The sequence below is a fragment of the Mycolicibacterium komossense genome, from assembly GCF_025822605.1.
GTDB classification, from domain to species: domain Bacteria; phylum Actinomycetota; class Actinomycetes; order Mycobacteriales; family Mycobacteriaceae; genus Mycobacterium; species Mycobacterium komossense.
In genome coordinates, this window is record NZ_JACKTY010000004.1 from 72,108 (window position 1) to 156,685 (window position 84,578).

The 84,578-nt window shown below is 65.0% G+C and carries 86 protein-coding genes and 2 pseudogenes; 41 read left to right on the plus strand and 47 right to left on the minus strand.

The genetic code is table 11. The features are described from left to right. Window positions 1–160 (plus strand): MspA family porin (locus tag H7J73_RS00515; protein ID WP_264065340.1); only part of this gene is annotated, 160 nt, incomplete at its 5' end. A gap of 223 nt (window positions 161–383) precedes the next feature. Next, window positions 384–650 carry a hypothetical protein gene (locus H7J73_RS00520; RefSeq protein WP_264065250.1) on the plus strand — a complete coding sequence of 89 codons (267 nt, stop codon included), beginning with the start codon at window positions 384–386 and terminating at the stop codon, window positions 648–650. Window positions 651–656: 6 nt separating this feature from the next. Here the strand turns inward: H7J73_RS00520 and H7J73_RS00525 are convergent, their stop codons facing one another. After that, on the minus strand, window positions 657–1,649 hold the full coding sequence (locus H7J73_RS00525; RefSeq protein ID WP_264065251.1) for a hypothetical protein: 993 nt from the start codon (window positions 1,647–1,649) through the stop codon (window positions 657–659). Window positions 1,650–1,781: 132 nt separating this feature from the next. Between H7J73_RS00525 and H7J73_RS00530 the strand changes: the two genes are divergently transcribed. Next, entirely contained in the window at window positions 1,782–2,102 is a 321-nt protein-coding gene (locus H7J73_RS00530; protein ID WP_276030760.1) for an HNH endonuclease, read from the plus strand. 108 nt (window positions 2,103–2,210) lie between these two features. After that, window positions 2,211–2,777, plus strand: coding sequence for a cadmium resistance transporter (locus tag H7J73_RS00535; protein ID WP_264065342.1), 567 nt, complete (start codon window positions 2,211–2,213; stop codon window positions 2,775–2,777). 19 nt (window positions 2,778–2,796) lie between these two features. Here the strand turns inward: H7J73_RS00535 and H7J73_RS00540 are convergent, their stop codons facing one another. The 4 genes from H7J73_RS00540 to H7J73_RS00555 all read right to left on the minus strand — a co-directional run bounded on the left by H7J73_RS00540 (window position 2,797) and on the right by H7J73_RS00555 (window position 4,219). Beyond that, a complete protein-coding gene (locus tag H7J73_RS00540) occupies window positions 2,797–3,093 on the minus strand; it encodes a hypothetical protein (protein WP_264065253.1) in 297 nt (98 codons plus the stop codon). Window positions 3,094–3,098: 5 nt separating this feature from the next. Further along, a complete protein-coding gene (locus tag H7J73_RS00545) occupies window positions 3,099–3,473 on the minus strand; it encodes a heme-binding protein (RefSeq protein ID WP_264065254.1) in 375 nt (124 codons plus the stop codon). A 201-nt stretch (window positions 3,474–3,674) separates the two neighbouring features. After that, window positions 3,675–3,938: a type II toxin-antitoxin system RelE family toxin gene (locus H7J73_RS00550; protein WP_308207380.1), complete on the minus strand. Its 264-nt coding sequence runs from the start codon at window positions 3,936–3,938 to the stop codon at window positions 3,675–3,677. Next, on the minus strand, window positions 3,935–4,219 hold the full coding sequence (locus H7J73_RS00555) for a type II toxin-antitoxin system Phd/YefM family antitoxin (RefSeq protein WP_264065255.1): 285 nt from the start codon (window positions 4,217–4,219) through the stop codon (window positions 3,935–3,937). Before H7J73_RS00555 ends, H7J73_RS00550 begins: the two co-directional genes overlap by 4 nt. Before the next feature lie 632 nt (window positions 4,220–4,851). Between H7J73_RS00555 and H7J73_RS00560 the strand changes: the two genes are divergently transcribed. The 3 genes from H7J73_RS00560 (at window position 4,852) to H7J73_RS00570 (ending at window position 7,574) form a co-directional block, all read left to right on the plus strand. After that, the gene (locus H7J73_RS00560) at window positions 4,852–5,181 is read left to right on the plus strand and encodes a WXG100 family type VII secretion target (protein WP_264065256.1); all 330 of its coding nucleotides are present in this window, start codon (window positions 4,852–4,854) and stop codon (window positions 5,179–5,181) included. Window positions 5,182–5,187: 6 nt separating this feature from the next. Further along, entirely contained in the window at window positions 5,188–7,005 is a 1,818-nt protein-coding gene (locus H7J73_RS00565; protein WP_264065257.1) for an alpha/beta hydrolase, read from the plus strand. A 98-nt stretch (window positions 7,006–7,103) separates the two neighbouring features. Continuing rightward, a complete protein-coding gene (locus tag H7J73_RS00570; RefSeq protein WP_264065258.1) occupies window positions 7,104–7,574 on the plus strand; it encodes an LppA family lipoprotein in 471 nt (156 codons plus the stop codon). A 216-nt stretch (window positions 7,575–7,790) separates the two neighbouring features. On the opposite strand, the gene H7J73_RS00575 is transcribed toward H7J73_RS00570, so the two are convergent. Together H7J73_RS00575 and H7J73_RS00580 are read right to left on the minus strand one after the other, a co-directional pair. Next, window positions 7,791–9,644 carry a GmrSD restriction endonuclease domain-containing protein gene (locus H7J73_RS00575; RefSeq protein ID WP_308207381.1) on the minus strand — a complete coding sequence of 618 codons (1,854 nt, stop codon included), beginning with the start codon at window positions 9,642–9,644 and terminating at the stop codon, window positions 7,791–7,793. Between the two features lie 41 nt (window positions 9,645–9,685). Beyond that, complete coding sequence (locus tag H7J73_RS00580; RefSeq protein ID WP_264065259.1) at window positions 9,686–10,285, minus strand: recombinase family protein; 600 nt, start codon at window positions 10,283–10,285, stop codon at window positions 9,686–9,688. Between the two features lie 276 nt (window positions 10,286–10,561). Between H7J73_RS00580 and H7J73_RS00585 the strand changes: the two genes are divergently transcribed. Then, window positions 10,562–13,075, plus strand: a complete 2,514-nt coding sequence (locus H7J73_RS00585) for a CHAT domain-containing protein (protein WP_264065260.1) — start codon at window positions 10,562–10,564, stop codon at window positions 13,073–13,075. Between the two features lie 659 nt (window positions 13,076–13,734). Here the strand turns inward: H7J73_RS00585 and H7J73_RS00590 are convergent. Beyond that, the gene (locus tag H7J73_RS00590) at window positions 13,735–15,120 is read right to left on the minus strand and encodes a DUF3631 domain-containing protein (RefSeq protein WP_264065261.1); all 1,386 of its coding nucleotides are present in this window, start codon (window positions 15,118–15,120) and stop codon (window positions 13,735–13,737) included. Further along, the gene (locus H7J73_RS00595) at window positions 15,120–15,332 is read right to left on the minus strand and encodes a helix-turn-helix transcriptional regulator (RefSeq protein ID WP_264065262.1); all 213 of its coding nucleotides are present in this window, start codon (window positions 15,330–15,332) and stop codon (window positions 15,120–15,122) included. Before H7J73_RS00595 ends, H7J73_RS00590 begins: the two co-directional genes overlap by 1 nt. A 75-nt stretch (window positions 15,333–15,407) precedes the next feature. On the opposite strand from H7J73_RS00595, the gene H7J73_RS00600 reads away from it, so the two are divergent. Both H7J73_RS00600 and H7J73_RS00605 read left to right on the plus strand, forming a co-directional pair. Next, window positions 15,408–15,896, plus strand: coding sequence for a helix-turn-helix domain-containing protein (locus tag H7J73_RS00600; protein WP_264065263.1), 489 nt, complete (start codon window positions 15,408–15,410; stop codon window positions 15,894–15,896). Further along, window positions 15,880–17,046 (plus strand): tyrosine-type recombinase/integrase, encoded by a 1,167-nt coding sequence (locus tag H7J73_RS00605; RefSeq protein WP_264065264.1) that lies wholly within the window; start codon window positions 15,880–15,882, stop codon window positions 17,044–17,046. Before H7J73_RS00600 ends, H7J73_RS00605 begins: the two co-directional genes overlap by 17 nt. 20 nt (window positions 17,047–17,066) lie before the next feature. Here the strand turns inward: H7J73_RS00605 and ychF are convergent, their stop codons facing one another. Continuing rightward, window positions 17,067–18,146, minus strand: coding sequence for a redox-regulated ATPase YchF (gene ychF / locus H7J73_RS00610; protein ID WP_264065265.1), 1,080 nt, complete (start codon window positions 18,144–18,146; stop codon window positions 17,067–17,069). An 83-nt stretch (window positions 18,147–18,229) separates the two neighbouring features. On the opposite strand from ychF, the gene H7J73_RS00615 reads away from it, so the two are divergent. Then, entirely contained in the window at window positions 18,230–19,435 is a 1,206-nt protein-coding gene (locus H7J73_RS00615; RefSeq protein ID WP_264065266.1) for a DUF6542 domain-containing protein, read from the plus strand. A 50-nt stretch (window positions 19,436–19,485) separates the two neighbouring features. On the opposite strand, the gene H7J73_RS00620 is transcribed toward H7J73_RS00615, so the two are convergent. Further along, entirely contained in the window at window positions 19,486–20,502 is a 1,017-nt protein-coding gene (locus tag H7J73_RS00620; RefSeq protein ID WP_264065267.1) for a 4-hydroxy-3-methylbut-2-enyl diphosphate reductase, read from the minus strand. A 54-nt stretch (window positions 20,503–20,556) separates the two neighbouring features. Here H7J73_RS00620 and H7J73_RS00625 point away from each other — a divergent pair, with 54 nt between their 5' ends. From H7J73_RS00625 to H7J73_RS00650, 6 genes are all read left to right on the plus strand, one after another. After that, window positions 20,557–21,126 (plus strand): lipid droplet-associated protein, encoded by a 570-nt coding sequence (locus tag H7J73_RS00625; protein WP_264065268.1) that lies wholly within the window; start codon window positions 20,557–20,559, stop codon window positions 21,124–21,126. Continuing rightward, a complete protein-coding gene (gene xseA / locus H7J73_RS00630; protein ID WP_264065269.1) occupies window positions 21,123–22,394 on the plus strand; it encodes an exodeoxyribonuclease VII large subunit in 1,272 nt (423 codons plus the stop codon). Before H7J73_RS00625 ends, xseA begins: the two co-directional genes overlap by 4 nt. A gap of 19 nt (window positions 22,395–22,413) precedes the next feature. Then, on the plus strand, window positions 22,414–22,629 hold the full coding sequence (locus H7J73_RS00635; protein WP_264065345.1) for an exodeoxyribonuclease VII small subunit: 216 nt from the start codon (window positions 22,414–22,416) through the stop codon (window positions 22,627–22,629). 68 nt (window positions 22,630–22,697) lie between these two features. Beyond that, window positions 22,698–23,786: a 3-beta-hydroxysteroid dehydrogenase gene (locus tag H7J73_RS00640; RefSeq protein ID WP_276030762.1), complete on the plus strand. Its 1,089-nt coding sequence runs from the start codon at window positions 22,698–22,700 to the stop codon at window positions 23,784–23,786. A 109-nt stretch (window positions 23,787–23,895) separates the two neighbouring features. Then, the gene (locus H7J73_RS00645) at window positions 23,896–25,449 is read left to right on the plus strand and encodes an arylsulfatase (protein WP_264065271.1); all 1,554 of its coding nucleotides are present in this window, start codon (window positions 23,896–23,898) and stop codon (window positions 25,447–25,449) included. Beyond that, entirely contained in the window at window positions 25,450–26,343 is an 894-nt protein-coding gene (locus tag H7J73_RS00650; protein ID WP_264065273.1) for an HAD family hydrolase, read from the plus strand. Here H7J73_RS00650 and H7J73_RS00655 read toward each other — a convergent pair. Further along, window positions 26,340–27,479, minus strand: coding sequence for an FUSC family protein (locus tag H7J73_RS00655; RefSeq protein WP_264065274.1), 1,140 nt, complete (start codon window positions 27,477–27,479; stop codon window positions 26,340–26,342). The two genes, H7J73_RS00650 and H7J73_RS00655, sit on opposite strands and share 4 nt — an antisense overlap. A 34-nt stretch (window positions 27,480–27,513) precedes the next feature. Between H7J73_RS00655 and H7J73_RS00660 the strand changes: the two genes are divergently transcribed. The 4 genes from H7J73_RS00660 (at window position 27,514) to H7J73_RS00675 (ending at window position 31,344) form a co-directional block, all read left to right on the plus strand. Next, entirely contained in the window at window positions 27,514–28,044 is a 531-nt protein-coding gene (locus H7J73_RS00660; RefSeq protein ID WP_435405399.1) for a MarR family winged helix-turn-helix transcriptional regulator, read from the plus strand. A 13-nt stretch (window positions 28,045–28,057) separates the two neighbouring features. Next, window positions 28,058–28,939 (plus strand): formylglycine-generating enzyme family protein, encoded by an 882-nt coding sequence (locus H7J73_RS00665; RefSeq protein WP_264065276.1) that lies wholly within the window; start codon window positions 28,058–28,060, stop codon window positions 28,937–28,939. A gap of 88 nt (window positions 28,940–29,027) precedes the next feature. Further along, window positions 29,028–30,089 carry an NAD-dependent epimerase/dehydratase family protein gene (locus tag H7J73_RS00670; protein ID WP_264065278.1) on the plus strand — a complete coding sequence of 354 codons (1,062 nt, stop codon included), beginning with the start codon at window positions 29,028–29,030 and terminating at the stop codon, window positions 30,087–30,089. Between the two features lie 31 nt (window positions 30,090–30,120). Continuing rightward, complete coding sequence (locus H7J73_RS00675) at window positions 30,121–31,344, plus strand: AI-2E family transporter (RefSeq protein ID WP_264065279.1); 1,224 nt, start codon at window positions 30,121–30,123, stop codon at window positions 31,342–31,344. Here the strand turns inward: H7J73_RS00675 and H7J73_RS00680 are convergent. Both H7J73_RS00680 and H7J73_RS00685 read right to left on the minus strand, forming a co-directional pair. Beyond that, window positions 31,322–32,122, minus strand: a complete 801-nt coding sequence (locus H7J73_RS00680) for a dienelactone hydrolase family protein (protein WP_264065280.1) — start codon at window positions 32,120–32,122, stop codon at window positions 31,322–31,324. The two genes, H7J73_RS00675 and H7J73_RS00680, sit on opposite strands and share 23 nt — an antisense overlap. A gap of 61 nt (window positions 32,123–32,183) precedes the next feature. After that, window positions 32,184–32,834, minus strand: coding sequence for a DUF4245 domain-containing protein (locus H7J73_RS00685; protein ID WP_264065281.1), 651 nt, complete (start codon window positions 32,832–32,834; stop codon window positions 32,184–32,186). Between the two features lie 54 nt (window positions 32,835–32,888). Between H7J73_RS00685 and glpX the strand changes: the two genes are divergently transcribed. Further along, a complete protein-coding gene (gene glpX, locus H7J73_RS00690) occupies window positions 32,889–33,953 on the plus strand; it encodes a class II fructose-bisphosphatase (protein WP_264065282.1) in 1,065 nt (354 codons plus the stop codon). Window positions 33,954–33,971: 18 nt separating this feature from the next. After that, window positions 33,972–35,396 carry a class II fumarate hydratase gene (locus tag H7J73_RS00695; protein ID WP_264065283.1) on the plus strand — a complete coding sequence of 475 codons (1,425 nt, stop codon included), beginning with the start codon at window positions 33,972–33,974 and terminating at the stop codon, window positions 35,394–35,396. A gap of 54 nt (window positions 35,397–35,450) precedes the next feature. On the opposite strand, the gene H7J73_RS00700 is transcribed toward H7J73_RS00695, so the two are convergent. The 7 genes from H7J73_RS00700 to H7J73_RS00730 all read right to left on the minus strand — a co-directional run bounded on the left by H7J73_RS00700 (window position 35,451) and on the right by H7J73_RS00730 (window position 43,200). After that, a complete protein-coding gene (locus H7J73_RS00700) occupies window positions 35,451–35,807 on the minus strand; it encodes a DUF732 domain-containing protein (protein ID WP_264065284.1) in 357 nt (118 codons plus the stop codon). A gap of 29 nt (window positions 35,808–35,836) precedes the next feature. Further along, window positions 35,837–37,060: a cation:proton antiporter domain-containing protein gene (locus H7J73_RS00705; RefSeq protein WP_264065285.1), complete on the minus strand. Its 1,224-nt coding sequence runs from the start codon at window positions 37,058–37,060 to the stop codon at window positions 35,837–35,839. Between the two features lie 48 nt (window positions 37,061–37,108). Beyond that, window positions 37,109–37,990, minus strand: coding sequence for a polysaccharide deacetylase family protein (locus H7J73_RS00710; RefSeq protein ID WP_264065286.1), 882 nt, complete (start codon window positions 37,988–37,990; stop codon window positions 37,109–37,111). A gap of 63 nt (window positions 37,991–38,053) precedes the next feature. Continuing rightward, window positions 38,054–39,340 (minus strand): RNA 5'-3' helicase PhoH2, encoded by a 1,287-nt coding sequence (gene phoH2, locus H7J73_RS00715; RefSeq protein ID WP_264065346.1) that lies wholly within the window; start codon window positions 39,338–39,340, stop codon window positions 38,054–38,056. Window positions 39,341–39,566: 226 nt separating this feature from the next. After that, window positions 39,567–40,394, minus strand: coding sequence for an acyl-ACP desaturase (locus H7J73_RS00720; protein WP_264065287.1), 828 nt, complete (start codon window positions 40,392–40,394; stop codon window positions 39,567–39,569). Between the two features lie 102 nt (window positions 40,395–40,496). After that, a complete protein-coding gene (locus H7J73_RS00725; RefSeq protein ID WP_264065288.1) occupies window positions 40,497–41,978 on the minus strand; it encodes a glycine hydroxymethyltransferase in 1,482 nt (493 codons plus the stop codon). A 10-nt stretch (window positions 41,979–41,988) separates the two neighbouring features. Next, complete coding sequence (locus tag H7J73_RS00730) at window positions 41,989–43,200, minus strand: DUF885 domain-containing protein (protein ID WP_264065289.1); 1,212 nt, start codon at window positions 43,198–43,200, stop codon at window positions 41,989–41,991. A gap of 77 nt (window positions 43,201–43,277) precedes the next feature. Here H7J73_RS00730 and coaA point away from each other — a divergent pair, with 77 nt between their 5' ends. Beyond that, complete coding sequence (gene coaA / locus H7J73_RS00735; RefSeq protein ID WP_264065290.1) at window positions 43,278–44,216, plus strand: type I pantothenate kinase; 939 nt, start codon at window positions 43,278–43,280, stop codon at window positions 44,214–44,216. A gap of 54 nt (window positions 44,217–44,270) precedes the next feature. Here the strand turns inward: coaA and H7J73_RS00740 are convergent, their stop codons facing one another. The 3 genes from H7J73_RS00740 to H7J73_RS00750 all read right to left on the minus strand — a co-directional run bounded on the left by H7J73_RS00740 (window position 44,271) and on the right by H7J73_RS00750 (window position 46,998). Then, window positions 44,271–44,678: a hypothetical protein gene (locus tag H7J73_RS00740; RefSeq protein WP_276030763.1), complete on the minus strand. Its 408-nt coding sequence runs from the start codon at window positions 44,676–44,678 to the stop codon at window positions 44,271–44,273. A 112-nt stretch (window positions 44,679–44,790) separates the two neighbouring features. Further along, window positions 44,791–46,176 (minus strand): hypothetical protein, encoded by a 1,386-nt coding sequence (locus H7J73_RS00745; RefSeq protein ID WP_264065291.1) that lies wholly within the window; start codon window positions 46,174–46,176, stop codon window positions 44,791–44,793. Between the two features lie 33 nt (window positions 46,177–46,209). Then, window positions 46,210–46,998, minus strand: a complete 789-nt coding sequence (locus H7J73_RS00750; RefSeq protein WP_264065292.1) for a (2Z,6E)-farnesyl diphosphate synthase — start codon at window positions 46,996–46,998, stop codon at window positions 46,210–46,212. A 73-nt stretch (window positions 46,999–47,071) separates the two neighbouring features. Between H7J73_RS00750 and trhA the strand changes: the two genes are divergently transcribed. Continuing rightward, the gene (gene trhA, locus H7J73_RS00755; RefSeq protein ID WP_264065293.1) at window positions 47,072–47,815 is read left to right on the plus strand and encodes a PAQR family membrane homeostasis protein TrhA; all 744 of its coding nucleotides are present in this window, start codon (window positions 47,072–47,074) and stop codon (window positions 47,813–47,815) included. Window positions 47,816–47,819: 4 nt separating this feature from the next. Here the strand turns inward: trhA and H7J73_RS00760 are convergent, their stop codons facing one another. The 4 genes and pseudogenes from H7J73_RS00760 to mca form a co-directional block, all read right to left on the minus strand. After that, complete coding sequence (locus H7J73_RS00760) at window positions 47,820–48,188, minus strand: nuclear transport factor 2 family protein (RefSeq protein WP_264065294.1); 369 nt, start codon at window positions 48,186–48,188, stop codon at window positions 47,820–47,822. Between the two features lie 10 nt (window positions 48,189–48,198). Further along, window positions 48,199–50,209, minus strand: a pseudogene (locus H7J73_RS00765) (thioredoxin domain-containing protein); the annotation flags it as partial. Then, window positions 50,192–50,464 (minus strand): annotated as a pseudogene (locus tag H7J73_RS00770) (hypothetical protein); the annotation flags it as partial. The pseudogenes H7J73_RS00770 and H7J73_RS00765, both read right to left, overlap by 18 nt. A 41-nt stretch (window positions 50,465–50,505) precedes the next feature. Next, a complete protein-coding gene (mca, locus tag H7J73_RS00775; protein ID WP_264065296.1) occupies window positions 50,506–51,372 on the minus strand; it encodes a mycothiol conjugate amidase Mca in 867 nt (288 codons plus the stop codon). Between the two features lie 122 nt (window positions 51,373–51,494). On the opposite strand from mca, the gene H7J73_RS00780 reads away from it, so the two are divergent. Then, a complete protein-coding gene (locus tag H7J73_RS00780; protein WP_264065297.1) occupies window positions 51,495–51,920 on the plus strand; it encodes a DUF4307 domain-containing protein in 426 nt (141 codons plus the stop codon). Between the two features lie 252 nt (window positions 51,921–52,172). Beyond that, window positions 52,173–52,667, plus strand: a complete 495-nt coding sequence (gene greA, locus H7J73_RS00785; RefSeq protein ID WP_264065298.1) for a transcription elongation factor GreA — start codon at window positions 52,173–52,175, stop codon at window positions 52,665–52,667. Here greA and H7J73_RS00790 read toward each other — a convergent pair whose 3' ends face one another. The 5 genes from H7J73_RS00790 to H7J73_RS00810 form a co-directional block, all read right to left on the minus strand. Further along, the gene (locus tag H7J73_RS00790) at window positions 52,668–53,900 is read right to left on the minus strand and encodes a cystathionine gamma-synthase (RefSeq protein WP_264065299.1); all 1,233 of its coding nucleotides are present in this window, start codon (window positions 53,898–53,900) and stop codon (window positions 52,668–52,670) included. A gap of 34 nt (window positions 53,901–53,934) precedes the next feature. Then, on the minus strand, window positions 53,935–54,594 hold the full coding sequence (locus tag H7J73_RS00795) for an Rv1078 family RDD domain-containing protein (RefSeq protein ID WP_264065300.1): 660 nt from the start codon (window positions 54,592–54,594) through the stop codon (window positions 53,935–53,937). A gap of 95 nt (window positions 54,595–54,689) precedes the next feature. Further along, a complete protein-coding gene (locus tag H7J73_RS00800) occupies window positions 54,690–55,280 on the minus strand; it encodes an Rv1078 family RDD domain-containing protein (RefSeq protein WP_264065301.1) in 591 nt (196 codons plus the stop codon). A 211-nt stretch (window positions 55,281–55,491) separates the two neighbouring features. Then, the gene (locus H7J73_RS00805) at window positions 55,492–56,886 is read right to left on the minus strand and encodes a cystathionine beta-synthase (protein WP_264065302.1); all 1,395 of its coding nucleotides are present in this window, start codon (window positions 56,884–56,886) and stop codon (window positions 55,492–55,494) included. A 34-nt stretch (window positions 56,887–56,920) separates the two neighbouring features. Next, window positions 56,921–57,973 (minus strand): alpha/beta hydrolase fold domain-containing protein, encoded by a 1,053-nt coding sequence (locus H7J73_RS00810; protein WP_264065303.1) that lies wholly within the window; start codon window positions 57,971–57,973, stop codon window positions 56,921–56,923. Window positions 57,974–58,251: 278 nt separating this feature from the next. On the opposite strand from H7J73_RS00810, the gene H7J73_RS00815 reads away from it, so the two are divergent. The 3 genes from H7J73_RS00815 to purT are packed head-to-tail and all read left to right on the plus strand — an operon-like array spanning window position 58,252 to window position 61,683. Further along, window positions 58,252–59,211 carry an SGNH/GDSL hydrolase family protein gene (locus H7J73_RS00815; RefSeq protein WP_264065304.1) on the plus strand — a complete coding sequence of 320 codons (960 nt, stop codon included), beginning with the start codon at window positions 58,252–58,254 and terminating at the stop codon, window positions 59,209–59,211. Between the two features lie 44 nt (window positions 59,212–59,255). After that, window positions 59,256–60,473 (plus strand): acetyl-CoA C-acetyltransferase, encoded by a 1,218-nt coding sequence (locus tag H7J73_RS00820; RefSeq protein ID WP_264065305.1) that lies wholly within the window; start codon window positions 59,256–59,258, stop codon window positions 60,471–60,473. 7 nt (window positions 60,474–60,480) lie between these two features. Next, entirely contained in the window at window positions 60,481–61,683 is a 1,203-nt protein-coding gene (gene purT, locus H7J73_RS00825; protein ID WP_264065306.1) for a formate-dependent phosphoribosylglycinamide formyltransferase, read from the plus strand. Window positions 61,684–61,743: 60 nt separating this feature from the next. Here the strand turns inward: purT and H7J73_RS00830 are convergent, their stop codons facing one another. Then, window positions 61,744–62,595 (minus strand): Bax inhibitor-1/YccA family protein, encoded by an 852-nt coding sequence (locus H7J73_RS00830; protein WP_264065307.1) that lies wholly within the window; start codon window positions 62,593–62,595, stop codon window positions 61,744–61,746. A gap of 223 nt (window positions 62,596–62,818) precedes the next feature. Here H7J73_RS00830 and H7J73_RS00835 point away from each other — a divergent pair, with 223 nt between their 5' ends. From H7J73_RS00835 to H7J73_RS00845, 3 genes are read left to right on the plus strand one after another with little or no spacing between them, the layout of a single operon-like run. Then, window positions 62,819–63,892 (plus strand): enoyl-CoA hydratase/isomerase family protein, encoded by a 1,074-nt coding sequence (locus tag H7J73_RS00835; protein WP_264065308.1) that lies wholly within the window; start codon window positions 62,819–62,821, stop codon window positions 63,890–63,892. Beyond that, the gene (locus tag H7J73_RS00840; protein WP_264065309.1) at window positions 63,889–64,662 is read left to right on the plus strand and encodes an enoyl-CoA hydratase; all 774 of its coding nucleotides are present in this window, start codon (window positions 63,889–63,891) and stop codon (window positions 64,660–64,662) included. The genes H7J73_RS00835 and H7J73_RS00840 overlap by 4 nt, the downstream gene beginning before the upstream one ends. Before the next feature lie 9 nt (window positions 64,663–64,671). After that, entirely contained in the window at window positions 64,672–66,396 is a 1,725-nt protein-coding gene (locus tag H7J73_RS00845) for an alpha/beta hydrolase (RefSeq protein WP_264065310.1), read from the plus strand. Here the strand turns inward: H7J73_RS00845 and H7J73_RS00850 are convergent. Beyond that, window positions 66,380–66,787 carry a rhodanese-like domain-containing protein gene (locus tag H7J73_RS00850; RefSeq protein WP_264065311.1) on the minus strand — a complete coding sequence of 136 codons (408 nt, stop codon included), beginning with the start codon at window positions 66,785–66,787 and terminating at the stop codon, window positions 66,380–66,382. The genes H7J73_RS00845 and H7J73_RS00850 overlap by 17 nt on opposite strands. Next, on the minus strand, window positions 66,784–67,362 hold the full coding sequence (locus tag H7J73_RS00855) for a cysteine dioxygenase (protein WP_264065312.1): 579 nt from the start codon (window positions 67,360–67,362) through the stop codon (window positions 66,784–66,786). The genes H7J73_RS00850 and H7J73_RS00855 overlap by 4 nt, the downstream gene beginning before the upstream one ends. Before the next feature lie 111 nt (window positions 67,363–67,473). Between H7J73_RS00855 and H7J73_RS00860 the strand changes: the two genes are divergently transcribed. Both H7J73_RS00860 and H7J73_RS00865 read left to right on the plus strand, forming a co-directional pair. Continuing rightward, the gene (locus H7J73_RS00860; protein WP_264065313.1) at window positions 67,474–67,974 is read left to right on the plus strand and encodes a lipoprotein LpqV; all 501 of its coding nucleotides are present in this window, start codon (window positions 67,474–67,476) and stop codon (window positions 67,972–67,974) included. 75 nt (window positions 67,975–68,049) lie between these two features. Next, a complete protein-coding gene (locus H7J73_RS00865) occupies window positions 68,050–68,538 on the plus strand; it encodes a MarR family winged helix-turn-helix transcriptional regulator (RefSeq protein WP_264065314.1) in 489 nt (162 codons plus the stop codon). On the opposite strand, the gene H7J73_RS00870 is transcribed toward H7J73_RS00865, so the two are convergent. The 3 genes from H7J73_RS00870 to H7J73_RS00880 all read right to left on the minus strand — a co-directional run bounded on the left by H7J73_RS00870 (window position 68,535) and on the right by H7J73_RS00880 (window position 70,650). Then, window positions 68,535–69,281 carry an SDR family oxidoreductase gene (locus tag H7J73_RS00870; protein ID WP_264065315.1) on the minus strand — a complete coding sequence of 249 codons (747 nt, stop codon included), beginning with the start codon at window positions 69,279–69,281 and terminating at the stop codon, window positions 68,535–68,537. The genes H7J73_RS00865 and H7J73_RS00870 overlap by 4 nt on opposite strands. A 94-nt stretch (window positions 69,282–69,375) precedes the next feature. Continuing rightward, window positions 69,376–69,972 carry a GNAT family N-acetyltransferase gene (locus H7J73_RS00875; RefSeq protein ID WP_264065316.1) on the minus strand — a complete coding sequence of 199 codons (597 nt, stop codon included), beginning with the start codon at window positions 69,970–69,972 and terminating at the stop codon, window positions 69,376–69,378. Window positions 69,973–70,044: 72 nt separating this feature from the next. Further along, window positions 70,045–70,650 carry a TetR/AcrR family transcriptional regulator gene (locus tag H7J73_RS00880; protein WP_264065317.1) on the minus strand — a complete coding sequence of 202 codons (606 nt, stop codon included), beginning with the start codon at window positions 70,648–70,650 and terminating at the stop codon, window positions 70,045–70,047. Window positions 70,651–70,765: 115 nt separating this feature from the next. Between H7J73_RS00880 and H7J73_RS00885 the strand changes: the two genes are divergently transcribed. After that, window positions 70,766–71,737, plus strand: coding sequence for a patatin-like phospholipase family protein (locus H7J73_RS00885; RefSeq protein WP_264065318.1), 972 nt, complete (start codon window positions 70,766–70,768; stop codon window positions 71,735–71,737). On the opposite strand, the gene H7J73_RS00890 is transcribed toward H7J73_RS00885, so the two are convergent. The 3 genes from H7J73_RS00890 to H7J73_RS00900 all read right to left on the minus strand — a co-directional run bounded on the left by H7J73_RS00890 (window position 71,734) and on the right by H7J73_RS00900 (window position 75,399). Then, entirely contained in the window at window positions 71,734–72,597 is an 864-nt protein-coding gene (locus H7J73_RS00890) for a patatin-like phospholipase family protein (RefSeq protein ID WP_264065319.1), read from the minus strand. The genes H7J73_RS00885 and H7J73_RS00890 overlap by 4 nt on opposite strands. 19 nt (window positions 72,598–72,616) lie before the next feature. After that, entirely contained in the window at window positions 72,617–73,675 is a 1,059-nt protein-coding gene (locus H7J73_RS00895) for an NAD(P)H-dependent amine dehydrogenase family protein (protein WP_264065320.1), read from the minus strand. A 92-nt stretch (window positions 73,676–73,767) separates the two neighbouring features. Next, window positions 73,768–75,399, minus strand: coding sequence for a long-chain fatty acid--CoA ligase (locus H7J73_RS00900; protein ID WP_264065321.1), 1,632 nt, complete (start codon window positions 75,397–75,399; stop codon window positions 73,768–73,770). Between the two features lie 69 nt (window positions 75,400–75,468). On the opposite strand from H7J73_RS00900, the gene H7J73_RS00905 reads away from it, so the two are divergent. Both H7J73_RS00905 and H7J73_RS00910 read left to right on the plus strand, forming a co-directional pair. Then, entirely contained in the window at window positions 75,469–75,804 is a 336-nt protein-coding gene (locus tag H7J73_RS00905) for a YnfA family protein (RefSeq protein ID WP_264065322.1), read from the plus strand. Window positions 75,805–75,901: 97 nt separating this feature from the next. After that, window positions 75,902–76,219: a hypothetical protein gene (locus H7J73_RS00910; RefSeq protein ID WP_264065323.1), complete on the plus strand. Its 318-nt coding sequence runs from the start codon at window positions 75,902–75,904 to the stop codon at window positions 76,217–76,219. A 70-nt stretch (window positions 76,220–76,289) separates the two neighbouring features. On the opposite strand, the gene H7J73_RS00915 is transcribed toward H7J73_RS00910, so the two are convergent. From H7J73_RS00915 to H7J73_RS00925, 3 genes are all read right to left on the minus strand, one after another. Further along, complete coding sequence (locus H7J73_RS00915; protein ID WP_264065324.1) at window positions 76,290–77,462, minus strand: MmpL3/TtfA transport complex stabilizer; 1,173 nt, start codon at window positions 77,460–77,462, stop codon at window positions 76,290–76,292. A gap of 566 nt (window positions 77,463–78,028) precedes the next feature. Further along, on the minus strand, window positions 78,029–79,573 hold the full coding sequence (locus tag H7J73_RS00920) for an FAD-dependent monooxygenase (protein ID WP_264065325.1): 1,545 nt from the start codon (window positions 79,571–79,573) through the stop codon (window positions 78,029–78,031). After that, entirely contained in the window at window positions 79,566–80,198 is a 633-nt protein-coding gene (locus H7J73_RS00925; protein WP_264065326.1) for a TetR/AcrR family transcriptional regulator, read from the minus strand. The genes H7J73_RS00920 and H7J73_RS00925 overlap by 8 nt, the downstream gene beginning before the upstream one ends. Before the next feature lie 108 nt (window positions 80,199–80,306). Here H7J73_RS00925 and H7J73_RS00930 point away from each other — a divergent pair, with 108 nt between their 5' ends. The 3 genes from H7J73_RS00930 (at window position 80,307) to H7J73_RS00940 (ending at window position 82,786) form a co-directional block, all read left to right on the plus strand. Further along, on the plus strand, window positions 80,307–80,912 hold the full coding sequence (locus tag H7J73_RS00930) for a DUF3060 domain-containing protein (protein WP_264065327.1): 606 nt from the start codon (window positions 80,307–80,309) through the stop codon (window positions 80,910–80,912). Window positions 80,913–80,918: 6 nt separating this feature from the next. Next, window positions 80,919–81,518, plus strand: a complete 600-nt coding sequence (locus tag H7J73_RS00935) for a hypothetical protein (RefSeq protein WP_264065328.1) — start codon at window positions 80,919–80,921, stop codon at window positions 81,516–81,518. A gap of 239 nt (window positions 81,519–81,757) precedes the next feature. Beyond that, window positions 81,758–82,786, plus strand: a complete 1,029-nt coding sequence (locus H7J73_RS00940; RefSeq protein WP_264065330.1) for a CobW family GTP-binding protein — start codon at window positions 81,758–81,760, stop codon at window positions 82,784–82,786. A 37-nt stretch (window positions 82,787–82,823) separates the two neighbouring features. On the opposite strand, the gene H7J73_RS00945 is transcribed toward H7J73_RS00940, so the two are convergent. Continuing rightward, window positions 82,824–83,969 carry a zinc-binding dehydrogenase gene (locus tag H7J73_RS00945; RefSeq protein ID WP_264065331.1) on the minus strand — a complete coding sequence of 382 codons (1,146 nt, stop codon included), beginning with the start codon at window positions 83,967–83,969 and terminating at the stop codon, window positions 82,824–82,826. Between the two features lie 116 nt (window positions 83,970–84,085). Next, a complete protein-coding gene (locus tag H7J73_RS00950; protein ID WP_264065332.1) occupies window positions 84,086–84,331 on the minus strand; it encodes a hypothetical protein in 246 nt (81 codons plus the stop codon). Between the last annotated feature and the right edge of the window lie 247 nt (window positions 84,332–84,578).

Sequence of the window (84,578 nt, forward strand, 5' to 3'; positions counted from 1 at the left end):
CGTCGACGTCTCCGGCCCCAACGGCGCAGTCGCCGTTTCTAACGCCCACGGCACCGTGACCGGCGCTGCCGGCGGCGTCCTGCTGCGGCCCTTCGCACGCCTGATCAGCGGCGCCGGTGACAGCGTCACCACCTACGGCGAGCCCTGGAACATGAACTAGCACAGGGATTTACGCTCGACCAGACTTCTCCCTAGCAGAAGAAGTGCAACAGCCCCGCCGGAAACGGCGGGGCTGTTTGTAATTGTCGGCGAGCCGATCCCCGACGGGGCCTACCTACTAGCAGGGAGTCCCGGATTGGCGTCAGCCGTGACGACACGGTCTCCCCCGACAGAGGACGATGGTAATCAGTCGATTACGACGAACCATCGAGCAGGAGAACATCATGACAACGACCAACCGCGTCGCACCCTGGATCGCCGCCGCCGCGATTGCGGCCTCGTTCGGGTTCGCGCCGATCGCCGGAGCCGCCACCGAGCAGATGCCCGTCATCGCCGCCACCACCACCCAGCCCGCACCCGGCGGGACCAACGGCACCGATCCGCTGGTCCCGTTCGGCGCCGATCCCCAGATTCCCTACCAGCTGGGTTTCATCGACCACAACCATGACAACGGCAACACCACCAACGGCCAGCTCGATCTACCGTCCTAACCTGGCTCAGCTGCCGGTCCGCTTCAACACCGAGTCGTAGGCGAACGCGCCTGCGCATGGCGTGCTGGGGCTGTCGAAATCCAAGGATTCGGTACCCGTCAATTGCGGCACCGGGTTCAACGGCGGTTGGGGCATCGGATAGTCGGAGTGCATGACCATTTCAGTGGTGCTCCGGTCGGGGCAGCCTTCGTCGCGCGACGCGCGACGGCTGACCGACCACACCCCGTTGGCGAACGCCAACGGCCATTGCACCGTCGTCCCGTGGTAGGTCGCGGTCGCCAATGCCCAGCACTGCTCGGTATTGCGCAGACACATCGTCATCATGTCGACGGTCTCGGCCTGAACCTCGACCTCGCCGGTCTGCGGTGCACCGCCGGCCCCACGGTAGGTGTTGACCTGGCTGTACTTGCCCTTGAGCCCGTCCGGCGCCGACGCCGAAAGTGCCGGCACCGCATGGGGATCCGCGACAGCCACTGCAGGGTCGACGTCACCGACCCGGGTCAACGTCATGGGAGCCTGCATGGCAGAAACGCAATCCACGCCGACGGCGTGAGCGGCGTAGTACGTGCCCACCAGCGTCCGGCCCGGACCCGGCTTGACGAACCAGGCGACCACCCCAGGGGACGTCGAATCGTCGGGGCAGCTGAACGTGTTGGGGGCCGCCATCTGCCAGCCGCCGTTGACGTAATCGAGGACCACGGTGTAGTCGGTGGCACGTTTGGAGTCGTCGCCCTGTAGCAAGGTCCCGGTGGCCACACAGCCGGAGTGCGAGCAGGCCGACCGGATGGCGAACAGGCTCGGTGCCGGCGGAGCGTGCATCGCCTTGCCGTTGACCAGCACATGCTTGCCATCGAGATCGAGGCGGTACGTCCCGTCGAGAGCAGGTTCGTAGATGACCACCGCCGACTGTGGTGGCGGCACCGCTGACACGGCCGACGAACACCCCGTCGCAACGATCAGGACCAGTGCGCTGGCGATCATTGGCCGGACAAACTTCATCGACGCAGGATAAAGCGCGACACGCGGAAGTGCGCATCACACCTGGCGGGGGTGTGACCGCGTTAGCCTCGGCGCGTGCCGTCTCGCAGCCCGACCCGTGCGGTCAGATATGCGCGTCGACGAAAGCGGCGCATGGCCCAGAAGATCCACGATCTCACCGCCGCGCAGTGGAGTGCGCTCAAGGACGCGTGGGGCGGGTGCGCCTACTGCGGTGAGGCCACCACCTCATATCAGAAGGATTGCGTGCTGCCGATCTCACGCGGCGGAAGCTACGTGCTGGCCAACGTCGTGCCCAGCTGCCGATCGTGCAACGCAAGCAAATGCAATTCCGAAGTCACCAGCTGGATGCGCCGCAAGAAGCTCGACGAGCAACGCTTTCTGGTCCGTCAGAGGGAGATCAGCCAGATGCTGGCCGATGTCCACGACGACGGATCGCCCTCGGCGATTGAGTAAGAGCAGGCTCCGCAAAGATCTTCCAGAATCCATCTCTCACCGCACTTTTCGCGTGTGTCACAGTCAGGGGTACTGATGGATTGGGCGTTGATCGGCAAAGCGGTGGCCATGTTCGCCGTCACCAATATCGACGACATGGTGGTGTTGATCGTCTTCTTCGGCTCGGCAGCGTCCTCGCGTTCGGCCATCGTCCGCGTATGCCTTGGCCAGTATCTCGGTTTCGCTGCGATCCTGGCCATCTCGATTCTCGGTGCTGCCGGCGCGGGCCTGCTACCCGAATCGGCGATCCCCTACCTCGGCCTGCTGCCCCTGCTACTCGGCCTGCGCGCCGCATATACGTTGTGGCGCAGCCGCGGCCGTGAAGATGACACCGTCGTGAAGCAGTCCGCCGCAAGTGTGGGCGTGCCGCAGGTCGCCGCAGTGACCCTGTCCAACGGCGGCGACAACATCGGTGTCTACGTTCCCGTGTTCGCGTTGACGAGTGCCGCCGGCCTGACCGTGTACACGGCGGTGTTCCTGGCGGGGGTCGCGCTGTGGTGCCTCGCGGGATGGTTCTTCGCCAGCAGGCGGGCGGTCGCGCCGATATTGGCGCGCTGGGGGCACATCATCCTGCCGGTCGTGCTCATCGGCATCGGCCTGAGCATTCTGATCGAAGGCGGAGCCTTCGGCCTGTAGCGCCGGGCCTGACTGGGGCCTAGTTGCAGCCGGCGGCGTTGACCCATCTGCCGTTGTAGCTGACGCAGCCGTTGACGTTCGGCGGTGGCGGCGGGTCATACGGCATCGGGGCGTAGTAGGCAGGCGGAGGCACGTACGGCGCAACGACATCGGAGAGGTTCGCGCATCCGCTGACCTGGACTCGTCGCCCTGCGCTGGCGCACACGTCGGCACCGGCGGCACCGGCCTGGATGGTGAGGATGGCTCCGGGGATCGTGGCCAGGGCGAGCACGCTCGCCGCGGTGACGGTAATCGACCGTTTACGAGTCATGTCCATGCCCCCTAGGAACCCAGTGGCGATGCGGCGATGTCACATCGGCTTCGCAGATCGGTGAGAGGCTGACGAATGCCGTTGATATCCGTCTCGGTCTGAGGGTGTGCATCCATATAGGACTGCACGCGGTCGTGGACCTGGTCGCTCGGCAAGCCGCGCAGGCTGGTGAAGAAGTCGTTCACGTCCGGGTGGCTGAACAGGTAATCGCCCATCGCAGTCCCGACGGTGCCCGACGCCACCGCAAGGTCGCCCGCGGTGCAGTTGGGCGGCGGCACGGCAGGTACGGGATCCGCGGCCGCCAGTGCGGCCCCGCCAAGCATTACTGCACCGGCACTGATGACGGCGAAAACCGCACCGCGCAGAGCACATCCTGGCACCGACATCGGAAGCTTCCTCACTCGGTGGTCACACGACCAACGCTGAGCGAAGCTAACCACACCGCAGCCGAACTTATGGCCAGTAGCAATACAGCTCAGGAACCTGCCAGGCGAGGCTGCGGCCACGGTCGTTGTTTCCGTCGAATCGCAGCCCTGCGCGCAATCTCGACGGCCTCACACGTTGAAGCGGAATTGCACGCAATTACGTCATCGATAAACGTCACGACGGTGTGCAATGTGGACAACGCGGACCACAACACGTTCGTCGAAGACCTGATAAATCACCCGAAACTCACCCCGCCGGGCCGAAAACCGCCCCTCCAACTGGCCGCGAAGTGGTTTGCCCACCCGTTGAGGATTCTCAGCGAGCGGACCTCGGATGAACTCCCAGCATGCGACGGCCACTGCCTCGGGCAGCAGATCGGTGAGTGCCTTCTTCGCAGCGGTCGTCAACTCAATCCGGTACGTCACCGCGGAAGCCGGCCGGCGGCGCGCATCTCCTCTGTCACCTGGTCGAGCGTGTGGAGCTCGCCGTTTTCCGCCTGCGCATCGGCTTCTCGAACCTCGCGCATCAGTTCCTGGTCGCTGAGGATCGCCAGAGTCTCCATGATCGAGTCGAAGTCGTCCGCACTGAGTATCACCGCGGCACGGCGGCCCTGCCGTGTGACCTCGATGCGCTCGTGCGTCCGGACAGCCTCGTCAACCAATTTGGAGAGGTTGGCGCGAACCTCGGCGAGAGGAAGCGTTGACATGTACAGAATTCTAGCGTGAGGGGGTGCAGACGTGCGTTTCCGAAGGATTCCCGACCGACGAGCTTGCGTCCACGATCAAGCGTCGAATCGCAACCCTCAGCAAAATCTCGACGATGGGCTCTAGACGTTGAAGCGGAACTACGCGCTGGACGTTTGTCGCCGTTGACCGCGTTGGGTGCGTTAAGTCTTAGCAGGTCAGCAGGTTGGGGACGTTGGCTGCTATTTATCGCGAGCGAAGCTACTGCGGACGGACTGCGGACGGGAGCTCGCGGCCCAATCTGACGGAGAGAGAGCAGGCGCTGGCCGTGCGAGGCGCGCGTCCTGTTGTGGTACAGGTACCCCCCACCCCCACTAATAGTTGCAGTTGAACCGGAATCAGCCTGACGTTCAGGCAGTCAGCAGAATGGCATGGACCGCCCCGAATAGTCCCGCGTAGAAGTCCCGGGTTCTCGCCGTACATGGCGAGCTGATCGAGCACATCGCCGCGGACACCATCATTGGGAGCGTGAGCGAGTTCCGCAATCCCTTACCGGGTGACTCAGATGCAACAAGGGTTAGCTCCAGTGACTGGCGCGCTCACTGTGCTTCCTGCTAGGCATGTCCTAGTACTACAACTTATTTCAGGGGGCATCGTGACGTTGCGAGTTGATCCAGAAAGTTTGGTTACGTCTGGGTTGGTGGTTACCGACCGGGGGGAGAGCATGGCGGCAAAGCATGCTGCTGCCGATAACCGGGTGGAGGCAGCTCAAGGCGGCTGGCAGGGATTGTCAGCAGCGGCGATGGTGGCGCGGTCCCAGTCGTGGGCCGCAACAACGACTGCGCTGTTGACTAGACTCAGTGACCACGCGCAAGCGTTCCACACCAGCGGGCAAAGCTTCAAAGAGATGGAGACGCAGAACAGCCAGGCGTTGAACGTGCCCGGGCAGGTTGCGGATGTGATTGTCGGCGAGACCGCGCACTGAGTCGTCGTGGCGTTGTCAGTTGCCGATATCGAGCGGTGGGACGCCGGGGATGTCCGGGAGGTGTTCCACGCCGCGACCAGCCGCGCTCAGGCCGCTAGGGATGCCGCAGATGGGTTGGCAACGCTACCTGCGTTCAGCAGCTGGGGTGGTGCGGCCGCCGAAGCGGCCAAAGAAGCGGTCGGCAAGACCCGCAAAGATCTCGACGCACACGGTGATGAAGCCGAGGCGGTGGCGGACGCGGCCCGCACCGCAGCAGACAATATCGAACGGATCAAATCTGAGCTGGCGTCGGTCAAAGCCGACGCTGAATCTCTGGGGATGGAGATTGACCCTGTCTCCGGGCAGGTGATCGCAGGTCCAGGTTTCAAGGGCAACGCGATGGAACTGCTGCTCAAGCAGGAGCAGTTGCAACCGCGCCTGGACAAGATAGTTGCCGAAGCCAACCTGGTCGATATGGCTCTGGCGAACGCCATCCACATGGCCGACGGGACGACCCCGATCCCGGATACCCCGCTGGACAAGGCCGCACTCGACAAACCGCTGCCCGAGGATCCCAACCAGTTCGCCGACATGTGGGAGAAACTGTCCAAGGAGCAGAAGGATTACCTGTACAGCCGCGACCACAACATCGGCAACCACAACGGCATGCCGACCGGCGACGACCAATATCCCGGCAAGGATTACTACAATCGGCTCAACCTCGCCGACCAGCTCGCGCGGGCACAATCAGCGGCCAAGCAAGCTGATGCACTCAAAGCGGCCCATCCTGATTGGGCGCAAGGCAACAACATCCCCGAACCGAACAAACCGGGGGCAATATTCGATGATCGTCTCGCCTACGAGGCGTGGCAACGCCAGTATGACGGCACACTCAATCGATCAAAGTACCTTCCTGACCTTCAGGCAGTAGACAAGACGCTCGCCAACCACCCAGAACGCAAACTGATGCTGCTTGATACCCAAAACGGCCGCCAAGCACGAGCCGCCATAGCCGTCGGAGACCCCGATACTGCAACACATGTCTCGGTCACTGCCCCCGGCCTGAACACAACGGTGCACGGCGCTATAGACGGGATGGCTGACGAGGCGTCGCGTGCGCGTCTGGAAGGACTCAACCAGCTCGCGGCCGCGGGACGCGGCAACGAAACAGTCGCCGCAATCGCGTGGATTGGCTATGACCCACCGCAAATCCCTGGCACCGACGATATCGGCAAATCGTTGTCCGGCGGTTGGGAAGTCAGCCATGACGATGTCGCCAAGATCGGCGCGCACGACCTCGCCGGGTTTTATGACGGCATTCACGCTACGCATCAGGGCCCAATGGATCTCACCGCGATCGGACACTCCTACGGGTCGCTGACCACGGGCCTAGCCTTGCAGGAACCCGGAAATCATGGTGTCGACAATGCCCTGTTTTATGGGTCCCCGGGAATCGAAGCCAGTACCCCACAACAGTTGGGTCTACAGCCAGGGCATGTGTTCGCGATGGAGACTCCAGATGATCCGATTCAATGGACCTATGACGGTAAACCGCTGATCCACGCCGGCGCTCTCCTACCGACTCCGCTCGGGCCGCTCGCGCGAACGGTGGTCGGCGGGTTGGATCTCACTGGCGCAGGCGATTTCGGACCTAACCCGGCGACCAACCCGAACTTCACCCACCTCGCCACCGGCACGGTTACCGTTCCCGACGGGCGCACGTTCAGTGCCGCCAGCGGCCACAGCGACTACCCCCGATGGGATAGCGCCCACAACCAGCTCTATACCAGCGGATACAACATCGCAGCCGTCATCGCTGGCACAACACCCATCGCGCAAAAGTGAGCACATCAACTATGACACCGCGACCAACCCGTCAACCACGCCGGCTCAGCGCTTTGGCCTGTGTCGCGTCAATCGCACTAGCAGCGACAGGATGTCACATGGGTAACCCCTACAAACCCACCGATCCCACTCAGGCCAGTCAGGCCGCCGCATCATTGACCTCGATGCCAACACTGGAAGACACCGAGAGTCAAATGCGGTCAACGATTGAGCAAGTCGGACAACAAATCTCAGCAATAAATCCCGCAATCAAATGGGCGTGGACCCGCGAGGACACCCGCGTCGGATGCAACCCCCCGTATGAACAGTCGGACGGCCAAGAGATCGTGATGGGTAGCTACGTCTCCGATGTGCCGATCCCAGAACAAAATTGGCAACAGGCCCACGACATCGCCCAGAAAGCCGCCACCACTCTAGGCAACACAACCGTCTCGGTGTTCAAAGACGCTCCCAACGACCACGACATCCAGTTCTCCACCAGCACTGGCACCACCCTGCGCCTCGGATCACAGAAAGCTGCCCTCATCACAGGCAGTACTGGCTGCCGTCTACCCGCGAACAAACACTGAGTTCAGACCTGCACCCATGTGTGAACATCAACCCGCCGACAGCAACTTGATGGGCTAAGAATCGTTAGAAGATCCCCACCCCCCCTCTGCGGAAGGCGACTACTGACGGCACACGCGTCGACGAGGCAGTCTTGACACGTGTGACCGCTTCGGCCCGAACGATCCTGACCAGGCGATATGGGAATTGGTGGACGTTGGTGGGTCGATTGATCGATGTCAGTTAAATGCCTGAAAAACACGGCGGTACTGCTCCTGTGGCACAAGCTTTGTATCAGACCCGGAACGTTCATATAATTGTCCATCAAAGAAATTTGGAGCGTCACCTGACTGAATCTTGAAAAGGCCGACTGCGTGACCATGATAAGGAACAAGTCTCGCGCTGTTGGCAATGCTGGACGCCAGCGCTTGTTCAAGTCCGGTTGATGGTAGTTTCTGAATCAGCCAATGCCAGTAATCGTTCAGTTCACAGCCTCGGAGAAGTGCTTCACGGCCGATGCCAACCACGCGGAAACCGCGATATAAGATCGCATTCACCCCGTCCATTTCTGTTACCCGATTCGCATCACTTTCCGTGTCTGCGATACCGATTGCGATATATCCAACAAATCCTTTTCCACCATTGGCCATCGCGGACATCGTCTTCGCGATCTTCTTGAAATTGTTTTCATCAAAGGATCGTGGATCCGCGAGGGTGAATAGCCCTTGTTTGCAGTCGAATAACTGCTGTTCGACGAGCGCATTGCTCAAAATGGTTTCGAGCTGGCTGGCATATCCGAATGTGGCGATATCGTCTCCCGCGATCGGCCCTTCGAATGCGCTGCGCAGTATCCCTTTTACAGAATCGATAGTGGCCCGTTTCGTTGGCCCGGTCCAGTCGCCACCTCCACCTGGTACGGACATGTGGCTCGATCCGATTTTGTTCAAGCACAAGGCAGCGGCTGGATAGCTTTTAACGCGTAGGCGCTCGCGAATTATAAGCTCGTAGAAAGCCATAAATATTCCATGGTAATAGCGGGGAGAACGGCCACCGCTGCCAGCATCGATCAGTGTCGAGAATTTCTTTTCATTAGCGCCAATTACCGTTCTAATTTCGTCATATACCCTCATGAAGGCATCAACGATGTGATCTTTGCCAGCAGTATCGATAGCGTTGGTGATGTTCATCGATACTTTGCTGGGGCCTAGTTCTGGATCTCCGAAGTTATAGAAATCGTCGCGGATTCTAGTTCCGGATGTCGACAATGGCTCGATGAGGCAATCGATCAATATATCTAAGACCAGCTGTTCGTCTAGAGATTCGCGGACGTCCTCGCGGCGAAGTATTCCGTTGATGACCCAAAAGATGTCATCGACATTGACGCCGTATTCCAAGTTATAGTTTGTAATGCTCAGCTGCGGCATTCTTCTCAGTGGCACAGACTCGCCGGCGGAGGTATCGCCGCGTATTCGGGAGGATATAACGCGGACCAGATCTGCAAGAGGTGATATCGTGCCGGCTTGGCGGAGTGACTGCCGGGATAGACGTCGTCCACCGGAGTTGATTCTCCGAAAAACTTCCTCGACGTTTGCCTCATCAGCGGCGCGGAAAACCGATAACGCAACGGTATAATTGGCGAATTCTGCTGACTCTTCACGTCCGAATGCCGGCTCTCGTTGGATAAGACGCTCTTCGTCCTTCTTCAACTTTGTATCCGCAAGCGAATCGAGATCGAAGTATCGGCCTGCTACCGGATATTCGTTCTCCAAGAAGGCGAAGATGGCGTTGAGTCGTTGTAGGCCGTCGATCAACTCGTAAGTGATCAACCCTTCGTTGGTGGTCTCTGCGACAAGGAACAGAGGGAGTGGGAGGTCGCGGAACATTGAATCGATTAACTTTTGCTTTTCTTCCACGGTCCACACCAGCTTTCGCTGATATCGGCGATTGACCTGGAATCTGTCCTTTAGGTATAGGTCGTACATTCGCTGGACGCTTTCGCTACGAACAGACAGATCTTGGGTACCAGGAGACATGTTGGAGATCGTATCGACATAATCGCCAGAGAGAGAGCGAACGCTGGCCATACGAGGCATGGCGCGGGTGCGAGTCAGGGCACCCCCCAGGGGGATCGCGGTTATGACTCGTCTTGGGCCAGAACCCGATAGACCGTTGCCCGGCTGACACCAAGGGTTGAGGCGATGGTGGTCGCAGGTTCCCCTGCCGCATGCATCCTTTGGGCCAATGCGACCTTATGTCCGTCGAGAGCCTTAGGACGTCCGATGGATTGCCCGCGTGCCTTACGTGCCTCACGCGCTGCCGTACGGCGCTCCCGGCCAAGCTCGAGTTCAAGTTCGGCCAAGCTCGCCAGGACGCCAGCGATCATCCGCCCGGTGGCGTTGGAAGTGTCTATACCTTCTCGAAGCGAGCGCAGGACAATGCCTCGCTCACCGAGTTCCCGAATCGTGGCCATGACCTCAGCGGCGTTGCGGCCCAGACGGTCGATCCCGACTACGACGATGGCGTCCCCCTCGCGGGCATAGTTCAGCAGCGTCGCCAGGCCTGGACGATGTTCCCGCGTGGAGGTTCCCGACAGCTTGTCGCTGTAGACACGCGACCCGTCCACCCCTGCGACGACGAGGGCATCGACTTGTTGATCTAGTGACTGATGCCCGGTACTCACGCGGGCATAGCCCAGAACGGTTGTGGTGACGACGGGTGCGGCGTTCGGGACCATGAACCCAGTGTCGCAAAAGTCGCATAACCTGTCAATATGCGACAACCCTTTTGAAACAACTTCTGCGACAGACCCACCTGGGAGTTGTTGAAGCTCAGTGGGTAGTGGTGACAGTGTGTCAATTCTTTAGTTTTGCGACATGCGTCTCCGGCCTGCCTGGTTGTCGTTACTTGTCTGCAACTTGCGGTATGAAGCGCTCGTCAAGGAATGAATCGCGCTGAGCATCCCGGCGGCATCCCTTCGATCCCACCTTTCTTGCCCTACGATCGTCGGCAAATGAAGAGCGAAGTTGATCAAGCTTTCAGCGCAGGCCGTGATCGTTGCGGAAGTGGAAATGCTCTGGTGCTCGCGCAAGCGCATATGTACGGGCAATTCTTGGTGGACCAAGCAGGCACCAACGCGGATTACCTCGCCGCTGCGGAGCAACTTGGATACGCCTTCGAAAATGCCGTGCGCGCTATTTCTATACAGATTCGCAGTGGTGATGTTTATCTTGAGCAAGAACTCCTACACATTCAAAGCGACATTCTTGAAACGACAGGATTTGTCCAGAGCAAGTATCTTACCGAAGATTCCGATAGTTCGTTCGTAGCGGCCGCGAATCTCATGAAAAAAGCGGGCCGCGGATTTATTCAGGTCGGTGATTTTCGCCGGGCCTCGATAGCATTTACTAATGCTGCCGAAATACTACTGGAGAAGTCAACCGTAGATACCGCCGAGATTTCACTGATTAAAAAGTACATTGACATAGGGTTCAAATACAAAGAACCAGGCACCGTTGATTGGGCCTACTCCGAAGCTGTGATCGGTATGTACTACGAACGATTGGCCGATAACGGAATCGGTGATAAAATCAACCACCTAGAGCTCTCACGAGCGGCTAGCAACCGAGCGCTGGGACTGTTTGACGAATATGATGAGTACCCATCAGAGCCGGCGCTTCTAAGCATATCTCGAACTGAACGAGAGCTGTTTCATGCAAAGCGTCGGGCTCGGCGCTCTCAGGCTGTGCTAGGCCATATTGACGAGCTGCCAGAACCTGTTAGGCAGGTAGCGGAAAATGACCCAGGAATGGTCGCAGGTAATATTGAGGTGAACCCTGCGACCTTTGGATTCGATGAAGTACCAGAATGGCTTTCGCCCAAGAGTGAGGATCCTCTCGACACTGAGGATGTAGAGATGCTACTCGCTGCACGAGAACGATTGGTGAGCCCCAAGAAGCCGCGAGTATCTGATTCCGTCAATCGTTCGCAACTGACAAGAATGTTCGAGGCTGCGGAGATTAGTATTGACCTTCAGAATCGGCAAGAGGCGTATTCTGAATTTTCCGCATTGCTGTCCGAACATGGCGACATACTCGAACCTGAACAAATAATAAGGCGCGGTATGACAGCCATAGGGTTGGCTGAGCATCTTGGTATTGTTCCGCCAGTCCCGTTGCTGCTGCAAGTTGCAGACTCTTTCTGGAATCTTATAGACAAACGCGACAAGAACCTAATAGAGATATTCCTGCGCAATAATCCTCCACTCGCACGATTTGTCGCATGTGAACTTTGTAGGCATGAAATGTGGGATCACGCCATCGGCTTGATCGACCGCACTCGGGTTGTCCTGCATGCGAATCATGTGTCAGAGTCTGAGTACTTGGGAACTGTCAATCCCGTGGAGAGGTCGATGCCTCAGTGGGTTTACGTCACCCATTCGTCTCGGGGTACGTACGTAATTATCAAGTCAGATGACGCAGATGTCCCGACGACGGGTGTCTTCGTCTCGGAACTAACTGGTTCGGAGCTTGCAAGGCTGAGTTTCTCGTTTGATTACGGAACGCTCGGCCTAACTTATTCGCAAGAAGCTGGAGTGCCTATGTCACTTCTTACTGAAGCAACACTACGGGCATTTGAAATTCTAGCTCCCGTAACCCGTGCAATTGCGGCACTTACTAGCCGAAATTCGGGTATCTGTTTGATCGTGGGTGGCTTGTATACAAATCTACCTATAAGTGCTGCACTCGGTGCTGAAAATGATTATCCGTTCATTGCGATGGTCTTAAGTGCCACTACGACGGCGCGGGAATCGGCTGAGATCACTTTGGGTAACGAAGTTTCGTCATACGCAATCAGCGTTCCAGCTGCGTCAGGCATGAGGGTTCTGGTGCATCCAGAACGTGAAGTAGAAGTAGTTAGTCGGTACCTCGCATCAACTGGGATTCGGTCGAGTATTGTTCACGAAGCAACAAAGCCCGACCTCGAATCGCTGTTCAGAGACGCGAATATTATTCACTACTCTGGGCACTCGTTTGCGATCCCTGAGGATCCATTTCGAAGTTCGCTGGCTTTGGCTGACGGTCCATTCTCAGTTTCTGATCTACTCGCTTTAGATCCAGCTCATAAGCTGTTTCTAACGACAATGAGTTCATGTCAATCGGGCCAGCCTGCAACAGGGGTTCTCGGTGACGAGTTGATCAGCCTTAGTTCGGCATTTCTGTATCGAGGGTGCCGATTCGCAATTGGTACCCTTTGGCCGGTATTAGACGTTGCGTCATACATATTTTTCTGTCGCTTTTATTGGGCTATTTCGCGTCAGGATAGCCTAAATATCTCGGCGGTCTCCCTATGTCTCGTATCCACGCAATCGTGGATACGCGAATCTACAATATCGGAGATGTCGGACTTCATGAAAGCGAACGGTTCACAAATACCTGATCTATTTTACCGCGAGGCTGCCAGCGCAACACCATTCGAGCACCCCAGGGTGTGGTCGGCGTATTACCTCGCTGCGAGAGGGCTCTAACTATTCAAGCGCGGCTTGGTGTCACCGCAACGTCGTTGTGAATTGCGAATAGGTTGAAATATCGCTGCTCACCTTTGAAAAGCATTCACTTACCAGCCTCGATAACCGGTATCTGTCATCGCGCCCAAAGCCCTCGTCATCGAGCCGGCCCGCAAGTTCCTATCCAACCGAACGTGCTGCGCCTTTTCGAGCACGTCCATGGGCACCAGGGCGGGAGCCGCGTTGCGGACCGCCGCTTCTTGCAGTGCGAATCGTGGGACGTCATACAGCCTCGTTAGACAGGCGAGCCACCGTGCTGACGGCGGTCAGCACCTAGGTCGTAGCGGCTCATGTTTCCCCATGTCAGCCCGTGCTGACTCGTTGTTCATTTTCGCAGGTCAATCGCGTTATATGCGGCTTCGATTCCCGGCAGCTCCATCAAATAATCGGAGGTTGGGTCCTGCGGACTTGCGGTTGACTCTGTTGCGGGTGCTTGAGTCATGGCACACGACCCAGGGGGGGGTGGATTCGATCACGACGACGAGCTTCCTTGTGACCGCTTGTCAGACCACTGCGCGACGGTACACATTTTCGAAAAATATGGACTGAATTGAGCTGAGCCAATCCTGGGGACGGAACTTCGTTGGTCCGCCCTCCAGGACTAGATCGGCAAGTTGGAATCAGCGACCGGGTCGGGATGACTGACCGCCCCTAGTGCGTGAGCGTTGGCGTTTCGGGAGGTTGGCGGTCGCGGTAGCCCCGGCCTGCCGACGCTTCGGCATGACTGCTGGGCTTGGCGACGTGCCCCCTTCTTTTAGAGGGCGTCCGAGGGTGTCCGACGTGTCCGGTGTCGGCTCGGTGCTGGCGCTGTGGTTGGGAGTCTGCTTCGCAGTATCTGGCCAGAGTTCCATCATGTTGTCCGCCTTCCTTTCTCGGCCAGAGACGTCATGGACGACATGGACGCCTTCGGACACCTTTTCCGGGGGTAGGTAACGGGCGAATGCGTCGGTGAAGTCATCGAGGTAGTAACCACGCTCCCTCTTGTCCTCGGTGTGCCGGGTCTTGATCGAGTATTCGCGTAGCCGTACACCGAGCCGGGTTGGGCTGAGTTCAAGTTGTTCCCAGGGAGATTCGGAGAGTGCGCACAGCTTGGCGCACAGCTCCTCGGACTTCATGAACGGGGTGCCGAACACAAGCCGGATGTCTGCGAGCAGTTGCAGTTTCGGCGAGCGGGCGGTGTCGTCCTCCGCTGCCGATGTGACCATCGCTATGGCGGCGCTGCGGGCGAGCTGTGGCCACGCCCCGCCTGCGAGGTCGGCGATGGAGACCAGTGGCTCCCACAGATCAGCCGCCCGGTCATCGACGGGGAGTTCGGGGTAAGTTGCCCCGGCTCTGTCCCGCACGCTGTCGGCCCATTCCGCCAACCGGTCGCGAAGTTCTTGGAGCATCGGACGATCGCGGCGGAGACGGTACGGATGGACCGTCTCACTGTCGCGGCGACGCTTCATGACGACCACCACGGCTCGGTCCTCAATGGTCTCCGGCATTTTGCCGATACCTGCTAGCGCCGCCATCGCGAAGGTTGGGAACTGCTGCGTCGTCAGGTCCGTGCCGACGACGCGCCCGAAGTCCAACCCACGCTGAAAGCCCGCGTTGAGCAGTCCGCGCAGCTCCTCGTTTTTATCTGCGACACCTTTGGAGCCGAAGATGGTGTCAGCCTCATCGAGGAGCAGGGTGGGCGGCGGGTCCTTGTCGAGAGAGCGGAACACGAACGCCAACGACCCATTGACCGCACGCAGCGGAGAGTAGACCAAGGCGTCAACAATCTCCAGTAGCCGCGACTTGCCCGACCTCTTCTCCGCCGAGCGGATGACCAGCCGAGGCGCGTAGTCGAAGTTCGTCAGCAGATGCGACAGGGCGCACCACAACACCACCGCGACTAGTTCGTGCTCACCGGGTAGTACGCAGAACCGGCGGATAGCGTCGCGAACATCGTCGAGGAGATCGAAGCCGGCCATGTCCCCGTCGTTCCCGTCCGCCGCCGGGGAAGGTGCCATCTCAGACATCAGGCAACACCTTCGCCGCGACGGGTGGCGCGCTCCTGATCGTTGACCCAGGCCATAACCTCGGCCCGCCTATAACGCACACGGCCAGCCAAACGGAACGACATCGGCCCGGACCCGGTAGAGCGGTAGTAGCGCAGGGTTCCGACAGGAATGCCCAGCTCGGTTGATACATCTTCGGTGGTCATGAGTTCCACCTCGGCGGTAATGGCCATACTTCCTCAATCTTCTTGCGCTTAGTTTTCCAAGCGTGTCGAGTCTCGACGCCGCAGACTGTAAACCCTTAGGGCTTGGATAATCAAGCCTCTGCGGCTTACAGTGTGTCGGTGACTACACCAGAACTCGCTCGCAAACGCCACGAATCATGGGAGAAACGCTTCGGTGAGACCGTCCGTAATTGGCGGAACGAGCGCGGCTGGCCTCAGGAAGAGGTCGCCCGACGACTTGGTTGGCAGGGATTTGACCTGCACCAAACGACCATCGCGAAAATCGAACGCGGAGCACGACCGCTTCGGATCGCAGAGGCAGCAGCACTGGCGGAAGTATTTGAGATGCCGATCACGGCCATCTTCGGATTGACGCTGCCCCAGGACCGCACCGCGAATCTCGATGCGCAACAGCGGGAACTTGAACAAGTTCGCAGGCAGGTCGATGACAGCCGAGAGACGCTCTACAGCGTCGCGCAACGCCACGCATACCTACTAGCCGAACTCGAGAAGCTCTTCCTGCAAATGAACCAAGACATCGCGGGGAAGGTCGCAGATGTCCCAGAAGCGTAACCGCCGTAGCGGTGTCGAGGACCGCTGGCAGAAGGCAGATGGCTCCCCCACCGCGGTGGCAGGTTCCGGATTGCGCTGGCGCGCAAGGTACGTCGATTCAGAGAGCCGCGAGCACGCTAAGGGCTTCCGCACAAAGGTCGCGGCGGCGCAGTGGCTGAACGGCGTGGTCGCCGCGCAAGAGACTGGCAACTACATCGACCCGAAGCTCGGCAAGGTCACCTTCCACAGCTATTACCAACAATGGTCGAAGATGCAGACCTGGGAATCTGGCACGCTCAAAGCCATGAACCTAGCCGTGAACTCGGCGAGTTTTGGCGACGTGGCATTCGCCGACTTAAAGCCGTCCCACATTGAAGCGTGGGTTAAGTGGATGAGGGATAAACCTTTAGAGGCGTCCACCATCAAGACGCGATTCAACAATGTCCGCGCAGTTATTCGGGCCGCAATAGGCGACCGATTCCTTGCCCACGACATCTCTGCCAAGGCGACCCTGCCGAGGCGTCCGAAAAACGCTGAGGCGATGAAGATTCCGACACCCGCCGAGGTCGGTGAACTGCTTAGGGTTGCCGACGACCACTTCGCTGCCTTCGTCGCACTTTGCGGGTTCGCGGGCATGCGACTGGGCGAAGCCGCCGCCCTCCGAGTTGGAGACATCAAGTTCCTGGCCAAGGAGATTCGTATTGAGCGCCAGGTCCAACGTGCCAACGGAGGTGCCGTCGAGATACGGCCACCAAAATACGGATCGGTGCGCACCGTATACGTGCCGGATGAACTGCTGCACGTCTTGAGTGAACACATTCGCTCGAACCTGCCCGACAACGACCCAGATCAGTGGATGTTCCCCGGCCAAGGTGAACACCCTCTTCATCAGAACTCGGTCGGTTATCTGTGGCGTAAGGCCAGGAAGGCAGCGGGCGTCGACTTCGTGCTCCACGACCTCCGGCACTTCTATACCTCTGGACTCATCAACGAGAACTGCGACGTGGTGACGGTTCAGCGGGCACTGGGGCACTCGTCGCCGAGCGTCACGCTAAACACCTACGCACACCTGTGGCCTAACGCCAACGACCGGACACGGAACGCTGCTGGAAGGTTGTTCCAGGCGGCGCTTAGCTCTGCTGCGGACGAACTGCGGACGGACAGTCAATAAATGGCTACTGAGCTGGTCATTTAAACGTTGAAGCGGAACTCCACCACGTCGCCGTCGGCCATCACGTACTCCTTGCCTTCGATCCGGACCTTGCCCGCGGACTTGGCTGCGGCCATCGACCCGGCGGCCTTCAGATCGTCGAAGGACACGATTTCGGCCTTGATGAAGCCCTTCTCGAAATCGGTGTGGATGACACCGGCCGCCTTCGGCGCGGTATCCCCCTTGTGGATCGTCCAGGCGCGCGCTTCCTTGGGCCCGGCAGTCAGATAGGTCTGCAGATTCAGTGTGTGAAAACCGGCCCGCGCCAGGGCATCCAGGCCCCGCTCGGTCTGCCCGATGGACTCGAGCAGTTCGGCAGCCGACTCGTCGTCGAGCTCCTGTAGCTCTGCTTCGATCTTGGCGTCGAGGAATACCGCGTCGGCCGGGGCGACCATCGCGCGCAACTCTGCCACCCGGGCGTCGTCGGTCAGGACCGACTCGTCGGCGTTGAAGACGTAGAGGAACGGCTTGACCGTCATCAGGTTCAGTTCCCGCAACTGTGCCGAGTCGATCTTCGATCCCGCGGCGAACAGCGTGGTGCCCCCGTTGAGGATCTCCTGGGCCTCGAGCGCGACCGCGTGAATCGCCTTGCGGTCCTTGTTGGTCCTGGCCTCTTTCTCCAGGCGCGGCACCGCCTTCTCCAACGTCTGCAGATCGGCCAGGATCAGTTCGGTGTCGATGACCTCGATATCGGATTTGGGGTCGACCTTGCCGTCGACGTGCACCACGTCGACGTCGGCGAAAACCCGCACCACCTGACAGATGGCGTCGCACTCGCGGATGTTGGCCAGGAACTTGTTACCCAGCCCGGCACCCTCAGAAGCGCCTTTCACGATCCCGGCGATGTCGACGAACGTCACCGGCGCGGGCACCAGCTTCTCCGAGCCGAACATTTTCGCCAGCTCCCCCAGCCGTGGATCCGGCAGTGGAACGACGCCCTCGTTCGGCTCGATCGTCGCGAACGGATAGTTGGCCGCCAGCACGTCGTTGTTCGTCAACGCATTGAACAGCGTCGACTTACCAACGTTGGGCAGACCGACAATTCCAAGGTTCAGGCTCACAGGGTCCAGAGTCTATAGAGATCGCTGCCACGCCGGACGCCCGCTGCCAGTCGTCGCCCGGTCAGAGCCGGTACGGTCTACCTGTGTCATCAGCACAACGGGTGAGGTCGTCTGTCGCGGCCGACCATCGTTCCGCACACCCCAACCTGCCCGGCGTTCCGTGGTGGGGCGCTGTGTTGATCGCTGCGGCGCTGACCGCGGCCGGTTTCGCCTTCGACGCCGCGGCCGGCAAGAAAGACCTGACCACGGCCTTTGCCGTGCTGTACGTCATCGGTTGCGTGGCCGCGGTGCTGGCCGTGCGTCAGTCGGGCATCTTCACCGCCGTCGTACAGCCACCACTGATCCTGTTCGTCGCGGTGCCCGGCGCGTACTACCTTCTGCACAGCTCCGAGATCCACGGCATCAAGGACATGCTGATCAACTGCGGCTATCCGTTGATCGAGCGGTTCTTGCTGATGTTCTGCACGTCGGTGGCGGTGCTGTTGATCGGCATGGTGCGCTGGTACTTCGGCGCCGCGAACCGCATCACCACACCGTCTCCGGCGGCCGAGACGTCCGTCGCAGACGAGGGCCCGGTGGCCGCGATGAAGGCGAAAGTCTCCGCGCTGTTCGGCGGCCCGACCGCCGATGCCGACGAAGCCGCCGTCGCGGAGCCACCGCTCAAACACGGTATCGACCGCCCGGCCACTGCCCGCCGAAGCACCAGGGAACGGCCTACCAGGCGCACTGCCGCCACCCGATCCCGGCACGCCCGGCCACCCATCGACGATCTGGACGGCCCGCCGGCCGAACCCCGGCGCTCCCGGCGCCCCAGCCCAGCCCGGGACTACGACCCGGATCTCGACCGTGGCGCCCCTCGCCGCGACGGCGGCCGACCCGCTGAGCGCGCCGCCCGCGACTGGCAGGACGCCGACTCCGAGGCCCGACCGCGGCGTCGCCCCAGACCTCCGCGTGAGCCCGATCCGCGCATCCCACCGCCTCGCGACTACCGTCGTGACCCGCGGGATTCGCGCGAGCTACGCGACGCGCGGGAAGCCAGGGACCCGCGTGACCGGCCCGATCCGCGGGAGCGGCCGTCCCGGCGCCCGAACCGCTACGAGCAGTCCGACGCGTACGAACCGTATGAGCCGCCGCGGCGGCGACCGGCCCCCGGCGCGGTACCCGGCAGCAACGGCACGCACCATCCGGTGTCGAAGGTGCGCTACCGCGGATCAGATGCCGAAGACGGCGAGAACCACGTGGAATACCGCCGGCAGCCCCGCCGACCGCGGCACAGCCTCGAAGACTGACGTGGGCGCGCAAATCCGCCCTCGCGGCTGAGCGCACCCAAATCGCAGGACTACGCCCGTCGGGCCGGGCGGATTTCCCGCGGCAGTGCGAAGACCAGCGTCTCGTTGGCCGTCGTCACCGGCTGCACGGTGTTGTAACCGTATTCGGCCAGGCGCTCCAGTACGCCGCGCACCAAAATCTCGGGGACCGACGCGCCGGAGGTGACGCCGACCGTCGTGACGCCGGAGAACCAGGCCGGGTCGATATCGTCGGCGAAATCCACCAGGTAGGAACTCTGCGAACCGGCACCGAGGGCCACCTCGACCAGGCGCACCGAGTTCGACGAGTTCTTCGACCCGACCACGATCACCAGCTCGCATTCCGGTGCCATCGCCTTGACCGCAACCTGGCGGTTCTGGGTGGCGTAGCAGATGTCGTCGCTGGGCGGGTCCTGCAAGGTGGGGAACTTCTCCCGCAGGCGGCGCACGGTTTCCATGGTCTCGTCGACACTCAATGTGGTTTGCGACAGCCAGATGACCTTGTTCGGATCGCGCACGGTGACCTTGTCCACCGCGTCCGGGTTGTCCACGACCTGGACGTGGTCGGGCGCCTCACCGGCGGTGCCGACGACCTCTTCGTGGCCCTCATGGCCAACCAGCAGGATGTCGTAGTCGTCGCGGGCGAACCGTTTTGCCTCGTTGTGCACCTTGGTGACCAGCGGGCAGGTCGCGTCGATGGTGCGCAGATTCCGCTCAGCCGCCTCGACGTGGACGGTCGGTGCGACGCCGTGCGCGGAAAACACCACGATGGCGCCCTCGGGCACCTCATCGGTCCGCTCGACGAAGACTGCCCCGGCTTTGGCCAGCGTGTCCACCACGTAGCGGTTGTGCACGATCTCGTGGCGCACGTAGATCGGCGCACCGTGCTTTTCCAGCGCGCGCTCGACGGTCTCGACGGCGCGGTCCACACCGGCGCAGTAGCCGCGTGGCTCGGCAAGCAGCACCCGCTTGGCGGTGACCGGGCGGGCCGAAGCGTCAACCACCGATCGGCTGGCGCCGGGAATCCCCATGTTGACCGTTGGTGGCATGTGTTCCAGGGTACTTTCTGCCGACACCGGGGGGCCAGCCGTACTCTGGCACGCATGGCTACTGCACCGTATGGCGTCCGGCTGCTGGTGGGGGTCGCGGCAACTGCCGTCGAGGAAACCATGAAGCTGCCGCAGACCATCATGATGTACCCGATGACGCTGGTCAGCTCGGTCGCCCAGCTGGTGATGAAGATGCAGCAGGATGTGGCTGACCTGGTGATCAAGGGTGACTCCACCCTGGAGAACCTCTTCCCGCCGCGAGATGAGCAACCGGAGTGGGCGACCTTCGACGAGGACCTCGAAAGCACGTCAGCAGACGAAATCCCTGATACCGGCGAGCGGATGACCGAAGGCCGGTTCGCCTTGTACTCGGTGACCGAGAACACCGAAGGCTGGGTCACCGAAACCGCGACACCCCTGGCGACGACGGCCAATGCGGCCGCAGCCGGGATCGTCGGCGAGATCGATTACGACGCGCTGACGCTGGCGCAGCTGCGGGCCCGGCTGCAATCGCTGTCGGTCAGCGACCTCGAAGAGCTGCTGGGCTACGAAGAAGCCACCAAGGCGCGCGCACCGTTCCAGACCCTGCTCGCCAACAGGATCACCCGCGCGACCGCCAAGTGAGCAGTGCCTCCCAGCCGGCCCCGCAGGACAGCCCCCAACCGGGCCAGTCACCCGAGCACCCCTACCCGGTCCGTGCCGTCGCCATCCGCGTGGCGGGCTGGATCGACAAACTCGGCACCGTCTGGGTCGAGGGCCAGATTGCCCAGATGAACGTCCGGCCGGACGCCAAAACCGTCTTCATGGTGCTGCGCGACCCGGCCGCTGATATGTCCCTGACCGTCACCTGCCCACGCGACCTGGTGCTCAATGCCCCGGTGAAGCTGACCGAGGGCACGCAGGTGGTGATGTGCGGTAAGCCCAACTTCTACACCGGGCGGGGCACATTCTCGTTGCGCGTCAGCGAGATTCGTGCCGTCGGCGTCGGTGAACTGCTGGCCCGTATCGAGCGGTTACGCAGGCTGCTCGACGCCGAGGGGCTCTTCGATCCGCGACTCAAGCGGCCCATCCCGTTTCTGCCGAACACCATCGGGCTGATCACCGGGCGTGCCAGTGCGGCCGAGCGGGACGTCACCCACGTGGCCGCGACGCGCTGGCCGGCCGTCCGATTCGCCATCCGCAACACCCCGGTGCAGGGCCCCAATGCGGTCCCACAGATCGTCGAGGCGCTGCGCGAACTCGACAAGGACGCTGGAGTCGACGTCATCGTGGTGGCCCGCGGCGGCGGCGGCGTCGAGGATCTGCTGCCGTTCTCCGACGAGACACTGTGCCGGGCGATCTCGGCCTGCACGACCCCCGTCGTCAGTGCCGTCGGCCACGAGCCCGACAACCCGCTGTGCGATCTCGTCGCCGACCTGCGCGCCGCCACCCCGACCGACGCCGCCAAGCGGATCGTGCCTGACGCCGCCGCCGAACAGGCCCTGGTCACCGACCTGCGCCGCCGAAGCGCACAGGCGCTGCGCAACTGGGTCACCCGGGAGGGCCGTCTCGTCGCGCAGCTGCGCAGCCGTCCCGTGCTCGCCGATCCGCTCAGCGCGCTGACCACCCGCTCGGCCGAGGTCGACCGCGCCAGGACGGCCGTCCGCCGGGATGTCACCCGGCTGCTTCAGGCTGAGAGCGATCGTGTCGGTCACCTGTCGGCGCGACTGGCCACACTGGGGCCGGCGGCGACGCTGGCCCGCGGCTATGCCGTGGTGCAGACCGTGCCAGATCACGGGGATCCGCAGATCCTGCGGTCGACGGCAGACGCGCCCGCCGGCAGCAGGCTGCGGGTTCGGGTCGCCGATGGCGCTGTGACGGCCGTGACGGAGGGAGATGCCAGTGCCGGATAAGACCGAAAAGGCTCAAGATATGACACCCATTAGTTCCATGGGATACGAAGAATGCCGCGATGAGTTGATTGAGGTCGTGCAGCTCCTCGAGCGGGGTGGACTCGATCTTGATGCATCGCTGCAGCTCTGGGAAAAAGGCGAGAAGCTGGCTAAACGTTGCGAAGAGCACTTAGCCGGGGCGCGCAAGCGGGTCGAAGATGCGCTCGCGACAGAAGAAGCGATAGAGGGCGGATAGCGGAGCTTTTCATCTGGGCAAATCAATAAACTGGAACACGTTATATTTCCTTCGGTATGCTGCCCGGCATGAGTGATGCATCCCTGACCACCGAACTCGGCCAGGTCCTGGTCACCGGCGGCTCCGGCTTCGTGGGCGCCAACCTGGTGACCGAACTGCTTGGCCGCGGACTCGAGGTGGTGTCATTCGACCGCGCACCGTCCCCGCTGCCGGAACACCCGAAGCTGCGGACGATCGTCGGCGATATCTGCGATACCGACACTGTGGCGGCGGCCGTCGCCGGTATCGACACCGTTTTCCACACCGCGGCGATCATCGACCTGATGGGCGGCGCCTCGGCCACCGAGGAATACCGGCAGCGCAGCTTTGCGGTGAACGTCGGCGGCACCCAGAACCTGGTCAGCGCCGCCCAGGCCGCGGGAGTCCGGCGGTTCGTCTACACCGCCTCCAACAGCGTCGTGATGGGCGGGCAACGGATCTCCGGCGGTGACGAGACCATCCCGTACACCGAGCGTTTCAACGACCTGTACACCGAAACCAAGGTCATCGCCGAGAAATTCGTGCTGGGACAGAACACCCTGAACGGGATGCTGACCTGTTCGATCCGGCCCAGCGGTATCTGGGGTCGAGGCGACCAGACCATGTTTCGCAAGGTCTTCGAGAGTGTGCTCGCCGGCCACGTCAAAGTGCTCGTCGGCAGTAAACACGCCAAGCTGGACAACTCGTACGTGCACAACCTCATTCACGGATTCATCCTGGCCGCCGAGCATCTGGTGCCCGGTGGCACCGCGCCGGGCCAGGCCTACTTCATCAACGACGGCGAACCCATCAACATGTTCGAGTTCTCCCGGCCGGTGGTCGAAGCCTGCGGCGAACCGTTCCCGACGTTACGAGTCCCCGGCAAGCTGGTGTGGTTCGCCGTGACGGTGTGGCAGTTCCTGCATTTCCGCTTCGGTTTTCCCAAGCCGTTGCTCGAACCGCTTGCGGTGGAACGCATCACGCTCGATAACTACTTCTCCATCGCCAAGGCGCAGCGTGACCTGGGTTACCGGCCACTGTTCACCACCGAACGCGCGCTGGCCGATTGCCTGCCCTACTACGTCGAGCTCTTCGACCGGATGAAGGCCGCGGGCAAGCCGGCACCCGTACCCACGTGAACATCGCCTGAGAAGTTTCGGCAAGCGCAGACTTCGCCGCCCCGCCCGCCTAGCGTTGTCCCCGCAAGCGGATTCGTCATCCGGCATCTACTGCGAGGGGCTGCACACCATGCCTGACGGTAAACCCAACATTCTTGTCATCTGGGGCGACGACATCGGGATCAGTAATCTGAGCTGTTACAGCGACGGCATGATGGGCTACCGCACGCCCAACATCGATCGCATCGCCGCCGAGGGCATGCGCTTCACCGACTCCTACGGCGAGCAGAGCTGCACCGCCGGTCGGGCCGCCTTCATCAGTGGCCAGAGCGTGTACCGCACCGGCATGAGCAAGGTCGGGGTGCCCGGCGTCGACATCGGCTGGGCCGCGGAGGATCCCACCATCGCGGAGCTCCTCAAGCCACTGGGCTACGGATGCGGACAGTTCGGTAAGAACCACTTCGGCGACTTGAACAAATACCTGCCGACCGTGCACGGCTTCGACGAGTTCTACGGCAACCTTTATCACCTCAACGCCGAGGAAGAACCCGAGAGTTTCGACTACCCGCACAAGGATCAGTTCCCCCGACTACATGACCTGGCCCTGCCGCGCGGCGTGCTCGATTGCACAGCGCTCGAAGAGGATTCGACCGAGCCGGACGATCCCAAGTTCGGACCGGTCGGCAAGCAGACCATCACCGACACCGGCCCGCTGACCGCCAAGCGGATGGAAACCATCGACGACGACATCGCCGATCGCACCGTCGACTACATCAAGCGCCAGCACGAGGCCGGCACCCCCTTCTTCGTCTGGTGCAACTTCACGCACATGCACCTGTACACCCACCTCAAACCCGGCAGCAAGGGTCAGGCCGGCATGTGGCAGTCCGAATACCACGACGCGATGATCGATCACGACAAGAACGTGGGCACAGTGCTCGACGCGCTCGACGAACTGGGCATCGCCGACGACACCATCGTCATCTACTCCACCGACAACGGCCCGCACCGCAACAGCTGGCCCGACGCGGGCACCACACCGTTCCGCAGCGAGAAGAACACCAACTGGGAGGGCGCCTACCGGGTGCCGGAGTTGATCCGCTGGCCGGGAAAGATCAAGGCGGGCAGCGTTTCCAACGACATCATCCAGCACCATGACTGGCTGCCCACACTCGTCGCCGCAGCCGGCGACCCCGATGTCAGCGACAAGCTGAAGAAGGGCTTGAAGGTCGAGCGCCACGGGGAAGAGCGCGAGTACAAGGTGCACATCGACGGCTTCAATCTGCTGCCGTATCTGATGGGCGAGGTCGAGCACAGTCCGCGGCGCGGCTTCTTCTATTTCAACGACGACGCCCAATTGGTCGGGTTGCGTTTCGAGAACTGGAAGATCGTGTTCGCCGAGCAGCGGGCGCAGGGCACGCTGCGAACCTGGGCCGAGCCGTTCACCGAGCTGCGGGTGCCCAAGCTGTTCAACCTGCGCACCGACCCGTTCGAGTACGCCGACATCACGTCGAACACGTATTACGAGTGGTTCCTGCGGCGGGATTTCTTCGTCCTCTACGCCACCGCAATGGCATCGGCGTTCCTGGACACGTTCAAGGAGTTCCCGCCCCGGCACGCACCGGCGAGCTTCAGCATCGACCAGATCGTCAAGAAGCTCGACGAGTTCCTGGCGGCCGACTAGATGCTGGAGTCCTGGAAAGACGGGCCGACGAAGTCGGCCATCGTCGACTTCGTCGGTCGCGCCGTGACCGACGTGCCGGCAGACGAACGGGTAGCGGTATTCGACAACGACGGCACGCTGTGGTGCGAGAAGCCGGCCTACGTCCAGCTGGATTTCCTGATCCGCCTCCTCGCCGAGCAGGCCGCCGCCGACCCGTCCCTGGCCGAAAATCAACCCTACAAAGCCGCGGCGGCCGGCGACCTGACCTGGTTCGGCGACGCCGTCACCAAGCACTATCAGGGCGACGATTCACAGCTGAAAGCTCTTGCTGCCGGCATCCTTTCGGCGAACACCGCAATCACCACCGAGGAGCACGCCGCACGGGTGAGGGCTTTCTTCGCCGAAGCCGAGCATCCGACTCTGGGCCGGCCGTACACCGCGTGTGGCTATGCGCCGATGGTGGAGCTGCTGCGGTATCTGGAGGCCAACGGATTCACCAACTACATCGTCTCCGGCGGTGGTCGTGATTTCATGCGTCCGGTCACTGCGGCCCTCTACGGCATCCCGCCGGAGCGGGTGATCGGTAGCTCGGTCGGGTTGATCTACGCCGACGGCGATCTCAGAACCACGACACAACCGGAATTCCTCAACGACGGCCCCATCAAGCCGGTGCGGATCTGGGGTCGCACCGGACGACGGCCGATTCTGGCGGCAGGTAATTCCAACGGCGACATCGAGATGCTGGAGTACGCGCGGCACGGCGCGCACCCGTCGCTGCAATTGCTGGTGCGCCACGACGACGCCGTACGCGAATTCGATTACACCGCAGGTGCGGAGAAGGCGCTCGAGCTGGCGACGACAACGGGCTGGACCGTCACCAGCATTCGCGACGACTGGGCGACGGTGTTCGCCTAAGCCTGCGAATACAGACGCTCGACATCGGCGCCGCTGATCGTCAGTGCGGCGATAATCAGACCCGTCACGATGCCGATACCGGTGTCGAGCACCCGATCGACGGCGACGGCCGGGGAAAGCCCGCTGCCGAGACTCGTCATCAGCAGCGCCATCGGGGTAACGGCCAGCGAGCACAACGCGTAGTTAACCGTCGACATGATCTCGGCCACGGTCTGCAGGACGATGATGGCCGCGACGGCACCCCAGTAGTCCAACGGCAGGGCCAGTAGGCCGGCGGCCAGCACCGCGCCGCCGACGTTGCCGACCAGTCGCTGGACACCGCGGTGCACGGCCACGTGATAGCCGATGCCCTGCATGGCGGCCACTGCGCCCATCGCAGCCCACATCGGGTGGCTGAATCCGGCCGTGACGGCGATGCCGGCTGCCAGCGCTCCCGCGACGGTGATCCGCGCTGCCCGCGCGACCAGCACCCGATGTGGCGCGCGGGCGAGTGTGCGACGGATCGACTCGCGGCGCACCGATGACGATTTCTGCTCAGCCGCAACCGATCTACCGGTCACTGCGGACCGGAGCCCGCGCAGCAGCCAGGGCGCAAGCGAGGCGAGGACACCGACCACGGCCCCACCTGACGTCATCGCCACCGCCCAGATCACGTCGCGGGCTTCGCGGGCGAAGCTCTCGGCGCCGACCGCGGCGAACATGAACACCACCGCGCCGGGCCCGACGATGTGCAGGGACCAGACGAGGTACGCTGCCGCACCGGCCAAGAGCGATATCACCGCGATGCCGACCAGCTCAGGACCTCCGACGACACCCAGCACCGCGCCGATACCGACCGACACCGGCATGGCGACGCCGAGCACCATCAGCCGTCCGACCCGGACCGGGTAGGGATCCGGCCGGCAGAACGCGGCCACCAGCGCACCCAACGCCCCGAATCCGGCGAGGGTGTGGTGGCCGGTCAGGCCACTGACGACGAACACCAAAGTGACTGCGGCACCGACTCGTAACGGGGCGGCGACGCCGGCCTTGTTCAGATCGACATGAACGGCGTCGTGCCACGACTGCCGACGGGTTACGTGCCGCAGGGCCGCATAGCTACGACCACCTTGCCGCAGGAGCGGAGAAACGACCACCGGAATACTTTAACACTATTTTACTAGTAAACTAATGGTGTCATACGATGGCCGGGTGTCCCGCCCCTCCGACGTTCGCGCGTACAACGATGCGGTCGATCGGATTCGCAGCGAGTGGGACGCGACGTACCCCCATCTGGACACCGAACCCATCGAAATTCTCGGGCGCGTTCAGCGGATCGCCTCGATCTGCAATCACCGACTGGACCTGAATCTGGAGCAACACGGACTCACCCCATCCGAGTTCGGCGTGTTGGGTGCGCTGGCACGGGCGGGGCGCCCGCTGCGGGCCAGTGAAGTCGTCTCGACCACCATGCTCAGCGGCGCCTCGATCACCAAACTGGCCGAGAGCCTCGCCACCCGCGGACTGCTCCAGCGGCAGAAGTCCACCAGGGACAAACGGGTGGTCCTGCTGGCGTTGACCGACGCGGGTCAGGCAGTGGTGGACACCCAATTTCCCCGGCGGCTCTCCGACGACCAAGAAGTGATCGCGGGGCTCACCGCGGCGGAGAAAGAAACACTCGCAGGGTTGCTGCGCAAGGTCTGCGTCACGCTGGGCGAGTGATGGGGAGCTTCGATTGACCGCGACCGACCTGGCGTGGATTCCCGCGCAGACGACGCTGCTCGGATCGGGCGCCCGCTACCCGGAGGAGGGCCCCCCGCTGGAGGTGTCTGTCGACGGTTTCTGGATGCAGCGGCATCAGGTCACCAACGCCCAGTTCACCGAATTCGTCTCGGCCACGGGCTATCTCACGATCGCCGAGCGGCCGCTGAACGCCAAGGACTACCCCGGTGCGCCACCGCAGAACCTCCAGCCCGGTTCGATGGTCTTCCACCGGACCCCCGGCCCCGTCGACCTGAAACACCTCGCGCAGTGGTGGACCTGGACACCCGGGGCGTGCTGGAACCACCCGCGCGGTCCACGGTCGTCACTCACCGGGCGGGAGGAGCATCCCGTCGTGCACATCGCGTTCGACGACGCCCAGGCGTATGCGGACTGGGCCGGCCGCGCCCTGCCCACCGAGGCGCAGTGGGAGGTGGCCGCGCGAGGCGGCCTGACCGGGCGGACATACATCTGGGGGGACGAGCCCGAGCAACCGGGCCAGCGACTGGCGAACTACTGGCATGGCGAGTTCCCGTACCTACCCGAGACCGGTTACGGCCAGGCCACTGCGGTCGGCGCTTTCCCCGCCAACGGTTACGGACTGTTCGACATGGCCGGCAACGTCTGGGAGTGGACCGCCGACTGGTACGGCGACACCCGCGACGTCCAACCATGTTGCGCCGCAGAGAGCATCGACCCGGCCCAGCCGCAGTTCGCGGTGCCGCGCAAGGTCATCAAGGGCGGCTCCTTCCTGTGCGCCGACAGTTACTGCCTGCGCTACCGGCCGGCCGCGCGTCGCCCCCAGGCCGTGGACACCGGGATGAGCCACATCGGGTTCCGCTGCGTCGCACCCTGACCTGTCCGTCATCACCGCTGCGGGACCGCGGTGACCTAGTAGGGTCCACTGAAACACGTTCCAGTGGTGTCGCATCGCGGGGAGGGTCATGTCAGACGCTGTACTCGTAACAGGCGCATTCGGGCTGGTAGGGACGGCAACAGTCGAGCGCCTCGCCGCCGACGGCCGCCACGTCGTCGCGACCGATCTCGACATCGAGCCCAACCGCAGGGCCGCGGCGAAACTACCGCGCGGCGTCACGGTGCGCTACGCCGACCTCACCGACCCCGCCGCCGTCGACACCCTCCTCAGAGACGTTTCCCCGGCGGCGATCATCCACCTCGCCGCCGTCATCGCGCCGCACTGCTACAGCAGGCATGCCCTGGCGCAGAAGGTCAATGTCGGCGGCACCGCCAACCTGGTGGCCACCGCCGCCACACTGCCCACCCCGCCGCGCTTCGTCCAGGCCTCCAGCATTGCCGTGTACGGACCACGCAACCCACACCGGATCGGCGATGTCTTGACCGCGCACACCCCGGTCAATCCCTATGACATCTACGGCGCGCAGAAGGTCGAGGCCGAGAACCTGGTGCGCGACTCGACACTGGACTGGGTGATCCTGCGTCTCGGCGGCGTGCTCACCACGGGAATCAGTCTCGATATCAACCCGGACTTCGTTTTCTTCGAGGGTCTGCTGCCGACCGACGGCCGCATCCAGACCGTCGACGTGCGCGACGTGGCACGAGCCTTCGCGGCGGCCACCACCGCGGACGCGCTCGGCGAGACGCTGCTGATCGGCGGCGACGACTCCCACCGACTCACCCAGGGCGATATCGGCCCGGCGACCGCGGCCGCGATGGGCCTCGTCGGTGGCATTCCCATCGGACGCAAAGGCGATCCCAGCAGTGACACCAAGTGGTTTGCTACCGACTGGATGGACGTCACCCGCGCACAGGAAGTTCTTGGCTTCCAACGTTATTCGTGGCCGGACATGTTGATCGAGACCGCCGAGAACGCGGGCTGGAAGCGGCCACTGATGCGGGTCGCGGCACCCGTGGTGCGGCAGGTACTCAATCGCCGCGCCGCCTACTACGGCAAGCCAGGCACCTACGCCGATCCGTGGGGTGCGGTAACCGAAAAATGGGGCGATCCACGCCCCGGTCAACAGTAACTGCGCCGCAAGCGCCCTAGGATTGGCGCCGATGCTCGAAGAGTTCTCCGTCACCCAGAAACGCGCGTTGGTCGTCATGACGGTCATCGCGCTGGGTTTCGGGGCGTACTTCCTGCGCAGTTACGTCGTCCTGATGGCGATCGCCGCGGTGCTGGCCTATCTGTTCGCCCCGCTGTACCGACGCCTGCGGGACCGGTTCAACGCCGGGATCGCCGCCACTCTGACCCTGCTGGCCTCGGTCGCCGTCGTCGGGGTCCCGCTCGCCGGGGTGGTCGCCTTGGCTGTCCTGCAGATCAGCCAGATGGTGACCGGGATCAGCCACTGGCTGGCCAAGAACGACCTGACGTCACTGGGCCAACAGCTCCTCAACTCGACCAACCAGGCGCTGGCCAAGGTGCCGTTCATGCACATCACCCTCACGCCCGAGTCGGTGCGCGAAACCATCGCGAAGGTCGGCCAGAACGCCGGCCAGATCGCGCTCGAGTTCGCCCGCGAATCCGTCGGCAGCCTCGCCGGGATCGTGACGTCGGCGATCATCTTCCTGTATGTGTTCCTGGCGCTGATCGTCAACGGCGACAAGGTGTTAGCACTGTTTCGCGATCTGAACCCGTTGGGGCCGCAGGTGTCCGACATCTACTTGGCGAAGGTCGGGGCGATGGTCACCGCGACGGTCCGCGGCCAGTTCGTCATCGCGACCTTCCAGGGCGTGGCGGGTGCGATCTCGATCTACATCGGCGGAATCCACGACGGATTCTTCATGTTCGTCATCTTCTTGACGGTGCTGTCGTTCATCCCGCTGGGCAGCGGCATCGTCACGATCCCGCTCGGCATCGGAATGGCACTGTTCGGCAACGTCGCCGGCGGCATCTTCGTGGTGGTGTTCCACATCGTCGTCGTCACCAGCATCGACAATCTGCTGCGGCCGTTCCTGGTGCCCAAGAGTGCCCACCTCAATGCGGCGCTGATGCTGTTGGCGGTCTTTGCCGGCCTGAAGATGTTCGGCTTCCCGGGGATCGTGCTCGGGCCGGTGCTGATGATCATCATCGTCACCACGATCAGCGTGTATCTGGCCGTCTACAAGGGCGCGCCGCTGGACACCCTGACCGAGGACGACGATGACGCGGCCGACGACAACAAGAAAACCCGGTGGCACCGGCTCTGGGAGATCATCACGCAGCGCTCGAAACCGTCAGCGGAGGAGCCGATGGATCCGCCCGGACCGAAAGCGCTCGCTAGCCCGACAGCCGAGTCGTAAGGAATTCGACCACCCGTTTGCGCGCCTCGTAGGCGGGGTGCCCGTCGCGCTCGCGAACCTGATCGGTCAGCACCGAATGCGCCATCCGGGCGAAGCCGTGCTCGTTACCCGGTGAGGAGTCGATCTCGATGACTTCGAAGGCGTCACCCAGGCGCTGCCGCAGCGTCGCAAAGCGCTCCCCCGGAACCGCTTTGTCGCCGGTGAAGCGCAGGCCGATCGCGCACAACCCGTCCTTCTCGGCGCGGCGGACGACGATCTTCATCTCGGCGTCGCTCAACCCCGGGTCGCGGCGCTGCGCAGGCGTCACGGGGAAGGGCACCGACGGCTGACTCAGCACCGGCGCCAGCACCGCGTCGTCGACCGCGGCAGCCAACGCGAACCCACCCGTGAAGCACATACCGATCACCCCCACCCCGGGCCCGGGGGTGCGCGCGTTGAGATCCCGGGCCAGTGCCCGCAGGAACAGCGCGACCGGACGTTCCTTGTTGGTGGCGAAAGCGGCGAACTCCTTTGCGATACACGCTCTGGTGATCGTCGACGCCGTATAGCCGGGAGCGATCGCCTTACCCGGCTCTCCGAACAGCGAGGGCATAGCCACGGTGAAGCCGTTGTCCACCAAGTGATTACCCAACCCCAGCACACCGGGGTGGATACCAGGAATCTCGGGAATCAGGATGACCCCGGGACCTTCGCCCCGCTGATAGACGTCATGGGTATAGCCGCCGCCGGTGAAGGGTGTCGCGCCCCACCCGGTCAGATCGGCCTCGGGTGCAGTCAACTCATCCCCTTCGATCCGGCCAGTCTTCCTCAACGGCCATTGGGCTCAGCGTTTGTCTGGCTCAGCGTTTGTCGGGCAGAGGCGACTGCGTCTGCGTCGCCGTCGCCAGAGTACGGAACTGATCGGACGAGCCGGCCCCGGTGATGGCGAGCTGGGTGGATCCGCCCTGGCCCGTCAATCGCGTCGTCCACACCGGTTCCGCCGCACCGTCGTCGGCGGAGCCACCCTCGTAGACGATCCACTTCTGGCCCGCAACGTCCTGGGTGCCGGTCGGGTACATGCCGGGGTGCAGGGAGGCGACCAGCTTGTCTTCGTCGGCGTCGCTCTGGGTCAGGCTGAGGTACATGCCGGTCGGCGTCAGGTAGCCGACGGTCGAGACCAACGCCTTCACCGACCGACCCGTCGCGGGATCGGTGCGGCCACCGTCCAGACCGTTCCTGGCCCCCGAGTTGGCCTGCCAACCCTGCGGCAATGCGGGCAGCCGGATCGGGAAACCCAATGTCTGCGCATCCGATTTCAGGGCGGTGACGGAGTCGTAGGTGGGCACCTTTCCGGACTTCGGACCGGTGGGCGCGAACGAACACATCCCGACCAGTCCTGCCAGCGCAATGCATGCCACCACCAGGGGCGCCATCGACCAGAACATGTCGCGGCCGTCCTGCAACAACCGCGACTTCGCGGGCGGAGGAGCTGGCTGCGGCTGGGTACTCACTGCTCCAGTATCCCAGCTCCCAACACGTAACCCTCTTCTGGGAGAATCACCAGCATGACTGGCCCAGCTCCCACCCCCCAGCCCGACCAGGCCGCACCCCGTCGACGCGAGGCCCCAGACCGCAACCTCGCTCTGGAACTGGTCCGGGTCACCGAGGCCGGCGCAATGGCCGCGGGGCGGTGGGTCGGCCGTGGCGACAAAGAAGGCGGTGACGGGGCAGCCGTCGACGCGATGCGCGAACTCGTCAACTCCGTCTCGATGCGCGGCGTCGTGGTGATCGGCGAAGGCGAGAAGGACAACGCGCCGATGCTCTACAACGGCGAAGAGGTCGGCAACGGCGACGGCCCGGACTGCGATTTCGCGGTCGACCCCGTCGACGGCACCACCCTGATGAGCAAGGGCATGCCCAACGCCATCTCGGTGCTGGCCGTCGCCGAGCGCGGGGCGATGTTCGACCCGTCGGCGGTGTTCTACATGAACAAGATCGCCGTCGGTCCCGACGCCGTCGACGTCATCGACATCACCGCGCCGATCGGCGAGAACATCCGCCGCGTGGCCAAGGTCCGCAAATCCTCCGTCGCCGACATCACGGTCTGCGTGCTCGACCGGCCCCGGCACAACCAGTTGATGCACGACGTCCGCGACGCGGGTGCCCGGATCCGGCTGATCTCCGACGGCGACGTCGCGGGCGCCATCGCGGCCTGCCGGCCCGGCTCGGGCACCGACATGCTCGCCGGCATCGGCGGCACCCCGGAAGGCATCATCACCGCCGCCGCGATCCGCTGCATGGGCGGCGCCATCCAGGCAGTGCTGGCACCCACCGATGACGCCGAGAAGCAGAAGGCCCTCGATGCGGGCCACGACCTGGACAAGGTGCTCTTCACCGAGGACCTGGTCTCCGGTGAGAACGTTTTCTTCTCCGCAACCGGCGTCACCGACGGCGACCTCCTGCAGGGGGTGCGCTACTTCGGCGGCGGCTGCACCACCCAATCGATCGTGATGCGGTCCAAGTCCGGCACGGTCCGGATGATCGAGGCCTACCACCGGCTGTCCAAGCTCAACGAATACTCCGCGGTGGACTTCACCGGGGATCTCACTGCAGCACATCCACTTCCGTAATCGATCAAAAGGGAGCACATGCCCGACAACGCTGTCGACAAAGCCCGCGAGGCCGAATACCGCATCGAGCACGACACCATGGGCGAGGTCAAGGTGCCCATCAAGGCTCTGTGGCGGGCCCAGACCCAGCGCGCGGTGGAGAACTTCCCGATCTCGTTCCGGGGCCTTGAGCGCACCCAGATCCGGGCACTCGGCCTGCTGAAAGCCGCTTGCGCCCAGGTGAACAAGGACCTGGGGTTGCTCGATGCGGAGAAGGCCGACGCCATCATCGCCGCGGCCGGCGAGATCGCCGACGGTCTGCACGACGACCAGTTCCCGATCGACGTGTTCCAGACCGGCTCCGGCACCAGCTCGAATATGAACGCCAACGAGGTGATCGCGTCGATCGCCGCCGCCAATGGCGTGACGGTGCACCCCAACGACCATGTCAACATGTCGCAGAGCTCGAACGACACCTTCCCCACCGCCACACACATCGCGGCCACCGAAGCCGCTGTGCGCCAGCTGATTCCGGCCCTCGAGGTACTGCACGAGTCGCTGGCGGTCAAGGCCAAGCAGTGGCGCACGGTGGTCAAGTCCGGCCGCACGCACCTGATGGACGCCGTCCCGGTGACCCTGGGCCAGGAATTCGGCGGCTACGCCCGTCAGATCGAGGCCGGCATAGAAAGAGTGCGCGGGGCGTTACCCCGTCTTGGTGAGCTGGCGATCGGCGGCACCGCCGTCGGTACCGGCCTCAACGCGCCCGACGGTTTCGGCGCGAAGGTCGTCGAGGTCTTGGTCAGCGACACCGGCCTGGCCGAATTGCGCACGGCGAAGGACTCTTTCGAGGCTCAGGCAGCGCGCGACGGCCTGGTCGAGGCGTCCGGTGCCCTCAAGACCATCGCCGTGTCGCTGACCAAGATCGCCAACGACATCCGCTGGATGGGGTCGGGCCCGCTGACCGGTCTGGGCGAGCTCGCGCTTCCCGATCTGCAGCCGGGCAGCTCGATCATGCCGGGCAAGGTGAATCCGGTGCTGCCCGAGGCGGTCACGCAGGTCGCCGCCCAGGTCATCGGTAACGACGCCGCCGTCACCGTCGGTGGACTTTCCGGCGCTTTCGAACTCAACGTCTACATTCCGATGATGGCCCGCAACGTGCTGGAGTCGTTCACGTTGCTGGCCAACGTGTCTCGGCTGTTCGCCGCGAAGTGCATCGACGGGCTGGTCGCCAACGAGGCACACCTGCGCGAACTGGCTGAGTCGTCACCGTCGATCGTGACCCCGCTGAACTCGGCGATCGGCTACGAGGAGGCCGCCAAGGTCGCCAAGGAAGCCCTCAAAGAGCGCAAAACCATTCGGCAGACTGTCATCGACCGCGGTCTGATCGGCGACAAGCTCTCCGAGGCCGAACTGGACAAGCGCCTCGACGTGCTGGCGATGGCGAAAGTACAAGACGGCGACTAGCTGCGATTTCGGCGTGTTCGTAACCGCTGACCGGTTACGAACACGCCGAAATCACTAGGCTGGGGCGCGGTAGCCGCCGGCAGTCTGGCGCAGGGCCCAGATCTGGGCCGGGCACAGCTCCTGGGTGGCCTGACTCAACAGGTAGGACACCGAGAACTCGTCATTGGTGTCGAAATCGGTGCGGATCGACTGCGCCAACGCCGGGTAACCCTCGCCCGCGGCCAACCGGTCGCACATGCTGTAGCCGTAGCCCAGGGCGGCGTCGGCGTTGGCGAAGTGATAGACCGGCCGGACGGTGACGTTGATCAGATAGCCCAGCTGATCGGCCTGCGCCGCCGGCGCCAGGGTGACACTCGCCAGTGTTGCCGCGGTCGCCGTGAGCACAGCCGCCGCTAAAGTCCGGACCTTCATAACGCCTGAAGATAGCCGACCGCGCGAAGTTACGGACTGGTAGTCCGCCCGCCGCTGCCCAACCGGTCGCGGGCCACCAGCCGGATGCCCAGTGGCGCGGTCACGCTGTGCAACACCAAACTGAATACGACGGTCACGGCCACCGCCTGCGTGATCAGGTCGGTCTGCTGCAGTTCACCCCGCTCGATCATCAGCAGCCCCAGCACCAACGTGCCGATTCCACGCGGGCCGAACCACCCGATGAACAGTCGGCTTCTGGCGGGCATCCCGCTGCCGAGCAGCGCGACGGATACTGCCGCCAGCCGGACCACCACCACTGCGACGGCGGCGAACACGAAGACCCGCCAGCCGGCGTCGCGCCAACCGACGATCACCGCATAGCCGCCGAACAGGGCAAAGACGACCAGCTCCAGCAGCTGACCGGTGGCGTCGGAGAACTGCGTCTGCTCGATCACGGCCTTGCGGCGGTTAGCCACGGCGAAGGCGAGCCCACCGGCGAACGCGGCTACGAAACCGCTGCCGTGCAACTGCTCGGCCAACTCGAAGCAGACCAGCGCGACGGCCAGTGTGGCCAGCTGCGCCCAGACGTCGTTCATCCAGCCCCGCTGGCGCGACAGCGCAATCACCCATCCGCCGGCGAAACCGACGACCAGGCCCACACCGAGGGACAGGAACTCGGTGCGGAGCAGGAACGTACCCCACCGGGTGGGGTCGTGGTCGGCTCGATCCGATGCGAGTGCCAGCGCCGCCAGCATGGCCGCGAGAGCGAACCCGTCGTAGCACCCGCTCTCTGCGGACAGTGCATGACGCACTGCTTCCGGAACACGACGGTCGTCGAGCAGGGCTTCGATCAACGCCACCTCGGTCGGGGCGATGATGGCAGCAAGGCAGACCGCCTCCCAGACGGGCATCACCGGCAACACCAGCAGCGCGGTAACGGTGCCGAGCAGCAGTGACAGCGGGATCCCGACCACCAGCAGCCGGAATGTGACGTGCCTGCGGCGCACCAGAGCTGGCAGGTCGAGTTCGGCAGCCTGGTTGAAAAGAATCACCGTCAATGCGAGTTGCGCCAGCACAGTGAAGCTGTGCGCGTCAGGCCCGGCGTCGATGACCCCGAAGGCAAATGGCCCCAGCACTATTCCGAACGCGATGAAGATCAGCGCGGGCGCGACGTACCAACGAACGACCACGCCGGAGACCACCGCGTAGCACAACACCAGAATCGTCAGCACGAAGACGGTGTTGGTGGCCATCGCAGTTAACCTAGCGACCGCGTCCGCTCTGCGCCCACCGGCCCGCGCTCAGGCCCCGTTGTTCGGGCCGCCGGAGTTCTGGCCGGGGATGTCGGTGATCGGCAAGTTCGGCATCGGCGCCGGCGACGGGGTGGCCGGCAGTGTCGGAATCTCGGCGGCCGGAATGTCCATCAGGCCGTTGACGGGTGGACCGTTGTCGCGGCTGCCGTAGGTACTGCCCGGTGCCCGCGGCCCGAGCATCTGGCTGACCGTCACCATGTGGTAGCCGTTGGCCTTCAGCACCGGCAGGAACTGATAGATCAGGTCGACAGTCGATGAGTAGGCGTCGTGGAACAACACCACCGAATTCGGCTTGATCTGAGACATCAGCATGTAGCGGGTCGCGGCGGTGTTGGCGTCATTGGCCCAGTCGAAGGGGATGACGTCCCAGTTGATATCGGCCAGGCCCTGTTTCTTCGCCTCGGCCAGTACCTGATCGTTGATCAGGCCGCCGGCGGTGCGGACCAGGACCGGACGCTGGCCCGTCGCCGCCTCGATCGCGTCGCTGGCCTTGCTGAACTGCGCGGGGATGTCCTCGGGCGGAATCGTCGTCATGTTGGGGTGTTCCCAGGTGTGGCTGCCCAGTTCCATCCCCGCGTCGACGACACGCTTGGCACCGGCCGGGTTGGCGGCCACCTTGTTCCCGATCTCGAAGAACGTCGCCTTGGCGTCGTTGTCCTTGAGGATCTGCAGCAGTCGGTCGGTGTACGGGCTGGGCCCGTCGTCGAAGGTCAGGGCGATGCACTTCACCAACGAACAGTCCACCTCGTCGGCCTTGGCGACCCTGACGTGGCCGGTGAATCCGCCGATCACGACGACGGCGACACCTGCGCAGACGCCGATCGCGGTCCGCCAGTACGCCCAGGACGGACTATCGGGACGTCTACGCACGATCGCAGCCTACCGAGCGAGCCTGGCGGTCGCCTTCGAGCCGCGACCGCCAAGCCACTCAGATCACGGCAGCGCGCCCGGGCTGAACTCCTCGAGCATCTCGGTGACCAACGCCGCGATCGGCGACCGCTCGGAGCGCAACAGGGTGATGTGGGCGAACAGCGGATGCCCCTTGAGCTTCTCGATGACGGCCGCGACACCGTCGTGGCGCCCGACCCGCAGGTTGTCGCGTTGGGCGACGTCGTGGGTGAGCACCACCCGGGAGCCCGCACCCAGACGTGACAGCACGGTCAGCAGCACGTTGCGCTCCAGCGACTGGGCCTCGTCGACGATGACGAACGAGTCGTGCAGCGAGCGGCCTCGGATGTGGGTCAGCGGCAGGACTTCGAGCATGCCGCGCGAGAGCACCTCTTCGAGCACCGCGGGGCTGGCCAGCCCTTCCAGGGTGTCGAACACCGCTTGGGCCCACGGGCCCATCTTGTCGGCCTCGCTGCCGGGCAGATAGCCGAGTTCCTGGCCGCCCACGGCGTACAGGGGGCGGAAGACGACGACCTTGCGCTGGGTACGACGCTCCAGCACTGCCTCCAGCCCGGCGCACAACGCCAGCGCCGACTTTCCGGTGCCCGCCTTACCGCCGAGTGAGACGATGCCCACCGATTCGTCGAGGAGCAGATCCAGTGCAACGCGTTGTTCGGCCGACCTTCCCCGGAGGCCGAACACTTCGCGATCACCACGGACCAGCTGCACCCGCTTCTCGGCATTCACCCGGCCCAGCGCATGAGAGCTGCCACCGAGGAGCCGAATTCCGGTGTGACAGGGCAGATCCCGGGCCGAGGCCAGGTCGACCTCACCGTCGGCGAACAGAGTGTCGATCTCGTCACCCGCTACGTCGATCTCTGTCATACCGGTCCAGCCGGAGGTGACGACGTCCTGTGCGTGGTATTCGTCGGCAGGCAGACCGACCGCGCCGGCCTTGACGCGGAGCGGAATATCCTTGCTTACCAACGTGACCCGCTTACCCTCGGCGGCGAGATTGGCCGCGCAGGTCAGGATCCGGGAGTCGTTGCTGTCACCGCGGAAACCCAACGGCAGCACCGTCGGGTCACTGTGGTTGAGCTCGATCTGGAGCGTACCGCCTTGGGTACCAATGGGAATGGGTTGATCTAGTCGGCCGTGTTCCAATCGTAGATCATCGAACATGCGGAGCGCCTGACGCGCGAACCACCCGAGTTCATGGTGGTGTCGTTTGGCTTCGAGCTCACTGATAACCACAAGTGGGACAACAACTTCGTGCTCGGCGAAGCGGTTGCAGGCCCACGGATCGGACAGCAGCACCGATGTGTCGAGCACATAGGTCTGGCGAGTGTCCGGGGAAACCGACGGCGAATCAGTCACGTGGCGCTCCTCGACCCCAGCGGCCCCGCGGAGTCATGTCGGCGGGCGCTGCGGCACCAGGACCGGGGCCGGCCCTTTTCGTATCGCTACGTCGGATGCCGCCCGGATAGCTGAGCATGTCGCTTGCCATCGATTTTGAAGATAGTCGCGTTCCGGCATTCTCGCCGGACAGGCGCGCCGCCTAGATACTGACGAACTCAGCCAGTTCCGCGCGCTCGCTCAGACCCAGGGCTGCGATCCCGTCGGCGACGACCTGTCGCAGCTGGTCAGGGCCGAAAATGCCGGCCTCGGCCACCGCGGCACGCTTGTCGGCGTAAGCGACGATATCGGCGCCGGGAATCTGCGCCGCGGCAGCCTGGGTGGCCACCGCGCGCAACGTCTCCTCCTCGTCGAGTTCCAGGCAGAACCGCACGAGATTGGTGAAGAACAGTTCGTGGCGCTCCTCGTCGAGGGCGATCCGCTCGACCAGCGACCGCAGAGTCGGGTCCTCGATCTGCTCGGCCAGGCGCCGGCAGAACACCGCGTGCGCGCGCTCGAAGAATGCCATGAACACCAGCGTCTCGATCTGGGTCAGCTGGTCGGCCCGGTAGCCCTTCATGACGTGCTCGACGCGGACGTCTTCGTTGGCGCTGGGATCGAAGTTGCGCGTCACCACAAGGTAGTTGCGCACGACGACCGCGTGGATGTGCTCCTCGGCGGTCCACCGGCCGATCCACCGGCCCCACTTCCAGTCCAGGATGAAGTGTTCGACGAGCTCGCGGTGGTAGGCAGCCAGGTTGTCCTTGACGATCAGCAGGATCTCCAGCGCGTCGACGACGGGCGCCGGCAGCGTCACCTCGGACGGATTCCAGTCCTCGCCACCGAGGAACGCGAAGTTGCGCCCCTGGTCAAAGGGCACGTAGTCATGAGCGAACCATTCGTCAGCCGTATCGAGGTGACGCTGGTAATTCTCGGCGACAATCGGCTCGAGGTCGAGCGTCAGCCGATTAGCAACTGGAGTCTCAGCCATGAACTAAATGTAACCCGAAGACACATGTTCTTTGAAATCGGGTGTGGCTGTGTCACGGAATCGGTGACTTTCGTCCTTTTCGCGGTGGACCCTGCGCGCCGGTTAGAGCGTCAGCCCCGGATACAGCGGGTTGGCGGCGAGCATCTCCGAGGCTTCTGCGTGCACCCGCTCGGCGATGCCGTCGGTGATCGTGTACTTGGCTTTGGAGGGGCCGTTCGACGCTTGGGTCGGTGTGGTGTTGGTGAGCACGTCGACCACCAGTTCCGCGGTCTTGTCGAATTCGTCGGCGCCGAACCCCCTGGTGGTCAGCGCGGGCGTGCCGAAGCGGATTCCGCTGGAGTACCAAGCGCCGTTGGGATCGTTCGGGATCGAGTTGCGGTTGGTGACGACGCCCGCGTCGAGCAGCGCCGATTCCGCCTGCCTGCCGGTCAGGCCGAACGATGTGACGTCCAGCAGCACGATGTGGTTGTCCGTGCCACCGGTGACCAGACGCGCGCCCCGCTTGAGGAAGCCCTCGGCCAACGATTTCGCGTTGTCGGCCACCTGCTGGGCGTAGGCCTGGAACGACGGCTGCCGGGCCTCGGCGAGCGCGACGGCTTTGGCGGCCATCACGTGCGATAGCGGACCGCCGAGCACCATCGGGCAGCCCTTGTCGACCGCGTCGGAGTACTCCTTGGTGGCCAGCACCAGCCCGCCGCGGGGTCCACGCAGCGACTTGTGCGTGGTGGTGGTGGTGACGTGGGCGTGCGGTACCGGGTCTTCGTCGCCGGTGAACACCTTGCCCGCCACCAGTCCGGCGAAGTGGGCCATGTCGACCATCAGGGTGGCACCGACCTCGTCGGCGATCTCGCGCATCTTCGCGAAGTTCACCCGGCGCGGGTAGGCCGAGTAGCCGGCGACCAGGATCAGCGGCTTGAACTCGCGGGCGGCGGCAGCGACGGCCGAGTAGTCGATCAGGCCGGTCTCCGCGTCGGTGCCGTAGCTGCGCTGGTGGAACATCTTGCCGGAGATGTTGGGCCGGAATCCGTGCGTCAGGTGGCCCCCGGTATCCAGGGACATTCCGAGCAGACGCTGGTTGCCGAGCTTGTGGCGCAGCGACTCCCAGTCCGCTTCGGACAGGTCGTTGACGTGTTTGGCACCGAGCTCGGCTAGCCCCGGCGCCTCGATCCGGGTGGCCAGAATCGCCCAGAAGGCGACCAGGTTGGCGTCGATCCCGGAGTGCGGCTGAGCGTAGGCGTACGGCGAGCCGAACAGCTCACGGGCGTGCTCGGTGGCCACGCTCTCGACGGTGTCGACGTTCTGGCAGGCCGCGTAGAACCGATGCCCGATGGTGCCTTCGGCGTACTTGTCGGACAGCCAGGTCCCCATGGTCAGCAGCACCGCGGGCGACGCGTAGTTCTCGCTGGCGATGAGTTTGAGTGAATCCCGTTGATCGGCAAGTTCTTTACGGGTCGCAGCGGCGATCCGGGGTTCGACGGACTCGATCACCTCCAGCGCGGCCCGGTAGGCGGTGCTCGCGGTGGCGGCGTACTCGGCGCCGGGCGCGGACGTAGTCAAGGAGGCGGTGTCGGTTTCCAAAGCCATAGCTACCAGCCTAAACGGTCCGCAGTGCCGACGGGATCAGCGGTTCGTCCAACAACCGGCCGAAGCGCTGCGTCAGGCTCACCTCGGCGGGGCGGGTATCGATCCATCCGCGTAACAGGCGATATCCCTCGACGTAGGTGCTGGTGTAGGCCCGCCACAGCGGGGACGACAGGAACCGCAACATCTGCCGGGCCCGGCCGTCGTCGACCAGCAGCCAGCGCTGCAGGAAGGCCACCACGTCATCGACGTCGCGGTGTTCGTCGTGCAGCATCAGCGCGGCATCCTGGCGGACGTCGGCCAACGCGGCCGTCGCCGCCGAGACCGCCTCGGCGCGTTCGCCGTCGAACCGCAGGCCGAGGTCGGCGTAGATCTCGGTCGCCCAGGCGCCCCAGTCCGGGCCGATGGCCGCGTACAGGGCCAGGTCGGCCAGTCCCTCCGCCATCAGGCACTGCGGGGTGTTGACCAGGAAGATGGTCTGCTCGAGCTGATTTTGTCCGGCCACCAACCCAAATTCTTTGCGGCAGTGCTCGGTGTGGTGGCCGGGGTAGGACTCGTGCGCGACCAGCCGCGGCAGGTTGGACATCTGCTGTTTGAGGTCGGCGTTGACCGCGACCGTCGAGGTGTAGTCGCCTTCGTAGTAGTTGAACCCCGACCACGGTTTGTCGGTGACGATCTCGTATTTGATCGTCTCGCGGTCCGGGAGCGGGTATTCGGCCCGCACCCGGTCGCGCAGCGCGCTGGAGAACGCGTCGATGGCCTCGCCGAGGCGCTCCGGCGCGATCTCCTCGGCGGTGCGGTGCGCCTGGACCCGCTCGGCCAGCGCACCGGTACCGCCGAGCGCCTGGTCGAGTTTGCGGTGGGCTTCGCGGTACTTCTCCGGATCACCCTTGGCGATGGTGACGTCGAAGTAGTCCCGCACTTCGTCGACGAAGCCGACGTCCTCACCGGCGAATTTGCGGCCCGCACAGGCCAGGGCCCGCAGATGGGCGCCGATGTAATCGGCACGCGCGGCGGTGAACTCGTCCCCCCTGGGCACCTGCGGCAGCGCATCGAGCAACCGGGTGGCCTGCCGGGTCAGCTCGGCGGGGTCGGGGGTCGGCTCGTCGGCCACGGCCCGCCGCAACGCGGGATCCCCGGTGAAGGAGTCGACATAACCGTCCTCGATGCGATCGAAGCGCAGGCCGAGCAGCAGATACTCGCGGATCAGGGTGGCGGGCTCCATGCCTGTTAACGGTAGCGGCCACCCGCCACTCGCGCCCCAGCCGTCGCCTCGCCTGCGAGTACTGCAACACTGGGCAGATGTCGCGGCTGAGCGAGCCGAGCCCCTATGTGGAGTTCGACCGGACGCAATGGCGGAGCCTGCGTATGTCGACGCCGCTGAAGCTGTCCGAGAGCGAACTTGTCGGACTGCGCGGTCTGGGTGAACAGATCGACCTGCTCGAAGTCGAGGAGGTCTACCTGCCACTGGCCCGGTTGATCCACCTGCAGGTCGCAGCGCGACAACGACTCTTCTCCGCCACCGCGGAATTCCTCGGCGAAACGCACCAGAATCCCGACCGGCCGGTGCCATTCATCATCGGGGTCGCGGGCAGCGTTGCAGTCGGTAAGTCGACCACCGCGCGTGTGCTGCAGGCCCTGCTGGCCCGGTGGGAACACCATCCCCGGGTCGACCTGGTCACCACCGACGGCTTCCTGTATCCCAACGCCGAGCTGACGCGACGAAACATCATGCACCGCAAGGGTTTTCCGGAGAGCTACGATCGTCGCTCGCTGATGCGGTTCGTCACGACGGTCAAATCCGGCGCCGACCAGGTGTGTGCACCGGTGTACTCGCATCTGCAGTACGACATCATTCCCGGCGAGAAGCATCCGGTCCGCCACCCCGACATCCTCATCCTCGAGGGTCTCAACGTGCTGCAGACCGGTCCGACGCTGATGGTCTCGGACCTGTTCGATTTCTCGGTGTACGTCGACGCCCGGATCGAGGACATCGAGGGCTGGTACATCTCGAGGTTCCTGTCGATGCGGGCCGGTGCGTTCGCCGATCCGGCCTCGCACTTCCACCACTATTCGACGCTGACCGATGAGCAGGCCGTCTTCGCCGCCCGCGATATCTGGCAGTCGATCAACTTGCCGAACCTGATCGAGAACATCCTGCCGACGCGACCGCGGGCCACCATGGTGTTACGCAAGGACGCCGACCATTCGATCAACCGACTGCGGCTGCGCAAGCTCTAGCGATTTGGGCGTGTCCGCAACCGCTCAGCGGTCGCGAACACGCCCAAATCATCGTTACGCGAGCCGCCGGACTCCGAGGTACTGCAGTTCCGCGAACACCGCGGTGTAAGCGGCGCAGCCCAGCATCACCGCCACCCCTGTCGCGGTCAGCGGGAAGACACCGGCGATGACGACAGCAACGGAAGCCAGCGTGCACACGATGTTGGCGACGATCACGCCGATACCGACAGTGCGCAACGCCGGCCGGGCGGCCAGCAGGTAGACGACGGCGCCGTAGAGCACGAACGCCGCACCGAGCACATATGCGTGCATGGACGTGAGGCCGGTGACCGACGACACCGGGCCGGCGGCAGCGGCGATGACCAGGCCTCCGAGGCCGGTCAGCGTGGCGTCGAGCCGCATCGCGAAGCGCAGCAGCGAATCGGTGGAATCAGATAGCGGGCGGGTGCTGGTGGCGGTCATATCGGCTCCTGTGGCGATCGGCGTGGTGAGTGTCCAGGTGGACAACTCCGACCCTGCTCAGAAGCCACTGCCAGATCGACACCAGTCGCTGCCACCTACTGCCAACCGCAGGTCAGCGCGCCTGCTCGGCCACCATCCGGCCGCCGCGCAGATCCGCGGCGATCAACCTGGCCGCCGCGTTCTGCCAGTTGTGCAGCGAACGTTGCGGTACCTCGGTGACGAACCACTGCCAGGCCTGGCGGGCCGTCGGATCCAGCCCGGCGGCCGTCGCGTTCTGCGCGTAGGCGCGCACGCCGACGACATAGGGGAAGTAGAGCGCGTTGTAGTGCCGCCATTCCTCGGTGGTGCCGAAGCTGCCGCCATCGCGCGGTTTGAGCCGGGCGATCCGATCGGCCAGCAGCGCCTTCAGTTCGTTGGCCCGCTCGATGGGCTGATCGGGCACCCCGCGGGCCGCCAGCCGTTCATCGATCTCGGGCAGCGCGGTCAACGGACTCGCGACGAGCTTCGACAAATCGCCGTAATGGCCGAGGGCGCGGCGGGTCAGCCGGACGAAGGCGTCGTCGTCGATGTCCTCGAGCGGATCGCCGGACCGTAGCGGCAGCGCGGCCTCGGTGCTGCGCAGCGCGGCCCGATCGGCGCGCAGTACCGGCGATCGGGAGAACGCCAACCGGTCCAGGACACCGGCCAGCGGATCGGCCAGGACGTTGATCGAGATGGCGACGGCCAGGCTGGTGAACACCAGCACGGTGACCACCGTCCGGCCCTCACCAGCAGGGATGAAGGTCAAACCGATCAGCGCCTGCCCGGCGAACAACACGGCTACCAGCGCGGTGCCCACGAATGACCGCAGCATGTCGGCACGCAGCGCCTGACCCTCGTCGAAGGCGTCGGAGAGCGCGACCGCGACACCGAGCAGCAGCACGTCGACACCCGTCGAGGCCAGCGCCAACCAGCTGGGCACCAGGCCCAGCGGAATGACCAGGATCGCGTTGCCGAGCGCGAAGAACAGGGTCGCGACGATCACCACACCGGTCACCGGGCCGGGCCGGCCGGGACGCAGCTGTGGACGGGCCACGGCCCAGATCATCGCCCCGAGCGCGGAGAGTGAGATGACCGCGAACAGCACCCAGTGCCCGGCCCGCAACGGCCCGTCCACGCCACCAGCCATCGTCGCCCCGACACCGGCCAGCACCGCCACCGCCGCGACGACCATCACCTCGCCGACGCGGCTACGCCAGTGATCGCAGGGGCGGGCCAGTTCGAGCAGCACCGCGAACCAGGCCACTCCGGGGACGGCCACCAGATAGATCTCGATCGTGCCGAGTAGTTCGGCGTGTGCCGTCGCGGTCAGCCGCACCGCGTCCAGCACGACGACGAGGGCAAAACTGCCGAGGCCCAAGGCGGCCAGCGCGAGCACCGGTTTACGCGGATCGCGGGCCAGCAGATAGAGGCCCAGCCACCAGCTCAGAGCGAACACCACAGCTGAGAGCGCAGCCATGGTCTCAGTGTGGCAGAAGGCTGTGCCGGGCAGCTAGGCGCCGAAGCGACGGTGTCGCTGGGTGTAATCACGCAGCGCACGCAGGAAGTCGACGCGCCGGAAGGCGGGCCAGTGTGCCTCGGTGAACCACATCTCCGAATAGGCGCTCTGCCACAGCAGAAACCCGGACAGCCGCTGCTCACCGGAGGTCCGGATGACCAGATCGGGGTCGGGCTGGCCCGAGGTGTACAGATTTTCGGAGATGGCGTCGACGGTGACGGCTTCCACCAGTTGGTCGGGCGTCGCGCCGTTGGCCATTTCCTTGGACAGCAGCGCCCGCACGGCGTCGACGATCTCCTGCCGGCCGCCGTAACCGACGGCGACGTTGACGTGGAAGCCGCCGTTGGGGACGGTGTTCTCGACGGCTTCGCGCAGGCGCCGCGCCGGTTCTTCGCCGAGCAGTTCCAGGTCGCCGACGGTCCGCACGCTCCAGTGGTTGGCCGGCGCGCAGATCTCTTCGACGACGTTGGTGATGATCTCGATCAGTGCGGCGAGCTCGTCGGGATCGCGTTGCAAATTCTCGGTGGACAACAGGTAGACGGTGGTCATCTCGATGCCGGCTTCTTGGCACCAGCGCAGCATTTCGGCGATCTTCGCCGCACCCATCAGATAGCCGTAACTCACGTCGTCGTACCCGGCATCGCGGGCCCAACGGCGATTTCCGTCACATAAAACAGCGATATGACGGGGTAGTTGTGACTTGGATTGCAGGAGCTCCTGGCGTAACCGCATTTCGTAGATCCGGTACACCGGATCCTTCAACCGCGGGGGAATGAGCTCCACGAAAATCAAGACTACTGTGGCATTCGGAATGCTCGGACAAACCGGCACTGCCGATCTGGGCAATGGAGGTGCTATGTCTTCGCCACTTGATACAGACGACTCCCGCGAGACGACCTCACCACATCTCGGGGAGGCCGAGGACTTTCCCGACGCCGTCGCCGACGGGGTCGCAGAGTTCTTCGGCCGACCGCGGTTACGGGGCTGGATCCACGTCTATTCGGCCGGAGTGGCCGCCATCGCCGGCGCCGCGCTGGTGTCGGTGTCCTGGGCTGTCGACTCCACCCGGGCCGGCCTGGCGACGCTGCTCTACACCGCGACCATCGTCGCCATGTTCACCGTCAGCGCCGTCTATCACCGGGTGACCTGGAAGTCGCCGGACGCCCGCAAGTGGATGAAGCGCCTCGATCACTCGATGATCTTCGTGTTCATAGCGGGCAGTTACACGCCGTTCGCACTGCTGGCGTTACCGCAGCACAGCGGCTGGCTGCTGTTCTGGATGGTCTGGGGCGGGGCCGCCGCCGGGGTGACGCTCAAGATGTTCTGGCCGTCGGCGCCTCGCTGGGTGGGCGTCCCGCTGTATCTGCTGTTGGGCTGGCTAGCGGTGGGATTCGCGGTGCCGATCACCGAGGGCGCCGGCGTCGCCGCGATGGTCCTGCTCGCCGTCGGTGGCGCGCTGTACAGCGTCGGCGGCATCTTCTACGCGCTGAAGTGGCCCAACCCGTGGCCGCGGACGTTCGGTCACCACGAGTTCTTCCACGCGTGCACGGCGGTCGCCGCCACCTGCCACTACATCGCGATGTGGTTCGCGGTCTTCTGACTCGCTAGAGCATCGTCATGTCGGCGGGTGACCAGTAGGCCTTCATCGACGTGATCTTGCCTTCCGAATCGAACACCATCGTCTCGATGGGTTCGACCCGCATCTTGGTCTCGCCCGCGTTGATGGTGATGGCGAAGAGGAAAGCGGCTTCGTGACCGCCGGTGCGCAGCTGTAACAGCTCGGTCGAGATCTGCGCACCCAATATCGCCTGGTAGAAGCCGGCGATCGCAGTCCTGCCGATGTGCACCTCGCCGCCGCCGACGGGATCCTCCAGCGTGGCGTCCTCGGCGTAGAGCGCGGCAACATCGTCCACGTTTCCGGAAGCCACAGTGTCCAGGTAGCGCTTGACGATTTCGCCTGGGTCGACAGTCATGTGCGGCACGCTACACGGGGACACCCAGGGCGGCAGCGAGTTCCGGCACGCCGGTGACGGGCAAGTCGCACACCCGGCCGTGGCAGACATACGCCGCATCGGCGCCGCGCACCCGGTCACGCCCGGTCAGGAGTTCAGACGAGTCGACGGCTCCCCCGACGACGATCGCGCCGCCAGGCGCCAGCCTGCGGGCGGCGGCCAGTAGCGGCGAGGCGGCCGGGTCGCAGGCCACGGCGATCTGAAGTGGCCCGCGCACCGCCGCCTCGGCGACGGCAAGCCAATGCCCGGCGGAGCGGGCCGCCCGCGCCAGGAGAGGCGAATGTGCCAGCACGGTGTCGGCCGCGGCCTCGCCGTATCGCCCGGCGCGCTCCGGTCCGACCAGGTGGGCCGCGGTCAACAGCGCTTCGGCGATCGATGACGCGCCCGACGGCGTCGCGCCGTCGAGCGGGTCCGCCGGGCGGATCATCAGCTGTTCGGCGTCGTCGGCGCTGTCGAACCACTGCCCGGGCCGATCGGGGTGGGCGAAATGAGCCAGCGCGGTGTCGAGCAGTCCGACCGCAGCGTCGAGCAAGCCGTTGTCGGCAGTGAGCTGATAGAGCGTCAACAACCCGGTCGCCAGCGTCGCGTGGTCTTCCAGGATTGCCGCACTGTCGCCGACCCGTCCGCCGAGGCTGGCGCGTCGCAGTCGTCCGTCGACGAGGTGCAGCTGCAGCAGCGCGGTCGCGCAGCGTCGCGCGGCGGCCACCAGGTCGGCCCGGCCCAGCGCGACGGCGGCCTCGCACAGGGCGGTGATGGCCAGACCATTCCAGGCGGTGACGACCTTGTCGTCGCGGCCCGGCTGCACCCGCTCGCTTCGCGCAGCCAACAGCGTGGCGGACACTCGCGCCAACCGGGCGGTGTCGCTCGGATCGTTTCGCAGCTGCAGCACGGATTCGCCGTCTTCGAAGGTGCCCGCCGCGGTCACGGTGAAAACCTTTGCGGCCCAATCACCGTCGTCGTCACCCAGCGCCGCACGCAGCTGCTGCGGCGTCCACACGTAGGTCGACCCTTCCCGACCGTCGGCATCAGCGTCCAGCGACGAGGTGAACATGTCGCCGTCGGCCAGATCGCGCAGCAGGAAGTCGGCGGTCTGTCCGGCGACCCGGGCCGCCAACTCGCCACCGCCGCAGCGGGCCCAATGCGCATACACCCGTAACAGCAACGCGTTGTCGTACAGCATCTTCTCGAAATGCGGTACCACCCAGGTGTTGTCGACGCTATAGCGGGCGAAGCCGCCGGCGAGTTGATCGTGAATCCCGCCGCGGGCCATTGCCGTGCACGTGCGATCCACGGCGGCGCGCACCTCAGCCGAACCGGTGCGCTCATAGTCGCGCAACAGCGCTTCCAACAGCGCCGAGGGCGGGAATTTCGGGGGCCGGCCGAACCCGCCCGCCGCGGTGTCCTGGTCGGCCAACGCCGACGCGGCGGCGTGGTCACAGAGTTCGGCCGATACCGGCGGGCCCCCGCCCGGGAGTCCGGATGCCATTGCGCGCAGCTCGCCGGCGATCTCGCCAGAGGCCTTCTCGACCTCGTCACGACGGTCCCGCCAGGTGTCTGTGACCGCTGAAAGCAATTCGAGGAAGCTGTTTTTCGGGTAGTAGGTACCGCAGAAGAATGGCCGGCCATCGGGAGTGAGGAAGCACGTCATCGGCCACCCGCCCTGCCCGGTCATCGCGACGGTGGCGTTCATGTAGACGGCGTCGAGATCGGGCCGCTCCTCGCGGTCGACCTTGATACAGACGAAATTGGAGTTGGTAATCGCTGCCACTTCCGCGGATTCGAACGATTCGTGCGCCATCACGTGACACCAGTGACACGCCGCGTACCCGATCGACAACAGGATGGGCACGTCGCGGCGCGCAGCCTCGGCGAGCGCCTCGGCCGACCACTGCACCCAGTGCACCGGGTTGTCGGCGTGCTGGCGCAGGTAGGGGCTGGTGGCCTCCCCGAGCTGGTTAGCCACTCGGCTCGCGGGGCCCGCCGCCGGACTCGGAGGAGGTTTCCGACGGATCGACGTGTGCAGTCCCATCGACGGCGCCGTCCATGGTGCCGTCGTCGACGGCTTGGTCGGGCTCGGGGTGATCAGGGTCGAAGGACTCCGGCAGCTTCTTGAGCTGCTTGTTCATCGACCAGACGAGAAAGACGGTCCCGATGAACAGCAAGATGACGATGACCAGTCCAAACGGGCTGGCCTTACCGAAATCGGGCCCGGTGTTCTTCGGGGTGTCATCGGCCATGATGCGCACGGCCACCGCCCATGGGGCGGACGACGCGCCGATCACCGTTCGATCCCGACGAAGAGGTCGGTCTCCGGCAGCGAGATAGGAACCCGCGACCGCGCCAACTCATACTCCTCGGTCGGCCACAACCGCTTCTGCCATTCCATCGGCGTGCTGAAGAAGAAACTGGTCGGGTCGATCTGGGTGGCATGCGCCATCAGGGCATCGTCGCGCTGCTGGAAGTAGTCGGAACACTCGATGCTGGTCGTGATCCGCGACGCCACGACGTCGAGCTCGGGATCCCAATCCTTGAGCCACTTCTCGTACGGGCCGGTCTGACCGTTCTTGGCGAATTCGTCTTGGAAAGACTGCATGCGTTTCCGCAGGAACCCGTGGTTGTAGTACAGCTTGGAGACCGACCACGGCGCTCCGGCATCGGGGAAAAGACGGTAATCGCCGGCCGCCTCGTACGCGGCCACCGAAACCTGGTGGCAGCGAATGTGATCGGGATGCGGATAGCCGCCGTTCTCGTCGTAGGTGGTCATCACGTGCGGCCGGAACCTCCGGATCTCCCGCACCAGCCGCTCGGTGGATTCCTCCAACGGGACCAGCGCAAAACAGCCTTCGGGCAGCGGCGGCAGTGGGTCACCCTCGGGCAGGCCGGAGTCCACGAAGCCCAGCCAGGTGTGCTGGACGCCGAGGATCTCGGCTGCCCGCGCCATCTCGTCGCGCCGGATCTCGGCGATGCGCCCGTGTACGTCGGGCAGGTCCATCGCCGGGTTGAGAATGTCGCCGCGTTCGCCGCCGGTGAGCGACACCACCAGCACTTGATGGCCCTCCGCGGCATATTTGGCCATCGTTGCCGCACCCTTGCTGGATTCGTCGTCCGGGTGGGCATGCACCGCCATCAACCGCAGTTCGGTCACCGTCCGCCTTCGCTTCACTGTCCACTGGCTGGTCCAGAGAGTCACCAGTCCCTGGTCTAATAGTTCCATCCCCGCGGTCGGGACTCGATACCCGATCCCTGACCAGAGACAAACCCCACACCATGGCCGAAGATTCCCTGCTCCGACCCGAGGCCCGCTATGGGCGGCAGAAGCTACCGCGCCGCGGGCTCATCATCGCCCTTACGGTGCTCGCCGTCGCGGCAGGCACCGTCGTGGCGGTCGTCGGCTATCAGCGGCTCGGCACCTCCGACGTGGAGGGCAAACTCGGCGGGTACCAGCTGGTCGACGACCAGACCGTGAATGTGACCATCAGCGTCACCCGGGCCGACCCGTCGCGCGCGGTTTCCTGCATCATGCGGGCCCGCTCCAAGGACGGGAGCGAGACAGGCAGGCGGGAAGTGCTGGTCCCACCGTCGGACCAGACCACGGTGCAGGTGACCGCGGCGGTGAAAACCAGCCGACCGCCCGTCATCGGTGATGTCTACGGCTGCGGCACCGATGTCCCGGCGTACCTGACGGCGCCCTAGGACGGGCCCCGCAGGGGAACACACAACAAACTCCCAACTGCGGAATTGTGAAAATCCGCCGACGCTCCGGTGGTACTATCGGTGGATACACGGTCCTTGCTGGGACCGTGTATTGCTTCTTTAGCTGCCCGGATAGCCGCGGCCCTGAGATGGCAATACACAGGGGGCCTTCCCCGGCATGCTCCCGGCACAGACGACAACTGACTGCCAACGCGAACATCGCGGACCAACAACATGGAGGAGCGCGAGGAGATGACTGATACCCAGGTGACCTGGCTGACGCAGGAGGCTCACGACCGCCTCAAGGCCGAGCTCGATCAGCTGATCGCGAACCGGCCCGTCATCGCCGCGGAGATCAACGACCGCCGCGAAGAGGGCGATCTGCGCGAGAACGGTGGTTACCACGCCGCCCGCGAAGAGCAGGGCCAGCAGGAAGGGCGCATCCGTCAGCTGCAGGAACTTCTCAACAACGCCAAGGTCGGCGAGGCGCCCAAGCAGTCCGGCGTCGCGTTGCCCGGCTCGGTGGTCAAGGTCTACTACGACGGCGACGAGTCCGATACCGAGACGTTCCTGATCGGTACCCGCCAGGAGGGCGTCAGCGACGGCAAGCTCGAGGTCTACTCCCCGAGTTCACCGTTGGGCGGCGCACTGCTCGACGCCAAGGTCGGCGAGACGCGCACCTACACCGTGCCCAACGGCAACACGGTCAAGGTCACGCTGATCAGCGCTGAGCCCTACCACGCCTGATCAGTTCTGCAGCGCCTGCTCCAGATCGCCGATCAGGTCCGCGACGTCTTCGATACCGACCGACAAGCGGACCAGATCGGCGGGCACTTCAAGCTGGGATCCGGCTGTCGAGGCGTGAGTCATCGCACCCGGGTGTTCGATCAGTGACTCCACCCCGCCAAGCGACTCGGCGAGGATGAAGATCTCCGTCTTGGCGCACAGTTCACGCGCCGCGGCGATACCACCCTTCATCCGCACCGAGATCATGCCGCCGAAACCACTCATCTGCGCCGCAGCGACGGCGTGGCCGGGATGGTCCGGCAGACCTGGATACAGGACGGTGGACACCGCGGGGTGCTCGGCCAGGAAAGCCGCTACCGCAGAAGCGTTTTCGCTGTGCCGAGCCATGCGCAGCACCAACGTCTTCAGTCCGCGCATCGTCAGGTAGGCGTCGAAAGGCCCCGGCACCGCACCCGCGCCGTTCTGCAGGAAGGCGAACGCGGCGTCGAGCTCTTCGTCGTCGGTGACCAGCGCGCCGCCGACGACGTCGGAGTGTCCGCCGATGTACTTGGTGGTCGAGTGCAGCACGATATCGGCCCCGAGCGCCAGCGGCTGCTGCAGAGCAGGTGAGGCAAAAGTGTTGTCCACCAAGACCTTTGCGCCGTGGCGCGCGCCGATCTCCGAGATACCCGCGATATCGGCGATCGACAACAACGGGTTGGTCGGTGTCTCCACCCAGATCAGCTTGGTCTGGGGGGTCAGTGCCCCTCGGACGGCGTCGAGATCCGACAGCCCGACCGGTGTGTGCGTGATCCCCCACTGCGTGAACACCTTGTCGATCAGGCGGAAGGTACCGCCGTAGGCATCGTCGGGAATGACGACGTGATCGCCTGGACGCAGCACCGCACGCAGCGTGCAGTCGGTGGCGGCCATGCCCGAACTGAATGCGCGCCCGTAGGTGCCCCCCTCGACCGCGGCCAGCGACGCCTCAAGCGCCGCCCTGGTGGGATTTCCGGTACGGGCGTATTCGAATCCGCCGCGCAGCCCGCCGACGCCGTCCTGGGCGAAGGTCGAACTGGCGTAGATGGGAGCGTTGACCGCACCCGTTGCCGGGTCTGGTCGGTAGCCGGCGTGGATGGCCCTCGTCGCAAGCCCCATGCTGCGGTGTGAGTCGGCGTGGCCAGTGCGCCGCTTCTCCTCATCGCTCGTGCCTCGCTCTGCATCGGCGCCGGCGCGACTCTTCTGCTCACTCATGCGAATGAGCGTAGTGGTGCCGTACGGGCGACTTTCAGGGCCCGGTGAGCGGAATGCAGACGGTGGTCATCACCTTGTCCGCGAACGTCTGCCGCTTGCCATCCCACAGCGGGAACAGGTACCCGAGATAGCACAGCGCGCTGTCCAGAATGTGCGCCAGCTGGCGAACGAGCGACAGTCCGAAGCCGATGGGCTGCCCGGTCTTCTCGCTGATCACCTTGAACTTCATGATCGACTTGCCGATGCTCGAACCCGTCGTCCCCTGGCGGTAGCCGAAGTTCCAGATCGCGAAGGCGAGGGCAGCCAGGTAGGCCATCACCGCGACGATCAACCCGGCGGGAGACGGATTGGACGTACACGACGCGCTGGTGCCGATATCCGTACTCGTGGTCACGCAGGTGTTGTCACCGGTGACGATGGCGACGCCGATTCCTATCCCGATGAGGATCACCACCGGCACCGAGTCGATCAGGGAAGCGATCACGCGGGTGAACCACGACGTGTACGCCGACTTGGGCATCGTCGGCAGATAGCCGCCGTAGGCCGGCTGAGCCGGCGCGTAGCCCTGATACGGCGGCGGATAGACACCGGGCGGCGGGGGCGGCGGATAGTTCCCCGATGGCGGTGGCGGATAACCACCCGGCGGCGGAGGCGGATAACTTCCCGGCGGTGGCGGTGGCGGTGTATCGGTCACGACTTCTCCTCGGTTGGCAGGATTCTAGAGACGACAACACCGGCCCGCATAGTCAATTCTGCGGTCCGGCACCGTCATCGAGGGGGATGCAAGCTTTACCGCGGGAGACAGACGGTCTTGATGGCCTTGTCGACCAGCGTCTGCCGCTTGACGTCCCACAGGGGGTAAAGATAGGTGACGATACCCAGCACAAAGCAGACGCCATCGAACACCGCATAGAGCAGCTCGCGGACCACCGACATCCCGAAACCGATTGGCTCCCCTGTGCTTTCGCTGACCACCTTGAACTTCATGATCGACTTACCGATGCTCGATCCCGTCTTGCCTTGCCGGTAACCGAGGTTCCAGACGAGGTAGGCAAGCGCGATCACCGCCGACAGCCCCAGTGCGGCAATGCCCAGCGTCGAGTTCCCGGTGGCGCAGAACTCGCCGAGGTTGTACTCCGAGGTGTCGGTGACGCAGGAAGTCTCCTGCGTCGCGGCTACGGCGCCGTAGCCGATGCCGATGATGATCAGGTACGGCAGGTAGTCGATGATCCAGGCCACCGCGCGGGTAGCCCACGGCGTGTAAGCGTCCTTCGGCAGCGCCGGTGTCCCCTGTCCGGGCGGCGGGGGTGCCCATCCGCCTGCCGAGGGCGGAGGCGGCGGATAGTTCCCAGGGGGCGGTGCTGGCGGCTGTTCGGTCAATGTCGGCCTTCATTCAACGATCGTTAGCTGAATCAGAGCGAATTCACAGTACCTGAGAACGGCCTCACCGAGACTTGCGACATGACATCTTCACCACGTGGACATATGGCGGGGTGAGCCGGCACCGGCGGGACGGAAGCCACCCGACCCGGTGTTTGCCATATCAACGAGGATCTGCGCACCCGGTGCGGGGCGAGCAGCGCCGGCGCGGCTATTTGCGGCGAGGACCGTCCGACAGGAAGCTGAGCAGGTCGCTGCGGGTGATGACGCCGACCGGCTTACCGTCGTCGACCACCATCACCGCATCCCATTCGCGCAGCGCCTTGGCCGCGGCGTCGACCAGCTCGCCGGCACCGATCAGCGGCAACGGTGGGCTCATGTGCTCGGACACCGCGTCGGCGAGCTTGGCCCGGCCTTCGAACACCGCGGAGAGCAGTTCGCGCTCGGAGACGCTGCCGGCCACCTCGCCTGCCATCACCGGCGGTTCGGCACCGACCACCGGCATCTGCGATACGCCGTACTCGCTGAGGATGTTGATGGCGTCGCGGACCGTCTCTGCCGGATGGGTGTGCACCAGGTCGGGCAGGGCACCTGACTTACGCCGCAGCACATCGCCGACGGTCGGCTGCTGCAGGGAGCCGTCGAGCCTGGTGCGCAGGAAGCCGTAGGACGACATCCACGCGTCGTTGAAGATCTTGGACAGATAACCGCGGCCACCGTCGGGCAGCAGGACGACGACCAGCGAGTCGGGGCCGGCCTTGCGGGCCACCTCGATGGCTGCCACCACGGCCATCCCACACGATCCACCGACCAGCAGCGCCTCTTCCCGGGCGAGGCGGCGCGTCATGTCGAAGGAATCGGCGTCGGAGACGGCGATGATCTCGTCGGGCACCGACGGGTCGTAGGCGGTGGGCCAGAAGTCCTCACCGACACCCTCGACCAGGTAGGGCCTGCCGGTGCCGCCGGAGTAGACCGAACCCTCGGGATCGGCGCCGACAACCTGGACGGCGCCCCCGGAGACCTCCTTGAGGTACCGGCCCGCGCCGGTGATGGTGCCACCGGTACCGACGCCGGCGACGAAGTGCGTGACCGTCCCGTCGGTGTCCGCCCAGATCTCGGGACCCGTTGTCTCGTAATGACTTTCGGGGCCCTGCGGGTTGGAGTACTGGTCCGGCTTCCAGGCGCCGTCGATCTCCTCGACCAGGCGGTTGGAGACGCTGTAGTACGAGTCCGGGTCATCCGGTGCCACCGCGGTTGGGCAGACGACGACGTCGGCGCCGTAGGCGCGCAGCACGTTGCGTTTGTCCTCGCTGACCTTGTCCGGGCAGACGAAGATGCATTTGTAGCCACGCTGCTGGGCGACCAGGGCCAAGCCGACGCCGGTGTTCCCGGACGTCGGTTCGATGATCGTGCCGCCCGGCTTGAGCGCGCCCGAAGCCTCGGCGGCGTCGATCATCTTGATCGCGATGCGGTCCTTGCTGCTGCCACCGGGGTTGAGGTATTCGATCTTGGCGACCACCCTGCCGCTGCCCTCGGGGACGACCGAGCCGAGCTGGACCAGAGGGGTGTTACCGATGAGCTCACTGATGTGGTGGGCGATCCGCATGCCTACATGGTGTCAGGCACCGGTCAGGAGTGCGCTAGCCGGTCGCCTCACGGATGTATTCGCCGATCTGACGCAGCGACCGCGTCGCCTCCGGCACGATGGGCGCCGCGAGCTGGAAGTCATGAATCTGGCCACGCCACACCCGAACTTCGGTCGGCACTCCGGCGGCGGCCAGCCGGCGCGCGGCCAACCGGGCGTCGTGCAACAGCACCTCCGAACCGGACACATGGATCAGCGTGCGCGGCAGGCCGGGCTCGATATGGTCGAGCGGCTCGTAGATCTGCTCGGGTTCCCCGTCAACGATGCGCTTGGCCGCCGCGCGGGCCACCAGTCCGACCAACGCGTCGAACGCCTTCGGCGGGAACATCGCGTCGGTTTTGATGTTGGGGTGCGCCTGTTTGGGCTCCTTGGCCAGTTGCAGCAGCGGTGAGATCGCGACCAGCGCGGCCGGCTCCTCGCCGTCGGCTTGCAGCCGCTGCGCCAGGGTGAGTGCCAGGTAGCCGCCGGCGGAGTCGCCGGCCAGCACGATCTGGTCCGGCCCGTAACCGCGCAGCCGCAGCCAGTCGTAGGCGTCGCGACAGTCGTCGACGGCCATGCCGATGGTGTGCTTGGGGATCAACCGGTAGTTGACAACCAGGACCGGCGAATCAGCGAACTTCGACAGCGCCGTGACGATCCGATGGTGTGAGTTGACCCCACAGGTCAGGAATGCGCCACCGTGCATGTACAGCACGATTCGACGTTTGCCGTCGGCGGGCAACACACCCGGCGCGCGCACCAGTTGGGCGTCGGTGTTCCGCAGCCCGATGGTGGCGCGGACGGTTCCGGCGGCGGGCAACAACGCCCGGGACGCGAAATCGATCAGCCCCCACGGCCATGGGAGGTTGGGAACGTAGCTGCAGGCCGCCAGCGCCGGCCGCACCGTCAACCGGCAAGATAGCGAGACCAGCCGGCCGCGCACACTGGTTCCGGTTTCGACGACCTCGATGGGCGCGCCGTCGCTGACAGGAAACCTTCGCAATTTACGGGCGCTACCAGCGCCGATATGAGCGCGCGCGGGTCCGGGCACCGTACTTGGTGCAGTCATGTCAACCCCCTACATCTTTGTAGTGGCAGTCGGTGTGCCTGTGTGCGGCTTTGCCCGCCCTGGACTCGGGCCGACCCAGCCAATGTCGGTAACTTAGCTTGACACCTCTGTCTGTTCTAACAAACGACGATTCTGATTTGATACCAGTTCTTGTACAAGACTGTGATTCACAAGGGCGTTCCCTGCTGGTTCCCCACTGGTTCCCGGCCGTCTGTGCACGGGGCGCGCATCCGTTGCGAAGCCCGAATACTGACGCGTCGCCGCCTAAACTGTGTGCCGTGGGCATTCGCGCGCCGCGTCGGCCGATCATCGCGGTGGTAACTGGCGCACTGACCGGTACTGCCGTGCTCGGCGCCCGCAACCTGCTGGCGATGCAGGCAGTCAAGACCCGACAGGTCATTCCGAAGTCCTGGGACGTTCCCCCGCGCGCGGATGGGGTGTACCAACCCGGCGGCGGCCCCGTCGAACGCTGGCAGCGCAGTGTGCCCTTCGACCTCCACCTGATGATCTTCGGCGACTCCACCGCCACCGGATACGGCTGCACCAACGCCGACGAGGTGCCGGGTGCACTTGTGGCCAGAGGGCTGGCCGAACAGTCCGGCAAGCGAATCCGGTTGAGCACCAAGGCAATTGTCGGCGCGACGTCCAAGGGGCTCTCCGGTCAGGTGGACGCGATGTTCGTCGCCGGCCCGCCCCCGGACGCCGCGGTCATCATGATCGGCGCCAACGACATCACCGCGCTCAACGGCATCCCGCAGTCGGCGCGACGCCTCAACAACGCCGTTAAACGTCTGCGTGCCAGCGGAGCCGTCGTGGTCGTCGGCACCTGTCCGGACTTCGGGGTGATCACGCTAATCCCGCAGCCGCTGCGGTTTTTCGCCCGCACGCTGGGGCTGCGGTTGGCCCGGGCCCAGGCCTCTTCGGTACGTGAGGCGGGCGGCGTCCCGGTGCCGCTCGCCGACCTACTGACGCCGGACTTCCTGCAGGCACCGGAGTTGATGTTCTCTCAGGACCAGTACCACCCGTCGGCCGCCGGCTACGCGCTGGCGGCGCAGCAGCTACTGCCGGCGCTGTGCTTTGCTCTGGGCGAATGGGCCGGCGGAGCGGTGCCCGAACTGCCGTGGGAGACGCGCCGGGCCGAGACCCGCCCACTGCTGGCGCGGCTGAGGATGCTGGCGAAACGCTGGCCCCGCCAAACGGGCGGGGTGCCTGCGCCGCTGGTTCTGCCCGCGGGCTAGCGTTTTGCCAACCTGCGAGTTTTTCAGCACCCGAAGGAGCGCTCATGCCCGAAGCAGTCATTGTTGCCACCGCCCGCTCGCCGATCGGCCGCGCGGTCAAGGGATCCCTTGCCACGATGCGTCCAGACGACCTGGCCGCCCAGATGGTGCGCGCCGCCCTGGACAAGGTGCCGTCGCTCGATCCCCGTGACATCGACGACCTGATGATGGGCTGCGCCCAGCCCGCCGGTGAGGCCGGGTACAACATCGCCCGCGCGGTCGCCGTTGAGCTCGGCTACGACTACCTGCCCGGCACCACTGTCAACCGGTATTGCTCGTCGTCGCTGCAGACCACCCGGATGGCCTTCCACGCGATCAAGGCCGGCGAGGGCGACGTGTTCATCTCCGCCGGCGTCGAGACCGTCTCTCGCTTCGGTGTCGGTGCCGCCGACGGCGCCCCGAACAGCAAGAACGAGCTGTTCGCGAAGGCGCAGGAGCGGACCACCGAGCAGGCGGCTGGTGCTGATGAGTGGCACGACCCCCGAAACGACGGCCACATCCCGGACGTCTACATCGCGATGGGCCAGACGGCTGAGAACGTCGCGCTGTTCACCGGGATCAGCCGCGAAGACCAGGACCACTGGGGCGTGCGTTCGCAGAACCGTGCCGAGGAGGCCATCAAGTCGGGCTTCTTCGAGCGCGAGATCGTGCCCGTGACGCTGCCCGACGGCACCGTGGTCTCCACCGATGACGGCCCGCGCGCCGGCACCAGCTACGAGAAGATCAGTCAGCTCAAGCCGGTGTTCCGCGCAGGAGGCACCATCACCGCCGGCAACGCCTGCCCGTTGAATGACGGCGCCGCAGCCGTGGTGATCATGAGCGACACCAAGGCCAAGGAACTGGGGCTCACTCCCCTGGCGCGCATCGTGTCTACCGGGGTGTCCGGGCTGTCGCCGGAGATCATGGGCCTCGGCCCGATCGAGGCGATCAAGAAGGCGCTGGCCAAGGCCGGCAAGACCATCTCGGATATCGATCTGGTCGAGATCAACGAGGCGTTCGCCGTGCAGGTGCTGGGCTCGGCCCGCGAGCTGGGTATCGACGAGGACAAGCTCAACGTGTCCGGCGGAGCGATTGCACTGGGCCACCCGTTCGGTATGACCGGCGCCCGCATCACCGCCACGCTGCTGAACAACCTGACCACCCACGACAAGACGTTCGGCATCGAATCGATGTGCGTCGGCGGCGGCCAGGGCATGGCGATGGTGTTGGAGCGACTTTCCTGACATCGCGATGACCACACTTGGCACACCACTGTCAGCACATGCCACCAAGGTCATGCTGCTGGGGTCGGGCGAACTCGGCCGCGAGGTACTGATCGCCCTACAGCGTCTCGGAGTCGAAACGTTTGCCGTCGACCGCTACGAGAATGCACCGGGCCACCAGGTCGCCCACCACGCCCGCACCATCGCGATGTCGGATCCCGATCAGCTCAAGGCGCTGATCGAGGCCGACAAACCCGATCTCGTGGTGCCCGAGATCGAAGCGATCGCCACCCCGATGCTGGAGTCGCTGGAATCCGCGGGTGTGGTTCGGGTGGTGCCGACGGCGCGCGCGGCCCGGCTGACCATGGACCGCGAGGGCATCCGTCGGCTGGCCGCCGAAACTCTTGGCCTGCCGACGAGCCCCTACCGGTTCTGCGACTCACGGGAGGAGATGCAGGCCGCGATCGACGCTGGGATCGGTTACCCCTGCGTCGTGAAACCCGTGATGAGCAGTTCGGGCAAGGGGCAGAGCAAGATCGACGGGCCCGACGGTGTGGCGGCGGCGTGGGACTACGCCATGGCCGGCGGCCGGGTCAGCGGTGGCCGCGTCATCGTCGAGGGCTTCATCGACTTCGACTACGAGATCACCCTGCTGACGGTGCGCGCACGGGGTGCCGACGGCGAGATCGCAACCGCGTTCTGTGAACCCATCGGGCACAAGCAGGTCGGCGGCGACTACGTCGAGAGCTGGCAGCCCCATCCGATGCCGACTGCCGCGCTGGAGCGCGCCCGGTGGATCGCGGCAGCGGTGACAGATAATCTCGGCGGGCAGGGCATCTTCGGCGTCGAACTGTTCGTCAAGGGTGATCAGGTGTGGTTCAGCGAGGTCAGCCCGCGCCCGCACGACACCGGAATGGTGACGATGGTCACACAGTGGCAGAACGAGTTCGAACTGCATGCCCGGGCGATCCTCGGCCTGCCGGTCGATACCACGCTCAAAACACCCGGTGCCAGCGCGGTGATCTATGGCGGTGTCGACGCCCACGGCGTGGTGTTCGACGGGGTCGACGCCGCGTTGCGGGTGCCGCGCAGCGACATTCGGCTGTTCGGTAAGCCGGAGAGCTTCGTCAAGCGCCGAATGGGCGTGGCCCTGGCCTATGACGAGGACGTGGACACTGCGCGCCGCAATGCCGTCGAGGCAGCGCGCCGCGTGGTACCGAGGGCCGTCTAGACATCCGTACAGCAGAAAGGGCGCCCACCTCGCGGTGGGCGCCCTTTCTGGCAGTCAGTGCTATTTGCTCTGGAAGTAGCTGAGCAGACGCAGGATCTCGATGTACAGCCACACCAGGGTGACGGTCAGGCCGAGGGCGATGCCCCAGGCGGCCTTCTCCGGCGCACCGGCGCGGATCATCTGGTCTGCCGCGTCGAAGTCGATCAGGAAGCTGAACGCCGCGATGCCGATGCAGACCAGCGAGAAGATGATCGCGATCGGGCCACCGCTGCGCAGGCCCAGCCCGTCACCGCCGCCGACACCGAACATCGCCAGCACGAAGTTGCCGAGCATCAGAACCAGCACGCCGATCATGCCCGCGATGAGCATGCGGGTGAACTTCGGCGTGACCCGGATGGCTCCGGTCTTGTAGACCACGAGCATGCCGGCGAAGACGCCGATCGTGCCCAGGATGGCCTGTCCGATCAGTGCACCGGCGTTGGCGCCGGCGACGACGAAATTGGCCATCACGTAGGAGAACGCACCGAGGCCGAGTCCTTCGAGGCCGGCATAGGTCAGCACGATCGCCGGGTTGTCCTGCTTGCGACCGAAGGTGGCGACCATCACCAGGGCGAAACCGCCGAGGAAGCCGACCAGGGTGAACGGCATCGCCAACCCGGGGTTGTTGCCAACCAGGAAGTAGGAGACGACGGCGACGACAGAGAGCAAGGCCAGCGTGATGCCGGTCTTGGTGACCACGTCGTCAATGGTCAGCGGCCGGGAGACCCCGGTCTGACGCTGGTCGATGTAGGGCTCGGCACCGTAGTTCTGCTGAACCGCGGCCCCGGCGCCGGCGGCGCCAGAGCCGAATGTGGCGTACCCGCCCTGCTGCTTAGGCAGCGAGCGAAATACAGGGTTGCTGGTTTCCCGCACCGTCGGATCCTTTCCTGTGAAGTACCTGAAAGTCTTACACGAACACTCGTCTAACGAACCGAAACCCGCCCACGTTCCCGTTTTGAAGGGGTTTTTCCGCTCTCGTCGGGCGTGAACATTACCCAAGGACCCGGCCGTCGAGGTGACGATCTAGATTGGCCGGATAATACTTGGATATCCAAGCTTTCTCCGGACAGCACGCACAGAAAAGGACGGCCACCACGTGACGGGCGCACCCAGCGAGACCACCGCGCAGACCGAGATCCTGGCCCGTGTCGACAACGGGATCGGGATCCTCACCCTGAACCGGCCCAAAGCGATCAATTCATTGAACCAAACGATGGTCGACGCGATGACCGACGCGCTCAAAGCCTGGGAGCACGACGACGGCGTCCGCACGGTGCTGCTCGACGGCGCCGGCGAGCGCGGTCTGTGTGCGGGCGGCGACATCGTCGCGATCTACCACAGCGCCCGCGGCGACGGCTCGGAGGCCCGCAAGTTCTGGTTCGACGAGTACCGCCTCAACGAGATGATCGGTCGTCACCCCAAACCGTATGTGGCGCTGATGGACGGCATCGTGATGGGCGGCGGCGTCGGCGTCAGCGCGCACGGCAATGTCCGGGTGGTCACGGATAAGACCAAGATGGCGATGCCCGAGGTCGGTATCGGCTTCATCCCCGACGTCGGCTCGACGTTCCTGCTGCCTCGCGCACCAGGGCACCTCGGCCTGCACGTCGCACTCACGGGCGCGCCCATCTCGGGCTCCGACGCCATCGTCCTCGGGTTCGCCGACCACTTCGTTCCGCATCACGAGCTGGGCGCCTTCACTCAGGCGGTCATCGACCACGATGTGGAGACTGCCGTGGCCAAGCACGCCATCGAGCCACCGCCGAGCAAGCTTGCCGCCCAGCAGGATTGGATCGATTACTGCTACGCCGGCGCTACGGTGCTCGACATTCTGGCCGGGTTGCGCGACCACGGGTCCGGCGAGTCGGCCGACGCCGCAAACATCATCGAGGGCCGCTCCCCCATTGCGCTGACGGTGACCCTGGAAGCGTTCCGCCGGGCCCGCGAGCTGAACACGCTGGAAGAGGTTCTGGTGCAGGAATACCGGGTATCGTGCGCCTCGCTGCGTTCGCACGACCTGGTGGAGGGGATCCGCGCCCAGCTCATCGACAAAGACCGCAACCCGACATGGTCGCCGGTGTCACTGACCGCTCTCACCCCGGCCGACGTCGAAGCCTACTTCGCGCCGGCAGAACCGGATTTGACGTTCGAAGGAGAAAGAAGCGCATGACTTTCGAGACCATCCTGGTCGACACCGAGGACCGGGTCGGCATCATCACGTTCAACCGGCCCAAGGCGCTCAATGCACTCAACGGCCAGGTGATGGCCGAAGTGACCACGGCTGCAGCCGCTTTCGATGACGATCCGGGAATCGGCGCCATCATCATCACGGGCAGCGAGAAGGCATTCGCGGCCGGCGCGGACATCAAGGAAATGGCCGGTCTGTCGTTCGCCGAGGTGTTCGCGTCCGACTACTTCGCCGCGTGGGGCAAGCTCGCCGCGGTCCGGACACCGACCATCGCCGCCGTCGCGGGCTACGCACTGGGCGGTGGCTGCGAGGTGGCGATGATGTGCGATCTGCTGATCGCCGCGGACTCGGCGAAATTCGGCCAGCCGGAGATCAAATTGGGCGTGCTGCCCGGGATGGGCGGCAGCCAGCGTCTGACGCGGGCCATCGGCAAGGCCAAGGCGATGGACCTGATCCTGACCGGTCGCACGATCGGGGCCGACGAGGCAGAGCGGGCCGGACTGGTGTCACGCGTGGTGCCCGCAGCCGACCTGCTGACCGAGGCGAAGTCCGTCGCGACCACCATCTCGCAGATGTCGCGGTCGGCGGCGCGGATGGCCAAGGAGGCCGTCAACCGCTCCTTCGAGTCCACCCTGGCCGAGGGGCTGCTCTACGAGCGACGGTTGTTCCACTCGGCGTTCGCGACCGACGACCAGACCGAGGGTATGGCGGCATTCAGCGAGAAACGGGCTCCGAACTTCACGCACCGTTAAAGTGCATGCGTGACTGACGCAGACGCAGGAGTTGCCACCGCCGAGCCGGAGCCGAACGCTCCGGACGCCGCGGCACCGACTGACGAGCCGCCCGCCAAGACACCGTGGTGGGAACGGCACTACACCTTCTGCGGTACAGCGCTGGGGTTGATCTTCCTCTGGCTGTCGATGACGCCGTCGCTGCTGCCGCGCGGCCCGCTGTTCCAGGGGCTGGTCAGCGGCTCGGCCGGTGCCATCGGCTACGGCCTCGGGGTCTTCTTCGTGTGGCTGGCAAGGTACATGCGGTCCAAGGACTCCAGCCCGACCGCCCCGCGCTGGGCGTGGGTGTCGCTGGTGGTGGTCGGGATCATCGGTCAGGTCCTGATGATCATCTGGTTCCACGTGTGGCAGGACGACGTTCGCGACCTGATGGGCGTCCCGCGGCTGACGTTCTGGGACCATCCGCTGGCGGCGTTGCTCTCGATCGTGTTCCTCTTCGTGTTCGTCGAGATCGGGCAACTGATCGGCAGGCTGGTCCGGTTTCTGGTCCGCCAACTCGAACGTGTTGCGCCACCGAGGGTTTCGGCTGTCGTCGTGGTGGTGCTGCTCCTCGCACTGACCATCGCACTACTGAACGGCATCGTGGTCAGGTTTGCGATGACGACCCTGAACAACACCTTCGAGGCCGCCAACAACGAAATGAACCCCGACACCGCTGCGCCGACGTCGCCCATGCGCTCCGGGGGGCCGCAGTCGCTGGTGTCGTGGGAGTCGTTGGGGCAACAGGGCCGCACCTTCGTCGAGGGCGGGCCGACCCTTGAGCAACTCACTCAGTTCAACGGCGGCGCACAGGCCATCGAGCCGATCCGCGCCTACGCCGGACTGAACTCTGCCAACGGCATCAAGGCCACCGCCGCGCTGGCGGCCCGGGAACTGCAGCGCACGGGCGGACTGAACCGTCCGGTGGTGGCCGTCGCGACCACCACGGGCACCGGCTGGATCAACGAGGCGGAGGCCTCGGCGATCGAGTACATGTACAACGGCAACTCGGCCATCGTCAGCATGCAGTACTCGTTTCTGCCCAGCTGGTTGTCGTTCCTGGTGGACAAGGAGAACGCGCGTCAGGCCGGGCAGGCGTTGTTCGAGGCCGTCGACGAACTGGTTAAGGCGATGCCCGAGGGCCGGCGCCCCAAGCTGGTGGTGTTCGGCGAGAGCCTCGGCTCATTCGGTGGCGAGGCGCCTTTCCTGAGCCTGAACAACATCATCGCCAGGACCGACGGCGCCCTGTTCAGCGGACCGACCTTCAACAACACGGTCTGGACCGACCTGACGATCAACCGTGATCCCGGTTCACCGGAGTGGCTGCCCATCTACGACAAGGGCGCCTACGTCCGCTTCGCCGCCACGCCCGAGAATCTGGACCGACCCAACGATCCCTGGGGGACGCCGCGGGTGGTTTACCTGCAGCATGCCTCCGACCCGATCGCGTGGTGGAACCCGGATCTGCTGTTCAAGAAGCCGGACTGGCTGCGGGAGGAGCGTGGGTATGACGTCTCTCCCGATATGGAATGGATCCCGGTGGTGACGTTCCTGCAGGTGTCGGCAGATATGGCGGTGGCGGTCGACGTGCCACCCGGTCATGGCCACCGCTACGTCGACGACGTGGCCAATGCGTGGGCGGCGATCCTGCAGCCGCCCGGCTGGACGCCGGCGAAGACGGCGAAGTTACGCCCGTTACTCAGTGCGCCTGAGTAGCCAGCTGGTCGAGGACACCGGCCGCCACCAGCGCGTGGTAACCGCCGATGACGTCGGTCGCGCGGTGCAGCCCGAGGTCCTGCAGTGCGGCGGCCGCCAGGCTGGACGTGTATCCCTCCGAGCACAGCACCAGCCATTCGACATCGTCGTCCTGCGCCTGAGGCAGTTTCGCGTCGCTGGTCGGGTCGCAGCGCCATTCCAGCACGTTGCGTTCGATCACCAATGCTCGCTCGGCGAGGTGTGCCACCTCGCCCTCGCGGGCGCGCTGGGCCTGCGGGCGGATGTCCACCAGCCAGGCGCCGCGGCTGAGCGCGGCGGGTACCTCAGTGGCCGGGAGGCGGTGCAGCCGGGCCCTGGCGTCGTCGAGCAGCTTGTCGATCCGGCTGGTCATTCACCCTCGGGTTTATCGGTCAGTTCGGTGCGCTGACGCCGGAGCGTGCCCTGGTCGGTGATCTCGTAATACGACATCGCGGTCAGCGGCGGCGAGTAGGCGTGCACGCTCAGGGTAGGTTCCGGCGGCACGCTGATTACCGCCGGGCTCACCGCCGCCGATACCGATGGCGTCGATGGTGCCCACACCACATCGTGCACCCAGCCGAGGGGGAACGCCGCCTGATCGCCGGCCACCAGTCGCCGCTCGCGCAAAACGTCTCCGTCCCAACGGAATTCGTCAAGAGCGCCGGTCAGCAAGGTGAGCGCGCCGAGCGATCCGCTGTGGTCGTGCAACTCGGTGGAATGACCGGGCACCCAGCTGATCAACCAGACGTCGAGTTCGTCGTCGCCGTGCAGCCGGGTGAACCAGCGCTCGTCGGTGGGAACACCACCGGCGGGCAGCAGATGGTCGTAACGACCGTCCAGCACGTCGTTGGCACCGCGATCGGTGGCGAACAGCAAATCGGGCAGGCGCAGCCGGGTCGGCGCGGACACCGCGGGAATGGGAGAGGGAATGACAGCAGTAGCAGACATGCGGGGACTCCAGAAATGATGGACGGACGGGGGTCGGCGGCTAAGCCGGACAACACTCCCGGAATCCGATGCGCTCCATCACGCCGATCAGTGTTGCATAGATTGGTCGCCATGCGCAGGTACCTCCAACGCGGCTCGCTTACGTGCGCGGCCCCCCTCGTCGCCGTCACCGGCACCATCGTCATGACCGCCGTGGCATGCGGATCGAGCGGCCAGCCGGCGGCGTCGTCGGCCACCGCACCGGCCTCCGCCACCCCGACAACGTCCTCGTCAGCACCCGCCGAATCCACCTCGGAGCCCGGGCCGCTGCCCGCCGAACCGGTGCAGCCGGGCGCCGTCGGCGTCTCCCCCGGCGGTGTCACGACGAAGGTCGACGTCCCCGCCGATGCCACCGAATCGGGATATGGCCAGGCCTGCCACGCCGCGAAGGTGTGGATGGACGAGCAGCACGCCGATCCGCAGACTCTGGTCGAGCCGTATCTCAAGGTGCTGCAGGCGCCAGGCGCCAACGGCCCCGGGACCTTCAACACCCCGTGGGCGCAGCTCACACCGGCTCAGCAGGCGGGCGTCATCATCGCGGTCAACAGCGCGGCCAAGGGAGAGTGCGCCTAGCGCTAAAATACGTGACGTCTCACCCAGTTGGGAGGTCGTGGGCATCTTAAAATCTCATCGATCCGAACCACCACTGTGACCGCGGAAGGCCAGTGGCTGAACGCCTCTCAGCAACGAGCCTGGCTGAACTACCTGCAGGTGTATCACCGGCTCGAATACGAGATGAATCGCCACCTGCAGACCGAATGCGGGCTGTCCCTGAGCGATTACACAGTGATGAACGCGCTGTCGAGCGCGTCTGAACACCGGATGCAGCTGACCCACCTGGCCACGATGATCGGCTGGGAACGCAGCCGGCTGTCGCACCATCTGCAAAGGATGACCGCGCGCAGACTGGTCGAGCGGACCCGCTCGGCGGTCGACGGGCGAGCCACCGACGCAGTGCTGACCGAGTCGGGTTGGCGGGCGTTGTCGGCAGCCGCACCCAAACATGTCGCGTGGGTGCGGACGCTGTTCTTCTCCGGGATCAGCGCCCGGCAGGAGGCCCAACTGGCCGACGTGCTCGGGATCGTCTACGAGAACATCGTGGCCGAGGGCACCCTGCCGCCACCGGAGCCGGCCTAGATCTGCTCGGCCCCGCCGTCCACGAAGATCTCGGCACCGGTCATGAAGCTGCTCTGATCCGAAGCCAGGAACAGCACGGCGGCGGCGATCTCCGACGGCTGCCCGAGTCGCCCCATCGGGACCGTTGCCGCCTGCCCGTCGAGCAGCGCCTGCTCCTGACCACTGGGAGCGAGTTCCTTGAGACCGCGGGTCTCCACCGGTCCGGGGATGACGGTGTTGACGCGAATCTTGCGGCCGACGAGTTCGGCCGCCCATGTCCGACCGAAGGACCGGATGGCCGCCTTCGACGCCGCGTAGGCGCCGAACGAGGGAAAGCCGACGGACGCCGATGTCGAACCGGCGAGCACGATCGATGCGCCTTCGTTGAGCAGCGGCAGCATCTTCTGCACGGTGAACACGGTGCCACCTACGTTGCGGTTGAAGGTGTCGGCCAGATGTTCGCGCGTCTCGTCCGCCAAGGTGGCGAACTCACCTCCACCGGCATTGGCGAACACCACGTCGAGGCCGTTGCCGCGGCCCCGGATCGCGGCGGCCAGTGCGTCGAGGTCACGTTCGTCGGTGATGTCGCCGCGGACACCGGTTGCGGATTCGCCGATGGTGGCCACCGCCTCGTCGACGCCGGCCTTATTGCGGCCGGTGAGGAACACGTGTGCGCCTTCGGCCGCCAGCCGTTGCGCGGAGGCCAGGCCGATGCCCGAAGTTCCGCCGGTGACCAGTGCCGTCTTGCCGCTGAGCTGACCCATGATGCGCTCTCCATCCGCTGTCCGGGCGGCGTCTCCGCCCACGCTGACTCAGCACAACTGCGTGACATGTCACCCTATTCCGGTGGGCATCCGATCACCGGGCGGCCCGCAGCATCGCCCATACCGTTGGCCCGTCGTCGGGCAGGGACACGCTTCCGGTGACGGCGAACCCCAGGCGCTGATAGAAGGCGACATTGGACGGAGATGACGTCTCCAGATATGCCGCACAGCCTTCATCCTTCGCCGCCTGCAAACCGGGTTCGAGCACAGCTCGTCCCAGGCCCCGGCCTTGCGAGGCCGGCGCAACACCCACCGTCGCCAGGAACCAAACGGGATCGGTCGGCCGCAGGCACGCAGTTGCCGCATCGGCCCTCGCCGCGATTTCCGCTCGATCACCGTACAGATCGACGACCTGGTCCGCTATCGCACCAAAAGCCGCGTCCAGACCTACCGAGGATGGGGTCGTCCACACTGCGACCGCGGCCAAATCATCTGATACCCAGACGTTTCCGCATCGCAATCCGATCTCCGTCAGGAACAATCGCTGCAACGACCGCACCCGGTCTCGGTGATCACGCGAATCGACGGTATGCCGGGTGAACGGGTAGTCGGCAAAGGCGAGACCGAGGGTCTGCGCGGCCTCGCCGCTGTCCCCCGACGTCGCCCGCCGAATCTGAAGACTGCTGGTCACGTGCCGCCACGTTACCGGCCGGGGCCCATGACAAGGCCCATCCCGGACCCGATCACGCCGGACCCGACGGTGTCAGGAGCCGATATCGCCCTCGATGTAACGCTGCAGGTTCGGCGCGATGGCCGCGATCACCTCGACGTCAGACATCGATGCGACCGGTTCGATCTGCCAGACGTAGCGCATCAGCGCGAAACCCAGCAATTGTGACGAGATCAGGCCGCTGCGCACCAGCCGATCGCGTTCGTCGTCGCCGAGTTGGGACACCCCCATCAGGCTGCGCTCCACGATGAGGCGCAGCTTTTCGCGGGTGCTCTGCTCGTGCGCGGCCGTCTGCAGAACTGCCCGCAGGGTCGGACCGATCTCGTCGTCGGCCCAGCTGGCCAACAGCGTCTCGACCAACGCGCGGCCCAGCTCGGAAACCGGTGTCGCCCAGGTCTTTGCGACGTTCTCCAGCCACCGTTGCGGCGGTGCCGTGGCGGCGTCGAGGAGCCCCTCTTTGGAACCGTAGTAGTGGTAGACCAACGCCGGGTCGACGTCGGCGGCGCGGGCGACAGCGCGCAAGGTGGTGCCCGCCCAACCGTTCTGCGCGAACTCATCGCGGGCGGCGCGCACGATCCGCGCGGACAGCACCCCGCGCTCATCCCGCGGCCCAGGAGCGATCGGCGTCTTTTTGGCCATGAGTTTCATCATAAGGTGAATTTCTCCGTGCGTTGAAACTATCCCCGCGACATGGCACCGAGACGGCACCGACCTGACTGGCGACGCCACGCAGGGCGGGAGCAAGATGATCGCCATGCGTGTCGCCCTGGCCCTCGGCAGCGGTGGCGCCCGCGGCTATGCCCACATCGGTGTGATCAACGAACTCCAGGAGCGCGGATACGAGATCGTCGGCATCGCGGGTTCGTCGATGGGCGCTCTTGTCGGTGGTTTGCAGGCGGCCGGCAAGATGGATCAATTCGCCGACTGGGCAACATCATTGACGCAGCGGGCGGTACTGCGCCTGCTTGACCCGTCACTGACCGCGGCGGGCGTGTTGCGAGCCGAGAAAATTCTGGACGCGGTCAGGGAGATCATCGGTGACATTGCGATCGAAGAGCTGCCGATCCCCTACACCGCCGTCACCACCGACCTGATCGCCGGAAAGTCGGTGTGGCTGCAGCGTGGCCCCGTCGATGCCGCGATCCGGGCGTCGATCGCGATCCCCGGGGTGATCTCACCCCACGTGCTCAACGGCCGACTACTGGCCGACGGCGGCATCCTGGACCCGTTGCCGATGGCCCCGATCGCCGCCGCCAACGCCGATCTGACGATCGCGGTCAGCCTCAGCGGTGACGACCCGACGCGTCACCTGGACGACGAGCCCCGGGCGACCACCGAGTGGTTGAACCGCATGCTGCGCAGCACATCGGCTTTGCTCGACACCAAGGCCGCACGCTCGATCCTCGACACGCCGTCGGCGCAGTCCGTGCTGAGCCGATTCAGCAGCGTCGACGCCGAGCTCGCCGAGGAACCCGACGGGCTGCGGGACGTCGCGGTGCCGAAACTGGGCAGCTTCGAGGTGATGAACCGGACCATCGAAATCTCCCAAGCCGCGCTGGCCCGGCACACGCTGGCCGCCTACCCGCCGGATCTGCTCATCGAGGTGCCGCGCACGGTGTGCCGCAGCCTGGAGTTCCACCGGGCCGCCGAAGTGATCGACATCGGGCAGGAGCTCGCCGCCGCCGCTCTCGATGTCCTCGACCGGCGGCCCCCGACGGTGGGTTAGCGAGCCAGGAATTCGGCTACGGTGCCGGCGTGGCGACGCCCCTGCTCACGGCCGGCGCGCGCGGATGGGATCCGGCACCGCGGGTCGAGCGGATTCGGTCCGAAGGCGGCCAGCGCGTCGTCGTCGGCGAACAGCGCCAGCGTCGCGCCGGAAAAGTCGGCGATCTCGGCGGCGACACCAGCGCTGAACGGTGACGGGGCGTCCCGCCCCGACGGCACCAGCACGACGACGGCGTCGCAATCGTTGGCGGCCACCATGTTCACCGAGCTGCCCGTTCCCCCGTCGATGAAGATGCGCTCACCAGCCGGGAAGGGGATGCGTACCGGCGGCCATACCCCGGGGACCGCGCAGCTGGCCGCGACCGCGTCGACGAGCTGCACCCCGGAGGTGTTGTCGAATACGACGAGTTCGCCTGTCGCCACGTCGATTCCGGTGATCCGCAAGGTTCGGTTGGGCCAGTCATGCGAGGGCAGTCGTTGCTCGATCACCGACCGGCGGACCGGCCCGGCGACGGTGTCGGTGGCCAGTGCGATCGCCCCGATCCGCTGGAGCCGCTGGGCCGCGGTGGTGCCCGGCGTCATCGCACCCGTGAACAGTTCGGTGATGCGTTCGATGTCCACGCCGGAGTCGATCTCGAAGGTGGCCTCGGCGGTCTGCCGGTCGTACAGCTCCTCGATATCGAGCCCACTACCGATCTGGGCCGCGACGGTCGACCCCGCAGAGGTGCCCACCAGGACATCGGCGTCGAGCAGTGCGTCGGCCGCGGCGGGAATCTCGTCGGCGATACCGCGCAGGATCCCCGTTTCCCAGGCGATACCGGCCAATCCGCCGCCCGCCAGCACCAGCCCTGAACGTGACATGACGCCGATGCTATCGGCGTCAGCGCGCCAGTCGAGGCGCCGCCCGTCCGCTCATCAGCGGAAGGTCGAGGTAGGTGGCGATACCGGGTTCGGCCGCACAGACCGCGGGGATGGAGTTCACGCAGTGCGCGGCGGTGGCCACGATGCCGTTGTTGCTCTTCAGCCCGGCCTCGACACTCTCGGGCTGGAATCCCTTGATGACGACGTTGAAATCCGGGTTGCCCTGGACCTCCATCTCGTAGCGTTCACCTGCCGGGCCGAATGTCCATGGCGGGTCGAGGTTTTCCTGACCCATGAACCAGTTGACGGTCACCCGCACGACCGGTTCGCCGTCGACGAGGGCTTCCCAGTGAAATTTGCGCGCCGCGACCTGGCCCGCCTCGATGGTGCCCATCGGCGACTCGATCGGCCCGGTGGCCACCCCGATTTCCTGGGTGGCGCGGATGGTCGGGTCGGCGTTGAACCCGATCTGGTCGACCACCATCTTCACCGACTGGACGAAACCACCGTCGAGGAGTTTCTGCATCGGCCCGGTCAGCGCCTTCTCCGGGGTGTCGCCGAAGCCCATCACGTAGCGGAGCACGTCGGGGGCGTCGTAGGTGCGCAGATCCGAAAACTCTTCGGCACGAACGAAAGTGACGCCCGTCGACATCACCGACAGCACGAGCGGGAAATGCTCGCTGATACCGCCGGGGGCGATACCCGTGCCGTGCAGGGTCACCTTGCCCTCCAGCGCAGCGGCCCGCAACGGGCCCGCTTCCTTCTCACCCGGGTAGAACCATCCGACCGGACTGACGACGTTCTTACCCGAGCGCAGCAGCGCCACCACCTCGTCGGCGTTGGGCATCAGCGGGGCATAGATGACGACATCGGCGTCCATCGCGAGGATGGCCTCGACACTGTTGGTGGCCGCCACCCCCAGCGGTCCGGTGCCGATGATCTCGCCGACGTCCTTGCCGTTCTTGGCTTCCGAATGCACCCAGCATCCGACCAGTTCGAGATCGGGATGTTCGAGCACTCCGTTGATGGCGGCGATACCGACGCCGCCCGTCGCCCACTGCACAACTTTGAGGCCCACGCGTGTCTCCTTCGACGGGCTGAAAACTAGAACACGTTCTACTGTCGGTTCTACACCAGAACACGCGCTGTGACCCGCAGATGGCGCAACCTCTAGTCCCGCACCTCTGTGACCTCGTAGGCGTTGTCGGCGTGGCGGGCGCGGATCGTCTTCTTGTCGTATTTGCCGACGCTGGTCCTCGGCACCTCGTCGACGAAGGTCCACCGCTCGGGTAGCCACCAGCGAACGACCCTGTCGGCGAGGAACTCCCGCAGCTCCTGGGCAGTGACGTCCGCACCGTCTTTGATCACCACGGCCGCCAGCGGGCGTTCCTGCCAGCGCTCGTCGGGAACACCGACGACGGCGGCCTCCAGCACCGCCGGGTGGGCGACGAGGTGGTTTTCCAGTTCGACCGACGAGATCCATTCCCCGCCCGACTTGATCACGTCCTTGGCGCGGTCGGTCAGCGTCACATAACCCAGCGCGTCGATGCGCCCGACGTCACCGGTGCGCAGCCAGCCGTCGGCGAACTTGGCCTCGTCGCGGCCCAGGTAATAGCTACCGGTGATCCACGGTCCCCGCACTTCCAGTTCCCCGACCGATTCACCGTCGCTGGGCAGCACCGCGCCTTGGTCGTCGACGATACGGGCCTCCACCCCGCACACCGGTCGGCCCTGGGTGGCACGCAGCGCCCACTGTTGCTCCCGGGGGACGTTCGGCGGCGGCCACGCCAACGTGGCCAGCGGGGAGGTCTCGGTCATCCCCCACAGCTGCCGGATCTGGACGCCGTGACGTTCCTCGAAGGTCTGCATCAGCGACACCGGTACCGCTGATCCGCCACACGCGACCATCCGCAGCGACGAGATGTCGCGGCCCGGATCCTTTTCCAGGCAGTTCATCACGTCGTTCCAGATGGTCGGAACGGCCCCGGCCACCGTCGGCCGCTGCGTCTCGATCAGCTGGATCAGCGACTTGGCATCCATGAACCGGTCGGGAAGCACCAAGTCCGCACCGGCCATCATCGTCCCGTACGGCAGACCCCAGGCGTTGGCGTGGAACATCGGCACGATCGGCAGCACCGAATCACCGAAGCCGATGCCGAACCCGTTGACGACATTCGTCGCCATGGAGTGCAGGTAGCTTGAACGATGGCTATAGACAACACCTTTCGGGTTGCCGGTGGTGCCGCTGGTGTAGCACATCGCCGCGGCCGAATTCTCGTCGAGGGCGGGCCAGTCGAAGTCGGCGGATTCCCGGGACAGCAGATCCGCATACCGCAGCACGGTTTTGCCCGACTCGACCAGCGCGGCCACGTCCCCGTCTCCCACCGCGATCACGGTGTGTACGGTCTCCAGGCTGGGCAGCACTGCGGCCAGCTGAGCAGCCAGTGACATATCGACGAAGACCACTTGGTCCTGCGCCTCGTTCGCGATGAAGGCGATCTGTTCGGCCGACAGTCGGATGTTGAGCGTGTGCAGCACCGCGCCCATCGACGGTGCCGCCAGATAGACCGTCAGGTGTTCCTGGTTGTTCCACATGAAGGTGGCTACCCGCTGGTCACCGGCGATGCCGAGGCGGCGCAGGGCGTTGGCCAACCTGGCGGTGTCGGCACCGATCTCGCGATATGTGGTGTGCCGGAAGCCGTCCCCGGTCGCGGTGGTGACAGTGCGATCGCCGTGCACGGTGGTTGCGTGTCGCAGGATGGCGGCGATGGTCAGCGGGAAGTCCTGCATGGTGCTCTGCATTGGTGCAACGCTAGCGACCTGAGAGCGCTCAGAGTGTGCAGTTCACCGCGGCGATGAGACAGTGACGGAGTGACGATCACGAAATCGATTGCCCTGTTCCTGGTCGCGGCGGTGCTGGAGATCGGCGGCGCCTGGCTGATCTGGCAGGGCGTGCGGGAATCTCGCGGCTGGGGGTGGATGGGACTCGGCGTGGTGGCGCTGGGTGCCTACGGTTTCGTCGCGACCCTGCAGCCCGATGCCAACTTCGGCCGGATCCTGGCCGCCTACGGCGGCATATTCGTGGCGGGTTCGCTGGTGTGGGGAATGGCTCTGGACGGTTTCCGCCCCGACCGCTGGGATGTCCTCGGCGCGCTGGTCTGCCTCGTCGGCGTCGCGGTGATCATGTACGTGCCGAGGGCGCACTGACCCGTCACCTGCAGTGCGGGCACCGGGAACGTTTCGGCGGTCGACAACGATGTAATCAGTGAGAGAATTGCCTGATCACAACAAGGGAGGCGGCGCCATGCGTACCGCAATGACAATCACAGCGGCAGCAGTAGCGGCTTTCGGTGTTCTGGCCGCGCCGGCAGGTCTTGCTTCCGCCGACGGAAAGACAGCGCAGCAGACCATCAGCGACCTGCAGTCACAGGGCTACACCGTCACCATCGACAAGATCGGCTCAGGACCGATGTCGGCTTGCGTCGTCACCAGTGTCCGTAATCCCCAGCAGGTCACCCAGTGGGTGCCCGCCGTCGGGCCGGTACTGGGCAACAGCAACCGCAACGTGTTGGTGCAGCAGGTCCAGAGCCAGACCATCTCGGTCTCACTGAACTGCAGCTGAGTCTTCGACAGACAGGAAAAGCCGGGTCCGTACGGACCCGGCTTTTTCTGTTGAGGACTTCAGGCCCGGCTCAGACTCCGGCCGGCTCCAGCTCGCGAAGCGCGGGCAGTTCCAGCGCCTCCGGGGCCATCATCTTCGCCAGCAGCGACTCGGTGGTCGACGCGACGGAGAACGCCGTCACAGAACCGTCGTAGTCCGCCACGAAAACGCGCTTGCCGTCGCGGCTTTCGGCGACGCACGCGGGTTCGCCACCGACGGTGATGGTGTCGATGATCTCGCGGGTCGCGGTGCCCACCACCGTGACGCGGTCACCGTTGACCAGGTAGAGGCGCTCGCCCTCGGTGCTCAGCACCAGCCGGGTGACGGCGCCGCCGACAGCGACGGTGCCGGTTACCCCGAGCGTGCGGGAGTCGACGATGTCGACGTGGGCGCCCGTCGCGGCGTCGTAGCCGGCGACGTACAGGTTCCGGCCATCCGGGCTGACCGCGATATCACGGATCGTCGAGGTGAAGGCGGACCCGCTGATGACGCGGTAATCGCGGGTGTCGATCGCCACCAGCTCACCGCCGAAGGGGTCGGTGGTGGCGACGTAGACCCGCCGGCCGTCGCGGCTGATGGCGATGGCCTCGGCAGTGGAATCACCACGCGTCCCGAGATCGATGGTGGTGACCCGATTGGCGACAGTGTCGATGACGGCGACATCGGCTCCGTCGCGGCCGGTCCTGGCCACGTAGACGCGGCGTCCGTCGGCGCTCAGGACCAGATCGCGCACCGACAGAGCCAGCGGATGAGTGGCGACGACCGCGCCGGACTTGGTGTCGACGACTGTCACGGCGTCATGCGATGCGGACACCGTACTGACGTAGGCGCGAGATCCTGCGGCCGTGATGACGAACGGCTCTTCGAGGCCGGACACGGTGCCGACGACAGTCATGGTTTCAGGATCGATGCGAGACACACTGTCATCGGCGTGGTTGGTGGCGAACACGTAGCCGCCGCGTGGGCTCACCGCCAGGTCGGTGATGAGGCCGCGTCCGACGCAAGCCTGACCGATCTCGGTGAAGCCGGGGGCGAGGTCGGTTTCCAGGAGGGGCTCCTCGGCGACGACCGGCGCAGCCTCGGGCAGGCGCTGCAGGTGCGTCCGCACCATGGCGGCGGGCAGGTCACGCAAGGCCGGGATCCAGTTCGGGCGCAGAGGTGTCGTCGGTTCGGCGAGTGCGACACCGCCGAATGCATCAGTCACAGCTTTCACATTGGCCACTTTGTTTGCCACGTTCCTCGATACCTCCTGCGGGCGCAGGTACTCAGCCCGTCTGGTCGTGCCTGTCAGCGCCGGTTCGACGCCTGGTCCTGATCGAGTGTAGCGGCCAAATTTGCGGTCAAAAAATTGCTGAGGAGGGAATCTCGACTACCGCAGCAGATTGATTCAGGCGCTCCTCAGGTTGCTCCGTTATCAAATCGTGTTGTTTGCTGTCAGCTATTCCGAACATGGTTCCTTGCAGGAAGTATCAGCTGAATAGCTAATTCGATTTCGGCGATTCTTCGAACTTTCTTAATTACTCGTTTCTTACCCGCGGGCGATCAGATGAGGGCCATATCACAGTGCCATTTCACGGCGTGTCAGCGTGAACAGGCCTGTGCGCGCGGTCTCCCCGGCTGCGCTATCACGCCCCGATAGACGCGGCGACGCGGCCGTAGCAGAAAGTTCGCTGGCACTTCGCGGCCAGGTTAACGTGTGCTGTCGCGGCGCTGTCCGGCAGGCGTCGGGCACCTCGCGAGTGGGCGCTCGGTGGCCCGGCGACGGGCAGATCAGGCCCCGAGGTCGAGGGCTGCAGCCGCCCCGAACCATCTCGACACCGCTGTCTGTAGGGAATTCAGTTCAGCACTTCCGGTGTGGTCGGCCGCCCAGGCGACGTAGCCGTCCGGTCGGATCAACAACGCGGCCGCAGTGGTCGACGGAGTCGTCGTCACGACGCTGCGAATCCCTGCCGACCCGTTCCCGACCGCATCGGCGAAGAATCCATCGGCCAGATCGAGCAGCAGCGGGGCAGGGGTCCGCATGAGATCCGCCACCCGCTGCCCGGAGGCCAGCGTCAACTCGGGCACAAAGCGGCCCGACAGTCGATGATCGTCGCCCACGTCGTAGCGGGTGTCCGCCCCGGCCAGGGTCTGCGCGACGTGCGCGGCGACCTCCGGTTGTCGGACGAGCTCACCGAACAGCCCGCGCAGCGCGGTCACGGCGTCGCCGGGCGCCATCAGCGCCGTCTGCGCCAGCGAGTGGGTCATCACCCGCTGCCCGACTGGGTGCCGTTCACCGTGATAGGAGTCGAGCAATCCGATCGGCGCCCGTCCCTGGACCGAGGCGGCGAGCTTCCAGCCCAGGTTGGCGGCATCCTGCAGTCCGAGATTCAGGCCCGGTCCACCCATGGCGGAGTGCACGTGCGCGGCGTCCCCGACGAGAAACACATTGCCTGCCCGATAGCGGTCGGCCTGACGGGTGTTCTGGCCGTTGATCCGGCGCAGCGCATGCGGACCCGGCCCCCGGGGCGCCACCATCGGCACGTCCACACCCAGTACGCGCCGCGCGCTGTCGGCGACTTCCTGCAACGCCACCGGGGTGTCGTCGACAATGGTGGCACTGCCGTACTCCATGGTTCCGATCAGTTGACGACCGGGCTCGAATTCGGCGAACACCACCATCCCGTTTTCACAACGATTGTGCCCGAAGGGAAGTCGGCCGAAGCCCGGAATCTCGAAGGCCCCTTCGGGCGCCCTGAATTCGTCCGGCACTGACACATGGGCAATGCGCATCACCACATCGCTGGTAGTGCCGGGGAATTCGATATCGGCCCACTTGCGCACCTGGCTGCGGCCGCCGTCGGCGCCGACGAGATACCGTGCCCTGAGTTCGTAGTCACCGCCGGGACCAGACACCGCCAGCGTGACGCCGGAGGAGTTCTGGGTCAGACCGGAAAGTCTTTGGCCCCAACGAATTTCGACACCCATCTCCCGAACGTGCTGCTCCAGCACACTGACCAGACGCGGTTGGGGCACCCGTAGGGCGTACATCGAGTTCTCCGCAATCGCGTCGAACGAGATCGGTATCCCACTGAACGTGTAACCGGGAATGGGCTGGGGGGCACCCGGTTCGCCGCCGAGCTCATGATAGAGACCACGCATGTCGATCAACCGGATAACCTGCCCGACAAGGCCATTGGCCTTCGGCTCGGCACTGGGACCGGTGAGCTGATCCAGCACCAGCGGACGCACTCCGGCCAGCGCAAGTTCCCTGGCGACCATTAAGCCAGTCGGGCCCGCTCCGGCGATGACGATATCGACGTCGTGGTCACTCATCGGCGATGCTCCTGTTCCTGGGCGCCGGCAGGCCGGCGGCAACCGCGGCGAATCCCTGCCGCAGCACGGTGGTAATACGCACCGGCGGTTCGGTGTTCACATATGCTTCGGTTGCGGCCTCGACGACCGCCGCGATGACGCCGACCACCAGCCGCGGGTAGATATCTCGGTCAGGATCGGTTCCGGTACGCGCGGCGACGACCGCCACCCAGTCCGCGAACGCGCCTCTGGTGACGGCGACCTTCGCCTGCGGCGCCAGCACCACCTTGCGGACTTCGGCGAGCTGGGCCGAGCTGGGCACGATGTCCGCAGCGCCTTCGGCCTCCAGCGGCTCGAGGACCGCAGCGGTGACGGCCGCCCACAGCGGTTCCTCGGCGGGCCGGTGACGCAGCGCGTCCAGACTGCGGCGGACGCGTTCGGTCTGGCGGTAGGCGATGGCGTCGTACTTATCGGTGAAGTAGTTGCTGAAGGTGCGCAGTGACACCCCGGCTCGTTCGGCGATGTCCTCCCGCGTGACGTTCTCCAAGCCGTTCTCGAAGGCCAGAGCCAGCGCGGCGTCACTCAGTGCCCGGCGGGTGTCGAGCTTCTTGCGTTCCCGCAGACCCAGTGATGTTTCACCCTGCATGGCTCCACCTTACCGATATTTGCCTGATAGGCAAGATTGCCCGTCAGGCAGTATTTAAGGGTCCGTAGTCCGCGGAGTGGCGCCTTGCCGGTGTGGGACCATCTGCACATGAGGCCGGAGGACGACCCGGAAGCCCGGATCAGGGAACTGGAGCGTCCGCTCAGCGATGTCGCCCGGGCGACCGAACTGGGCGTCGGACGCGACACCAGCGGCCATCCGCCGCCGAACCGGTCACGGCTGTGGCTGGTCCTTGCGGTGATCGCAGTGGGCCTGATCGCTGTCGCGGGCGGTGCCGTCGCCTACTCCACCCGAAGTGCCACCACCAGCGGCCCGCCGATCTCGATTGCGCCCTCCGATGAGTTGGGCGGCGCAAGCACCATAGACACCAGGGTGAGCACTCCGGGGACCGTCGCGGTCGCGCCCACGCCCCCGGCGGAGCAACCCGGACCCGATGGTCGGTTCAGTGTCTCCGGTATAGGCGAGAACAAGACACTCGCCTGTGACGAGAGCGTCGTCAACATCAGCGGTGTATCCAACACCGTGGTTATCACCGGCCACTGCGCCAGCGTCCAGATTTCCGGCGTCAGCAATATGGTCACGATCGACAGCGCCGGGGAGATCAACGCCTCCGGCATCCAGAATCGGATCACGTTCCATTCCGGCGAACCCGAGGTCAACAATTCCGGTTCCGGCAACACCGTCGAACAAGGTTGAAACTACGTGCACTCCAAGAGATATCGCACAGCGGTCGCACTCGCCGTCGCTGCACAGGTGATGTCGGCGTGCGCCGGCGGGATCGTCGACGACGGCACGGCCACTCCGAACGAGCGTTCACCACAGGCGGCCTCGTCATCGACGCCGCGCCCGAGTAACGCCAACCTGGTCAACGCGTTCGATTTCTACGCCCAGTCCGGTGGACGCCCCGGATACTTCTTCACCACGCCCAGCGGGACCTGGCGATGCGCGATCATCCCGCATGAAGAGGCCGGCTGCCGCTCCGCCAAGAGCGCGATAAGCCTTGGGGTGAAGGGTGTTCCGGATACCGTGGTCGACGCCGCGGGCACCCCGGTGGCACCCAATGCGGTGGTGGTGCAGAGCACCGGCGATGCCTACTTCGCCAAGCTCGACGCCGGGGTGTTGGTTCGCGATTCGGGGCCCGACCAGACCCTGCCGTTCGGCCGGATCCTGGCCGCAGCAGGCTTTCGCTGCAACGTCCAGGATCTCGGCATCTCCTGCATGAGCGAGACCAGTCGCAGCGGATTCACATTTTCGGCCGACGGCTTCACTCCGAGCTATACCGACCTGCCCGCGGGGCCGTAAGACACTGTCAGCAAATTGGCGTCCCGGTCAGATGTACCGTTCGGCCGATCAGACATAGAGCCCGGTGAAGGGCGCAATCGGCAGGTTACGCACCACGAACCACACTGCGACGAGTGTCAGCGTGACCACCGCGGACGCCAGGCGGCGGCAGCGGGCGCTTTCCCGGGACGCGCCACCGCGCCTCGGATAACCCGGGTAGCCGTGGGCTGCCCGGTCCGCGGTGTCGATACTCTGTCGCCATGCCGGCGTTCCAACCGATCCCAGTCATCGCGCTGACCGGCTACCTCGGAGCGGGCAAGACGAGCCTGCTCAACCATGTACTGCGCACATCACAGGCCCGGATCGGCGTCGTGATCAACGACTTTGGCGACATCAACGTCGACGCCGGGTTGGTCAGTGGGCAGATCGACGAGCCGGCGTCGATCGCCGGCGGCTGCATCTGTTGCCTGCCTGAGGACGGCGAGTTGGACGCCGCCCTGGCCAAGCTCGCCGATCCGCGGCTGCAGCTCGACGCGATCATCGTCGAGGCCAGCGGCCTGGCGGACCCAGTGGCGATCGCCCGCATCGTCGGTTTCAGCGGTGTCGACGGCGTGCGCGACGGCGGGGTGATCGACGTCGTCGACGCCGCGATGCATTTCGACACCGTCGATCAAGGCGGGGATCCGCTCGCCCGGTACGGGGCGGCGACACTGGTGGTGGTCAACAAGCTCGACCAGACCGCCGAGAGCGACGACGTGCTGGAACGCGTGAAAGCGCGGGTCCGCGAACGGAATGCGCGTGCCCACGTGGTCGGGGCCGTCGGCGGCCGAGTCGACCCGGCGCTGCTCTACGACGTCGTAGCGGCTCGCGACGACAGCGGTCAGCTGTCTTTTCGGGACATGCTGATCGAGTCGGCCGACGACCACGACGATGTCCATCACCATGTACACGCCGAGTCGGTCACGGTGACGAGCGAGGGCGGTATCGACGCTGACACCCTGATCGATCTGCTGGAGAATCCTCCGACCGGCGTGTACCGGCTGAAAGGGACGGTCGCCGTCCGGCACCGCAGGTCGATGCGGGCCTACGTCGTCAACGTGGTGGGTCCGGCGGTCCACCTCGCGCGGGCGGCCACGGGCGCGCCGACGAATGCGCTGGTCGCCATCGGCACAGGTCTTGACACCGCTGAGGTCCGGCATCGGCTCACGTCGACGTTGCGCCCCGTCGAGGACCCGGTGCCCGCCGCCGCACTTCGGCGGCTGCAGCGGTACATCGGCTACGGTTCCTAGCCCGGGCGCGACCGCCTTCCCGTCGGGCCGACTCTTGTCAGGCCGATGCCTGCGGGGTGACGAGGAACTTCTCGCCGGTGGCGCGCTTGAGGTAAGCGTGGAACGCCTCCGGCTTGAGCATGCCGGCCAGTGACACTTCCCGGGTGTAGGTGCTCGCGAAAGTCGTGGTGAGCTCTGTGGCCACCCGGTTGCGTAGTCGGCCGATGGTTTCGGCACCCGCCTTCTGTAGAAACGGGGTGAGCAGCCACCCGCCGAGCCCCCAGGCCAAGCCGAAATTCCTGGTGAGGACGGTCGGCCCCGTGTCGAGACTGCCGTAGATGTACACCTGCTTGTGGACCGTCGACCCGTAGCGCGAGTATTCCGCGCCGGTCGAGTTGGCCGCCTGCTCCATACCGTTGAGAATCTGGCTCGCCAGTGTGCCGCCGCCGGTGGCGTCGAACGCCAGCGTCGCACCGGTCTGCGTCAGAGCTGCGGTGAGATCCGCCTCGAACGTCGGCGATGCGGAACTGCAGACATGCTCCGCCCCAATTGATCTGAGCAAGTCTTCCTGTTCGGGCTTGCGAACGATGTTGACCAGCGGTACCCCGTCCTTGAGGCAGATCTTGACGAGCATCTGGCCGAGGTTCGACGCCGCCGCGGTATGGACGAGCCCCGAATGCCCCTCTCGGCGCATGGTTTCCAGCATGCCAAGGGCGGTCAGCGGATTGACGAACGAGGAGGCGCCGTCGGCGGCCGTGGCGCCCTCGGGGAGCACCAGGCACACGGCGGCATCGACCACGCGGTACTGCGAATACATCGCACCGCCGGCAACGCCCACCAGCTTGCCGAGAAGCTCCTGTGCCGCCGGCGACGATCCCGCCGCCACGACGGTGCCCGCGCCCTCGTTGCCGACCGGCAGCGACTTGTCCAGGCGTGCCGAAAGCCGTTGCACAGCAGCAAGTCCCAGCGATTCTGTGACGATAGGATGGTCCGCGGTGCCAGAAACCGTCGCGGTACCGAGATCGGCGCCTGCGGTGAGCAATCCGAGATCCGACGGGTTGATCGGTGCCGCCTCCACCCGCACCAGCACCTCGTTGGGGCCGGGGGTGGGAACGGGGACGTCGTGCAATGAGAGCTCCAACGTTCCCTGCGACGTCACCAACGATCGCAGTTCCAACGCGGTGTCAGGCAGATCTGTGGCCATGGGCAGAGCCTCGTTCCTGTTGTGGGGCCGTCTCGGGGGTCCACGTCAAGGGTACGAACCCGCGCTGGCGCGCGGCGCGTTACGACCTTTGCCATCGCTACCGGGTTATCGAAGCGCTACTTCACCAATCCCGCAGATTCGGCGTCGGCAACCTGGCGCTCCCAGCCGATGAACGCGGCGGCGAGGATGGTGATGGCCGTCGCGAAGCCGAGTGTCGTCGACACCGCCTGATCACTGGCTTGTGCGGCGCCGAGCAGGGTCAGGGCGAACACACCGGCCAAGGCGAATCGAAACGCAGTCGCATGGCGATGCAGAGCTGTTGTCGACGCCGCCGTCTGGCCGCGGACCTGGAGTTCGGACATCCCTCCACAGTGCTGACGTTAGCTAAGGAACGACGAAGGGCCGGCTATGGATATGGCATGAGTTTCGGCGGTGCAGCAACAGACGGTGCGGGTTGCGACGCAAGGCCTAGTGTCGTAGCCATGTGGCTGGTCGTCACCGAGTGCGCGCTGGCGGAATTTTTCAAGGTGGATGAGTCCATCGGGTGTTAAGCGGCTGTCGTGTCGGCCTCCTCGGTGGTGTCTTGGGCGGGTCGGTTGATCCAGGCGG

Excerpts from the sequence above, each read along its gene's own strand:
- H7J73_RS00945 (WP_264065331.1), bottom strand. The coding sequence starts at position 83,969 with ATGGCCACAGATCTGCCTGACACCGCGTTGGAACTGCGATCGTTGGTG.
- purT (WP_264065306.1), top strand. The coding sequence starts at position 60,481 with ATGACCACACTTGGCACACCACTGTCAGCACATGCCACCAAGGTCATG.
- H7J73_RS00555 (WP_264065255.1), bottom strand. The coding sequence starts at position 4,219 with ATGTCAACGCTTCCTCTCGCCGAGGTTCGCGCCAACCTCTCCAAATTG.
- H7J73_RS00840 (WP_264065309.1), top strand. The coding sequence starts at position 63,889 with ATGACTTTCGAGACCATCCTGGTCGACACCGAGGACCGGGTCGGCATC.
- H7J73_RS00605 (WP_264065264.1), top strand. The coding sequence starts at position 15,880 with ATGTCCCAGAAGCGTAACCGCCGTAGCGGTGTCGAGGACCGCTGGCAG.
- H7J73_RS00585 (WP_264065260.1), top strand. The coding sequence starts at position 10,562 with ATGAAGAGCGAAGTTGATCAAGCTTTCAGCGCAGGCCGTGATCGTTGC.
- H7J73_RS00760 (WP_264065294.1), bottom strand. The coding sequence starts at position 48,188 with ATGACTGTCGACCCAGGCGAAATCGTCAAGCGCTACCTGGACACTGTG.
- H7J73_RS00820 (WP_264065305.1), top strand. The coding sequence starts at position 59,256 with ATGCCCGAAGCAGTCATTGTTGCCACCGCCCGCTCGCCGATCGGCCGC.
- H7J73_RS00850 (WP_264065311.1), bottom strand. The coding sequence starts at position 66,787 with ATGACCAGCCGGATCGACAAGCTGCTCGACGACGCCAGGGCCCGGCTG.
- H7J73_RS00645 (WP_264065271.1), top strand. The coding sequence starts at position 23,896 with ATGCCTGACGGTAAACCCAACATTCTTGTCATCTGGGGCGACGACATC.
- H7J73_RS00885 (WP_264065318.1), top strand. The coding sequence starts at position 70,766 with ATGCGTGTCGCCCTGGCCCTCGGCAGCGGTGGCGCCCGCGGCTATGCC.
- H7J73_RS00640 (WP_276030762.1), top strand. The coding sequence starts at position 22,698 with ATGAGTGATGCATCCCTGACCACCGAACTCGGCCAGGTCCTGGTCACC.
- H7J73_RS00675 (WP_264065279.1), top strand. The coding sequence starts at position 30,121 with ATGCTCGAAGAGTTCTCCGTCACCCAGAAACGCGCGTTGGTCGTCATG.
- H7J73_RS00705 (WP_264065285.1), bottom strand. The coding sequence starts at position 37,060 with ATGGCCACCAACACCGTCTTCGTGCTGACGATTCTGGTGTTGTGCTAC.
- H7J73_RS00650 (WP_264065273.1), top strand. The coding sequence starts at position 25,450 with ATGCTGGAGTCCTGGAAAGACGGGCCGACGAAGTCGGCCATCGTCGAC.
- H7J73_RS00925 (WP_264065326.1), bottom strand. The coding sequence starts at position 80,198 with ATGCAGGGTGAAACATCACTGGGTCTGCGGGAACGCAAGAAGCTCGAC.
- H7J73_RS00580 (WP_264065259.1), bottom strand. The coding sequence starts at position 10,285 with ATGGTCCCGAACGCCGCACCCGTCGTCACCACAACCGTTCTGGGCTAT.
- H7J73_RS00900 (WP_264065321.1), bottom strand. The coding sequence starts at position 75,399 with ATGCAGAGCACCATGCAGGACTTCCCGCTGACCATCGCCGCCATCCTG.
- H7J73_RS00530 (WP_276030760.1), top strand. The coding sequence starts at position 1,782 with ATGGCCCAGAAGATCCACGATCTCACCGCCGCGCAGTGGAGTGCGCTC.
- H7J73_RS00855 (WP_264065312.1), bottom strand. The coding sequence starts at position 67,362 with ATGTCTGCTACTGCTGTCATTCCCTCTCCCATTCCCGCGGTGTCCGCG.
- H7J73_RS00730 (WP_264065289.1), bottom strand. The coding sequence starts at position 43,200 with ATGGAGCCCGCCACCCTGATCCGCGAGTATCTGCTGCTCGGCCTGCGC.
- H7J73_RS00635 (WP_264065345.1), top strand. The coding sequence starts at position 22,414 with ATGACACCCATTAGTTCCATGGGATACGAAGAATGCCGCGATGAGTTG.
- H7J73_RS00780 (WP_264065297.1), top strand. The coding sequence starts at position 51,495 with ATGGCCGAAGATTCCCTGCTCCGACCCGAGGCCCGCTATGGGCGGCAG.
- trhA (WP_264065293.1), top strand. The coding sequence starts at position 47,072 with ATGTCTTCGCCACTTGATACAGACGACTCCCGCGAGACGACCTCACCA.
- H7J73_RS00720 (WP_264065287.1), bottom strand. The coding sequence starts at position 40,394 with ATGGCTGAGACTCCAGTTGCTAATCGGCTGACGCTCGACCTCGAGCCG.
- H7J73_RS00590 (WP_264065261.1), bottom strand. The coding sequence starts at position 15,120 with ATGTCTGAGATGGCACCTTCCCCGGCGGCGGACGGGAACGACGGGGAC.
- H7J73_RS00805 (WP_264065302.1), bottom strand. The coding sequence starts at position 56,886 with ATGCGGATCGCCCACCACATCAGTGAGCTCATCGGTAACACCCCTCTG.
- glpX (WP_264065282.1), top strand. The coding sequence starts at position 32,889 with ATGACTGGCCCAGCTCCCACCCCCCAGCCCGACCAGGCCGCACCCCGT.
- H7J73_RS00575 (WP_308207381.1), bottom strand. The coding sequence starts at position 9,644 with ATGCCTCGTATGGCCAGCGTTCGCTCTCTCTCTGGCGATTATGTCGAT.
- H7J73_RS00950 (WP_264065332.1), bottom strand. The coding sequence starts at position 84,331 with ATGTCCGAACTCCAGGTCCGCGGCCAGACGGCGGCGTCGACAACAGCT.
- H7J73_RS00625 (WP_264065268.1), top strand. The coding sequence starts at position 20,557 with ATGGCTACTGCACCGTATGGCGTCCGGCTGCTGGTGGGGGTCGCGGCA.
- H7J73_RS00620 (WP_264065267.1), bottom strand. The coding sequence starts at position 20,502 with ATGCCACCAACGGTCAACATGGGGATTCCCGGCGCCAGCCGATCGGTG.
- H7J73_RS00595 (WP_264065262.1), bottom strand. The coding sequence starts at position 15,332 with ATGGCCATTACCGCCGAGGTGGAACTCATGACCACCGAAGATGTATCA.
- H7J73_RS00810 (WP_264065303.1), bottom strand. The coding sequence starts at position 57,973 with ATGACTGCACCAAGTACGGTGCCCGGACCCGCGCGCGCTCATATCGGC.
- H7J73_RS00540 (WP_264065253.1), bottom strand. The coding sequence starts at position 3,093 with ATGGACATGACTCGTAAACGGTCGATTACCGTCACCGCGGCGAGCGTG.
- H7J73_RS00745 (WP_264065291.1), bottom strand. The coding sequence starts at position 46,176 with ATGGCTGCGCTCTCAGCTGTGGTGTTCGCTCTGAGCTGGTGGCTGGGC.
- H7J73_RS00870 (WP_264065315.1), bottom strand. The coding sequence starts at position 69,281 with ATGGGTCAGCTCAGCGGCAAGACGGCACTGGTCACCGGCGGAACTTCG.
- H7J73_RS00700 (WP_264065284.1), bottom strand. The coding sequence starts at position 35,807 with ATGAAGGTCCGGACTTTAGCGGCGGCTGTGCTCACGGCGACCGCGGCA.
- H7J73_RS00890 (WP_264065319.1), bottom strand. The coding sequence starts at position 72,597 with ATGTCACGTTCAGGGCTGGTGCTGGCGGGCGGCGGATTGGCCGGTATC.
- H7J73_RS00930 (WP_264065327.1), top strand. The coding sequence starts at position 80,307 with ATGAGGCCGGAGGACGACCCGGAAGCCCGGATCAGGGAACTGGAGCGT.
- H7J73_RS00535 (WP_264065342.1), top strand. The coding sequence starts at position 2,211 with ATGTTCGCCGTCACCAATATCGACGACATGGTGGTGTTGATCGTCTTC.
- H7J73_RS00670 (WP_264065278.1), top strand. The coding sequence starts at position 29,028 with ATGTCAGACGCTGTACTCGTAACAGGCGCATTCGGGCTGGTAGGGACG.
- H7J73_RS00725 (WP_264065288.1), bottom strand. The coding sequence starts at position 41,978 with ATGGCTTTGGAAACCGACACCGCCTCCTTGACTACGTCCGCGCCCGGC.
- H7J73_RS00910 (WP_264065323.1), top strand. The coding sequence starts at position 75,902 with ATGCGTACCGCAATGACAATCACAGCGGCAGCAGTAGCGGCTTTCGGT.
- H7J73_RS00660 (WP_435405399.1), top strand. The coding sequence starts at position 27,514 with ATGGTGTCATACGATGGCCGGGTGTCCCGCCCCTCCGACGTTCGCGCG.
- H7J73_RS00525 (WP_264065251.1), bottom strand. The coding sequence starts at position 1,649 with ATGAAGTTTGTCCGGCCAATGATCGCCAGCGCACTGGTCCTGATCGTT.
- H7J73_RS00545 (WP_264065254.1), bottom strand. The coding sequence starts at position 3,473 with ATGTCGGTGCCAGGATGTGCTCTGCGCGGTGCGGTTTTCGCCGTCATC.
- H7J73_RS00920 (WP_264065325.1), bottom strand. The coding sequence starts at position 79,573 with ATGAGTGACCACGACGTCGATATCGTCATCGCCGGAGCGGGCCCGACT.
- coaA (WP_264065290.1), top strand. The coding sequence starts at position 43,278 with ATGTCGCGGCTGAGCGAGCCGAGCCCCTATGTGGAGTTCGACCGGACG.
- H7J73_RS00880 (WP_264065317.1), bottom strand. The coding sequence starts at position 70,650 with ATGGCCAAAAAGACGCCGATCGCTCCTGGGCCGCGGGATGAGCGCGGG.
- H7J73_RS00940 (WP_264065330.1), top strand. The coding sequence starts at position 81,758 with ATGCCGGCGTTCCAACCGATCCCAGTCATCGCGCTGACCGGCTACCTC.
- H7J73_RS00570 (WP_264065258.1), top strand. The coding sequence starts at position 7,104 with ATGGGTAACCCCTACAAACCCACCGATCCCACTCAGGCCAGTCAGGCC.
- H7J73_RS00790 (WP_264065299.1), bottom strand. The coding sequence starts at position 53,900 with ATGAGTGAGCAGAAGAGTCGCGCCGGCGCCGATGCAGAGCGAGGCACG.
- H7J73_RS00860 (WP_264065313.1), top strand. The coding sequence starts at position 67,474 with ATGCGCAGGTACCTCCAACGCGGCTCGCTTACGTGCGCGGCCCCCCTC.
- H7J73_RS00740 (WP_276030763.1), bottom strand. The coding sequence starts at position 44,678 with ATGACCGCCACCAGCACCCGCCCGCTATCTGATTCCACCGATTCGCTG.
- greA (WP_264065298.1), top strand. The coding sequence starts at position 52,173 with ATGACTGATACCCAGGTGACCTGGCTGACGCAGGAGGCTCACGACCGC.
- H7J73_RS00695 (WP_264065283.1), top strand. The coding sequence starts at position 33,972 with ATGCCCGACAACGCTGTCGACAAAGCCCGCGAGGCCGAATACCGCATC.
- H7J73_RS00520 (WP_264065250.1), top strand. The coding sequence starts at position 384 with ATGACAACGACCAACCGCGTCGCACCCTGGATCGCCGCCGCCGCGATT.